General features: G+C 70.3%; 71 protein-coding genes and 3 pseudogenes. 34 read left to right on the forward strand and 40 right to left on the reverse strand.

Translation table 11 applies throughout. From position 1 onward, the window contains the following. The first annotated feature begins 232 nt into the window (after positions 1-232). From SSOG_RS04530 to SSOG_RS04545, 4 genes are all read left to right on the forward strand, one after another. Positions 233-1,519, forward strand: a complete 1,287-nt coding sequence (locus tag SSOG_RS04530; RefSeq protein ID WP_009713030.1) for a cellulase-like family protein — start codon at positions 233-235, stop codon at positions 1,517-1,519. A gap of 122 nt (positions 1,520-1,641) precedes the next feature. Further along, positions 1,642-2,520, forward strand: a complete 879-nt coding sequence (locus tag SSOG_RS04535; protein ID WP_039936565.1) for a helix-turn-helix transcriptional regulator — start codon at positions 1,642-1,644, stop codon at positions 2,518-2,520. Positions 2,521-2,847: 327 nt separating this feature from the next. Continuing rightward, positions 2,848-3,870, forward strand: a complete 1,023-nt coding sequence (locus SSOG_RS04540) for an aldo/keto reductase (protein ID WP_009713032.1) — start codon at positions 2,848-2,850, stop codon at positions 3,868-3,870. A 30-nt stretch (positions 3,871-3,900) separates the two neighbouring features. After that, on the forward strand, positions 3,901-4,899 hold the full coding sequence (locus SSOG_RS04545; RefSeq protein WP_009713033.1) for an aldo/keto reductase family protein: 999 nt from the start codon (positions 3,901-3,903) through the stop codon (positions 4,897-4,899). A gap of 64 nt (positions 4,900-4,963) precedes the next feature. Here the strand turns inward: SSOG_RS04545 and SSOG_RS04550 are convergent, their stop codons facing one another. Then, entirely contained in the window at positions 4,964-8,131 is a 3,168-nt protein-coding gene (locus SSOG_RS04550; RefSeq protein WP_050799763.1) for an alpha-L-rhamnosidase, read from the reverse strand. A gap of 388 nt (positions 8,132-8,519) precedes the next feature. Here SSOG_RS04550 and SSOG_RS04555 point away from each other — a divergent pair, with 388 nt between their 5' ends. Continuing rightward, on the forward strand, positions 8,520-9,557 hold the full coding sequence (locus SSOG_RS04555; protein WP_039936567.1) for a LacI family DNA-binding transcriptional regulator: 1,038 nt from the start codon (positions 8,520-8,522) through the stop codon (positions 9,555-9,557). A gap of 34 nt (positions 9,558-9,591) precedes the next feature. Here SSOG_RS04555 and SSOG_RS04560 read toward each other — a convergent pair whose 3' ends face one another. Continuing rightward, positions 9,592-11,097 carry a glycoside hydrolase family 43 protein gene (locus SSOG_RS04560; RefSeq protein ID WP_039936568.1) on the reverse strand — a complete coding sequence of 502 codons (1,506 nt, stop codon included), beginning with the start codon at positions 11,095-11,097 and terminating at the stop codon, positions 9,592-9,594. A gap of 519 nt (positions 11,098-11,616) precedes the next feature. Between SSOG_RS04560 and SSOG_RS04565 the strand changes: the two genes are divergently transcribed. The 3 genes from SSOG_RS04565 (at position 11,617) to SSOG_RS04575 (ending at position 13,484) form a co-directional block, all read left to right on the forward strand. Next, positions 11,617-11,886, forward strand: a complete 270-nt coding sequence (locus SSOG_RS04565) for a heavy-metal-associated domain-containing protein (RefSeq protein ID WP_009713037.1) — start codon at positions 11,617-11,619, stop codon at positions 11,884-11,886. A gap of 25 nt (positions 11,887-11,911) precedes the next feature. Next, positions 11,912-12,262 carry a metal-sensitive transcriptional regulator gene (locus SSOG_RS04570; RefSeq protein ID WP_009713038.1) on the forward strand — a complete coding sequence of 117 codons (351 nt, stop codon included), beginning with the start codon at positions 11,912-11,914 and terminating at the stop codon, positions 12,260-12,262. 190 nt (positions 12,263-12,452) lie between these two features. After that, complete coding sequence (locus SSOG_RS04575) at positions 12,453-13,484, forward strand: helix-turn-helix transcriptional regulator (protein WP_039936569.1); 1,032 nt, start codon at positions 12,453-12,455, stop codon at positions 13,482-13,484. Between the two features lie 45 nt (positions 13,485-13,529). On the opposite strand, the gene SSOG_RS04580 is transcribed toward SSOG_RS04575, so the two are convergent. The 4 genes from SSOG_RS04580 to SSOG_RS48160 all read right to left on the reverse strand — a co-directional run bounded on the left by SSOG_RS04580 (position 13,530) and on the right by SSOG_RS48160 (position 17,862). Beyond that, positions 13,530-15,110, reverse strand: coding sequence for a class I tRNA ligase family protein (locus SSOG_RS04580; RefSeq protein ID WP_009713040.1), 1,581 nt, complete (start codon positions 15,108-15,110; stop codon positions 13,530-13,532). 390 nt (positions 15,111-15,500) lie between these two features. Beyond that, complete coding sequence (locus tag SSOG_RS04585) at positions 15,501-16,943, reverse strand: MFS transporter (RefSeq protein WP_009713041.1); 1,443 nt, start codon at positions 16,941-16,943, stop codon at positions 15,501-15,503. Positions 16,944-17,249: 306 nt separating this feature from the next. Continuing rightward, a complete protein-coding gene (locus SSOG_RS04590) occupies positions 17,250-17,705 on the reverse strand; it encodes a LysR family substrate-binding domain-containing protein (RefSeq protein ID WP_050799764.1) in 456 nt (151 codons plus the stop codon). Positions 17,706-17,721: 16 nt separating this feature from the next. Continuing rightward, positions 17,722-17,862: a helix-turn-helix domain-containing protein gene (locus tag SSOG_RS48160; protein WP_078510241.1), complete on the reverse strand. Its 141-nt coding sequence runs from the start codon at positions 17,860-17,862 to the stop codon at positions 17,722-17,724. Positions 17,863-17,983: 121 nt separating this feature from the next. On the opposite strand from SSOG_RS48160, the pseudogene SSOG_RS48165 reads away from it, so the two are divergent. Continuing rightward, a pseudogene (locus tag SSOG_RS48165) lies at positions 17,984-19,151 on the forward strand (MFS transporter); the annotation flags it as partial. Positions 19,152-19,231: 80 nt separating this feature from the next. Here the strand turns inward: SSOG_RS48165 and SSOG_RS04600 are convergent. The 3 genes from SSOG_RS04600 to SSOG_RS04610 form a co-directional block, all read right to left on the reverse strand. Continuing rightward, positions 19,232-19,912 carry a DsbA family oxidoreductase gene (locus tag SSOG_RS04600; protein WP_039936570.1) on the reverse strand — a complete coding sequence of 227 codons (681 nt, stop codon included), beginning with the start codon at positions 19,910-19,912 and terminating at the stop codon, positions 19,232-19,234. A 355-nt stretch (positions 19,913-20,267) separates the two neighbouring features. Next, positions 20,268-20,894, reverse strand: coding sequence for a TetR/AcrR family transcriptional regulator (locus SSOG_RS04605; RefSeq protein WP_063631536.1), 627 nt, complete (start codon positions 20,892-20,894; stop codon positions 20,268-20,270). A 14-nt stretch (positions 20,895-20,908) separates the two neighbouring features. Further along, positions 20,909-22,621 carry a DHA2 family efflux MFS transporter permease subunit gene (locus tag SSOG_RS04610; RefSeq protein ID WP_050799767.1) on the reverse strand — a complete coding sequence of 571 codons (1,713 nt, stop codon included), beginning with the start codon at positions 22,619-22,621 and terminating at the stop codon, positions 20,909-20,911. Positions 22,622-22,753: 132 nt separating this feature from the next. Between SSOG_RS04610 and SSOG_RS04615 the strand changes: the two genes are divergently transcribed. Continuing rightward, positions 22,754-24,217: an MFS transporter gene (locus tag SSOG_RS04615; protein ID WP_009713047.1), complete on the forward strand. Its 1,464-nt coding sequence runs from the start codon at positions 22,754-22,756 to the stop codon at positions 24,215-24,217. A gap of 311 nt (positions 24,218-24,528) precedes the next feature. Here SSOG_RS04615 and SSOG_RS58330 read toward each other — a convergent pair whose 3' ends face one another. The 3 genes and pseudogenes from SSOG_RS58330 to SSOG_RS04625 form a co-directional block, all read right to left on the reverse strand. Further along, positions 24,529-25,014, reverse strand: coding sequence for a multicopper oxidase domain-containing protein (locus SSOG_RS58330; protein ID WP_425385464.1), 486 nt, complete (start codon positions 25,012-25,014; stop codon positions 24,529-24,531). 112 nt (positions 25,015-25,126) lie between these two features. Continuing rightward, positions 25,127-25,939: pseudogene (locus SSOG_RS58335) on the reverse strand (multicopper oxidase domain-containing protein); the annotation flags it as partial. A gap of 299 nt (positions 25,940-26,238) precedes the next feature. Continuing rightward, entirely contained in the window at positions 26,239-26,679 is a 441-nt protein-coding gene (locus tag SSOG_RS04625) for a hypothetical protein (RefSeq protein ID WP_154685890.1), read from the reverse strand. 219 nt (positions 26,680-26,898) lie between these two features. Between SSOG_RS04625 and SSOG_RS04630 the strand changes: the two genes are divergently transcribed. The 3 genes from SSOG_RS04630 (at position 26,899) to SSOG_RS04640 (ending at position 29,422) form a co-directional block, all read left to right on the forward strand. Further along, positions 26,899-27,714 carry a DUF5134 domain-containing protein gene (locus tag SSOG_RS04630; protein WP_106516594.1) on the forward strand — a complete coding sequence of 272 codons (816 nt, stop codon included), beginning with the start codon at positions 26,899-26,901 and terminating at the stop codon, positions 27,712-27,714. Between the two features lie 10 nt (positions 27,715-27,724). Beyond that, complete coding sequence (locus SSOG_RS58845; protein ID WP_078510243.1) at positions 27,725-28,447, forward strand: extracellular solute-binding protein; 723 nt, start codon at positions 27,725-27,727, stop codon at positions 28,445-28,447. Positions 28,448-28,615: 168 nt separating this feature from the next. Then, positions 28,616-29,422: a DeoR/GlpR family DNA-binding transcription regulator gene (locus SSOG_RS04640; protein ID WP_039936571.1), complete on the forward strand. Its 807-nt coding sequence runs from the start codon at positions 28,616-28,618 to the stop codon at positions 29,420-29,422. A gap of 495 nt (positions 29,423-29,917) precedes the next feature. Here the strand turns inward: SSOG_RS04640 and SSOG_RS04645 are convergent, their stop codons facing one another. Continuing rightward, positions 29,918-30,460 carry a TetR/AcrR family transcriptional regulator gene (locus SSOG_RS04645; protein ID WP_009713054.1) on the reverse strand — a complete coding sequence of 181 codons (543 nt, stop codon included), beginning with the start codon at positions 30,458-30,460 and terminating at the stop codon, positions 29,918-29,920. A gap of 95 nt (positions 30,461-30,555) precedes the next feature. Between SSOG_RS04645 and SSOG_RS04650 the strand changes: the two genes are divergently transcribed. Continuing rightward, on the forward strand, positions 30,556-31,296 hold the full coding sequence (locus tag SSOG_RS04650; RefSeq protein ID WP_009713055.1) for an SDR family oxidoreductase: 741 nt from the start codon (positions 30,556-30,558) through the stop codon (positions 31,294-31,296). Between the two features lie 7 nt (positions 31,297-31,303). On the opposite strand, the gene SSOG_RS04655 is transcribed toward SSOG_RS04650, so the two are convergent. Next, positions 31,304-32,131 (reverse strand): SDR family oxidoreductase, encoded by an 828-nt coding sequence (locus SSOG_RS04655; protein WP_009713056.1) that lies wholly within the window; start codon positions 32,129-32,131, stop codon positions 31,304-31,306. A 22-nt stretch (positions 32,132-32,153) separates the two neighbouring features. After that, complete coding sequence (locus SSOG_RS04660; protein WP_039936572.1) at positions 32,154-35,033, reverse strand: tetratricopeptide repeat protein; 2,880 nt, start codon at positions 35,031-35,033, stop codon at positions 32,154-32,156. A gap of 310 nt (positions 35,034-35,343) precedes the next feature. On the opposite strand from SSOG_RS04660, the gene asnB reads away from it, so the two are divergent. Together asnB and SSOG_RS04670 are read left to right on the forward strand one after the other, a co-directional pair. Beyond that, positions 35,344-37,176: an asparagine synthase (glutamine-hydrolyzing) gene (gene asnB, locus SSOG_RS04665; protein ID WP_009713057.1), complete on the forward strand. Its 1,833-nt coding sequence runs from the start codon at positions 35,344-35,346 to the stop codon at positions 37,174-37,176. Positions 37,177-37,286: 110 nt separating this feature from the next. Beyond that, positions 37,287-37,787 carry a hypothetical protein gene (locus SSOG_RS04670; RefSeq protein WP_009713059.1) on the forward strand — a complete coding sequence of 167 codons (501 nt, stop codon included), beginning with the start codon at positions 37,287-37,289 and terminating at the stop codon, positions 37,785-37,787. Positions 37,788-37,976: 189 nt separating this feature from the next. On the opposite strand, the gene SSOG_RS04675 is transcribed toward SSOG_RS04670, so the two are convergent. From SSOG_RS04675 to SSOG_RS04690, 4 genes are all read right to left on the reverse strand, one after another. Continuing rightward, entirely contained in the window at positions 37,977-39,125 is a 1,149-nt protein-coding gene (locus SSOG_RS04675) for an acetyl-CoA C-acetyltransferase (RefSeq protein ID WP_009713060.1), read from the reverse strand. 61 nt (positions 39,126-39,186) lie between these two features. After that, positions 39,187-42,438 carry a fused isobutyryl-CoA mutase/GTPase IcmF gene (gene icmF / locus SSOG_RS04680; protein ID WP_009713061.1) on the reverse strand — a complete coding sequence of 1,084 codons (3,252 nt, stop codon included), beginning with the start codon at positions 42,436-42,438 and terminating at the stop codon, positions 39,187-39,189. 188 nt (positions 42,439-42,626) lie between these two features. Next, positions 42,627-43,589 (reverse strand): electron transfer flavoprotein subunit alpha/FixB family protein, encoded by a 963-nt coding sequence (locus tag SSOG_RS04685; protein ID WP_009713062.1) that lies wholly within the window; start codon positions 43,587-43,589, stop codon positions 42,627-42,629. 48 nt (positions 43,590-43,637) lie between these two features. Beyond that, a complete protein-coding gene (locus SSOG_RS04690; protein ID WP_009713063.1) occupies positions 43,638-44,435 on the reverse strand; it encodes an electron transfer flavoprotein subunit beta/FixA family protein in 798 nt (265 codons plus the stop codon). A 203-nt stretch (positions 44,436-44,638) separates the two neighbouring features. On the opposite strand from SSOG_RS04690, the gene SSOG_RS04695 reads away from it, so the two are divergent. Together SSOG_RS04695 and SSOG_RS04700 are read left to right on the forward strand one after the other, a co-directional pair. After that, positions 44,639-45,316, forward strand: coding sequence for a TetR family transcriptional regulator (locus SSOG_RS04695; protein WP_039940636.1), 678 nt, complete (start codon positions 44,639-44,641; stop codon positions 45,314-45,316). Positions 45,317-45,440: 124 nt separating this feature from the next. Next, a complete protein-coding gene (locus tag SSOG_RS04700) occupies positions 45,441-46,298 on the forward strand; it encodes a 3-hydroxybutyryl-CoA dehydrogenase (protein WP_009713065.1) in 858 nt (285 codons plus the stop codon). Between the two features lie 13 nt (positions 46,299-46,311). Here SSOG_RS04700 and SSOG_RS58340 read toward each other — a convergent pair whose 3' ends face one another. Beyond that, complete coding sequence (locus tag SSOG_RS58340) at positions 46,312-46,548, reverse strand: SDR family oxidoreductase (protein WP_425385465.1); 237 nt, start codon at positions 46,546-46,548, stop codon at positions 46,312-46,314. Positions 46,549-46,637: 89 nt separating this feature from the next. On the opposite strand from SSOG_RS58340, the gene SSOG_RS04705 reads away from it, so the two are divergent. Further along, positions 46,638-46,883, forward strand: coding sequence for a hypothetical protein (locus tag SSOG_RS04705; protein WP_009713066.1), 246 nt, complete (start codon positions 46,638-46,640; stop codon positions 46,881-46,883). Between the two features lie 8 nt (positions 46,884-46,891). Here the strand turns inward: SSOG_RS04705 and SSOG_RS04710 are convergent, their stop codons facing one another. Both SSOG_RS04710 and SSOG_RS04715 read right to left on the reverse strand, forming a co-directional pair. Then, on the reverse strand, positions 46,892-48,313 hold the full coding sequence (locus SSOG_RS04710; RefSeq protein ID WP_050799768.1) for a HAMP domain-containing sensor histidine kinase: 1,422 nt from the start codon (positions 48,311-48,313) through the stop codon (positions 46,892-46,894). After that, complete coding sequence (locus tag SSOG_RS04715) at positions 48,310-49,011, reverse strand: response regulator transcription factor (protein WP_039936574.1); 702 nt, start codon at positions 49,009-49,011, stop codon at positions 48,310-48,312. The genes SSOG_RS04710 and SSOG_RS04715 overlap by 4 nt, the downstream gene beginning before the upstream one ends. Before the next feature lie 306 nt (positions 49,012-49,317). Here SSOG_RS04715 and SSOG_RS04720 point away from each other — a divergent pair, with 306 nt between their 5' ends. The 3 genes from SSOG_RS04720 to SSOG_RS04730 all read left to right on the forward strand — a co-directional run bounded on the left by SSOG_RS04720 (position 49,318) and on the right by SSOG_RS04730 (position 53,111). Next, entirely contained in the window at positions 49,318-50,283 is a 966-nt protein-coding gene (locus SSOG_RS04720) for a DUF3500 domain-containing protein (protein WP_245606223.1), read from the forward strand. A 23-nt stretch (positions 50,284-50,306) separates the two neighbouring features. Next, a complete protein-coding gene (locus SSOG_RS04725; protein WP_009713069.1) occupies positions 50,307-51,593 on the forward strand; it encodes a HupE/UreJ family protein in 1,287 nt (428 codons plus the stop codon). Positions 51,594-51,731: 138 nt separating this feature from the next. Then, positions 51,732-53,111 (forward strand): histidine-type phosphatase, encoded by a 1,380-nt coding sequence (locus SSOG_RS04730; RefSeq protein ID WP_009713070.1) that lies wholly within the window; start codon positions 51,732-51,734, stop codon positions 53,109-53,111. A 10-nt stretch (positions 53,112-53,121) separates the two neighbouring features. Here the strand turns inward: SSOG_RS04730 and SSOG_RS04735 are convergent, their stop codons facing one another. Beyond that, on the reverse strand, positions 53,122-54,081 hold the full coding sequence (locus tag SSOG_RS04735) for a hypothetical protein (protein ID WP_009713071.1): 960 nt from the start codon (positions 54,079-54,081) through the stop codon (positions 53,122-53,124). Positions 54,082-54,260: 179 nt separating this feature from the next. Between SSOG_RS04735 and SSOG_RS04740 the strand changes: the two genes are divergently transcribed. Together SSOG_RS04740 and SSOG_RS04745 are read left to right on the forward strand one after the other, a co-directional pair. Next, the gene (locus SSOG_RS04740) at positions 54,261-56,525 is read left to right on the forward strand and encodes a heavy metal translocating P-type ATPase (RefSeq protein ID WP_009713072.1); all 2,265 of its coding nucleotides are present in this window, start codon (positions 54,261-54,263) and stop codon (positions 56,523-56,525) included. A gap of 64 nt (positions 56,526-56,589) precedes the next feature. After that, a complete protein-coding gene (locus SSOG_RS04745) occupies positions 56,590-57,015 on the forward strand; it encodes a VOC family protein (protein ID WP_009713073.1) in 426 nt (141 codons plus the stop codon). Between the two features lie 15 nt (positions 57,016-57,030). Here the strand turns inward: SSOG_RS04745 and SSOG_RS04750 are convergent, their stop codons facing one another. The 6 genes from SSOG_RS04750 to SSOG_RS04775 form a co-directional block, all read right to left on the reverse strand. Beyond that, positions 57,031-57,816 (reverse strand): enoyl-CoA hydratase-related protein, encoded by a 786-nt coding sequence (locus tag SSOG_RS04750; RefSeq protein ID WP_009713074.1) that lies wholly within the window; start codon positions 57,814-57,816, stop codon positions 57,031-57,033. After that, entirely contained in the window at positions 57,809-59,890 is a 2,082-nt protein-coding gene (locus SSOG_RS04755; protein ID WP_009713075.1) for an acetate--CoA ligase family protein, read from the reverse strand. Before SSOG_RS04755 ends, SSOG_RS04750 begins: the two co-directional genes overlap by 8 nt. Before the next feature lie 7 nt (positions 59,891-59,897). Beyond that, complete coding sequence (locus SSOG_RS04760) at positions 59,898-61,055, reverse strand: acyl-CoA dehydrogenase family protein (protein WP_009713076.1); 1,158 nt, start codon at positions 61,053-61,055, stop codon at positions 59,898-59,900. 57 nt (positions 61,056-61,112) lie between these two features. Next, positions 61,113-61,685 carry a thioesterase family protein gene (locus tag SSOG_RS04765; RefSeq protein WP_009713077.1) on the reverse strand — a complete coding sequence of 191 codons (573 nt, stop codon included), beginning with the start codon at positions 61,683-61,685 and terminating at the stop codon, positions 61,113-61,115. 66 nt (positions 61,686-61,751) lie between these two features. Then, positions 61,752-62,603, reverse strand: coding sequence for a TetR/AcrR family transcriptional regulator (locus SSOG_RS04770; protein ID WP_039936575.1), 852 nt, complete (start codon positions 62,601-62,603; stop codon positions 61,752-61,754). An 80-nt stretch (positions 62,604-62,683) separates the two neighbouring features. Continuing rightward, positions 62,684-63,382, reverse strand: a complete 699-nt coding sequence (locus SSOG_RS04775; RefSeq protein WP_009713079.1) for a FadR/GntR family transcriptional regulator — start codon at positions 63,380-63,382, stop codon at positions 62,684-62,686. A 240-nt stretch (positions 63,383-63,622) separates the two neighbouring features. Between SSOG_RS04775 and SSOG_RS04780 the strand changes: the two genes are divergently transcribed. The 6 genes from SSOG_RS04780 to SSOG_RS04805 all read left to right on the forward strand — a co-directional run bounded on the left by SSOG_RS04780 (position 63,623) and on the right by SSOG_RS04805 (position 72,238). Further along, positions 63,623-64,867 carry an aminotransferase class V-fold PLP-dependent enzyme gene (locus tag SSOG_RS04780; protein ID WP_039936577.1) on the forward strand — a complete coding sequence of 415 codons (1,245 nt, stop codon included), beginning with the start codon at positions 63,623-63,625 and terminating at the stop codon, positions 64,865-64,867. 88 nt (positions 64,868-64,955) lie between these two features. Then, the gene (locus SSOG_RS04785) at positions 64,956-66,257 is read left to right on the forward strand and encodes an ABC transporter substrate-binding protein (RefSeq protein ID WP_039936578.1); all 1,302 of its coding nucleotides are present in this window, start codon (positions 64,956-64,958) and stop codon (positions 66,255-66,257) included. Positions 66,258-66,259: 2 nt separating this feature from the next. Beyond that, positions 66,260-67,246, forward strand: coding sequence for a carbohydrate ABC transporter permease (locus SSOG_RS04790; protein WP_009713082.1), 987 nt, complete (start codon positions 66,260-66,262; stop codon positions 67,244-67,246). Then, positions 67,243-68,079, forward strand: a complete 837-nt coding sequence (locus tag SSOG_RS04795; RefSeq protein WP_009713083.1) for a carbohydrate ABC transporter permease — start codon at positions 67,243-67,245, stop codon at positions 68,077-68,079. Before SSOG_RS04790 ends, SSOG_RS04795 begins: the two co-directional genes overlap by 4 nt. Positions 68,080-68,086: 7 nt before the next feature. Next, the gene (locus SSOG_RS04800) at positions 68,087-69,712 is read left to right on the forward strand and encodes an alpha-amylase family protein (protein ID WP_009713084.1); all 1,626 of its coding nucleotides are present in this window, start codon (positions 68,087-68,089) and stop codon (positions 69,710-69,712) included. A 156-nt stretch (positions 69,713-69,868) separates the two neighbouring features. Continuing rightward, on the forward strand, positions 69,869-72,238 hold the full coding sequence (locus SSOG_RS04805) for a transketolase-like TK C-terminal-containing protein (RefSeq protein WP_009713085.1): 2,370 nt from the start codon (positions 69,869-69,871) through the stop codon (positions 72,236-72,238). On the opposite strand, the gene SSOG_RS04810 is transcribed toward SSOG_RS04805, so the two are convergent. Then, positions 72,228-73,694: an MFS transporter gene (locus SSOG_RS04810; RefSeq protein ID WP_009713086.1), complete on the reverse strand. Its 1,467-nt coding sequence runs from the start codon at positions 73,692-73,694 to the stop codon at positions 72,228-72,230. The two genes, SSOG_RS04805 and SSOG_RS04810, sit on opposite strands and share 11 nt — an antisense overlap. An 84-nt stretch (positions 73,695-73,778) precedes the next feature. Here SSOG_RS04810 and SSOG_RS04815 point away from each other — a divergent pair, with 84 nt between their 5' ends. After that, complete coding sequence (locus SSOG_RS04815) at positions 73,779-74,591, forward strand: helix-turn-helix domain-containing protein (protein WP_039936579.1); 813 nt, start codon at positions 73,779-73,781, stop codon at positions 74,589-74,591. On the opposite strand, the gene SSOG_RS04820 is transcribed toward SSOG_RS04815, so the two are convergent. The 10 genes and pseudogenes from SSOG_RS04820 to SSOG_RS04865 all read right to left on the reverse strand — a co-directional run bounded on the left by SSOG_RS04820 (position 74,527) and on the right by SSOG_RS04865 (position 87,563). Then, positions 74,527-75,405: an RNA polymerase sigma-70 factor gene (locus tag SSOG_RS04820; protein ID WP_009713088.1), complete on the reverse strand. Its 879-nt coding sequence runs from the start codon at positions 75,403-75,405 to the stop codon at positions 74,527-74,529. The genes SSOG_RS04815 and SSOG_RS04820 overlap by 65 nt on opposite strands. Continuing rightward, entirely contained in the window at positions 75,402-75,959 is a 558-nt protein-coding gene (locus tag SSOG_RS04825; protein ID WP_009713089.1) for a carboxymuconolactone decarboxylase family protein, read from the reverse strand. The genes SSOG_RS04820 and SSOG_RS04825 overlap by 4 nt, the downstream gene beginning before the upstream one ends. 107 nt (positions 75,960-76,066) lie before the next feature. Next, positions 76,067-77,365 carry a vWA domain-containing protein gene (locus SSOG_RS04830; protein ID WP_009713090.1) on the reverse strand — a complete coding sequence of 433 codons (1,299 nt, stop codon included), beginning with the start codon at positions 77,363-77,365 and terminating at the stop codon, positions 76,067-76,069. Beyond that, positions 77,362-78,579 (reverse strand): AAA family ATPase, encoded by a 1,218-nt coding sequence (locus SSOG_RS48175; protein WP_009713091.1) that lies wholly within the window; start codon positions 78,577-78,579, stop codon positions 77,362-77,364. Before SSOG_RS48175 ends, SSOG_RS04830 begins: the two co-directional genes overlap by 4 nt. 56 nt (positions 78,580-78,635) lie before the next feature. Further along, positions 78,636-80,009, reverse strand: a complete 1,374-nt coding sequence (locus SSOG_RS04840) for a hypothetical protein (protein WP_039936580.1) — start codon at positions 80,007-80,009, stop codon at positions 78,636-78,638. Between the two features lie 98 nt (positions 80,010-80,107). Continuing rightward, positions 80,108-82,978 (reverse strand): DUF5682 family protein, encoded by a 2,871-nt coding sequence (locus SSOG_RS04845; RefSeq protein ID WP_039936581.1) that lies wholly within the window; start codon positions 82,976-82,978, stop codon positions 80,108-80,110. Next, positions 82,975-84,087, reverse strand: a complete 1,113-nt coding sequence (locus SSOG_RS04850) for an ATP-binding protein (RefSeq protein WP_039936582.1) — start codon at positions 84,085-84,087, stop codon at positions 82,975-82,977. Before SSOG_RS04850 ends, SSOG_RS04845 begins: the two co-directional genes overlap by 4 nt. 65 nt (positions 84,088-84,152) lie before the next feature. Further along, on the reverse strand, positions 84,153-85,661 hold the full coding sequence (locus tag SSOG_RS04855; protein WP_009713095.1) for a VWA domain-containing protein: 1,509 nt from the start codon (positions 85,659-85,661) through the stop codon (positions 84,153-84,155). Then, a pseudogene (locus SSOG_RS04860) lies at positions 85,658-87,060 on the reverse strand (hypothetical protein). The gene SSOG_RS04855 and the pseudogene SSOG_RS04860 overlap by 4 nt, the downstream one beginning before the upstream one ends. Further along, the gene (locus tag SSOG_RS04865) at positions 87,060-87,563 is read right to left on the reverse strand and encodes a hypothetical protein (protein WP_106516353.1); all 504 of its coding nucleotides are present in this window, start codon (positions 87,561-87,563) and stop codon (positions 87,060-87,062) included. Before SSOG_RS04865 ends, SSOG_RS04860 begins: the two are co-directional and overlap by 1 nt. Before the next feature lie 175 nt (positions 87,564-87,738). Here SSOG_RS04865 and SSOG_RS04870 point away from each other — a divergent pair, with 175 nt between their 5' ends. The 3 genes from SSOG_RS04870 to SSOG_RS53255 form a co-directional block, all read left to right on the forward strand. Further along, positions 87,739-88,320, forward strand: coding sequence for a type 2 periplasmic-binding domain-containing protein (locus tag SSOG_RS04870; protein ID WP_039936585.1), 582 nt, complete (start codon positions 87,739-87,741; stop codon positions 88,318-88,320). Further along, positions 88,317-89,585, forward strand: coding sequence for a DUF6421 family protein (locus SSOG_RS04875; protein ID WP_009713100.1), 1,269 nt, complete (start codon positions 88,317-88,319; stop codon positions 89,583-89,585). The genes SSOG_RS04870 and SSOG_RS04875 overlap by 4 nt, the downstream gene beginning before the upstream one ends. Positions 89,586-89,623: 38 nt before the next feature. Further along, the coding region (locus SSOG_RS53255) for a hypothetical protein (RefSeq protein ID WP_039936586.1) at positions 89,624-89,816 on the forward strand (193 nt) is incomplete at its 3' end.

Consider the following 89,816-nt stretch of genomic DNA (forward strand, 5'->3'; position numbering starts at 1 on the left):
CAATCCGGCGACGACGGTGCGCCGGGACGGGCGGGCGGTATCGGTCATGATGGAGGACTCCCTCGGGGCACCGTCCGCGTGGCGGACTGGGTTCGCACGGCGGCTGGGCGGCACGCACATGTCCGTTCGCCCCCAGAGCCTGGACAGCCACGCGAGCACCGTCAAGGGAATATTCATAAATAATGGATTGTTGTACCGTGGCGGTCACCGCATACGAACGACGGGTGACCTCATGAGCGCACACCGACAGGCCGCTACGGGCGAAACCACCGATCGGCTCGCCATCACGCTGTGGGACTTCAGCTGGTACACACAGGCAGGACCCGGGGAGCCTTTCGCCGACCTCGACCGCGCCTTCGCCGAGGCGGTGGAGCGCGGCTTCAACACCATCCGGATCTGCGCCATGCCCTTCCTGCTGTTCTCCGGACTCGTCCGTGACCCGGAGTCCCTCCATGTCCGTGGCTTGGGCGAGCAGTTCGGACAGCGGACCCGCTGGTACAACGTCCGCGGCGGCTACCCGCTGGACGGCCGCCGGCGGCTGGTCGAGCTGTTCGAGGCAGCGGCCCGGCACGACTGCCGGGTGATCGTGTCCTCGTGGGAGTACCAGCAGTCCCCCAGCTTCGCCGACACCGACGCCTGGCACCGCGCCCTGGCCGCGGTCCCCGGTCCGGACCGCGCCGAGGTGATGGCCGAAGCGCTCGCCGGGATGCTGGACTTCCTCACCGAGCGCGGGCTGGCCGACCGCGTCGCCTACGTCGAGGTGCACAACGAGGTCGACAACTGCTCCCTGGTACCGAGTGACGGCGCCACCCACTACGCCCGACTGCGCGGCCCCCTCGGCCGCGCCGTGGACCTCCTGCGGGCACGCCACCCCGGCATCCCGGTCACCTACTCGCTGGGAGAACCCTGGCCGGACGAACTCGACGACCTGCCGGAGCAGGCGCAGAACGCCCACTTCCACTTCTACGCATACGGCGTGCTCGGCGCGCTGTACCAGGCCGTGGGGCTCGGCCACGGCACCGAGCCGGCGCCCCGGACGGCCACCTGGCCCACCCCCGAACTGGCCGGCATGCTACGCCCCGACGCGCCCGCCTTCGCCGACTACCACCCCGACGAGCCCTGGCGGCTGCAAGCCACCGGGATCCCGCGCGAGCTGTTCTACGTACACGACTGGGTGGACCCCGACCGCTGGGACCTGTGGCTCTACGAGAACTACCAGTCGCATCGGCAAGCCATGCGGGACACCCTGGCCCGGTGGGTCGAATCCGTCGCCGGCTTCGCCCACCGCCGCGGCGTCCCCGCCATCCTCGGCGAAGGCGTGGTGGGGTACACCCCGCTCCTCACACGCTTCGAGGAGGACGCCGTCGGCAAGGACCTGGCGGAGTTCGTCGTCGACCGATGTCTCGCAGCGGGCTTCCAGGGAGTCGTGCTGACCTCCAACGCGGCGCCTCATCACCCGATGTGGCATACCGACGCGGCCTGGATGCGGCGGGTCAACTCTCGCGTGACCGTCGGCTGACCACCGGCAGTGCCGCAGCGATGGCCGGAGTCGGCGTACCGGCCGGACCGGGGGAGGTCCATGCTGTGAGGGGTACTGACAGGGACCCCCACCGAGCGCTTCCTCTTCCTACGCTGGAATCCATGGACCATCGGGCCGAAGTCAGCGCATTCCTCAAGTCCCGCCGCGCCAAGATCACACCCGCGCTGGCGGGCCTGCCGGTGTACGGGCAGCGGCGAGTGCCCGGGCTGCGCCGCGGTGAGGTCGCGACGCTCGCCGGGGTGAGCGTCGAGTACTACACGCGCCTGGAACGCGGAAACCTCGGCGGGGTCTCCGACAGCGTCCTGGACGCCCTCACCCAGGCCCTGCGGCTCGACGACACCGAGCGGGACCACCTCTACGCCTTGGCCCGCGCGGCCAACACCAGTCCGGCGCGTGTCCGGCGCCGCCCGAAGAAGGCCACCGTGCGATCCAGTGTGCTGCGCATCGTCGAGGGCCTGCACGACCAGCCGGCGTACGTGCGCAACAACCGCATGGACATCCTGGCCGCCAATCCGCTCGCCCGCGCCCTGCACAGTGAGGCGTTCGAGCTGGAGCCGGTCAACACCTGCCGATTCGTCTTCCTCGACCCGCGGGCCACCCGCATGTACCCCGACTGGGAACGCGTGGCCCGCGAAGGCGTGGGCGTGCTGCGGGTCGAGGTCGCCAAGAACCCCTACGACCGCGAGCTGTCGAACCTGATCGGTGAGCTGTCCACCCGCAGTGACGCCTTCCGCACGATGTGGGGCACGCACGACGTGCATGTCTTCACCGAGGGAACCAAGCGGTTTCACCATCCCGCGGTGGGCGAGATGGAGCTGGTCCACGAGACCCTGGCCCTGCCCGGTGACGAAGGGTTGTCCATCACCGTCTACAGCGCCGATCCCGGCACCCCGGCCGCGGACACCTTGAAGCTGCTGGCCAGCTGGGCGGCGAGTCAGGAGCAGGACGCGGCCGCCTCACAGGCCGACACCGAACGCTGACGCCGAACCCGGCCCCGTCTCCAGCCCTTGCCCACGCTCTCGGCATGAGGGGGGCCCTGCCGTTACCCCTCACAAGCGTGCCTGTCAGCGGGGCGCGGCTGCTGGTTCCGTGGAATGCGGCGGCGCCTGAAGGACTCCGCCCGCGCCACCCCTTGAAAGGATCGTCAGTGAGTTCCCCTTCGTCCACAAAGCCGGATACGTCGGCCGCCGCACCACTCGCGGGGCGCTCTCTTGGGTTCTCGCCGCGCTCTTCCTGGCCGGCTTCGCCTTCAGCCTCGCGGCGCCACCTCGATCCGAGAAACCCGTACACAACATTGGGAGACCACCATGGAACACCGTCTACTGGGACGAACCGGCCTGTCGGTCAGCAAGATGTGCCTCGGCGCGATGATGTTCGGCCCGTGGGGCAACCCCGACCATGACGAGGCCACCCGGACCATCCACCGCGCCCTTGATGCCGGCATCAACTTCGTCGACACCGCCGACGTCTACTCGCACGGCGAGTCCGAAGAAATCGTCGGCCGGGCCATCAAGGGGCGCCGCGACAATGTGGTGCTGGCCACCAAGTTCCACAACTCCATGGGGGACGACCCCAACCAGCGCGGCAACTCCCGGCGCTGGATCATGCGGGCCGTAGAGGACTCGCTGCGCCGGCTGGGAACCGACTACATCGACCTCTACCAGGTGCACCGGCCCTCACCCGACACCGACATCGAAGAGACCCTGGGCGCCCTGACGGACCTGGTACGCCAGGGCAAAGTCCGCTACCTCGGCTCCTCCACCTTCCCCGGCAGCCAGATCGTCGAAGCCCAATGGGCCGCCCACGACCGCCATCTGGAGCGGCTCGTATGCGAACAGGCCCCGTACTCCGCGCTCGTGCGTGGCATCGAGGCCGACGTGCTGCCCACCGCGGCCCGGCACGGCATGGGGGTGATCACCTACAGCCCGCTCGCCGGCGGATGGCTCTCCGGCCGCTGGCGTCAGGGCACCGACCTGCCCACCCCGTCCCCGGCCCGGCAGCGCCTGGCCGACCGCTTCGACATGTCCCTGCCGGTCAACCAGCGCAAGCTCGAGGCGGCCGAAGCCCTCGCCCACCTGGCCGAGGACAACGGAATGACGCTGATCGAGATGGCCATCGCGTTCGCGCTCAACCATCCCGCGGTCGTCTCGGTCCTCATCGGCCCGCGCACCCTGGACCACCTGGAGACGCAGTTGCCCGCAGCCGAGGTGACGCTCGACCCCGCGGTCCTGGACCGCATCGACGAGATCGTCGCCCCGGGTACGGTCATCAACCCGGCCGACAGCAGCTTCGTCAATCCCGCCCTGGAGCCGGCGGCGCGCCGACGCTGACCGGACCCCCGTCCACCAGAAGGAGCAACCATGCGGTACCGCACACTCGGCAGCTCGGACCTGGAGGTCTCCGAGATCTCGCTCGGGTCCTGGCTCACCTACTCCGGCGGCATCGAGGCGGACCAGACCCGTGCCTGCACCAAGGCCGCGTTCGAGGCAGGCATCAACTTCTTCGACACCGCCAACGTCTACGGGCAAGGCACCGCTGAAACGGCCTGGGGCGAGATCCTCTCGGCCCACCCCCGCGACTCCTACATCCTGGCCACCAAGGTCTGGGGCCGGATGTCGGACGATCCGGCCGACCAGGGACTGTCCCCGGCGCAGATCGCCCAGCAGATCGACGCCTCCCTCACCCGCCTCAAGACCGACTACGTCGACCTGTACCAGGCACACCGCTTCGACCCCACGGTCCCGATCGAGGACACCATCGAGGCGTTCCAGAAGGTCGTCGAGCAGGGCAAGGCCCGCTACCTCGGCTTCAGCGAGTGGACCCCCGAGCAGATCCAGGCCGGCATCGACATCGCCGGATCCGAGCTGTTCGTCTCCTCCCAGCCGCAGTACTCCATGCTCTGGCAGGCCCCCGAAGCCGAGGTCTTCGGCCTCTGCGCCGCGAACGGCATCTCCCAGATCGTCTGGTCACCGCTCGCCCAAGGCGTCCTCACCGGCAAGTACAAGCCCGGGCAGCCCATCCCCGAAGGGAGCCGGTTCGCCAGCGCGGAGATGGCGGCCGCCCAGGACCTCGTCTACAGCGAGGAGACCCTGGAGGCGGTGCGGCGCTTGGTCCCGATCGCCGAGGAGGCAGGGATGAGCATGCCCACCCTGGCACTGGCCTGGGTACTGCGCCGCGGCGAGGTCGCCTCCGCGATCACCGGCGCCTCCCGCCCCGAGCAGGTCCACGCCAACGCTGCCGCCTCCGGTGTGGAGTTGTCCGACGACGTGCTCGCGGCTGTGGACCAGGCCCTCGGCGACGTCCCCATCACCGAACCAACCCTCGCCCCCGCAGCCCAGGCCGGCATCAAGCACCGCTGAGCCGTAGGCGCTCCAAGGGGGCAAGGCCCCCTTGGAGGTCTTGGCGGCGCACGGGAGTCGGACGTCAGCGCGGCGTACTCGTCAAGCGGTACCGGCCGGACGGCAGCCGGTACGATGCCACGCCGTCCGCGTGGCCGAGGAGCCGTACTCCGTCCACGTGCGCCAGCGGGGTCCGCCCTTCCCGGACGGACGTGGCGGAGAGGGCCGGGAGGCGCAGGGTCGCCTCGCTGTTGGCCGGTACGACGGCGTCGTACACCAGGGTCGTGCCTCCGTCGTCGATCCTCCACTCGCTGCTGATCTCGCCGTACGGCGATTCGTGCGAGCCCGACACGTGCGTGATCCTGCCGGTGGGATCGAGGTGAGGTTGCAGGAGGAAGTGTTTGAAGCCGGGGCTGTCGGGGTCGCGTGCGATGCCGGCCATGTACGCGTACATCCACTCCATGATCGCTCCGTACGCGTAGTGGTTGAAGGAATTCATGCTGACCGGGCCGAAGCCGGCGTCCTTGGAGTAGGAGTTCCAGCGCTCCCAGACGGTGGTGGCGCCGTTCTTCACCGAGAACAGCCAGGACGGCAGCGCGTCCTGGTGCAGCAGCTTGTACGCCAGGTCCGAACTGCCCTCATCGGTGAGGACGGGGGCGAGGACGTTGACGCCGAGGAATCCCACGGACAGTGTGTTCTCGGCGTAGGTGACCCGGCTGCTGTCCGGGTGTGCCGCCTTGTAGGCGGCGTCGTTGCCGATGTTGTCGGCCAACAGCCCGACGAGTGTGCGGCGCTGGGCCTCCGTGTCGTAGAAGCCGAGCTTGAGGACCCACAGCAGTGCCGTCTGGCTGTTGTCCTCGGTCTTCTGGTTCGGGTCCGCACCCGGTTCGATCGGGGAGGCCTCGCCGAGGCTGGACTTCACCGTGAGCCGACCGCCCTCGGTCTTGAGGTATGTGGCGATGAAGGCCCGCTTGATGCGGCCGAAGAGCCTCTCGTACGTCGCGGCCTCGCCGGGCCGGTTGATGGCGCGGGCCATCCGTGCCATCAACCGCGCGACATAACCGTAGTAAACGTCGCTCATGAGCTGGGCACTGGTCTTCTGCGGCGCCAGCCAGTCCCCGGTGAGCGACCCCTGTCCGGCGTAGGTGTCGCCGGTCCGCTCCTGGATCCAGTCCAGGTAACGGGTCATCGCCGGCCAGCTGCGCTCGACGACGGTCGGGTCACCGGTCATCTGCCACACGGTCCACGGGAGGATCACACCGCAGTCCGCCCACCCGCTGCCCCCGTCGGGGAAGTTGAACCGGCCACCGGGGGCGACCCCCGTGAACTGTGCCTTGTCCACGCCGTAGACAGTCTGGGAATCGACGACGGTGTTCTGGAAGTGGCTGAGGAAGGGGGCGGCGTCCGCGTTGTACAGGCCGGTGGCGGCGAAAACCTGTGTGTCGCCGGTCCAGCCCAGGCGTTCGTCGCGTTGCGGGCAGTCGGTGGGCACCCACAGGTAGTTGCCGCGCTGCCCCCAGCGGATGTTGCTGATCAGCTGGTTGGCCTGCGGGTCGTTCGTGGTGACGGTGCCGATGTCGCGGACCGCGGAGGTGGCCACCTTGCCGGTCAGGCCGGTGATCGTGACGGTGTCGGTCGCGGTGACGGACACGTACCGGAAACCGTAGAAGGTCAGGGAGTCCTGGTGGGTCTCCCCGACGGGGTCGCCCTTGAGGATGTATGTGCTGGTGGCCTTCGCGCTGCGCAGGTTGGCGCGGTAGACCGACCCTTCGGGCCCGTCCGCGCCGGCGCTGCTGTCGTTGAGCATCTCGGCGAACTTGAACTCGACCCGCGCTCCGGCCGGGCCGCGCAGGCTGTACTGGGCCACCCCGACCATGTTCTGGCCCAGGTCGAAAACGGCGGTGTCACCGACGCCGATCGTGACGGAAGCGGAGGCTGCCCTGCGGGGGTCGGTCACCGTCCGGTCGGGGTCGACGACGATGCGCCCTTCGCCGTTGGAGCTGCTGTCCCGTCCGGCCACTCCGGTGGCGACCGTGATGGACTGCGGACGACGATCCCACCGCGGCATCAGACGTGCCGTCTCGGCCGGGTAGGCCAGCAGCCGTGCCTCGGGGTACTCGGCCTCGAAGGCGATGCGTTCCACATCCGACCAGGCGGTGTCGTCGAATCCGCCCGTCGTCCAGCCCACCAGTTCCTTGCGGGCGTCGTAGGTCTGGCCGTCGTAGATGTCGTCGGCCCGGTACGGGCCGGTGTCGGTGGCCTTCCAGCCGTCGTCCGGCCCGGTGACGAGGGACTGTGATGTCCCGTCTGCGTACCGGATCAGCAGCTTGGCCTTGAGCGCCAGCGCGTTGCCGTCCTTGGAGTAATAGGTACTGCCCTCGGAGATGCGGCCGTTGTACCAGCCGTTGCCCAGGACGGCCGCCAGGGCCACGACCGGCCTGCCCACCACGAGGTCCGTGACGTCGTAGGTCATGTAGTTGACGCGTACGTCGTAGTTCGTCCAGCCCGGGGGCAGCAGCTCGATCGTGGCACCGCCATCCTGCGGGACGGTGACATGGCGCCCGTTGACGTACGCCTCGTACACCCCGAGGGCGGAGACATACAGTCGCGCTTCACGGACCTGGCCCCGGCCCTTTCCCGAACCTCCCGCTCCGAGAAGCGCCTCTCTCCGCAGCATCGGCGCACCAGGGGAACGGGGGGTCTTGCCCTTCATCCCGATCCACTGGGCGCCGCCCCACCCGGCGACGCCGTCGGTGCTCATGAGCCCGGTCTCGAACAAGGCCGGAGGTGCGCTGCCGACCAGATGGCCCTCGGCGTCCCAGACGGTGACGGTCCAGTGGTAGCGAGTCGTGGCCATCAGCCTCCTGCCCGCATAGCGGACGGCCACCGAATCGGAGGAACGGACGCGACCGCTGTCCCAGACATCCGCACGACCACCGGCCAGTTTGTCCGGTGAACTCGCCACGAGGATGCGGTAGGAGCCTTGGCTCCGCCCGCGGGCGGAGGACCGCATGCGCCATCCGAAGCGTGGCCGGGCAGCGTCCACGCCGAAGGGAACGGTACGGTGCTCCACGGTCAGCCCGTACACCGCGGTACCGGCTGTACGAGGTGTCGATGCCGCCTGCGCGGTGGGTCCCCCGCCCACGCCGCCCGCCACTACGGGCAGCGCGCCCGCCGTCGCCACGAGCACGGTGCGCCGGCGGACTCCCGTCACGTGTTTCTCGGGTTGGGCGCCTTGCTGGGCATCGGACATCGCACCATCCGAAATCTGTGCTTCATCGCTCACGCCGTCGTCCCTTCGGTTTTCGGCAAGCGGTCAGAAGTCGAGCCTTGTGGCCGCCCCAGAGGATTGAAACGTTTCAGTCTGCTGCCTGATCAGGGTTCGATCGGTTGGATACGGCGAGCCGTCCGGCGGCCCGGCACGGGAAAGGGTGATCCCGCCCAGGCCGTGGGTAACGTTTTCCAAAGCTGGTGGCCAGACCTTAGAGAGCCTCCTTCGTGACGTCAAGGTGCCGTGCTCCGCGCGCGATTGGGCTGACGCGGCTTCCTCGGGCCGCCGGGGCGCCGACGTACCTGACGGCGGGACAGGATTCGTCCGTACACTTCGCGGAAACGTTTCCCACGCCGCCGGAGGGAGCGGGATGGAGCCGCCAGCACCGCCTCGCCGCGTCACCATCGTTGACGTCGCACGTCACGCCCAGGTGTCCACGACCGCCGTCTCGAAGGTGCTCCGCAACGCCTACGGGGCCAGCCCCGAGATGCGCGCGAGAGTGCGCCGGGCGATCGACGAGCTGGGCTACCGCCCGTACGCGGCCGCGAGGGGCCTTCGGGGCCAGACGTACACCATCGGCGTCATGCTGCCCGACATCCGCAACCCGTTCTTCCCCGAGATCCTCGACGGGATCACCAGTCGGCTTCAGGGCACCGACTACCAGGTTTTCCTGGGGCCGGGCTGCAACGGGGAGAAGGAGGAGGCGCGCGTCACCGAGGCCATGATCGACCGTGGCATGGACGGCATCGTCCTGGTCGCGCCCGTGTCATCGCCCACGCGTCTGGAACACGTCGCCTCCGTCGTACCGACCGTTGTCATCGGCCGTCATGGATGTTCCCCGGTGTACGACACCGTGACGGACGACGACGTGGCAGGAGCGGCCTTGATCGTCAGTCACCTCGCCGGACTCGGGCACCGCCGGATCGCCCACATCGAGCACCACGAAACCGACCCGACACGTATCGCGGAGATGCCCAACGCCCAGCGCGCCGACGGGTATCGGCGTGCCATGAGGTCGCTCGGCCTCGCGGACGAGATCGACGTCGTTTCCACCAGCTACACCCAGCAGGGCGGATACCGGGGCGCCAAGGAGCTGCTCGGGCGCCCCCACCGGCCCACAGCCGTTTTCGCCGGAGCGGACATCGTCGCCATGGGTGTGCTGGAGGCGGTCGCCGAAGCCGGGCTCTCCGTGCCCGGCGAGATATCGGTGGCGGGATATGACAACACGACGTTCGCCGCGTTCGGTCCGATCTCCCTGACGAGCGTCGACCAGGCAGGCCACGAGATCGGCGCGAACGCGGCCCGCCTCCTCCTCGAACGGATCGCCGACCGCCACAAGCCGTCGGTTCAGGTCAGGCTCTCCCCCACGCTGGTGCCACGCCGGACCACCAGTGCGGCACCGGAGTAGTCCGGGCCTCGGCCCCGCGGGACCAGATGGGCATTCAGGGCTCGAGCGGTTCGTAGTCGAACCAGTCGAAGTGCACGGCGCCGACCGAGGCGTACATTCCGATGACCCGGCCGGTGAATCCGCCCGCCACCTCGGTCGACAGGTACCGCCCGTCGAGTGCCGTGAGCCCGACGAACGTGCCGTCCGGTTCCTCGAAGCCGAGGGAGATGGTGTCAGGGCCGGTACGTGCCTCGTTCACGAGCTGTACAGGGGACACCTCGATTCTCAGCGTCAGGGGCCCGGCGGGTACCGGCTGAGACGCCACCACGGTGTGCAGCGGACCGATGCGGGCGAGTACGCGTACCTCGCCGGATGCCATCTCGATGTCGTAGTGATGCTGCTCGTCCAGGCGGACGGCCAGGCCACCGCGCCCTTCCGCCGGGTCGATCAGGGCGCGTACCCGGCAGGACAGATGTTGCTGGCGTCGGCCGACGAACATCACATCGAGCTCGTCGAGAGAACTCCCACGGGCGTGGAGCGTCAACCAGCCGGCCCGCTCCTTCGTCGTGCAGTTCTCCGCGGGCCGCTGACGCGGCGAGACCCAGCACGGGGCCGGCTCACTGAGGTCGAAGTCATCCCGCACCGGTACGACGGCGCCCGGCTGAAGCGGCCACGGAGGAGCGGACATGTCGAGCGACAGCTCGCCGACGACCGGCCAACCGTCGACCCAGCTCACCGGCGCCAGGAACGTCTCGCGGCCGAGTACGTGCCAGCCGGGAGTGCCACCGCCCGGGCGCACCCCGAGCAGCACCGTCCACCACGAACCGTCGGGCGCCTGAACGAGGTCCGCGTGGCCGGTGTTCTGGATGGGGTGATCGGTGCCGCGGTGGGTCAGGATCGGGTTGTCCGGGCATGGCTCGAAGGGACCGGTGGGCGTGCGGCCACGGGCGATCGAGACGCCGTGGCCCCGCTCGGTGCCGCCTTCGGCGATGAGCAGGTACCAGTAGTCGCCGATGCGATACAGGTGCGGCGCTTCCGGGGCCTTGGCACCGGGGGTGCCGGACCACAGCCTGCGCGGCGGGCCGAAGGACTGCCCGGTATGGGGATCGATGCGGACCTGGCCGACTCCGGCATAGGTGCACCAGCAGTTGCCCTCGTCGTCCCAGGCGAGGTCCGGGTCGATTCCGGGGACACCGGGCAGCCGGACCGGGTCGGACCAGGCACCGGCCGGGTCGGTGGCGGTCACCAGCAGGTGGCCGCCGTCGTTCACGTTCGTGGTGATCAGCCAGAACCGGCCGTCGTGGTGGCGGAGGGTGGGTGCGTAGATCCCGCCGGAGGAGGTGGCTTCCGGCGGTAGTCGCAGTTGGCTCGGCCGGTCCAGGGCGTTGCCGATCTGGGTCCAATGCACCAGATCACGGCTGTGGAAGAGGGGTACGCCGGGAAAGTACTCGAAGCTGGAGCAGGCCAGGTAGTAGTCCGCGCCTGCCCGGCAGATGCTGGGGTCGGGGTGAAATCCGGGCAGCACCGGGTTCTTGATGGTGTTGCCGCCCCGCTCGTGCATGCTCGCCACTCTCGTGAGCCCTTTCGTTTCGGCTGGTCACGCGTGCCGGTGGCGGACCACCCTCCGCCGCGTGCTCACACACCGGGCGGGTCAGCCGCGATTCGGACCCGAAGCCGCAGATCTTGACCTACTGGACGACAGCGGGCTGCGGGCAAGCCTGGCACAGGCGGCGCCGGAGTACCCTCCCGGGACATCACTCGGGGAACACGCGCTGGGAGAAGAACGCAGCCATTGCCGTCGCGGTCGTTTGCAGGTTGACCGCTCCGAAGACGTGCGGACGCCGCGCGCCCCGCGAAGGGCGGCGCGGCGGCGGATGCGGTGATCCGCAGTCCGGTGTCCATGGCGAACTCCTCGCCTCCTGGCCGCCCGTGGCGCGGCCTTCCGCACTTCAAAATACCCCTGGGGTGTATTGGGCCATATCGCGTCCAGCCTTGCGAATAATACGGGTGGGGGGTATACAGGAGCGGAAGCCCAGGCGATACCCCACCGGGGTATACTCCATCGACTACGGAGGCATCCATGTCCGACTGCTGCACCCCTGACGGAAGCTGCCACACCTCGGAGAGCAAGACCGTCTACCAGGTCAACGGCGTCGGCAGCGCCCACTGCCAGGGCATCGTCACCAAGGCCGTGGAAGCTCTCGACGACGTCAAGGCCGTCGAGGTCGAGATCGGCACTGGTCTGGTGACCGTCACGACCTCCGCCAAGCCCGACGAGGCGCTCGACAAGCTGATCGCCAAGGCCGTCGACGAGGCCGGCTACGACTTCGCCGGCCGCGTGGACGGCTGACCTGCCGGACTGCGGACTCAACCGCATGGACGGGTCGAGGCCACCGGATACGCCGCGCGGGAGCTCGAGCCGGCCCCCGCACAAGGGGGCCACCGTGACCGGTCATGACAACCACCGGGACGACATACTCAGGCGACTCCGCCGGATCGAGGGCCAGGTGAGGGGGTTGCAACGCTTGGTGGAGGACGAGACCTACTGCATCGACGTCCTCACTCAGATTTCGGCGACGAACGCGGCCCTGCAATCCTGCGCCGTCGCCCTCCTCGACGAGCACCTCAACTGCTGTGTCACCCAGGCCATCGTGGAGGGCGGCGATCAGGCCAGGACCAAGGTCGCCGAGGCATCCAAGGCGATCGCCCGACTCGTACGGGCCTGAACACCAAACCCCTGGGCCCGGGCGGATCGCCGCCCGGGCCCAGGCACTTGCTCAGTCGAGTGACCCACGCCACACTACTAAGTGAAATCGTAGATAAGGCCCACTCCTTGTGACAAAGTGCGACCGGGGCGACTCGGGACATCACAAGGGGGCTCACTTCTCGATGGCCAACGGCTGTGGCAGATCAGGCATGCAGACGACTGATCTGGCGCTCGCTCTCTATCAGGAACTCAGGGTTCGCGGAGCGTCCAGCTTGCAGGACATCGCGTCGGAGATGAACCTGTCCGATGAGGACACGGGCCGATGCCGCGATGAACTGCTCAGTCTCGGCCTCGTCGTCCCGACGGGGCCGACCCACGACAACCGTCTCGACTTGGACGCCGGCAAGGCGTCGGAGGCGGAGTCGGACGCGGTCACCGTCATCGCACCTGAGATCGCCCTCCTCCGGCTGCTGGACCGGGAACGGTCGCGTCTGCGCAACCACCTCGATCAGGCCGATCGCGCGCACCGCACCCTGAAAACGCTGGCCGGGAACTTTCTGCGCGCTGACACACTGACCCGCGACGCGGGCGTGGAGGTCGAAATCCTGCATGATTACCGCCGTATCCAGCAAGTGCTGGAGGACATCACGGATACGGTGCAGCGCAGTCTCTCCTCGATGCACCCGGTCGTGGGTGGCAGAGAGATATTCGCAAGGGCGCTCAGTCGCGACCGACGGCAGATCGAGAATGGGGTTCAGGTCCGTTCCGTCTTCAGCCAGCGCCTCGTGTCCTTACCGGATGAGGCCCAGCACCTTCACGCCAAGGCAGAACTGGGCGTGCAGGTGCGTATTTCGCCCGTGGTACCCATGAACATGATCATCGCTGACGAACAGTTCGCGCTGCTCCCGGTGAATCCAGAGAATCCCCCGGCGGGTGCCATACTCGCTCGCGGCTCCGCCCTGGTGCGGTCCTATCAAGCCTTGTTCGAGCACAGCTGGCACATGGCGATACCCTTCGGCGATCAGCTGCGGCCCGACCAAGGTGGGGACGGTCTCACCGAACAGCAGCGCGCCGCCCTCCGCATGCTGGCGTCCGGCATGAAGGACGAGAAGGTCGCCCGCAATCTGGGCGTATCGCTGCGCACCGTGAGCAGGATGATCTCCGACCTCATGCAGGAGCTGGACGCTTCGAGCCGCTTCGAGGCCGGCGTACGGGCCACCCGTCTGGGCTTGCTCAATTGACGCCCCCGCGCCACCACAGCCTTCGGGCCGGGGACGACCTCCCGCTCAGAATCCGAAGACAGGGCCGGACGGAGGATCCAACCGGACTCCGGGGGCCGGCGGAGCCAGTGCCTCCGGGACCACCGGACCGCCAGGTTTCATCCGCAAGGCCGCAGCCAGGCGTCCTGCACCCTCCGGCATCACGGGCCATGCCCACGACGTCAACGCGACGGCTACGGAGAGCTGGGCAGTGATCGTCGGCAGGCGTCGCCCTCCTCTCCGCGGCCTGCGTTGCTCGAAGACATTGACGTAGCCGAAGTCGGCCGCACAGCTCACGACTTCGTCCAGGACGGCGACGGCGCGGCGCGGATCGAAGGCTTCGGGGCCGTACGCCTCGCGCAGGTCCTCGGCGGCCCGGTACAGCCGACGCCGGAGCGCTTCCCAGCCCGTTCCGCCAGGTTCCGCATCCGGGACCACCCCCGCGCAGTCTTCGCGTACGGTCGTGAACAGCCGGGTGAGCCAGTTGTTCCAGGTGGTCTCCAACACCTGCCGCGTGCGCTCGAGCCGGTCGCGGCGGAACTCGGTGCGGCGACCGTGTGGCCGTTCCTCGAGAACGTGGCGGCGCAGCGTGTCCGACCCGAACTCGGTGAGCAGGTCGAGGGCCCACACTCCGGCCTCACCGCCGAAACCGTGCGCCCGCTCCGCGTCGACACGATAGGTCTCGTTGACGTAGATCTCCTGCGGAAGCTTCACGCCACGTGCGATGAGAATCGCCGGTAACAGCACCGCGTGGCAGAAGGCATGTCCGAACTCGCAGAAGTGAACGGCCCGCTCGGGCAGCGGCTTGTGGTCGTAACCATAGCCGAAGAGGTGCATGACGACGGCCTCGAAGCATGCGTCGATGCGGTGGTGCCGAAAGTCATCGACGGGGACCGGAACACCCCAGTCACCGGGGTGTCCGACGGCGACCTCCGGCAGACCGTCCTCCAGCAGGCTCTCCCACAGCGCTGCGAGGCGAGGTGACGATTCGGTGGAAGCCCAGTGGTCGGCCAGGGATTCCCGCAACGGCTCCAAGGGCAGGTAAAGGCGCCTGCATCGGTGCCGCTCCCCGGGAGAGCCACACAGCGCGCAGACAGGGTCGATGAGATCGGCGTCGGTCGGCCGGGCGCATTCATGGCACAGGCTGCCGTCGGCGCGGGCACCGCAAGCCGAACAGGCACCCATGACGAAGGCTCCGTGCAACCAGCGCTCGCAGGAAGGGCAGAACGGATGGAGCCGGGTGCGGGCGACGATGACGTCCTGCCCATACAGATCCAGGAACAGGTTCTGCACCCAGCGCTGATAGCCACGGTCCCGACGTGGCTGGACGATGTGGTCGAACTCGACACCAGAGCGCAGCCAGTCGGCGGTGATCGCGACACGATAACCCTCTGCCACCTCCTCCGGTTTACGGCCGGCCCGCAACGCTCGTAACTCCACGGATTCGGTGTGGTCGGCGGTTCCCGTGCTGAACAGCACGGGCCGCCCATCGGCACGTAAATGGCGGCTGAGTACATCCGCGGCCACGTACGGACCTGCCAGATGCCCGATGTGCAGTTCGCCGTGCGTGGCTGGTGGAGTCGCAGTGATCCACAACGGGGTACTCATGGACGGACCTCCTTGGCGATGGACGAAGTGCTGCCGGGGCACGGGCAGCCGGCGCGGCGAAGCGGGACGAGCGGATGAATCAATCGCGTGGCTGCGCGACCGCGTGGACGACCCTTCGGTTTGCGAGGAACCCGGGGCCGGTCACCAGAGTGGCAGAGAGATGCCAGGCGTCCCCGCCCTGAGCGATTGCGCGTTCACGCCGTGACGTGGAAACGCCACGGCACCCGCACCGCGCGTTCCAGAACCCCGATTCCCTTGCCGTGGACGGCGACTCCCCCGGCGTCGCCCGGATGTCCATGACGTGTGCTCCTCCATGCATGAAAAAGGGCCGTCCTCACGCCGGTTCCCCGGCATCGGACGGCCCTGTTGGCTTTCTCCTGGCTCCGGCCGCTAGATGGTGGCTCGCTCTCCCCGGGCGGCCGGAGCGGCGTCGACCTGGGCCGCTGCGGTGGCCTTGTCGCCACGCATCAGCAGCAGCGTGGTCAGACCTGCCACCGCTGCGATCGCGGCTGCCCAGATGAAGGCCGCACTGAAGCCGTCCGTCAGCCGGGGCAGGTTGCCCAGCTGACCGGCGCCCTGCGACGTGGCCACCGCGGTCAGCGCGGCCAGACCCAGTGCCGAACCCACCTGATAGGTGGTGTTGACGATGCCCGACGCCAGGCCCGCCTGCTCCTGCGGCGCTCCCGACATGGCCGTCATCATCGCCGGGATGTACGCGAGCGACATGCCCAGCGCGGAGACCAGCGAGGCAGGCAGAACATCCACCACGAACGTGCCCGTGGGCTCGACCGCGGACAGCCACACCAGACCGGCCGCCAGCACCAGCAGGCCGCCGCCGATGAGCGGCTTCGCACCGAACGTGGCCATCAGCCTCGCCGTGATCGCCGTCATGAAGATCATCAGCAGCACGGTCATCGGCAGCAGGGCAGCCCCGGACTCGAACGCCCCGTAGCCGAGCACCTGCTGGAGGTACAGGTTCAGGAAGTACCACATCGGAATCCACGCGGCACCCAGCAGGGTCATCGCCAGGTTGGCCGAGCCGAGCCGCGGGACACGCCAGATACCGAGTGGCATCAGCGGTTCGCGCACCGTCTTCTGGATCACGAAGAAGAGCAGCAGCAACGCGGCGGCACCGAGCAGTTGGAACACGGTACCGGCGGAGCCCCACCCGACCTCCGGAGCCCGGACGACGGCGAACACGGACAGCGCGAGCCCCGCGGTAACCGCCACCGCGCCCAGCACATCCACCCCGCCGCGCCGACCGCCGACGGCCGGCAGCAGCTTGGTGGCCGCGAGGGTGGCGACACCGATCGGGATGTAGATGATGAAGACCCACGGCCAGCTGAGCCACTCGGTGAACACGCCACCGAGGAAGACACCCGCCGTACCGCCCGCAGGAGCCGCGGCGCCGTACAGCGCCATGGCCTTGCCGAGCTCCTTCGGGTCGTGTGCGAAGAGCATCATCAATAACGTCATGGCCGAGGGTGCGATCAGCGCACCACCCACGCCCTGCACGGCGCGGCCGACGACCTCCACCCCGGCGGTCTGCGCGGCGGCCGCGACGACCGAGCCCGCGACCAGGATCACCCACCCGGTGGTGAAGACCTTACGCGCGCCGAGCAGGTCGGAGAGGCGGCCACCGAGCAGAAGGAGTCCGCCGAAGGCGATGACGTACGCATTGAAGATCCACTGGAGCTCGCCCTGTGAGAAGCCGAGATCCTTCTGCATCTCGGGGAGCGCCACTCCGATGATTGACGTATCCATGATCACCATGAACTGGGCGGCGGCGAGCACGACGAGTGCCCACCAACGCCGAGGATTGACGGCCGACATGGCTCTACCCCTTCTCGCCACATACCCCCAGTGGGTATCTTGGGGTCAGACCATAGCATACCCCCGGGGGGTATCAATCCGCCGAGGACGGCCAGGTCCGGCGGTGCTGCGACACAGGCAGCAATGGCCGTCGGCACTCAGATGGCACTTGCCGGTGCCGGTGAACCCGCCGTGGGGAGCGCCGCTCCTGGATCCACCCTTCGTTCCTGGCGAGCTGTTCGGCCGCGGTCAGGAACGCCCGCACAGCAGGCGTCGCTTCGTCGGCCTGCCACACGAGGGCGAGGTCGAGGGTGGCGGTGGCGCCGGTCAACTCGATCGCGGAGGTCGCCGCGCCGAGGCGGGGTCTTCACGGAAGGCGAAGGCTTTGCCGGTCCGGGCGAGCATGGTGGTGAGTTTGTCGTGGTGGGCAGGGGCGTTGGCGCGGGAGTAGAAGCAGAACGTCTGCCCCTCGAACTCTTCGAGGCTCGCGGAACCGCGCTGGGCGAAGGGGTGGTTGATGTCGACGACGGCGACGAAGTTCTCCCGGCGCAGGGGCCGGCGCCGGTATTCGGGCCGGTCGGGCAGCGTGTGGGAGATGGCCACGTCGAAGTCGCCGTTCTGGAGGGCGGCGTCGAGGTCCGGTGTCCAGCTTTCACGCAGGACCACCTGCACGTCGGGGTGTTCCTTGGCCACCGCACGGATCAGACGCGGCATGGTGTCGTAGGCCGCCGAGAGGATGTAGCCGACGCGGACGGCGCCGAGCTCGCCGTGCTCGGCACGCACGGTGCGTGCGATCAGTTCATCCGTCTCGGCAAATCACGCCGATGCGCTGCTCGAGTTGGGCGATCTGGCGGCTGAGCGGAGGCTGCGCCATATGGAGCCGCCGGGCCGCATTCTGGAACCCGCCTTCGTCGGCGACGGCGATGACATAGCGCATCATCCGACGCCTCCCTGTACCGGGGTGTCGCCCTTGGTGGTCGTCCGGCCACACGACGCCGGAGAGGTTGGCGCCACGCTGGAGGTGTGCCGCGCCGAAGGCATACAGGGCAGCACGTTTGAGCATGGAGGTCGTGAGTACGTCCCTGGCCTCCCCGCCCCTGTCCACCCGCCGCCGTCAGTTGGTCCTGGCGACCTGCTGCCTGAGCCTGTTCATCGTCAGCCTCGACAACACCGTCCTACAGATCGCCCTGCCCACTCTCCAACGGGATCTGGACGCCCAGTTGTCCGGCCTGCAATGGACGATCGACGCCTACACCCTCGTCCTGGCCTCGCTGCTGATGCTCGCCGGGTCCATGGCGGACCGCATCGGGCGCCGCCGTGTCTTCATCACCGGGCTGGTCGTCTTCACCTCGGATCAGCACTGTGCTCGCTCGCTCCGACACTGGAGACACTGGTCGTCTTCCGCATGGTGCAGGCCGTCGGCGGTTCGATGCTCAACCCGGTTGCCATGTCGATCATCCCCACACCTTCACCGACCGCCGCCAACGAGCCCGCGCCATCGGAGCGTAGGGAGCCGTCGTGGGCCTGTCCATGGCCGCCGGTCCGCCGCCCCGACCCCGTCGGCCGAGTCCTCGTGATCGCCCTCCTGGCCGTTCTCACCTACACGATCATCCAGGCCCCCGACCGCGGTTGGGCCTCCCCCCTGACGCTGACGCTGGCAGCCCTGACACTCGCGCTCGCCGCTGTTCTGATCGCGTACGAGCTGCGTCGCGACGAGCCCCTGGTGGAACTGCGGTTCTTCCGCTCGGCCTCATTCACCGGCGCCGCGGTCAACGCCGTGGCCAGCTTCAGCACCCTGGGCGGCTTCCTGTTCCTGACCACCCTTTACCTGCAAAACGCCCGCCACCTCAGCGCGCTGCACACCGGACTCTGGCTGCTGCCCATGGCCGTCATGACCTTCCTCAGCGCCCCCTTGTCGGGCCGACTCGTCGCACGGTACGGGCCCCGACACCCTCTCATCGTGGCAGGCATCGCCATCACCTCCAGCGGCACCCTGTTCGCCGCCTTCGACGGGCAGACCCACACCTGGCCCCTGATCCTGGGCTGCGCACTGTTCGGACTCGGCTTCGGCTTTGTCAAAGTCCCCATCACCCACACCGCCGTCTCCGGCATGCCCGTCTCCCAGGCCGGCGTCGCCTCGTCCCTCGCTCCACCTTCCGGCAGACCGGCAGCGTCCTCGGAGTCGCCGTGATCGGCGCCTTCCTCGCCTCCCGCGTCGCGCGACGACGAGCGCGCCACCCGTACCGTCCAGTCGACGGGCAGCCGAAGGGCAGCGGGAACACCAGCGCGGTAGCAGGGACACCAGCCACTCATGCGCTCTTGGTGAATTTGCCCTTCCAGGCGACGTCGAGTGCCTCCAGGAACGTCTCGACCGGCTGGGCACCGGACACGGCGTACTGACCGTCGAAGACGAAGAACGGGACTCCGCCGATGCCGAGTTGCCCGGCCTGCCGCACATCGGCGTCGACGTCGGCGTCGAACGCGCCGCTGTCCAGCGCCTCGTGGGCGGCGCTCCGGTCGAGGCCGATCTCCGCGGCCAGTCCGGCGAGGACGTCGTGGTCGCCGACATGGAGTCCGTCGGTGAAGTAGGCGCGGAAGAGCCGCTGGACCATGTCGTGCTGACGGCCCTGGCTCCCGGCGAAGTGGATCAGCCGGTGGGCGGCGCGGGTGTTGGTCGCGATCGCGGAGTCGAGCCGGAAGTCCAGCCCGATCTCCGCGGCGCGAGCGGCGACCTGCGCGTTCATCGCCTTGGCCTGCGCCTTGGGGAAACCGCGCTCCTTCGACAGGAGTTCGTTGAGGTCGACGGCATGGTCGGCCGGCAGGTGCGGCATCAGCTGGAAGCTGTGGTAGCGGATCTCGACGTCGGAGCCGTGGGGGAACTTCTCCAGGGCCTGCGCGAGCAGCGTGTCGCCGATGTAGCAGAACGGGCACATGATGTCGCTCCACACATCGACGACGAGCCGGCCCTCGGGGCGCTCGGGCGCGCTCATCAGGAACACTCCCCGTCCACGGTGCACACGCCCACGGTGTCGTCCGACGCGAGCGTCACGAATGCGGGACGTACCTCGGTCGCTTCAGTCCCCTCGTCCCGATCAGGCGTGTCATCCGACTGCACGGAGACATTCCTCAGGCTTGATGTCATGTTCGACGTACCTCTTTCCGAGGAGCGCTGCGCGGCGGTCTGCGGTGTCCGTGTCCCGGGTGGAACACGGAGCCATTTTGACCCGAGGGTCAAGTTATCCTTCGGACGATAACATACATCTTGACCCCAGGGTCAAGATGTATTGCCCCGGGATGCCGGAATGCGAGCCCCCATGGCGAGAGCGGCCGATGGAGGGCCCCGCGTCAGCTGTTGGGGACCGGCCGCAGGATGGAAGACAACGTGCGGTCGAGGATGTCCGGGACACTCTTGGTCTTGAGGTGCCGTGCGTCGGCCTCGGCGGCCGCCGCGTGCAGCAGGCTGTAAAACGTGGTCACCAGCCAGGCCAGCGGCAGGTCGGTGCGGAAGACCCCTTCCTCCTGGCCGCGAACCAGGATTCGCTCCACGCGTGCGAGAACCTTCTTGTGGTGGGTACGGCGACGGGCCGGGGCGATGACGCCCTCGGAGGCCAGGAGCAGGAAGGCGTGGCGCTCCAGGATGTTCCAGCCGGACCGGACGAGCCGCGAGAACGCCTCGTCCGCGGGGCCCTCGTCCAGCCGCTGGGCCTGGAGCGCGGTATCGGCCTGCTGCACGGAATCTTCCAGCACGGCGTCCAGGAGTGCTTCACGGGACGGGAAGTGCGCGTACAGCGTGACCCGGCTGACCCCGGCCGCCTTCGCCACCGCGGTCAGGCTCACGTTCGGGTCCTGGCGGAAACAGTCGATGGCGGCGGCGATGATGGCCGCGATGCTGCGTTCCGCGTCGGCGCGTCGGCGCGGTTCGTCCCGTTCCGATCCGGTGGTTCGACGTACCTTGTTCTGCGGCGTGGACATGGTGGGAGCGTATGTCACCTCCTTCGCGCCGTACCACGCACTCGGTGGCCCGGCACAGCGGGTCTACGGGCGACCCCGGAGCGGGTGCCCGCTTCGCGGGTCACGCACGGGGGCGGGGTCCCGGCTCCGCGGGAGCGGACTCGGGCGCGCCCGGCCCGTCCGCGGACCCGGTCCTGCCCTTCGGGAAGAACACCAGTGATACGAGGATGCCGACGGCGGCGACGACGGCTCCGGTGAACATGGCGGGTGCCATGCCGGAGACGAAGGCGGAGCGGGCGGCCTCGGCGAGCGCCTGCCCGGCCCGTCCGGGGAGCTCGCCGGCGACGGCGAACGCGGCGCCGACGGATTCGCCGGCCTGGTGCAGCGCAGGCTCGGGCAGTCCGGCCGCGGCCCCCGCTGTCCGCCAGCCGGTCGCGGTACGTGCCCGCGAGCAGGCTGCCGAGTACGGCCACGCCGAGCGCGGAGCCGAGCTGCACGGCCGCACTGTTGGTGGCGGATCCGACGCCGAGGTCGTCCTCAGGGAGCGAGCCGACGATGGCGTCGCTGGTCGGGCCGATGATGAAGCCGGCGCCGAAGCCCAGGAAGAGCATGGCGGCGAGCACCCGGCCGTAGCCGTCACCGTTCCCGGTGGTGGCCAGGAGCAGCAAGGAGACGGTGGCGAAGGTGAGGCCGGCGGCGGCGAGCCACCGGGTGCCCACGTGCTGCCCGAGGAAGGACGCGAGCGGGGCCGCGACCAGGATGACCAGGGCGGTCGGTGCGATCCGCATGCCGGTCTCCCCCGCGTCGTAGCCGAGGACGAACTGGAGGTACTGGACGAGTACGAACAGCGCGCCGAGCAGCGACAGCAGGCCCAGGAAGACCAGGACGTTGCCCACGGCGAGGTGGCGGTTGGCGAAGATCCCCAAGGGGAGCATCGGCTCCTTGGCGGTGCGCTCGCGGCCGAGGAAGGCGGCCAGCAGCACTGCCGAGACGGCGAAGCCGATGAGCACCGGCGGACCGGTCCAGCCCTTGACCGGGCCCTCGATGATCGCCCACAGGAGGGTGCCGACGCCGAGGACGGAGAGTGCGGCGCCCGGCAGGTCCAGCCGCCGGGCGATGGCGGCTCGCGAGTTCGGCACGACCCTGAGGGCGACCGCCAGGGCGACGATCCCGATGGGGACGTTGATCAGGAAGACGGAGCCCCACCAGAACTCACCGAGCAGCCAGCCGCCGACCAGCGGCCCCATCGCCAGACCGACACCGATCATCGCGGACCACAGTCCGATCGCCTTCATCCGCTCCGCCGGATCGGTGAAGACCGATCCGATGATGGAGAGCGTCGCGGGCATGATGAGCGCCTCTCCGACTCCCATCACGGCGCGGGCGGCCATGAGGGACGTGGTGCTGTCCGAGAAGGCGGCGACGGCCGAGGCGCCCGAGAAGAGGACGAGGCCGATCAGGAAGACGGGCTTACGGCCGAATCGGTCCGCGACGCTGCCCGCGACGAGCATCAGACCGGCGGCCATCAGGCTGTAGATGTCCACCAGCCACTGCAACTCGCTGGTGGTGGCGCCGAGTTCGCTGACGAGCGTGGGAAGCGCGACGTTCAGCACGGTGACGTCGAGACCGACGATCAGCAGGCTCAGGCACAGCACCGCCAGGATCGGCCAGCGCAGCGGATGGCCCGCGGCGCCGGGGGTGACGGCGACTGGGGACGGGGACGGGGACGGGGACGGTACGGAACCCACGGCACACTCCATAAGTTGAACACCACTGTTCAGGTTCACTGTAACGCCGCTAACTTGAACAATGCTGTTCAGATTAGCTTGGACTTGCCCTAAGTTAACCCTGACAGCATTGTTCAAGTTAAGGAGTCTGCGGTGAACACGGAGCGTCACACCCACGGCGAGGCGGCGGACGGCCCACCGGACCCGCGCCGCTGGCTGATCCTGGCACTGCTGTGCATGGCGCAGTTCATGCTCATCGTCGACGTGACCGTCGTGAACGTCGCCCTCCCCACGATCGGCGCCGAACTCTCCCTCGGCCCGAGCTCGTTGACCTGGGTGGTCACCGCGTACACGCTGTTCTTCGGCAGCCTGCTGCTGCTCGGCGGGCGGATCGGCGACCTCGTCGGGCGACGGCGGATGTTCCTGGTCGGCCTGGCACTCTTCACGGCCGCCTCACTCGTCTCCGGACTGGCCGAAAGCGGCGGCGTGCTGATCGGCGCCCGCGCCGTTCAGGGCGTGGCCGCCGCCGTCATGTCGCCGGCGGCCATGGCCCTGGTCATGACCGTGTTCCAGGGCCCCGAGCGCAATCGCGCACTGGGCGTGTGGGCGGCGATCGGCGGCACCGGCGCGGCCTTCGGCGTGCTGATCGGCGGGGTACTGGCGTCCGGGCCCGGCTGGGAATGGATCTTCTTCGTCAACGTGCCGATCGGTCTCGTGGTGCTGCCGGCGGTCCCCGCGCTGCTCAAGGAGCGGACGGTCGCCGTTCACGGGCACGGCCACGGCGAGGCACCGTCCGGGGTCGACCTGCCGGGCGCGCTGACCATGACGGCGACCCCTGCCCTGCTCATCTACGGGCTGGTCCAGGCCCGCGACCACGGCTTCGGTGACCAGTCCGCCTGGCTCCCGCTACTGGGCGCGGTGGTCGGTGCCGTGCTCTTCGTACTGGCGGAGCGATCCGCGGCAACGCCCCTGATACGTCTGCCCTTCCTCGCACGCCCCTCGATGGTGGGCGGCAGCCTGCTGATGCTCGCCGCGTCGGGCGTACTGATCTCGGCGTTCTTCCTGTGCTCGTTCTACCTCCAGCACGTCCTGCGGTTCAGCGCGCTGCGCACCGGCCTGATGTTCCTGCCGGTCGCCATCGCCACCACCCTGGGCGCCCACCTCGCTTCGCAGGCCCTGGCGCGCCTGGGCTGGCGGGTGACGGCCGCCGCCGGCATGGTGCTCGCCGTGGCCGGGGCGCTGCTGCTGACCGGCCTGGAGCGGGAGGGCAACGCATGGGCCCAGGTACTGCCCGGCTTCCTGCTGCTCGCCTTCGGACTGGGCACCGGTTTCGTCTGCGCCATCACCAGCGCCATGCACGGCGTCGAGCACGCCGACGCCGGACTGGGCTCAGGCCTGGTGAACACCTGTCATGAGCTGGGCGCTTCGCTGGGGATCGCGGTGGTCGCCGCCGTCGCCGGCACCAGCCTCGAGGGTGGCAGGGCGGCGTCGGTCGACGGCTTCGGCGGCGCGTTCCTCGCCTGCGCGGCGATCGCGGCGATGGCCGCCGTGGTCGGCCTGACGCTGTTGCCCAAGGGCAAGCCCGACCCCTCCGCCGGGCCGATCATGGCCCACTGAGCCACCACGGAGGGGCGCCCCCGGGCTCCCGCTCGCCGTGCGCCCCGAGGAGGTCACCAAACCGATGTTCTCCCGGCGCGGCTTCACGCTCGAGGCGGGCGGCTGGGAGCGCATCAGCCGCCGTGCCCGCGAGCACGGGCTGACGTCCGCGATGGTCCTCGCGACCGCGTACGCCGAGGTGTTGGGCGCCGGCCCGGTCAGCCCGGTCGATCACGTCAGTTCCGTCAACGCCACGCCGTGTGCAGGTTTTCCCCCGGGGAAGGGCTCCCGTCACATGGTGGCGTCCACCGTGACGGGAGCCTCCGGCGCCATCAGGCCCGATAGGCCACCAGCGCCATCATCCCCGCCTCCCCGTGGTAGGCGTTGTGGCAATGCAGCATCCACCGGCCGGGGTTGTCGGCGTCGAAGATCACGGACAGCTTCTTCTTCGGCAGCACGATCGCTGTGTCCTTGCGGGGTCCGGAGCTCCCGAGCTGGTACGTGTGGCCGTGCAGATGCATCGGGTGCCACATGCCCGTGCGGTTCGTGAAATCGAGCCGGACCCGCTGCCCTTCCTCGATCACGAGGGGGGCGGCCGTCGGATCGCTCATGTCGAAGGGCTTGCCGTTGATGGCCCAGTTGTACTTCGTCATACCGCCGGTCAGGTCGATGCGGTGCACCCGGTCGACCTTCTTCGACGGCAGCCGGACGTCGTCCGCCGCGCGAAGCCGGGAGGCCGTCACGATCGCGCCGTTCAGTTCCTTCGGGCGGACGGTGGCGTTCGGGGCCCTGCCGGAGCCGGTACGGACCAGGGCCATGCCACTGGCGTTCTTCCCCTCGGCGAGTGCGACGAGCGGCGACGCCGCCGTCGGCGAGCGTGACCAGTACGTCGTAGCGCTCGCCCATGCCGATCAGCAGGACGTCGACCCGCCGTGCTCGACGAGAGCGTCGTGTGGTGATGTCATCTGTGCCGCCGAGCGCGACGCGTAGGCGTGTCGCCGCCGCGTTGATGATCCGCAGGCGGACCCGCTTGCCCGGGCTTGCCGGTGTACACGTCCGGGTCGGCCCGGGACACGGCCCGTTGACCAGGTGGTACGGGTACTTCACGTCGCCGGCGTCCCCGCCGAGCAGATCGCTCTCGGCGCCCATCAGCATGAACTTCATCGACATGCCGTCGCCGGAGGCGGACTTGGACGGTGAGGCGCTCTTTCCCGCGCCTTGTGCTTCCCCTTCATGGTCCATCCCGCCCATGTCACCCATGTCATGGCCGCCCATGTCGTGGCCGCCCATGTCCATCCCGCCCATACCCCGCTTCAGTTCGGCGAAGACCTCGTCGGGTGTGCCGGTGACGCCGTCGACCCAGTCGTCCAGGACGACGACCCATTCGTCGTCGTAGGACAGCGGCTCCTTCGGGTCCTCCACGATCAGCGGTGCGTGCAGCCCGCGGTCGAGCTGGACACCGACGTGTGGGTGGAAGAAGTACGTGCCGGGGGTCTCGGCGATGAAGCGGTAGGTGAAGCCGGCTCCGGCCCGTACGGCAGTCTGAGTGGCCGGGGGAACGCCGTCCATGTCATTGCGCAGCGCGAGGCCGTGCCAGTGGATGGACGTGGCCGTCCTGTTCGGCAGCTGGTTGGAGAGCTCGGCGGCCACGGTGTCACCGGCCGACACCCGAACCTCCTTGCCGGGGGCCTGACCGCCGAAGGCCCAGCTCTTGGCCATGACGCCGTCGCCGAGCTCCAGCATGGCGGGCGCGGCGGTCAGGGTCAGCTTGTGCACCGTGCCGGTGCTGGTGCGCTTCTTCTCGGCGGCGGCCACGGCCGGGTCGGACGGCTTGACCAGGGCGGTGGCTCCGCCCGCTTCGCCGTCGGAGCCACCGCAGGCGGCGAGCGCGCCCGCGCCCGCGATGCCGAGCCCGGTCAGCAGGACGGAACGTCGGTTGATGCTGTTCACGATGATGGTGTCCTCTTCTCGATGTGCCTTCTGTTCGGTCGCGCGGGCACGGCTGATCACGTCCACGGACGCGGAGCTGCCGTGGAGGCGGCCTACAGGAGCAATCGAGAGAGAACGGAAAGGTCGGGCGGCGCCCGGCTCACCGTGCCGGGAACGAAGCGACCCGTCGGGGTGGCGTGCGCGTCGCCCTCGCGGCCGCCCCAGGGCTCGTTCGGCGGCATGAACGTCACGCCGTCGACGCCGGCGGTCGAGCAGTGCTGCGTGGCCATGCCGGAACAGACGCCACCGTCACTGTGCGCGGCGGGGCTGGAAGCCCGTGCGGTGTCGTCGTGCCCACCCTCGGCCGCGGACATCGTCGCCGAGGGCGCATGGGCCGTGCGCGCCATCCCGGCCATGGCGGTGGCATGCGCCGAGGAGGGCATCTCGTGGTGGAGGAGTACGGCGAGCGCGGCGAGCAGTGCGACAGCGGCGGCCCGCGCCCAGCGGGCGGCGCCACCGCGGGCGCGGCCCCGACCGGACTCGGCTGTCGTCATGGCTCCCATCCCTGCTCCCGGTGAGCGACCCCGCCAATATACCCGGTAGGGGTAATAGTGAACGCTCTCCTAAGCTCCTACGTACTCAGGGGCTCAGCAGTCGATGCCGCACGAGGCACCGAGACCGCACTCGGACGGAGAGGGAGCGCAACGATGGAGACTCTGAGTTGGTCCATAGCGGCGGTCGCCGCGCTGGTGGCCGCCGTCAGCCTGGTCCGCATGGTGACCACCAGGGGGGAGACCCGCTTCGCCGCGGGGGGCGATGCACTGATGGGCGCGTGCATGACTGTCATGGCCATGCCCGGAACGGCAGCCTGGTACGGCGGTCACGGCATGTGGTGGGCAACGGCATTCGCCCTCCTGGCTCTCGGCGGCGTGATGATGGCCGTCAAACACACGCGTGCAAGCGGCTGGGGCCACGGCCGCCACTGGGTGCATCTCATTGTCGGCAGCGCCGGCATGGTGATCATGACACTCGCCATGACGAGTACACCCTCGGGGCCGGTACTGGCGCTGGGCGGCTCGTCCATGGCCGGGATGCCGGGCATGGAGAACATGCCCGGGATGGACTCGGCTCAGGGCATGGAAGGCATGGAAGGCATGGAGGGGATGCAGGGCATGGAAGGGATGCACGGCATGAACACGCCGGGCATGCCCACCGCGGCCGACTCCACCACAGCGGCGTCTTCGGGCTCCTTCTGGCGTTACGTGATCGCAGCGCTCGCGGTGTACTTCCTGCTGTCCATCTGCGCCTCCCTCTGGGCCCGGGTCCGGGGAACGAACAGGGAGGACGTCCCCGCCGGCCGTGACAGCGGCCGAGGCCGCACATGGGGGCGCTGGCTGCTCGCCATGCCGGACACCGTGGTGGTGTTCCTGGTATCGCTGACCATCTCGGTGTGGGACAAGGCCCGCGCGGCGGAGCGGGGAAGCCACGGCCGTCGGCGCAGGATCGGCGCGGCGCCGGACGCGGCACTGGCCGCTCACATCGGCATGGGCGGAACCATGTCCGCGATGCTGCTCATGATGGCGGCGTGACGGGCGCCGCATCGATGTCGCCGGCGCCGCAGCCACCGCCCTTCTCTCCACTTCCTGTTCCGGAGCCGGAGCCGGTGGATCCTCGGGCGGGGGCAAGAGCATCAACGTGCTGATGGTCGGCAACCCGCAGATGGAGGACGTCGCGAAGCTCACGAAGAACACGTTCACGAAGGACACCGGCATCAAGGTCAACTTCACCGTCCTGCCCGAGAACGAGCTTCGCGACAAGGTCACCCAGGACATCGCCACCCAGGCCGGCCAGTACGACGTGGCCACCATCGGGGCCTACGAGGTGCCCATCTGGGAGAAGAACGGCTGGCTGCACGAACTCGACTCCTACGCCGACAAGGACACCGGCTTCGACAAGGCCGACCTGCTGAAACCGATGGTGCAGCCCGCCGACGTCGTCTTCGACTGCGTGGCCCGGGAGCGGTCCATGGCCCAGGCCACCGACCTGGTGGCCAAGGGCCACATCGTGGTCGTGGGTGTGGGAGCCGCCGGTACGACCCCGATCCGCCTGGACCTGATCCAGGACCGGGAGCTCCGCATCGAGGGCACCCTGATGTACACCGCCGAGGACTACCGTGCTGCCCTGTCCCTCATCGTCTCGGGCGCCGTCGACACCGATGAGATCGTCACCGCCACCTATGCGCTGGAGGACGCCGCCCAAGCCTTCGCCGCTGCCACCGATCCCCAACACGTCAAGGTCCTGGTCACGGTGGACGGTCCCTGACAGCGCGCGGCGGGCCGAAGTCCGAAGCCCGTGAACCGGATGAGCCCCGGCCTCCCCGGGCCCGTGTGCGAGACTGCGGGACCGGAGCCATGCGACCGCCGCCGTGCTGGGCCGGGGCCCGTCCCTGCAGCCGGACCGACCAGGACCCGAAGGGGAAGGAGAGTCGCTGTGTCCGCCCGTACGCGACTGTCACAGGCCGCCGTCGAGGAACGGCGGCAGGCCATCCTGCGCCATGTCGCCGAACACGGTGAGAGCCGCATCGACGACCTCGCCCGCGGCTTCGACGTGAGCCTGATGACGATGCACCGGGACCTGGACGACCTCGCCCAGCGCCATCTGCTGCGCAAGGAGCGCGGCCGGGCCGTCGCCTTCCCCGCCCTCACCATGGAAACCGCCACCCGGTTCCGGGAGAACAGCGCCCTCGCGGCCAAATCCGCGCTGTGCGCGGCCGTCGCCGACCGCGTCAAGCCGGGCAGCACGGTCCTCATGGACGACTCGACCACCCTCTTCCCCCTCGCCCCCGTGCTCGCCCGGCTGGACCAGCTCACCGTCGTCACCAACTCGGTCGGCCTGGCGCAGCGCCTCGGCCGCGCGCCCGGGGTGAACGTCACCCTGCTGGGCGGGCACTATCACGGCGACTTCAACTCCTGCACCGGCTCCGCCGTCACCCGCGCTCTGTCCAAGATCCGCGCGGACCTCGCCCTGATGTCCGCCACGGCCGTCCTCGAAGGACGGCTCTTCCACCCCTTGCAGGACTACGCCGAGGTGAAGCTGGCCATGCTCGCCGCCGCGGAGCAGGCGCTGCTCCTGGCGGACCATGCGAAATTCGGCAAGACCGCCACGTACGCGTACGGCACCGTGGCCGACTACCACGCGGTCATCACCGACACCCGCACCCCCGAAGCGGAGTTCGCGGCCATCCGCGAACTCGGAGTGCCCGTCGAGACGGTCGAACCCGAAGAGCCCGCCCCGTGAGACACACCCTGTTCGAACCGCAGTGCTGGGGCTACCGGAACATGTTCACCATCATCTGATGAATTAATCCGAGAGCCGCAATCGCTACCAGCCACCACGCAGGATCACGCCATGGGCGCTTTGGCCACTCGTCATCCTCCATCTCGAATCCCTCCCCTCTTCAGCTCACTACTGAGCGACAGTTGTACGCCATGTGAACGACGAGTTTTGCCTCTTGGTCAACGTCATGGGGAGGGCTGACAACTGCGGAGACGGGTGCGAGACACGGCCGTTCCACGGAACATCCGTACGGCGTGACTGTTTCCGGTAAAGCGTGCGGAAGCGGGCGCCCTCGCGGCCTGGGACCGTCATTGGTATGACACAAATTGGGCCCCCTCCCAATTTCCTCCGGCTAGCGAGATATCGCTACACTTGCACGCCTTGAGGAGCCCTCGAAGAAGAAGTACGAGAATTCACCACATCGGTGACCGCGGGTCAGATGGACGACTCCTCCGGTCAGCGAAGGCCGTCGAGGATGACGTTCATCAGGGGCCGTGCCGTCGATTCCCACTCATCCCGGTCCAGCCGGCCGAGGTAGGCGATGAGCAGCAGGACCCCGTGGGCGTCCACGTCCGTGCGGAGGGAACCGGCCGCTTTCCCGGCGTCCAGCAGCTGAGCGAGGGCGCCTTCGATGGGGTTGCGGCTGTGGGCGACGAGATCCTGCCACGCCACCGGCTCCAGCGCCGCCAGGACGCCGCGCTTGATCTCGGCGTAGTCGATCACCCGGTCCAGCCAATGGCGCAGGGCTTCCACGGGCTCGTGCTCCGCCAGCAAGGCGGAGGCGGCGGTCACGAGTTCTTCGACGTCGCGCCGGTAGACCTCGGCCAGGAGCGCTTCGCGGTTGGGGAAGTTCCGGTAGAGCGTTCCCTGTCCAACACCGGCGCGCTTGGCGATCTCGTTGAGGTGGACGTCGTGGGACTCGGCGAGGGCTGCGCGGGCGGCCTCCACGATGCGGGTCCGGTTCTGCACCGCATCCGGACGACGGGCTGACGCGCTCATGGGCCTCTCCTGATGTTCCGCCTGGCACAAGTGGACACGTGTCCGCTAGGGTGAATCCCACTGCGGACACGTGTCCACTTTACTTGGAGGCAGCAGTGCCCTCTCTTCACGGCAAGATCGTCGCCATCACCGGAGCCAGTGGCGGCATCGGCGAAGCCACGGCCCGTCTGCTCGCCGAGCGCGGCGCCGGGGTCGTCCTCGCGGCGCGCCGCAGCGAGCGCATCGACGCCATAGCGCAGGAGATCCGGGAGGCGGGCGGCCGCGCCGCCACGTGCGTCGTCGACGTCACCCGGGCCGAGGACCTGCACCGCCTGGTCTCCAGCGCCGTCGACCAGTTCGGCCGTATGGATGTACTGGTGAACAACGCCGGTATCGCCCCGATCAGCCCGCTGGCCGACCTCGACACCGCAAGCTGGGCGGCGATGATCGATGTCAACCTTCGCGGGATGCTCAACGGCGTGGCCGCCGCGCTGCCCGTCTTCCGTGAGCAGGGGTCGGGCCACCTGGTGAGCATCGTCTCGGTGGCCGGACTGTCCGTGTCCCCCTCGATGGCGGTCTACGCCGCGACCAAGAACGCGGTGCGCACCGTCCACGAGGGGCTGCGCACGGAGTCCACCGACGGGGTGGTGCGGACGACGGCCATTTCGCCGGGGTACGTCCGCACCGATCTCGCCGACTCCATGGCGGATCCGCACATCCGCGAGCAGATTCGCAAGAACATGGACGCGGTGGGCATCTCTCCGGCGGCGGTTGCCCGCGCGGTGGCCTTCGCCGTCGAGCAGCCCGACGACGTCGAGATCGGCGAGATCAACGTCCGCCCCACCGTCCAGGCATGACGCGCGTTCACGCTCCCCTCGCGAGGAACTGACGGGCGCCGCGCAACGTGGTGTGCAGCGTGCGCTGGGTGGCGCCGCTGTCGAGGCGGATATCGAGGGCCCCGGGAAGCGCGCTCTCGGCCCGCAGGCCCGCGGGCAGTCGGGAGGCGTCGAGGCCGTCACGCCTGGCGATGAGGGTGCCGAGTTCGTGACGGCTCACGGCGTCGGCTCCTGCCAGATGGTGCATGCCGCTTGCGTCGCAGGCCGCGAGTTCCAGCAGGGCGGCGGCCAGGTCGGCGACATGGACGGGACAGCGGATGTCGTCGGTGAACAGGGCGCCGCTTCGGGTACCGGCCGCGAGGTCGTGCACCAGGCGTACGTGCACGGACCGCCGGTCGCCGATGATCAGCGAGGTGCGCGCGACCACGGCCTCGGGGTGCACGAGGCGAACCCCCGTCTCCGCCGCGGCCTTGGCCGCGCCGTAGGGGGTGACCGGGTCGGGCAGGCAGCTTTCGTCGTAGTGGACGCGGGCGCCGGAGAACACCGCGTCGCTGGACACATGGACCAGGCGGCAGCCGGACTTCGCCGCCGCCATCGCCAGGTGGACCGGCCCCTCGGCCGTTACCGCCCAGTCGGACGCGCTACTCGTCGCGTTGACGACGAGTAGCGGGCCGACCTCGGCCACGACCGCCTCGATGCGCTCGGGGTCCCGCAGGTCGAGGGCGTGCCAGGCGACCCCCGGGGTGCTGCCGGGCCTGGTCGCGAACGTCGCGGCCGTCGTATGTCCGGCCGCTGCCGCCTGGCGCACCAGCTCGGCGCCCAGGAACCCGCTACCGCCGATGATCAGGACCGTCATGACGCGACACGGTAGAGGCGGGTCAGCCGGACTCCAATTCGGCCTGGATATCGGCGACGAGCTTCTTCGCCGCCGCCAGCTTCGGCCCATAGACCGCGGGATCCGTGGCGTTGAGCGCGGTGAAGATGTCCGCGGCTTCCCGCGCCCGCTTGAGCGCCTCGTCCCGTCGGCCGGACTGCCGCAGGTAGGGGATCGTCGGAAACATCAGCCAGTCCCCCAGCCCGCCGCGATACCTCCCGGGGTTCCCGGTGGCGAGCTGGCGGAGCAGGTCGGTGGCCTCGATGGCACGTTGCGCTCCCTGGGCGTGGTCGGGCTTGCCCCATAGGGCCTGCGCCAGATTCACCAGTGCCCAGGCCTTGCGGTACCGGAGATCCTCGGATCCCGGTTGTTCACCGATCAGCTTGTCGAAGAGGCCGAGCGCCTCCCGCATACGGGCGATGGCCTCGTCGTGGCGGCCGCTGCCCATCAGATAGGTGCCCGCCGGGAACACCAGCCACTGCGCGAGCCCGGGCCGGTAGGTGGGTTTCCTGGTGGCGAGTTGGCGAAGCAGGTCGGTGGCCTCGATGGCGCGCTGTGTGCCTTGGGCGTGGTCGGGCTTGGCCCATAGGGCCTGCGCCAGATTGACCAGCGTCCACGCCTTGCGGTACCGGAGATCCTCGGATCCCGGCTGTTCACCGATCAGCTGCTCGTAGAGGCCCAGCGCCTCCTGCATACGGGCGATGGCCTCGTCATGGTGGCCGCTGGACATCAGATAGGCGCCCGCAGGGAACACCAGCCACTGCGCGAGCGTCGCACGGTAGCCGGGGTCCAGGGTCACGACTTCGCGGGCGACCGCGATCGCGTCGGCCGCTCGGGCGTTGGCCTCCTCGCGCGCCGGGCCCGGCAGGTTCCACAGGGTCTGGGCCCGCGTCACCAGGGCTTGCGCATCGGCGATCCGGGCCGGCGCGGTGGGCGTGGCCGGGTCGTAGAAACACGTCTGGAGCTTCGACACCTCACCGATCTCGCTGCCGAAGTCCATCCGGTAGAGCGATAGGCTGCCCGGCGCCGTCGACACCGCGGCCAGCTCGGAATACGACCACCAGGGCTGCCCGAGCCGCAATGGCGCCGGCCAAGTGGACTGCTGAGGGTCCCGGTAGATGGTCTGGACGCGGCTGTCCCGGCCCTGCCAGAACAAGTTGAGCCGCCGGTCCCCGGTCACCACCGGGACGATCGTGTAGGGCGAGCCCCACTTGGTGAGGTGCCGTGGGGTGATCTCGGCCGGCGCGCTCCAGCCACCGTCGTAGTGGATGTTCCACACGGCCCCGAACTTGCCCCGCCAGACCACATCGGCCTTTCCATCGCCGGTGCCCACGGCGTAGATCCTCGCCGGGAAGTCGGTTCCGGGGAACTCGGCGATCTGCGCCGGTGCGCTCCAGGTGGCGGCGCGGGGGTCGTAGGTGACGCTGTGGACCGTCTGCTCGTTCATGGTCCAGATCGCCATGACCACCCCGGGCGACGGACAGGCCACCGCGAAGTCCGATCCCAGCGAAACGGCGTCGGCCGGGGCAGCCACCCGGGGCGCGCCCCACGCTCCCTTGGCATCCTGGAACGCGGCCATCAGCGTGCCTGCTCCGTTGTCGCGCCACATCACGACGACGAAGCCGGGTGTCGTGGCCGCCCCGAGAAACGAGACGTCGGTGGAGTCGCCGCTCACCTTGACCGGCTCGGCCAGCCATCCGGTCGGCCGGCCGGCATCGGTGCGCGTGGCGTAGACGGCGCCGTCCTTGTCCTGCATCAGGACCGTGATCAGGCCTGGTCCTGATGCCAGGGCGCGAGGCATGGGCTCCTGCCGCACCGCGTGCTCCGCGCTGATGGTCACCGTCGGGCTCCACGCCGGTGCGGTCGCGGTGGAGTCGTAGGACGTGGCGCGGACCTGCGCCTTGCTCTTGTCCCACCACACCAGCACGGTGCGCCCCGGCCGGTCCGACGCGGCGGACAGGGATGTCTCGGACGTCATGGTGTCCGGCACCTCCACCGGCATCCAGGAGGACCACCCGGGTGTGCGCGGGTCCTTGGCCCAGTAGGCCACGGTGTCGCGGAAGGCCATGAGTTTGGCCAGACCGACCCTGACCCGCATGTCGGCGCGGAGCTCATCGGAGTAATAGGCGCGGGCGTCGTCGTACTCGGCCTGGCCACCGGGCCGCCACCCGAGTTGGGTGTGCCCCGTGTCGTAGCCGGTGATGTGGTCCACGCACTGGTAGCCCAGGATGTAGCTTCCACGGTCGTCCGGACCGCCGCCGGTGTGCGGTTCGATGGCCTGATCGGCGTGCTCGAACACCCAGTCCAGCCGCGCCGCGTGCCGGGTCAGCTCCTCGCGGGCCAGCCGGTCCTCGCGGTACTGCGGATTGAGCCCGGCGATCACGCCGAACCGGACGGTCAGCACATAGACATAGGCGATATACGCCAGCCGGTGGTCGAAGACGCTCTCCGGCGCGTTCGGATCCGGGCGGTAGAAGTAGGAGTCGCCCTCCAGCAGCGTATTCGCCGCCAGCCGTGAGTTGTTGTCCGCGTTGGACCGCAGAAGCGGGTCCTTCCGCCCGTCGGCGACCCAGGCGTTGAGCTCGTCCATGGCCGTGCGGGCCCGCCCGCGCAGGCCGTCCAGGTCGCGCCGCAGATTGAGGACGTACGCCTGCTGCTCGACTCGGACCGCCTGCTTCACGGCCTCGAGCACCTCGTCGAACCGCCCCTGGAGGGCGACGAAATCCTGGTGCAGCATCTCCAGTCGGGCCAGGATCTCCTCTTCTGGAGTGGGAGTGTGGCTGCCGAGGCTGACGAAGGCGACGATGCCCTGGTATGCCTCGTACGCCTTCTTGCCGGCTTCGTAGATCGCCAGCGCCGTGAGGACGGGCGTGGGCGTGGCCATATTCGGTGTTCCCCCCTCGGCCTGTGCCCCCCGTGGGCACGCCTGACGCAAGTGAACCACCGGACAACCACACATATGCTGGAAAAATACTTGAGCGCCCCCTCTATGCGCCGTAAGCCCCCCATAGGACACCGTTCCGGGGCACTGATTTCGGACAGCGTTCGAGGCGAAACGTTCTCTTAACAGGAATTTACGCGTGAGAAACGACACCCGTCGGCGTTGGCGGCGGAAGGTAGCGATCCGCCTCCGGAGAGGTAGATGGTTATCCCAGGCAACCGTTCGCTCTCCCGATCGAAAGGGTTGATCACTCGTGTGTGGCATCACCGGCTGGGTCTCCTACCGCCGCGACCTCACCTCCCACCGCCAACTCCTCGACACCATGACGGAGACGATGGCGTGCCGCGGCCCGGACGCGGCAGGCACCTGGGTGACGGGCAAGGCGGCGCTCGGCCATCGCAGGCTGGCCGTCATCGACCTGCCCGGCGGGGCCCAGCCCATGACCGTCGAAACGGCCGACGGCCCCGTCACCATGGTGTACTCCGGTGAGGCGTACAACTTCACCGAGCTGCGCGACGAACTGCGCCGCAGGGGCCACGGCTTCACCACCGACTCCGACACCGAGGTCGTCCTGCGCGGCTACCTGGAGTGGGGCGAATCCCTCACCGAGAAGCTCAACGGCATGTATGCCTTCGCCATCTGGGACTCCCGCACCGACAAGCTGGTGATGGTCCGGGACCGGCTGGGCATCAAGCCGTTCTACTACTACGAGACCGACGACGGCGTGCTCTTCGGCTCCGAGCCCAAGGCCATCCTCGCCAACCCGCTCGCCGCCCCCGTGGTCGGCATCGACGGACTGCGCGAGATCTTCTCGTTCGCCAAGACACCCGGTGAGGCCATATGGAAGGGCATGAAGGAGCTGCGCCCCGGCCATCTGGCCATCGTCGACAGCAACGGGCTGCGCGAGCGGGCGTACTGGCGTCTGGAGGTGTCCGAGCACACCGATGACCAGCAGGCGACCGTCGCCCATGTGCGGGAGCTGCTGGAGGACATCATCGCCCGCCAGCTCGTCTCCGACGTGCCCCGCTGCACCCTGCTCTCCGGCGGGCTCGACTCCTCCGCGATGACCTCGCTCGCCGCCCGCCGGCTCGCCGAGGACGGCGAGACCGTGCGCAGCTTCGCCGTCGACTTCCCCGACCAGGCGGAGAACTTCCGCGCGATCGACGTCGCGCCCAGCGTCGACACGCCGTATGTGCACGCGGTGGCCGAGTACGTGAAGTGCGACCACCAGGACATCGTGCTCGACGGCTCCGCCCTGTCCGACCCGGCCGTCCGGCGGGCAGCCATCGACGCCCGGGACCTGCCCATCGGGCTCGGCGACCGGGACAACTCGCTCTATCTGCTGTTCAAGGCCGTCCGCGAGCAGTCGACGGTGGCCCTGTCCGGCGAGTCGGCCGATGAGGTCTTCGGCGGCTATCCGTGGTTCCACGACGAGCGGCGCGAGGCCGACACCTTCCCGTGGCTCGCCGGGGGGCCGATGCTCGGCGACACCTCGAGCCTGCTGCCCGACGACCTCGCCGCCCGGCTCGACCTGGACACCTATCTCGGTGACCGTTACGTCAGCGCGCTGAAGGAGGTCCCCCTCAAGGAGGGCGAGTCCGGCCTGGAGAAGCGCATGCGGCAGGTTTCCTATCTGCACCTCACCCGCATGGTCAACACGCTCCTCGACCGCAAGGACCGGATGAGCATGGCGGTCGGCCTCGAGGTCAGGGTGCCGTTCTGCGACCACCGGCTCGTGCAATACGTCTTCAACACCCCCTGGTCGCTCAAGACGTTCGACGGGCGGGAGAAGAGCATCCTGCGCGAGGCCACCCGCGATGTGCTGCCCGAGTCGGTGGCGAACCGCAAGAAGAGCGGCTACCCCGGCAGCTTCGACCCCGCCTATCTGGCCGCCATCAAGGGGCAGGCGAGCGACCTCATCACCTCGGGACACCCGGTGCTCGACCTGTGCCGCGTCGAATCGCTGAAGCAGGCCATCGCCGCACCGGGCGAGACCATCACCACGCAGCAGCGCGCCGCCATCGAACGCGCCCTCGACCTGGCCGCATGGCTGGACCTGCGCAAGCCCACCATCACACTGGACTGAGCCGAGCCGCACCGGCGCGCTCGCGCGGACGCGGGAACGATCCAGTCGTTGCCCCGACAGGCGTAACGCAGCGTGATCGGATCCGGGCGTCGAGTTCGTACAGTGGCCCCATGTGGCGCCTTCCGCAAGCCGGTACCCTCGCCGTCCTCAAGCTCCCGGCCGCCCTGCTGCTGGTCACCCTCGTGTTGGTGGGCTTCGGCACGCTGCTGTCGGCGGGCGGGCTGACCGTCCTGACGGTGCACCCCACACGGACGGTCAGCCCGGATCCGACCGTCACGGACAGCCCGCCCAGCCCGACGACCTCACCGCCCACCACGCCGCCGACCTCACCCGTCACGTCTCCGCCCACCACGCCGCCGACCAGCCCCGCCCCGCAGTCCGCACCCGCCACCCCGGGCCCCGCCTCGGGCCCGCTGGCCCAGGGCGCACAGGAGGTGGTGGCCAATTCGGCGGCGCTGCTCACCACCTGGATCGGGCTGATCAGCCAGGTGCTCGGGCTGCTGACAGCGATGATCGGATTCGCCGCCGCGGACCGCCGCCCGGCCACCACCGAGCCCGCCGACCGCGGCGGGTCCGAACCGCCCGAGGACAGGCGGCCCCGTCACCGGTGACCGCCCCGCGTGACCGGTGTGGCCGGTGGGGCACCGGCTGGTGGGTCAAGAGCTCGGGGGAGGCGGCCTCGCCCATGGGCTCCGCACATCCTCCACTTGCTCGCCACATAGCCGACACTGCCCGCGAAGCCCGTCATGCCGGTGGCGGAGGAGACGCCCACCCCCGGGCCCCGCGCCTCAAGGGCTGAATCACACGCGTTCCACCACGGTCGCGTTGGCCATGCCACCCCCCTCACACATCGTCTGGAGCCCGTAACGGCCTCCGGTCCGGCGGAGCTGGTGGACCAGCGTCGTCATCAACCGGGCGCCGGTGGCACCCAGCGGGTGGCCCAGGGCGATCGCGCCGCCGAAGGCGTTGGTGCGTTCCGGGTCGGCGCCGGTCTCCGCGAGCCATGCCTGTACGACCGGTGCGAACGCCTCGTTGATCTCCACCAGGTCGATCCGGTCGAGGTCCAGTCCCGACCGGTCCAGCACCTTCTCGGTGGCGGGGATGGGCCCGGTGAGCATGAAGACGGGGTCGGAACCGACGACGGCCATGGTGTGCACCCGTGCCAGCGGCACCAGCCCGAACCGGCGCACCGCGTCCTCGGAGGCGACCAGCAGGGCGGCGGCACCGTCGGAGATCTGGCTGGACACCGCGGCGGTCAGCCGGCCGCCCTCGGTGAGGGGCTTCAGCCCCGCCATCTTCTCCAGCGAGGTGTCCGCGCGCGGCCCCTCGTCGGTCTCCAGCCCGAACGCCGGCACGATCTCGTCCGCGAAGACCCCGGCCGCCTGGGCCGCCAGCGCCCGCTGGTGGCTGGCCAGTGCGTAGCGCTCCATGTCCTGCCGGGAGACGCCCCACTTCTCCGCGATCAGCTCCGCCCCGCGGAACTGGGAGATCTCCTGATCGCCGAAGTGGCTGCGCCAGCCTTCGCCGTCGTACGGGGACCCCATGCCCTCGCGCTCCCCGAGGAAGAACGGGCTGCCGATGGGCACCAGACTCATCGCCTCGACCCCGCCCGCCACGATGAGATCGGCGGTGCCGGACATCACGGCCTGGGCCGCGAAGTGCACGGCCTGCTGGGACGAGCCGCACTGCCGGTCGATGGTCGTGCCCGGTACGTGCTGGGGCAGACCGCCGGCCAGCCAGGAGGTGCGGGCGATGTTGCCGGTCTGCGCGCCGATCTGGCTCACACAGCCGAAGTACACATCGTCCACGGCGCCGGGGTCGACACCGGTCCGGTCGACGAGCGCGCGCAGCACATGCGCGCCGAGGTCTGCGGGGTGGACACCGCTCAGGGTGCCCTTGCGGCGGCCGACGGGGGTGCGGACGGCATCGACGATGAAGGCTTCGGTCATGGTGCGCTCCGGAGTCTGGGGGGCGGGGTGAAAGGGGTGATCGGGGCGGGCGGGCCCGGGGTCAGACGTTGCGTCGGTATTCCCCGCCGACCTCGAAGAAGGCCTCGGTGATCTGCTGGAGGGAACAGACCCTGGCGGCGTCCATCAGTACCGCGAAGACGTTGCGGCCACTGGCGGCGGCGTCCTTGAGCGCGGCCAGGGCGGCGGGCGCCTGCTCGCGGTGGCGGTCCTGGAAGTCCCCGACGCGCTTGAGCTGGGACTGCTTCTCGTCCTCGGTGCCGCGGGCCAGCTCGACGGCCGTCCGGCCGCCTTCGGCGTCGGCGTGGGGGTGGCGGAATGTGTTGACGCCGATGATGGGCAGGGTGCCGTCGTGCTTGCGCTGCTCGTAGAGCATGGACTCGTCCTGGATGCGCCCGCGTTGGTAGCCGGTCTCCATGGCGCCGAGCACCCCGCCGCGCTCGCTGATCCGCTCGAACTCGCTCAGCACCGCCTCCTCCACCAGGTCGGTGAGCTCGTCGATGACGTAGGAGCCCTGTAGCGGGTTCTCGTTCATCGCCAGGCCCCACTCCCGGTTGATGATCAGCTGGATGGCCAGCGCGCGGCGCACCGAGTCCTCGGTGGGGGTGGTGACGGCCTCGTCGTAGGCGTTGGTGTGCAGGCTGTTGCAGTTGTCGTAGATGGCGATCAGCGCTTGCAGGGTGGTGCGGATGTCGTTGAAGTCCATCTCCTGGGCGTGCAGGGAGCGTCCGGAGGTCTGCACGTGGTACTTCAGCTTCTGGCCCCGTGTCCCCGCGCCGTAACGCTCCCGCAGGGTCACCGCCCAGATGCGGCGGGCCACCCGGCCGAGCACGGAGTACTCCGGGTCCATGCCGTTGGAGAAGAAGAACGACAGGTTGGGGGCGAAGTCGTCGATGTGCATCCCACGGGCGAGGTACGCCTCGACGTAGGTGAAGCCGTTGGCGAGGGTGAAGGCGAGCTGGCTGATCGGATTCGCCCCGGCCTCGGCGATGTGGTAGCCGGATATGGACACCGAGTAGAAGTTGCGCACCTCCTTCTCGATGAACCACTCCTGGATGTCGGCCATCATCCGCAGGCTGAACTCGGTGGAGAACAGGCAGGTGTTCTGGCCCTGGTCCTCCTTGAGGATGTCGGCCTGCACGGTGCCGCGGACGCTGCGCAGGACATGCGCCCGGACCTGTTCGGCCTCCTCGGCGGTCGGCTCGCGCCCGTGCTCGGTGGCGTGGGCGTCGAGTTGCTGGTCGATCGCTGTGTTGAGGAAGAAGGCGAGGATGGTCGGCGCCGGGCCGTTGATCGTCATGGAGACCGACGTGGTGGGCGAGGTCAGGTCGAAGCCGTCGTACAGCGCCTTCATGTCCTCCAGGGTCGCCACCGAGACACCCGAGGTTCCGACCTTGCCGTAGATGTCGGGACGCAGGTCCGGATCGCGGCCGTAGAGGGTGACCGAGTCGAAGGCGGTGGACAGCCGGGTGGCTTCGCTGTCCTCGGAGAGGTAGTGGAAGCGGCGGTTGGTACGGAACGGATCGCCCTCACCGGCGAACATCCGCGCCGGGTCCTCGCCCTCCCGTTTGAACGGGAACACCCCGGCGGTGAAGGGGAAGAACCCCGGAAGGTTCTCGGCGCGGAGGAACCGCAGCAGCTCTCCGTGGTCGGTGTAGCGCGGCAACGCCACCCGGGGGATCCGGCTCCCGGACAGCGACTCGCGCACCAGGGTGGTGCGCAGCTCGCGGTCGCGTGACGTCACGACGAGCTCGTCGCCGGAGTAGTCGCGTACGGTCCCCGGCCAGTCGGCCAGCGAGTTGCGCGCTTCCGGTGCGAAGGTGTCCTCCGCGTCCTTCAGCAACTTCTCGACGTCGTCGGTCTTCGCGCCGACCGCCGCCAGCTCGTCGCGGACGGCCGCCAGCCGCTGGATCCGGCGGGCCTGCCCGGCCAGGACGTCGGTCCGCTCGTGATAGCCGCGCACCGTGTCGGCGATCTCCGCCAGGTAACGCACCCGGGCCGGGGGCACGACCTGGGTGGCGCCGCTGGAGTGGCGCACCGCCACCTCGGGAAGCGCTCCGGGCACCACGGGCAGGCCGCGCTCGGCGAACAGGCCCCGCAGATGCTGGTAGAGCGCGGTGACCCCGTCGTCGTTGAAGGTCGACGCGCTGGTCCCGAAGACCGGCATGTCCTCCGGCCGCTGCCCGAACGCCTCGCGGTTACGGACCAGTTGCCGACCCACGTCACGCAGCGCGTCCTTGGCTCCGCGCCGCTCGAACTTGTTGATGGCCACCACGTCGGCGAAGTCGAGCATGTCGATCTTCTCCAGCTGGGAGGCCGCGCCGAACTCCGGTGTCATCACGTACAGCGACTCATCCACGTACGGAACGATCGCGGCGTCCCCCTGCCCGATGCCCGGCGTCTCCACGATCACCAGGTCGAAACCGGCCGCCTGGCAGGCCGCGATGGCGTCCGCCAGGCCCTCGGGAACCTCGCGTCCGCCGCGGGTGGCGAGCGAGCGGAAGAACACCGTGTGGCCGTCGAGGCAGTTCATGCGGATCCGGTCGCCCAGCAGTGCGCCCCCGCCGCGCCGCCGGGTCGGATCCACGGCCAGCACCGCCACCTTGAGCCTGCCCTCCTGGTCGCTGCGCAGCCGACGTACCAGCTCGTCCGTCAGCGAGGACTTACCCGAGCCGCCGGTGCCGGTGATGCCGAGGACCGGTGTCCGGTGGGACGCCGCGGCCTCGCGCAGGACGCGCAGATCCGGGTCGGCCACCACACCGGCCTCCAGCCCGGTGAGCAGCCGGGCCAGCGCGGGCCTCTCCCCCGCCAGCACCTGGTCCGGCGTGACCGGGGCCAGATCCCACAGCGTGGTGTCGCACTCTTCGATCATCGAGTTGATCATCTTGGCCAGGCCGAGGCGCTGGCCGTCCTCCGGGGAGAAGATCCGTACCCCGGCCCGGGCCAGCCGGTCGATCTCCTCCGCGACGATGACGCCGCCACCGCCGCCGAAGACCTTCACATGCCCGGCGCCCCGCTCCCGGAGCAGCTCCACCAGGTACTCGAAGTACTCGATGTGTCCGCCCTGGTAGGAGCTCACGGCCACGCCCTGGACGTCCTCCTCCAGTGCCGCCGTCACCACCTCGTCGACCGAGCGGTTGTGCCCGAGGTGCACCACCTCGGCTCCTTGGGCCTGGAGGATGCGGCGCATGATGTTGATCGCCGCGTCATGCCCGTCGAAGAGGCTCGAAGCCGTGACGAACCGGACCGGATGCGTCGGGCGGTACAGGGAGTCGGCGGAGGCGGAAGCAGGCAAGGTGTCCTCCAGGGAGGGAGTGAACAAAACGAACAAGCGGACGCGCCTCCGGCCGGAAGCGACCACGCCACGACCCGTGATGCAGCAACCGTCACCGAAAGTGAACTACTAGGACGTCCAAGTAAATCGGGAGACGACGGGCCGCACAAGCCGAATCGGGTGTGCCCCTGCTCTCACTGTTACCGATGTCAGCCCTTGCGGGTCTTGACCTCCTCGGTCAGCTGCGGGACGACCTCGAAGAGGTCACCGACCACGCCGTAGTCGACCAGATCGAAGATCGGGGCCTCGGCATCCTTGTTCACGGCCACGATGGTCTTCGAGGTCTGCATACCGGCCCGGTGCTGGATCGCACCCGAGATACCGGCCGCGATGTACAACTGCGGGGACACGGTCTTCCCCGTCTGCCCCACCTGGTTGGTATGCGGGTACCAGCCCGCGTCCACCGCCGCACGCGAGGCACCCACGGCCGCGCCGAGGGAGTCCGCGAGGGCCTCGACGACGGGGAAGTTCTCCGCGCCACCGACACCGCGGCCGCCGGAGACGACGATCGCGGCCTCGGTCAGATCCGGACGCCCCGTCGACTCACGCGCCGCCCGGGAGACAACCTTCGTCCCCGTCGCCTGCTCGGAGAAGGACACCTCCAGCGCCTCAGCGGCACCAGCGGCCGGGGCCGCCTCGGGCGCGGCGGAGTTGGGCTTGACGGTGATGACCGGCGTGCCCTTGGTGATACGGGACTTGGTGGTGTACGCGGCCGCGAACACCGACTGCGTCGCCACCGGACCCTCCGCACCCTGCTCCAGGTCCACGGCATCGGTGATGATGCCCGACCCAATACGCACCGCAAGACGGGCCGCGATCTCCTTACCCTCCGCCGAGGACGGGAACAGCACGGCAGCCGGGTTCACAGCCTGGTACGCGGCCTGGAGCGCGTCCACCTTCGGGACCACCAGGTAGTCGGCGAACTCCGGGGCGTCCGCGGTCAGGACGCGCACCGCACCGTACTCGGCAGCGGTCGCGGCGGTGTCGGCGGCACCGGCACCCAGGGCGACGGCGACGGGCTCGCCGATCCGGCGGGCCAGCGTCAGCAGCTCCAGCGTGGGCTTGCGGACAGCACCGTCCACGTGGTCGACATAGACGAGGACTTCAGCCATGAGACTTCTTCTCTCCTGCGAATATCAGGGGCGGTGAGACAGTCAGATTCAGATGAACTTCTGACCGGCGAGAAAGGCCGCGAGCTGCTTGCCGCCCTCGCCCTCGTCCTTGACGATCGTGCCCGCCGTACGAGCCGGGCGCTCCTCCGCGCCGTCGACCTTCGTCCAGGCACTCTCCAGACCCACCTCTTCGGCCTCGATGTCGAGGTCGGACAGATCCCAGGAGGTCACCGGCTTCTTCTTGGCCGCCATGATCCCCTTGAAAGAGGGGTAGCGGGCCTCACCGGACTGGTCGGTCACCGACACGACCGCCGGAAGCGCGGCCTCCAGGTGCTCGGTCGCGGTGTCGCCGTCCCGGCGGCCCTTGACCGTGCCGTCCTCGACCGACACCTCCGACAGCAGCGTCACCTGCGGGACACCCAGGCGCTCGGCCAGGATCGCCGGGAGCACACCCATCGTGCCGTCCGTGGAGGCCATACCGCAGATAACCAGGTCGTAACCAGTCTTCTCCACCGCCCTGGCCAGCACCAGCGACGTACCCAGCGCATCCGTGCCGTGCAGATCGTCGTCCTCGACGTGCACGGCCTTGTCGGCACCCATCGACAGCGCCTTGCGCAGCGCGTCCTTGGCGTCCTCCGGGCCCACGGTCAGCACCGTGATCTCCGCCTCGTCATCCCCCCGCCGACACTCCTCCGCGATCTGGAGGGCCTGCTCGACCGCGTACTCGTCCAGCTCCGAGAGCAGGCCGTCCACATCATCACGGTCGAGCGTCAGGTCCTCGGCGAAGTGCCGATCACCGGTGGCGTCGGGCACGTACTTCACACAGACAACGATCCTCAAGCTCACGCCGGCTCTCCTTACCGTTCTCGGATGGCTGCGCCGCCGAACCGGAGCACCTGAGGGAGCCTATGGCACTCAGTACCCTTCGTAAAGGTACCCAGTGTCACTCATGCCGATGCTGATGCTACGTTCCCTCCATGACGGACGTACGCGACGAGGGCGGGGCGACCGCGGCGGCAAGCGGACCCGGGCCGTCCGGCAAGACGCCCATGCGCGAGGTGCTCATCGAGGCCGCGTTCCAGCTCTTCATGGAGCACGGTTTCGAGCGGACCACGGTGGATGACATCGTGGCGCGGGCCGGAGTCGGGCGCCGGTCGTTCTTTCGCTACTTCCCGTCCAAGGAAGACGTCGTCTTCCCCGAACACGAGCGCTGCCTGACCGAGATGAGCGCCTTCCTCGCGGCGAGCACCGACGATGAACCGCTCGACGCGGTCTGTGACGCAGCCCGTCTCGTCATGCGGATGTACGCCGCGAACCCCGAGTTCTCCGTGCAGCGCTATCGCCTCACGCGCGAAGTGCCCAGCCTGCGCGGCTACGAGCTGTCCGTCGTACACCGCTACGAACGGACCCTGGCGCACTACCTCCGGCAGCGCTACGCGGGCGACCCGAACGGAGCGCTTCGTGCCGAAGTGCAGGCCGCGGCCGTCGTCGCCGCGCACAACAACGGTCTACGGGCATGGCTGCGGGGCGGTGGGCACGGCGATGCCGCGAAACCGGTGGATCAGGCCCTGACCTTCGTCCGGCAGACGTGGGACGACGCCGGTGAATCCACGGAGAGCGGCACCGCGCCCACACCGGACGACGACGTGATCGTCATGGTGGCACCACGGGGGGCTCCCATGTGGCGCGTGGTGCAGAAGATCGAGAAGACGTTGGGGGACGAGTAGCCACCGCCGTGGCACTCAGCACCTTGACCGAGGGTACTGAGTGCCATAGCGTGCGGCGTCGGAACGCGAGCCGGACCATCGGCCCCCTCTCCACAAGCCTGCCCTTCCCCTACGAAGGACCACCATGGAAAACGTCTCCCGCCTCGGTGTCGTCGGCTGCGGCCTGATGGGTTCCGGGATCGCCGAAGTCGCCGCCCGCCAGGGCCTGGACGTCCTGGTGGCCGAGGCCAGCCAGAGCTCCGCCGAGGCAGGCCGCCGCCGCCTCACGGACTCCCTGGACCGTGGCCTGCGGCGCGGCAAGCTCACCGAGGAGCAGCGCGACCAGGCCTTGGCCCGGCTGAGTTTCACCTGCCATCTCGGTGACCTGGCCGACCGTCAGTTCGTCATCGAGGCGGTCGCCGAACAGCGGGATCTCAAGACCACGGTCATGCAGACCCTCGACAAGGAGGTCGTCGACCCGCGGGCGATCCTGGCCACCAACACCTCCTCCTTGCCGATCGTGGACCTCGCAGCGGTCACCAGCCGGCCGGAGCAGGTCATCGGGATGCACTTCTTCAACCCGGTCCCGGTGCAGCCCCTGGTGGAGCTGATCCCCGCCCTGACCACGGCCTCCGAGACGCTGGAGCGCGCCACGGACTTCGCTGCCCGGGGGCTGGGCAAACGGACGATCCAGGCCACGGACCGCTCCGGCTTCGTGGTCAACGCCCTGCTGGTGCCCTATCTCCTGGCCGCCGTCCGCATGGTGGAGACCGGCACCGCCCGCCCAGAGGACGTCGACCAGGGGATGGAGCTGGGCTGTGCCCACCCCATGGGGCCGCTGCGGCTGCTCGACCTCATCGGACTCGACACCGCCCAGTCCGTGGCCGAGTCGCTCTACGAGGAGTTCAAGGAACCCCTGTACGCGCCGCCCGCCCTGCTGCGCCGCATGGTCGCCGCAGGACGCCTGGGCCGCAAGAGCGGCCACGGCTTCTACGCCTACTGAATACCGCCACCAACTAGGCAGACGGCGTGGGCAGTTTCGCCGTCCTTCCGCCGTCGAGCGCATTGCAGCGGATATGGTGCTCGCCGAGATCGACCGCCAGGGCGCGCGTCAGACCATGAATGGCTGCTTTGGAGGCCCAGCAGGCCGCATGTCCGGGGTTCGCCCCGTGCCCTTCGATGGAGCCGATATTGATGATGCTTCTCCCGCCCCGCTCTCGCATGTGCGGCGGAGCCGCCTGAGCCAGGAACAGCCGCGCATCCGGCGGCGAGGGCGGAGGCGGAGTCTCCTCCGATCACGCTTTGTCGGCTCGCCGCGGACGGTGGCGGCCGAGCTGCGCAGGTGGCGGGATGTGGCCGACCTCGACGTTTCAACGTCAGCTATGCGACCAAGCCCGGCGGTTGGGAGGACTTCATCGAGCTGGCCCTTCCGGAGCTGCGCCGACAGGGCTTGGCCCGCGAGCACTACGACGAGCAGGCCACCACGCTCCGCGAGAGCTTCTATGGAGCGAGCCGGAGCCGTACGCTGCCCGACCACCCGGCGTCGAAGGTCCGCTCCGCCCTGCACGAGGACACCGCTCTGGCGTGACCGCTCCGTCAGGCTCCGGGCCCTTCCCGGTGCGAGCTTCCCTCCGGGTGCCGCAGCATCCGGGAGGGGTCCACGGTGAACCCGACCGCGGCCCCGCCACCGGGCCGGGCCCTCGCGAAGACGGTGCCGCCGTGTGCTTCGGCGACGTCACGGACGATGGCCAGGCCGAGCCCGGAGCCGGGGAGGCCGCGGGCGGTGTCGGCGCGGTAGAAGCGGTCGAAGACGCGCTCCGCGTCGGCGGCGCGGATACCGGGCCCACGGTCGCTGACGGTGATCGTTCCACGGCGGAGGCGCAGCTCGATCGGCTCGTCGCCGTCGGTGGCGGGGGCGAACTTGGCCGCGTTCTCCAGCAGGTTGCCCACCGCGCGTTCGAGCCCCTGGCGGCGGCCGCGCACCACCCAGTCGTCCGCGTCGCACAGGACCAGTCGGCCCGTGCGCCGGTACACGCGCTGCGCTGCGCGCCGGGCCACCGCGGACAGTTCGACGGGTTCCTCGGCTTCGTCGCGGCCGCGGGACAGGGCCAGCTCGACGAGTTCGTCGACCAGCCGGCCCAGTTCGCGTGTCTCGCCCTCGATGTCGTCGAAGAGCCGGTCGCGCGAGTCCGGGGACAGCTCGGTGACGCGGCGCAGCACCTCCGCGTTGGCGCGCAGGCTGGTCAGCGGGGTGCGCAGCTCATGGGCGGCGTCCTGCACCAGCCTCTCCTGGGCCTCGCGGGCGACGGCGAGCCGGGCCAGCATCCTGCTGAACGACGCCGAGAGCCGACCGACCTCGTCCCGTCCGCCCTCCAGGCCGGAACCGTCGGCGTGGTCCACGGCGCTGACCTCCTCGGCGACCATGGCCAGCCGCGCCAGGCGCCGGGTGATGCGCCCGGCCAGCAGCCGGCCGGTGCCCGCCGCGACGACCAGGACCGCGAGACTGACTCCCGCGATCTCCCGCGCCATGCCGCCCAGCACATAGTGGGTCTGGTCGACCGGTACGGCCACCTGAAGGGCCCCGCGATCCCCGCCCAGCGCGGTGGTCAGCTCCCGGTACGTACGGCCGTCGACGACGACCTCGGTGGTGTGCGACTGTCCGTACGTGCCGGAGGCGGCGAGGGCACGATGAGCGTCGGACACCGGCAGCGGGACGCGCGGACCGCCCAGATGGCTGGACGTGCCGTCGCGGTCCACGGCCCGTACGACCGGCCGCCACTCCTCCTCGTCGCCCGGGCCCGGCCGGTCCGGGCCGGGGAAGAGGTCCGCCCCCGGCCCGGAGATGGTGGGAGCCTGGTCCGGGTTCTGTGCCACCGTCACCGTGGCCGACCGCAGGGACCGGTCGATCTCCGCGAAGATGCGGTCGGAGGCGGCACGGTAGCTCAGCAGTCCGACCAGGACCGCCACCACGGCACCGACGACGGCGAAGGCGAGCGCGAGCCGCGCGCGCAGACTCATGGCCGCCGTGCCGCGTAGCCCACGCCACGCACGGTGCGGATCAGGTCGGGCGCGCCCGCGTCGGACAGTTTGCGCCGCAGATAGCCGACGTAACCGGCGAGGTTCTTGGCGTCCGTGCCGAGTTCTTGGCCCCAGATCTGCCGGTACACGGTCGCGTGGTCCAGCACGATGCCCTCGTTGCGGACCAGGAGTTCCAGCAGGTCGAACTCCGTCTTCGAAAGCCGCAGTTCCTCGTCGGCCCACCAGGCGCGCCGGGCGGCCGGGTCGACGCGCAGCGACGCGATCCTCAGCGGTGCGGCGGCCTCGTTCCGCTCCCCCGCGCCCGGGGTCAGCTCGGCGCGGCGCAATAACGCCCGCAGCCGGGCGAGCAGTTCACGTACCGAGAAGGGTTTCGCCAGATAGTCGTCGGCTCCGGCGTCCAGACCGGCGACCCGGTCCCGGGTTCCGTCGCGGGCCGTGAGCAGCAGCATCGGGGTGCGGTCGCCGTCGGCGCGCAGCACGCGGCAAATCGCCAGTCCGTCGACGTGGGGCATCATCACGTCGACGACCAGGGCGTCGAAGGAGTCCCGGCGCAGCCGGGTGAGGGTCTCCACGCCGTCGGCGGCGGTGACGACACCGTAGCCCTCCAACTCCAGGGCCCGCGCGAGGGATTCGCGGATCGCGCGGTCGTCGTCGGCGATGAGGACACGGTTCGGCACCCCCTCATGATGGCCCCCGGCCGCGCTCCCGAGTGCCGAAGCGATCCGGTCTTTGCCCAATTCCGGAACGGCTCCCGCCGAGATCTGAGGTCGCTCGTCCAGCATGGAATCCCCCGACAGCACAGCCCCCTCCCTAGGAGTCCCATGTCCCCCGTCACCCCTGCTCACAGCTCCCAGCACGTCCGCGTACGCCGCGCCGTGTTAGTCCTCGCCGCGTGCGTCGGTCTCGGTGTCACCGGCTGTGCCGCCGAGGTTTCCCCGGGCTCTTCCTCCGCGGCGGCCATGACCACGGGAAGGACGTCGTCCGTGAAGGCGGCCCCGGGCGCCGGTGGCGCGAACACCACCGAGGTCGTGGCCGCCGCCGACGCGTTCCTCGCGACGCTGTCCGACGAGCAGAAGGACACCGTCCTCCACGACTTCGACGACCCGGCCAAGAAGACCGGCTGGTCGAACTTCCCGACCCCCGTCGTAGAGCGCAACGGCCTCAAGCTGGGCGACCTCACCGGCGCGCAGCAGGCCGCGGCGCTGAAGGTCATGGAGGCCGCGCTCAGCAAGCAGGGGTACGAGGAACTGGTCGAGATCCGCAAGGCCGACGACTACCTCGCCTCGCTGCCCGGCGTCGGAAACGGGCGCGTCAACTTCGGCTCGGAGTGGTACTACATCTCCTTCTTCGGCGAACCCAGCAGGACCGGGCAGTTCACGGTCCAGTACGGCGGCCACCACGCGGCGCACAACATCACCTACGCCGGAAGCAACGTGAGCATCTCCCCCACGCTGACCGCGGTGGAGCCGATGGAGTTCGACTGGGAGGAGAAGTTCTACGCTCCCTTGAGGGACAAGCGGACCGCCACCATCGGAGCGATCCAGTCGCTCTCCGAAACCGAGCTGGCCTCGGCCGAGATCGACGGAAGCTTCGACGACCTGCTGCTCGGCCCCGGCCACGACGGCCCCTTCCCGGCGCGGCCCGAGGGCGTCCTCGTCTCCGACCTCACCAAGAAGCAGCAGGCCAAGGTCACCGCGATGCTCAGGGCGTGGGTCGACGACCTGGACGAGAAGGCCGCGGCGCGGCTCCTGGCACGGTACGTGTCCGAGTACGACGCGACGTACATCGGGTGGAGCGGCGGCACGACGCTCGACAACCCGCAGACCTACGTACGTCTCGACGGTCCTTCCGCCTGGATCGAGTTCTCCAACCAGCCCGGTGCCGAGACCGACGGAGTCCACCAGCACACCATCTTCCGGGACGAGACGGCCGACTACGGCTGGGAATGACCGGGCGGGGAGAGGTCTGTGCGGTGAAGCGTCTCCTGCCCGCGTTCCTGATCGCGGCGTTCCTGCTGGTCGGCGGCCTCGCGTCGCCGGCCGGTGCCCATCCGATGAGCACCTCGGCCGTCCTCCTCGACATCGGAGACGACCGGGTCGAGGGGGAGGTGCAGCTGCCCCTGGACCGGCTGGCCGTGGCCGTGGACCGCGAACTCACCCGCGACAGCGTCCTCGGCGCCGACCGGGCGTTCCTCGAGACGTACACGGCCGGGCATATCAGTGCCGTCGGCGACGACGACCGGCCCTGGCCCGTCACGCTCGGCGCGGGATCGGTCCGCACGATTGACGGGACACCCCATCTCGTCTACCCGCTCCGGATCCGTCCGCCCGACGGCCGGGTCACCACCTTCGACCTGCGGTACGACGTCATCGTCGAGGAGTTGCTGACGCACCGGATCATCGCGACGGTCCGCTACGACTTCGACCGCGGCATCCTCAAGACCGACGATGCCGAAACCCTCGGGATCTTCGACTACACGACGAAGAGCCTCGAAGTCCCGGCGGGCCAGGGCTCGTGGCTGCGGGGCTTCGCCACCACGGCGGGCCTGGGCGTCGAGCACATCGGCGAGGGCGCCGATCATCTGCTGTTCCTGCTCATGCTGCTCATCCCCGCCCCGCTGGTGGCCACCAGGGGCCGATGGCGTACCGCCCCGTCGGCCCGGCGCGCCGTCGGCCGCGTCGTGCACGTCGTGACGGCGTTCGCCGTCGGCCACTCGCTCACCCTCGCGCTGGCGGCGGCCGGGGTGATCGACCTGCCGTCCCGGCCGGTCGAGACGCTGATCGCGGTCTCGATCGCGGTCTCGGCCGTCCATGCCATCCGGCCATTGGTGGCTCATGGGGAGGTGTTCATCGCGAGCGGTTTCGGGCTCGTGCACGGGCTGGCGTTCGCCTCGCTCATCGGCGATCTCGGGCTCGACCGCGGATCGCTCGTGACCACGCTGCTGGGGTTCAACCTGGGCATCGAACTGACCCAACTGCTGGTGGTCGCCCTGATGATGCCGTCGCTGCTCGTCCTGTCCCGTACCCGCGTCTACCCCGCGTTCCGCACCGGCGTGGCCGTGGTCGGCCTGGTGTTCTCGGTCTCCTGGATGCTCGAACGCGCCACGCTGACGTCGTACGACCCCTTCGAGAGCGTCCAGACGTGGCTGGTCGGGCACCCGCTGATCGTCGCCGCGACGGTCGCGGCGCTGGCCGTCGTCGCCCGGCGCACCGTGCCACGGGCTCCGTCCGACCGCCACGAAGTGCTCAGCGCGCGCTGACTGATACTCACTGCCCGGACATGCCGGACTTGGGGCACGCCATACCATTCGGCCATGGTGCGTTCACATCGCCCGCGAACCATGTGACAGATCACCGAGCGATCGCCCGATCCTCCACGAGTAGGGAACGGTCCGACCATGAGACGCATCACCCCCGCCCTGGCCCTCGGGCTCGGCGCCCTGCTGGCCGCCCCGCTGTCGGCGCAGGCCACCGCCACCGGCAACGCCGGCGCCGCGGGGGCGAAGGCCACGTACAGCTACGGGACGAAAGCCACGTACGAGCCGCGGCAGAACGCCCGCTCGTACCAGCGCCCGCCGGCCGGTTTCGCCCCGGTGTTCACGGAGAACGTGTCCCGGCACGGCTCGCGCTCCGCGACCGACGGCGCCGACGGTGAGCTGATCCTCGCGCTGTGGGACAAGGCCGAGGCCGAGGGCCTGCTCACGGCCCGGGGGCGGGAGTTCGGGCCCGAGGTGCGCGCGCTCCAGGCCGCCATGGCCAAGGTGGGGTACGGCAATCTCAGCGGGCGAGGCAAGCGCGAGATGCGCGACACGGCCGTACGGCTGGCGAAGCGGCTGCCGGGCTTGTTCCAGCGGATCGCCAAGACCTCCGAGAAGATCGACGTGGTCAGCTCCGGGCAGGGGCGGGCCGTCGACAGCGGCAACACGTTCGCCGCTTCCCTCGGCGATGCCGACCCCGCCCTCAAGCCGCTCATCGGCCCGGCCCGCACCGACAAGGACTTGCTGTACTTCCACAAGTCCACCGGCGGCGCCGCGTACCAGGACTGGCTGGAGAACGACCCGCGGCTCGCTGCCACCCTGAAGAGCATCAAGGACCAGCCGGCCACCCACCGTGCCGCCGGGAGCGTCCTGAAGAAGATCTTCAAGCCGTCGTTCGTCCAGCGGATCTCCGACGGCGAGTTCGCCTCCATCGGGAGCGACGTCGACGCCGCCGAGGCCGTCTACGACCTCTATGCCATCGCCCCGGCGATGAGCGAGGAGAGCCCCGGCGGCGAGGGCCGGCACCTGGACCGCTACATCGCGCCGAGTGATGCCGCCTGGTTCGGCTACCTCGGCGACACCGAGGACTTCTACGAGAAGGGCCCGAGCTTCGCCGACAGCGACATCACCTACAAGATGGCCGACGTGCTGCTCGACGACTTCTTCCAGCAGGTCGAGGCCAAGCGGGACGGGACGAGCAAGCTCGGCGCGGAGCTGCGCTTCACCCACGCCGAGGAGATCATCCCGCTCGCCACGCTGATGAGGCTCCCCGGCAGCACGAAGGCCGTCACCACCGACGGGCCGTACACCTACGCCGACAACCCCTGGCGGGGCGCGTCCGTGGCGCCGCTGGGCGCGAACATCCAGTGGGACGTCTTCCGCAAGGGCGACACGTATCTCGTGCGGATGCTCTACAACGAGAAGGAGACCGCGTTCAAAACCAGCTGCCGACCGGTCGCCCGCGGCAGCGAGTTCTACAACCTGAACGAACTGGAGCGGTGCTTCGGGCGGAGCGACTAAGGCACTTCGTTCAGTGTGAGTGCTCGGATTCGGTGGCGCTCGCCGCCGTCCCGGGCGCGCCCTGCGCGGGGACCGTGAAGGCCGCCGTGTGGACCTTGCCCTGGTGCTTGAAGTCCAGGAACAGCCGGTACGCGCCGGGGCTCGGCGCCGTCGCCGTGAAGGCGACGCCGGGGCCGGGCCTGGTCTTGCCGTCGCCCGGTTCGCCGTTGGGGTGCACATGCAGGTACGCGAGGTCGCCGGAGCGCAGGGCGACCAGGTGGCCGTAGGCGCCGAGGTAGGGCTGAAGGTCGCGCACCGGCTTGCCGTTCCGGGTGACGGTGAACGTCAGCTCACCGGGGGTGCCGGGGGTCAGATCGCCACCCAGCCGGACCTCGTAACCGTCGGCCTCGGCCGTGGTGTTGTGCGCGGGCAGCTCCTTCGGCTCGTACGCTCCGGCCACGGCGAGGTCGGCGCCGAGCGTGAGCGCTTCCCCGCCCTTGGGCTTGAAGTCGGCGAAGACGCGATAGCCGCCCGCCTTGGGGAGATCCACGGGAGTGGACCAGGTGCCGTCGGCAGCCCGGGTGGGGTGGAGGTGGCGATACTCCGTCAGGTCGCGGGAGGCGACGATCAGGTGGAGTTCCTTGTCGTGTTCCCGGTCGTAGCGGGTGAGCTGTCGGCCGGTGGTGTTCCGCACGATGGCGAAGCGCAGGTCGGCGCGCTTGCCTGCCTGGAGGCGCACGGTCTTCACGTCGAGGGTGTAGCCACCGTCGGAGATCTGTAGCCCTCCGGGCGGGGCGGCCGTCTCGCCCTGTTCATGGCCCTGCTCGAGGCCGCCGCTCTTCTCGGGGCGCGCGGCGTCCGCATGCTCACCGTGAGCCGCGCTCTTCGGCTCGGGCGAGATCTCGCCGACCCCGCTGCCCACGCCGTACGCGGTGCCGAAGGTCGCGGCGAGCGCGGCGGCGAATGCGGTGATCCGTAGTCCGGTCTTCATGGCGCACTCCTCGTCTCCAGGCCGCCTCTCCTCGCGGCCTTCCGCACTTCACAATACCCCTAGGGGGTATCAAGTCAAGCCGAGCCCGACCTTGCCAAGGATACGGGAGGGGGGTATACAGGACGAGGTCGTGAACATACCTAGGCGGGGTATCCGCCATCGATTGCGGAGGAGCAGACATGACCACCGCTACGCCCGGCGCCGAAGAGGTCGAACTCGCCATCGGCGGCATGACCTGCGCCTCGTGCGCGGCCCGGATCGAGAAGAAGCTCAACCGCATGGACGGGGTCGAGGCCACCGTCAACTACGCCACCGAGAAGGCGAAGGTCACGTTCCGGGACGACATCGCCGTCGCCGAGCTGATCGCCACCGTCGAGGCCACCGGATACACCGCGCGGGAGCCCGAGCCGGACCCCGCGCACCCGGCGCCCGGCGCCGACGCGGACGACGAGGGAGAGGCCGAACTACGGCCGCTGCGGCAGGGGTTGACCGCAGCCGTCGTTCTCGCGGTTCCGGTGATCGCGATGGCCATGGTCCCCGCGTTGCAGTTCGAGTACTGGCAGTGGTTGTCGCTGACGCTGGCGGCCCCCGTGGTCACGTACGCCGCCTGGCCCTTCCACAAGGCGGCCTGGACCAACGCCCGGCACGGCGCGGCCACCATGGACACGCTGATCTCCGTCGGCACGACCGCGGCGTTCCTCTGGTCGCTGTGGGCCCTGTTCTTCGGTACGGCCGGAACGCCCGGCATGACGCACGCCTTCGAACTCACCATCACCCGCACCGACGGCGCCGGGAACATCTACCTGGAGGCCGCGGCCGGTGTCACCGCCTTCATCCTCGCCGGGCGGTACTTCGAGGCACGGTCCAAGCGGAAGGCGGGCGCAGCGCTCAAGGCGCTGATGGAGCTGGGCGCCAAGGACGTCACGGTCCTGCGCGGAGGACGTGAACAGCTCATCCCAGTAGGTGAGTTGACGGTCGGCGACCGGTTCCTGGTCCGGCCAGGCGAGAAGATCGCCACCGACGGCACGGTCGTCGAGGGTACGTCCGCGATCGACGCCTCCATGCTCACCGGTGAGTCGGTCCCGGTCGAGGTCGGTGTCGGCGGCAACGTCACCGGGGCCACGCTCAACGCCGGTGGTCGCCTGGTCGTGGAGGCCACCCGGGTCGGCGCCGACACCCAGCTCGCCCGCATGGCCAAACTGGTGGAGGACGCGCAGAACGGCAAGGCCGCGGCTCAGCGGCTCGCCGACAAGATCTCGGCCGTGTTCGTCCCGGTCGTGATCGCCCTGGCGCTCGGCACGCTCGGCTTCTGGCTCGGCAACGGCGCGGGGCTGACCGCCGCCTTCACCGCCGCGGTCGCTGTTCTCATCATCGCCTGCCCGTGCGCCCTGGGCCTGGCCACCCCGACCGCCCTCATGGTCGGCACCGGTCGCGGCGCCCAGCTCGGCATACTCATCAAGGGGCCCGAAGTCCTGGAGACCACGCGCAGGGCGGACACCATCGTCCTGGACAAGACCGGCACCGTCACCACCGGCCGGATGACCCTGCTCGCGGTGCACACCGCCGACGGCACGGACGAGACGGATGTGCTGCGGCTCGCGGGCGCTCTGGAGCACTCCTCCGAACACCCCATCGCCCAGGCCGTCGCGGCGGGGGCGTCCGCCCGGGTGGGCAGCCTGCCGGCCCCGGAGGACTTCGCCAATGTGGCCGGACTGGGTGTCCAGGGCATCGTGGAGGGCCACGCGGTCCTGGTCGGCCGGACCAGGCTCCTGGCCGAGTGGGCCATCAACCTGCCCGCGGAGCTGGAGCGGGCCAGGGCGGAAGCCGAGGCGGCGGGGCGTACCGCCATCGCGGTCGCGTGGGACGGCGAGGCCCGCGCGGTCCTGGAGGTGGCCGACGCCATCAAGGACACCAGCCCCGAAGCGATCAGGCGGCTGCGCGCCCTGGGCCTGACCCCCGTCCTGCTGACCGGCGACAACAAGGCCGTCGCCGCGGCGGTCGCGGCCGAGGTGGGCATCGATGCCGGGCAGGTGATCGCCGAGGTCATGCCGCAGGACAAGGTGGACGTGGTCAAGCGGCTCCAGTCCGAGGGCCGTTCGGTGGCGATGGTCGGCGACGGCGTCAACGACGCCGCCGCGCTCGCCCAGGCCGACCTCGGCCTCGCGATGGGCACCGGCACCGACGCCGCCATCGAGGCCGGGGACCTGACCCTGGTGCGCGGCGACCTCAGGGCCGCGGCCGACGCCATCCGGCTGTCCCGTAAGACCCTGGGCACCATCAGGTCCAACCTCTTCTGGGCCTTCGCCTACAACGTCGCCGCGCTCCCCCTCGCCGCCTCCGGACTGCTCAACCCGATGATCGCCGGAGCGGCCATGGCCTTCTCCTCCGTCTTCGTGGTCGGCAACAGCCTCCGGCTGCGGGGCTTCCAGGCGGCGGGCCGGTGAGCCGACGGCACGCACACCCCGTCGCCTCCACCGCATCGGCCACCGCGCGGGGCACAGTAGGGCCATGAACGCGGACGACAGCAACGTTCTCGCCCGGGCCCGCGCGGCGACCAGGCTTCCGGCCCAGGACCTGGACCGGGCGAGGCGTTTCTACTCGGAAAAGCTCGGGCTGGAGCCCGTCGACGAACGGCCCGGTGGGCTGCTCTACCGGTGCGGGGGCGTGGACTTCGCCCTGTTCCAATCGGCGGGCGCCTCCCCCGGCACCTTCACCCAGATGGGGTGGGAGGTCGACGACATCGAAACGGCCGTGGCGACCCTCAAGCGGCGCGGCGTGGTGTTCGAGGAGGTCGACCTGCCGGGGCTGCGCACACGGGACGGGATCGCCGACATCGACGGCAACTACCCGAGCAAGGGCGCGCGGGGTGAACGCGGCGCCTGGTTCCGTGACAGCGAAGGGAACATGCTGGGCATCGGCCAGCCGGTCGTCTGAGCCGACGGCCCACGGTCAGCGGCCGGTCCACCGGGGGAGGCGTTTTTCGGCGAAGGCCCGCGGGCCCTCCACCGCGTCGTCGGACGTCAGCATGGTCCGGTAGGCGGGCAGGTGGCCGTGGCGCAGGTGCTCGTAGCCCTCCTCGATCGTGGCACCGGCCGTGGTGCGCAGGATTTCCTTGATCGCCGCCACGGCCAGTGGCGCCCCGACGCAGATGTCGCGGGCCAGCCGCATGGCCGCCTCCAGGAGTTCGGATCCGTCGACGACGCGGTTGACCAGGCCCCACCGTTCCGCCTCGTGGGCGGGCATCCGGCGCCCGGTCAGCAGGAGGTCCCTGGCCACCGCCTGCGGGAGGCGCCGGGGAAGCCGCAGCACTCCGCCGGAGTCGGGGACCATGCCGAGGGTCACCTCCGGCAGGGCGAACTCGGCGTGGTCGGCGGCGACGATCAGGTCGGCGGCCAGGGCGAGTTCGAAGCCGCCGCCCAGGGCGAGGCCACCGACCGCCGCGATGACGGGCTTGTCGAGGTCGAAGAGTTCGGTGAGGCCGGCGAAGCCGCCCGGGCCGTGGTCGGCGTCGATCGCCTCGCCCGACGCCGCGGCCTTGAGGTCCCATCCCGCCGAGAAGAACCGCTGCCCGGCGCCGGTGAGCACCGCCACGCGCAGCGTCTCGTCCCGGGCCAGCCGGTCGAATGCCGCGTGGAGCGCGCGGCTCGTGGCCACGTCGATCGCGTTCGCCTTGGGACGGTCCAGGGTCACCACCAGGATGCCGCCGTCGACCTCCGTACGTACCGGATCAGCCATGCGCTCCTCCTCGTTCTACGGTCCCCAGGCTGATCAGCACATCGGCGGCCACCACGCCGCCGTGGCCGGGCAGGACCAGCAGGGGGTTGATGTCGAGTTCCACGAGTGTGTTCGCGTGGACGCGCGCGAAGTCGGCCACGGCCGCCACCGCGTCGATGACCGCGTCGATGTCGCCCGGCGGCTGTCCGCGGTAGCCGGTCAGCAGCGGCCAGCTCCGCAGGCGCCGCAGCGTGGCGCGGATCTCGTCCCGTCGTACGGGCAGCAGCAGGGTCGCCGCGTCGCCGAGGAGTTCGACCATGGTGCCACCCGCGCCGATGGTGAGTGCCGGACCGAACTGCGGGTCCCGGTGGACCCCGACAATCAGTTCCGCCACCGCGCCGTGGACCATGCGCTCCACGAGGAAGCGGTCCGAGAGGCCCGCCATGCCGTCCACCGCGGCGCGCACCTGCTGTTCCCCGGTCAGCCCGAGGCGTACGCCGCCGACATCGCTCTTGTGCGCGATCGCCGCCGAGACCGCCTTCACCACCACGGGGAATCCGATGTCCCGGGCCGCTTCGACCGCGGTCGCGGCGGTGGCCACGGCGCCCTCCGGTACGGGCACTCCCCACTCGGCGAGGATCCGTTTCCCCTGCCATTCGTCGAGCGGAGGTGTCCCGGTCGGATGCGCGGTGGCCGGGTCGAGCGGCAGGACCGTATCGGCCGCCTCCTGGGCCAGGCCAATGTGGCGCGCCGCCGCGATGGCCGTCAGGCATTCGGCGATGCCCTGCATCGGGGCGACGCCCTCGTCCAGCAGCCGGGTGCGCACCGGCTCCGGCAGCCCTTCCGGCAGCGAACTGACCACACACGCGGGCGCACCGGTGTCCCGGAGCGCGGCCAGGTAGGCGTCCAGGGTGGTCTGCCACGTATCCGGCGAGCAGCGGTCCGCGCGCGGGAAGTCGAGCACCAGGAGGTGCATGTCGAAACCGGTGGTGAGGAACGCGCGGAAGCAGTTCCGCTGGGCGTCGGCGTCGCCCCAGATGTAGGTGTGGTAATCCAAGGGATTGGCGACGGAGACGCGTTCGCCGAGCACCTCGCCCAGCCGCTGGGCGGTGGCGTCCGGAAACGGTGGCAGTTCGACCTCGTGATCGTGGGCGAGATCGGCCAGCAGTGCCGCCTCGCCTCCCGAGCAGCTCGCGGAGGCGATCCGCGCCCCGGGCCGTGCCCCGTGGACGTGCAGGTATTTCAACGTCTCCAGGAAGGTGCCGACCTGGTGCACCCGGGCCATGCCCAGGCGCCGGAAGAAGGCGTCGCAGAGCACATCGGAGCCCGCCAGGGAACTCGTATGGCTCAGATTGGCCCGGCCGCCCAGTTCCGACCGGCCCGTCTTCAGCACGACGATCGGGATCCGCCGGTGGAGCGCGCGTACGGCGGCCCGGGACAGGCCCGCGGGATCGTCGATGCCCTCCAGGTGCAGACCGATCGCGGTGATCCGGGGATCCTCCAGCAGGGCGTCCACCAACTCGGCCACCCCGGTCACGGCGGCGTTGCCGACCGTCACCAGCCGGGCCAGCGGCATCGATCTGCGCTGCATGGTCAGGTTCTGGCCGATGTTGCCGCTCTGCGTGATGACGGCGACGCCGCGGTCCACCCGCCGCCCGCCGTGCTGGTCGGCCCACAGGGCGGCGCCGTCGAGGTAGTCGAGCATCCCGATGCAGTTGGGCCCGATCACCGCCATCTGCCCCGCGGCGCGGACGAACGCGCGCTGCCACCGCGCACCGTTCGGCCCGTCCTCGGCGAAGCCCGCCGCGTGGCAGACCGCTCCGCCCGCGTCGCGTGCGGCGAGTTCCGTCAGCACCTCGACGGTGGCATCCCTCGGTACGGCGAGGAACGCGGCGTCCGGTGGACCCGGCAACGCGGCGGTGTTCGGGTAGCAGCGCAGGCCCTCGATGGTCGTACGCCTGGGATGGACTGGCCAGATCGTCCCGGTGAAGCCCGCGCGGCGGCACTGCCGGATCGCTTCCGCGGCGGTGTCGCCACCGAACACGGCGATGTGGCGCGGGTTCAGCAGGCGCCGGAGATTGTCCCTGGTACCCATCCCCGGGTCACGATCCGAGGGGACGCAGCAGGGAGCGGGAGATGATGTGGCGCTGGATCTCGCTGGTGCCGTCCCAGATGCGCTCCACCCGGGCGTCCCGCCAGAACCGTTCGATCGGCAGTTCCGCCATCAGCCCCATGCCGCCGAAGATCTGCACCGCCCGGTCGGTGATCCGGCCCAGCGCTTCCGAGGCGTACAGCTTCGCCATCGCCGCGTCCCGGTCGGTCATGGTGCCCTGGTCGAGCTTCCACGCCGCCCGCATGGTGAGCAGTTCGGCGGCCTCCAGCTCGGTGGCCATGTCCGCCAGGGGGAAACTGACGCCCTGGAACCGGCCGATCGTCTGCCCGAACTGGCGGCGTTCGGCGGCCCACCCCGTGGCGAGGTCCAGTACGCGCCGGGCGCGCCCGACACTGGTGGCGGCGACGCTGAGCCGACTGGCGCCCAGCCACTCCGCCATCAGGTCGAAGCCACGCCCCTCTTCGCCGAGGCGCCCGCCCGCGGGGATCCGGCAGTCCGTGAAGGACAGTTCGCACTGGTGGTATCCCCGGTGCGATACGGCCGCCGAGCCACGGGTGACGGTGAGGCCCGGGGTGTCCAGGTCCACCAGGAATGCCGTGATCGGGTTCTTCCCTGTGGTGGGGCCCGTGGCACCGGTGGTGGCGAAGAGGATCACGAAGTCCGCCGCGTCGGCGTGGCTGATGAAGTGTTTGGTGCCGTTGATGACGTACGTGTCGCCGTCCCGTACCGCGCGCGTGGTCATGGAGCGTACGTCGGATCCCGCGCCGGGTTCGGTCATGGCGAGGCAGTCATGGCGTTCCCCGCGGATGGTCGGGAGCAGATAGCGCTCGCGTTGCTCCCCTTCGCAGGCCTGAAGGATGTTGCTCGGCCGGGCCACGAGCATCTGGAGGGCGTAGCCGGTGCGGCCCAGCTCGCGCTCCACCAGGGTCATGCTGGTGGCGTCCAGGCCGCCGCCACCCAGCTCTTCGGGCATGTTGGCCGCGTAGAGCCCGGCGTCGAGGGCCTTGCGGCGGATCCGCTCGGCCAGTGCGGGCGGCACCTCGTCGAGCCGCTCGACCTCATCCTCGTGCGGCTCCAGCTCGTTCGTGACGAACGTGCGCACCGTGTCCACGATCATGCGCTGCTCGTCGGTGAGTTCGAAATCCATGGCGGCTCCTCAGGACGGCGGGACGGGAGCGAATGGGCTTCGGGCGTGGCGTGGGCTTCAGCCGCGGCGGGGGATCCCCATCGGGCGGCCCACGACCTCGGGCCGGGGCAGGGCCGTGTGCGCCTGGTGGATCGCGGCCAGCCGCTGGAGCAGGGTCGCGGGCATCGGGCACGACCGCCCCCGCTCCATGTCGACGTGCACCAGCATCTGTTCGGCGGTGGCCAGCAGTGTGCCGGTGGTGTCGTGGTGCATTTCGTGGAAGATGTGGGCCCGCTTGGTGTCATGGTCCAGTACGCGGAGGGTCAGCCGGATCGGCTCCCCCTCGGCCACTTCGCGGCGGTTGTGCAGATGGGTTTCCACCGTGTACAGCGAGTGGCCCGCGGCCCGGTACCGCTCGTCGATGCCGATGTAGCGGAAGAACGCGTCCGCGTTGTCCCCGAAGACCAGCAGGTAGCAGGACTCGCTCATGTGGCCGTTGTAGTCCACCCAGGCCGGGCTGACGGTGGTGTGGTGCAAGGACAACGGTGCGGGGATGTCGGCGGTGTCGTCCCAGGTGCGGTGGCCGGTGCCCTCGTAGGGCGTGATCACCCGGCCCGTGTTTTGCTCGGCTTCGTCGTCGCTGTCTGCCATACCCGGCTCCTGTTCCTGACGGTGCTGTTTCCGGGTTCGTATCGGTCGGTGCGAGGTCGCGGTCGCTCAGCTCCGGACGATCTCGCGTTGCACGAAGTCGTAGAGAATCCGCCGCATCCGCTCGACGCTGCGGCCGGGGCGGCCGGTGAGCACCTGGATGCCCAGACCGTCGATCAGGGCCGTCAGGGACACGGCCAGCTCCTCGGGATCGGCGTCGGTGAAGACGCCCTGGGCCTGGCCTTCGGCGATCGTGCGCGCGACCGTCTCGTGGTAGCGGGCGTAGGAATCGGTGTGCAGCACCCGCAGCTCCGGGCGGAGCGCGGTCTCGTTCCACACTTGCAGCCAGATCGACCATTCCCGCTGCAACGCGCCCGGGGTGGGCAGCTGCAACTCGACCAGGCGCAGCAGCCGTTGATGCGCGTCCTCGATGCGGTGCAGCTCCGCGACCTGGCGGTCGAAAGCCTGCTGCACCGAGTGGCGCAGCGCCTCGGTGAGCAGACCGTCGCGGCCCGGGAAGTGGTAGTGGATCGTGGCGGCGCTCGTACCGCAGGCTTCCGCGACGTCCGACACCCGCACCGCGTGATAGCCCCGCTCGGCGATGAGGCGGCAGGCCGCGTCGAGGATCTGGCGGTACCGTCCGGTGTCCCCGTCGCGTACGGGCCGTCGGGCACTGCGCTGCGGAACCGCGGACACGGTGTCCGCCTCGTCGCTGCCGTTGATCAGCCAGTTCACCGTGACGTTGCCGATCTCGGCGATCCTGGTCAGCTCGGCGGGGGTGAACCGCCGCGCCCCGGTCAGCGACTTGGACAGCTTGGTGGGGTCCAGCCCCATGGCGTCGGCGAACGCGCGCTGGCTGCCCGGGTATCCGCGCAGCACCTCACGCACCCGCTGACGCGTCGCGTCCGCAGTGTGCAGCATGCCGCCGACCCTAGGGGCGCATTGCGAAACCCGCAATGGTCTGACTCATCAATCGCAACGCAACGCGGCTCACCGTCCCGTCAGGCCGGGGAGTCCTCCTCCATGGGCGGCATGAAGGCCCGCAGCCATCGCTCCGTCTGGGCGACGTGCGCCTCGGCCGCACCGGCGGCGGCGCGCGGATCGCGGTCGGCGATCGCGGTGGCCAGCACGCGGTGGTCCTCGTCGCTCTTGCGCCGCATCCGCTCGCCCTCGGGGAGGGTGAAGATCTGGTACTTGCGGGAGCGGGCGCGGAAGACCGAGAGCAGGGAGGCGAGGGCGGGGTTTCCGGCCGCGGTGGCGATCGCGGCGTGGAAGCGGTGGTCGAGGTCCGATGCCTCGGTGGGGTCGTCGGTGGCGTCCATGGCCTCGATGAGTGCGAAGAGTTCCCGCACCGTCTCCGGGGTGCTGCGGGCCGCGGCCTGCGCCGCGACGTGGGACTCCAGGACGCGCCGGATCTCGTACACCTCCAGCAGACCGGAGAGCGGCAGCAGCTCCAGGGTGAGCGACAGGCTGCCTATGATGTCCTCCGGCCTGAGCTGGGAGACATAGGTACCGGAGCCGTGCCGCGGCTCGATCACCCCCAGGGCCGCGAGCATCCGTACGGCCTCGCGCAACGACCCCCGGGACACGCCGAGTTCCTCGCACAGCTCACCCTCGGGCGGAATGCGCCCTCCGGCGCTGAGGCGCCCGGTGGCGATCATGTGGCGCAGGCCGTGGAACGCCTTGTCGACTGCGGACATCCGATTCCTCCCGAACGGGCGGGGCGCGGTTCCGCGCCCTTCGCCGCACTGTACCGATTCATCAGATGTCTCAGAGGTATCGATCGGAAGTCATCTGATGATCCACGCTGTCACACCCCTTGATTGCACGGAATCCGTCATGCAGGATGCCGAGTCATCATACGTGTTCTGGTCGCGATCAGATCTTTCCCATTTCTGATGCCCCTCGGAACACCCCGGGCCCGGCAGATCGGGAGTCATGTGAGCGAGACCGATGTCATCGCGGCGCCACGCCCCCTGTTGCTGGCCGACGGCCGGCCAGCCGACCGGGCGTGGACGCTGGACCCCGCCATGAGACACCTGAACCACGGTTCCTTCGGCGCGGTTCCCCTGGTGGCACAGGAGCGGCAGAAGCAGCTGCGGGTGGAGATGGAACGCTCCCCAGTGGTGTGGTTCCCGGCGCTGCCGCAGCGGATCGCCGACACCAGGGTCGAGATCGCCGACTTCCTGGCGGTGGCCGCCGACGACCTGGCCCTGGTGCCGAACGCGAGCGCGGGCATCAGCGTCGTGTACGCCGCCCTCGACCGCCGCCGCGGCGGGGAGATCGTCGTCACCGACCACGGTTACGGCGCCGTCACCATGGGCGCCGAGCGGCTGGCGCGCGACCGCTGGGACGGCAGGGTCCGCACCGCGCGGGTGCCCCTCGACGCGGACGAGGAGCAGGCGTACGAGGCCGTGTTCGCCGAAGTGTCCGAGGCGACGGACCTCATCGTGGTGGACCAGATCACCTCGGCGACCGCCCGGCTGATGCCGGTGGAGCGGATCGGCGCGGAGGCGCGGCGGCGCGGGATCCCGCTGCTCGTGGACGCTGCGCACGCACCCGGTCTGCTCCCGGCCCCACTCGATGGTCTGGCCTGTGATTTCTGGGTCGGGAACCTGCACAAGTGGGGATGCGCGCCCCGCGGCACCGCGGCGCTCGTGGCCCGTGGTCCGCTGCGTGAGCGGCTCTACCCGCCGATCGACTCTTGGGGTGCCGAGGATCCGTACCCCGACCGCTTCGACCAGCAGGGCACGGTGGATGCCACCTGCTATCTGGCGGCGCCGACGGCGCTCGGCCTCATCGAACGCACCTGGGGCTGGCGGCGCGCCCGTCGCTATATGGACCACCTGGCCGGTTACGCGGCGCAGGTCATCGGTGCCGCGTTCACCGAGCTGACCGGCGCCGACAGCGGCGTCGACGTCGGCATGCCGGTCCCCGGGATGCGTCTGGTGCGGCTGCCCGAGGGCCTGGGCGCCACCCGCGTCGAGGCCGACGCGCTGCGCGACCGGGTCGCCGGGGAGCTGGGGGTCGAGGCGGCCTTCACCAGCTTCGGCGGCATCGGCTATCTGCGGGTGTCCGCCCACGTCTACAACACCGCCGCCGACTACGAGTACTTCGCCGAGACCTGCGTCCCCGTCCTCGGTGAGTGGGCCCGCACGGCTCGCGGGCGGCACGGCGCGCCGTAGCGGCGCGACACCGTACGCCCCCTCCCCCACCCCCGCCCCCCCCAGGCCGCTCCGAGCGCGGCCCGCACCCAAGGAAGAGGTCAGCACGATGAGGAGAAGGACGGCAGCCCTCGCCCTCGGCACCGCCGCCGCGATGGTCCTGACCGGCTGTTCCACCATGAGCCCGAGCGCGGACGGCAAGGTCACGCTCAACATGGTCGAGAGCCTGACGAACCCCGCCCGTACCGATCTGATCAAGGGGCTCATAGCCGACTTCGAGAAGCAGAACCCCAAGATCAAGGTCAATCTGATCTCGCCGCCCACCGAACAGGCCGATCAGAAGATCCAGCAGATGCTCCAGTCCGGCAGCGGCGTGGATGCCCTCGAGGTACGGGACATCACGGTCGGCCCGTGGGCGAACAACGGCTGGCTGTACGACATGAAGAAGGACCTCAAGGGCTGGCAGGGCTGGAACGGCATGACGGAGAACGCCGTCAAGGCGTCCGAGGACGCCAAGGGCCGTACCTTCTTCGTCCCCTACGGCTTCTACGGGCTGAGCCTCTTCTACCGCAAGGACCTGATCAAGGACGCCGGGTTCAGCAAGCCCCCGGCCTCCTGGGACCAGCTGCTGAAGCAGGCGTCCGCCGTCAACGACCCGGCGAAGCGCCGCTACGGCTACGCGTTCCGCGGCGGGGCCAACGCCAACAGCAACGCCACCGCCATCATCGAGGCGTACGTGGCCGACAAGGTCGACCTCGCCAACGGCTACAAGCTGAAGAACGGGCGCACGATCTTCTCCGCGCCCGAGGCCCTGGACGCCCTCAAGACCTACCTCACCCTCTTCAAGAAGGCATCGCCCAAGTCGTCCGTCTCCTGGGGCTATCCGGAGATGGTCGAGGCGTTCTCCAACGGCTCCACGGCCTTCCTGCTCCAGGATCCGGAGGTCATCGCCACGGTCTCCGAGTCCAAGTCGATCTCGAAGGACCAGTGGGACACCGCTCCGCTGGTGGCCGGGCCCAGCGGGAAGACCGTCCAACCGCTGGCCACCGCCGGGTGGGGCATCGCGAAGGGCAGCAAGCACAAGGCCGAGACCGTCAAGCTGATCAAGTTCCTGTCCCAGGGCAAGGCGTCGACGGACTTCACCAAGAAGAACAGCCTGGTGCCGATCCTCAAGTCGGCGACCGAGGACCCGTTCTACAAGACCGGCCCGTGGTCGTCCTACGTCACCATGACCAAGCACCCCGACACCTATCTCAACGTGAGCCAGCCGCGCGGCGTGACCTGGTGGAGCGAGTGGGAGCAGAAGTCCGACGCCGACGTGCAGAAGATGGTGATCGGCAAGATGTCGCCCAAGGAGCTGCTGGCGGGCTGGGACGCGTACTGGACCAAGAAGTGGGAGCAGGAGAAGTAGGGATGCCCGCGACGTCAGCGACGACCGGGCCGAAGACTTCGCGCCCCGTCCGGAAGCAAGCCGCCCCGCGGGCCCGGAGCGGGCCGCGGGGCGGCCGGAAGCGGGAGTTCACGACCCGCAGGGGCCTGCTCATCGCCGCCTTCATGGCACCGGCCGCGATCTTCGTGGCGGTGTTCACGTACTACCCGATGATCGCGGGCAGCCAGATGGCCTTCCGCCACTGGGACCTCAACGATCTCACCGACACCTCCTGGGTGGGCCTGCGGAACTTCCAGGAGGTGTTCTCCGACCCCAACTGGGGCACCGTGCTGGGCAATACGGGCGTCTGGGTCATCGGGTCGATCGTGCCCCAGCTCGTGATCGGTTTCGCGCTCGCCCTGTGGCTGCGCCGCCGGTTCCGCTTCCGCGGTGTCTACCAGGCGCTGGTCTTCTTTCCCTGGGCGATCTCCGGGTTCCTCATCGGCATCCTGTTCCGCTGGATGTTCAACAGCGAGTTCGGCGTCGTGAACGACCTGCTCCAGAAGGCGGGGCTGATCGACGAGCCGGTGGCGTGGCTGGCCGATCCGCACAAGGCGATGATCGCCGTACTGATCGCCAACACCTGGTACGGCGTCACCTTCTTCGCCATCATGATCCTGGCCGCGCTCCAGTCGGTCCCCGACGAGCTGTACGAGGCCGCGGCGCTGGACGGGGCCGGGAAGGCACGCACGCTCTTCCAGATCACCATCCCCTACATCCGGGTCACGCTGGTCCTCACCGTGCTGCTGCGGGTCATCTGGATCTTCAACTTCCCCGATCTGATCTTCGGGATGACCGGTGGCGGGCCGAACAACGAGACCCACATCGTGACCACCTGGATGATCAAGATCACTCAGCAGGGCGACTACGGCAAGGCGTCGGCCCTCGGTCTCCTCGTGGTCGCGGGGCTACTGCTGTTCACGGTGTTCTTCCTGCTGGCCACGCGCGAGAAGCGAGAGGTGAAGTCGTGATCGGCAAAGAGACCGCCGCCGGCCGGGCCGTCCGGATCGTCTTCCTGGTGCTGTGGCTGGCCTTCACCGTCTTCCCGCTGTACTGGATCCTCGTCACCTCGCTGAAGGCGCCGGGCGACATCTTCTCCTTCCCCCTCGCCTACTGGCCCGAGCACTTCTCGCTGGAGAACTACCGCGAGCTGTTCAACAAGGCCGACTTCGGGACCTATCTGACCAACAGCCTCATCGTCGCGACCGTCGCGGGCGCGGTCGCCACCGCCATCTCGATGCTGTCGGCGTACGTGCTGGCGCGCTTCGAGTTCCGCACCAAGTCCGCGCTGCTGACGGCCGCCCTGGTCACCCAGATGATCCCGGCCTTCATCGCGCTGGGCCCGCTGTATCTGCTCATGACCGACCTGAAGCTGGTCGACAACCGGCTCGGGCTCATCCTCGTCTACATCGCCGTGTGCATCCCCTTCTGCACGGTGATGCTCCGCGGCTTCTTCGAGAACATCCCCGACGCGCTGGAGGAGGCCGCGATGATCGACGGCCTCTCCCGGTTCTCGGCACTGTTCCGGGTGCTGCTGCCGGTGATGCGTCCGGGGATCGTGGCGGCGTTCATCTTCAACTTCGTCAACTGCTGGAACGAGTTGTTCCTGTCGGTGACCCTGATGAACAGCGACGCCAACAAGACCATTCCGACGGCCCTCAACGGCTTCATCTCCAGCTTCAACATCGACTGGGGCTCGATGTCGGCTGCGGCCGTGTTCACGATCCTGCCGACGATGGTGCTCTTCGCCTTCGCGAGCCGCCACATCGTGCAGGGGCTCACCTCCGGCGCCGTGAAGGGGTGAGGTATCCATGTCCGTGATCGACGTTCCGCTGCCCGACTCCGTCCATGTCATCACCGGTCCGTCCGGGGACCCGCGCACCGCCGCACCGGCGGGGACGGGCCGCTGGACCGTGCCCGGCGCCGAGGTGACGGCGCGACACGATCCGTACGGCGCCCTGCGGCTGGCGCTCGCCGCGCCGGGTCCGGAGGGCCTGTCGACGGTGGCGCTGCGCTGGCGCCACCACCCCGGCGACCACCGCCCCGCCCTGGTGCTCGGCGATGCGTGGGAGCGCTCGTACGGCGAATTGCAGTGGCGTGGCATCCAGCCGGAACGCCCGCTGCCCTGGTACTGGCTGGGCACCGACCCGGCCACCGGCACCAGTGCCGGGCTGGGGGTGCGGACCCGCGCCGGGGCGCTGTGCTGCTGGACGGTGGACGAGGACGGCACCACGCTGTGGCTGGACGTACGCTCCGGCGGCCTGCCGGTGCTGCCGGGCGACCGGGAGATCGCCGCCGCCATCGTGGTCGGGGTGGCGACGGGTGCGGACACCACCCCGTACGCGGCGCTCCAGGAGCTGTGCGCCGCCATGTCCCCCGATCCGCTGCTGCCCGCACAGCCGGTGGTCGGCTGCAACAACTGGTACTACGCGTACGGCCGGGACTTCGGCCCGGACGCCGTACTGCGCGACGCGGCCACCATCGCCGAGTTCGCCGGGGACCATCCGGTGCGGCCGTTCTGCGTCGTCGACGACGGCTGGACGGAGGGCGGGGGCAGCGCCCCGGGAGGGCCGTGGGACACCGGCCTGCCCGGGCTGTTCGACGACATGGCGGGGCTGGCCGCGGGCATCGCCGACCGCGGCGCCCGGCCGGGCCTGTGGTTCCGGCCGCTGCTGTCCCGGGTGCCGGCGGAGGGGATGCGCACGGACACCGGCGCTCCCGGCCGGATCCCCCTGGACCCGTCGCTGGACGCCACCCTCTCCGCCGTCGCCGCCGATGTCGCCCGCTTCCGCTCCTGGGGCTTCGAGCTGATCAAGCACGACTTCAGCACGTACGACGTCTTCGGCCGCTTCCACCCGGACACACCGCACGAGATGGCCGGTCCCGGCTGGCGGCTCGCCGATCGCACCCGCACCACCGCCGAAGTGCTGGTGGCCCTCTACCGGACCATCGCCGAGGCGGCCGGGGACGCCCTGGTGCTCGGTTGCAACACCGTCGGACATCTGGCGGCGGGTCTGGTGCAGGTGCAGCGCACCGGCGACGACACCTCGGGCCGCCACTGGGAGCGCACCCGGCGGATGGGCATCAACACCCTCGCCTTCCGGCTGGCCCAGCACAGCCGCTTCTACGCGGTGGACGCCGACTGCGTGCCCTGTACCCCGGCCACCGAGTGGCGGCTGAACCGTCAGTTCCTGGACCTGGTGGCCCGTTCCGGCACCGCGCTGTTCGTCTCCGTCGACCCGGCCGCCCGCACCCCGGGGACCGACGCCGACCTCGGCGCGGCCGTCCGGCTCGCGCTGGACGGCGGGTCACCCGGCGGCGTCGAACCGCTGGACTGGCTCGGGACCACGGCCCCGCGCCGCTGGCGGACGGGCGACGCGGAGCGTACGTACACGTGGTCCCAGCCCTGGGGAGCGTGGCCGCCGCTGCCGCTCTAGACGGCCGTAGCTATTGGTCATTTTGATCAGCCGAGCGCTCTTTCACCCCGGCGCGGTGGGCAGATTGCTCAGCCGGAAGACGACATGTTGCGCAGTTGATGGGCTCTCTGTCTACTTCTCGCATCACACAGCATTCCTGGACGCCAGGTCCAGGCCATGGAGGTGGTCAATGTGGTCATGGACGCGACCTTCTCGGGTGCCCCGGGCAAGGACCCGGCCGGGAGGGCACACCCCGGGACGCTCGGCACGCTGGCAGCGGTCGAGCGCCGGGTGCTGTGGCTGTCCACGGCCATCATCGACCATGCCAACCGGGTCCGGCCGAACCCCACGGGGCTGAAGGTCGGCGGTCACCAGGCGTCCAGCGCGTCGATGACCTCGATCATGACGGCGCTGTGGTTCCACACCCTGACCGCCGAGGACCGGGTGTCGGTCAAGCCCCATGCCTCACCGGTGCTGCACGCCATCAACTACCTGCTCGGCGAGCTGGACGAGTCGTATCTGACGACGCTTCGCGCCTTCGGCGGACTCCAGAGCTACCCCAGCCGGTCCAAGGACCCCGACCGGGTCGACTACTCCACCGGCTCGGTCGGGATCGGCGCCACCGCGCCCCTGTGGGGTGCGCTCGCCCGGCGCTATGTGGAGGGCCGCTTCGGCGGCGCCGGGACCGGGCGGCAGTACTCCCTGCTCGGCGACGCGGAGCTGGACGAGGGGGCGATCTGGGAGGCGGTCCAGGACCCGGTGGTGTCCTCCCTGGGCGAGGTCACGTGGATCGTCGACCTCAACCGGCAGTCGCTGGACCGTGTGGTGCCCGGCATCGCCGCCGGACGGCTCCAGGGCATGTTCACGGCCGCCGGATGGCAGGTGCTGACGCTCAAGTACGGGCATCTGCTGCGCGAGCTGTTCGCCCGGCCCGGCGGGGAGGCCCTGCGCACCCGCATCGATGCCATGGGCAACCCCGAATACCAGCGGCTGCTGCGCTGCACCGCCGACCAGCTGCGCGAGCGGCTGCCCGGCACCGGCTCCACCGCAGGACCCATCGCCGGGCTCATCGCGCAACTGGACGACACCACGCTGCTCGCCGCGCTGCGCAACCTGGGCGGCCATGATCTCGGGGCGCTCCTGGAGGCGTACGACACCATCGACGACACCCGGCCGACCGTGATCTTCGCGTACACGGTCAAGGGTCACGGGCTGCCCACCGAGGGCCATCCGCAGAACCACTCCTCGCTGCTGACCGCCGACCAGATGGGCCCACTGGCCGAGCGGCTGGGGGCGGACCTGGACCGCCCCTGGGACCTCTTCCCCCAGGGCTCGGCGGAGGCGTCGCTGTGCGCGGCCGCCGCCGAGCGGCTGCGCAGGCCCGAGCGCGAGCCGCGGCAGCCGCCCGCCCTTCCGGCCGACCTCGGCCGCCCGGCGCCCGCCGGGACCGGCCACACCCAGCAGGCGCTGGGGAGGGCGCTGCTGGACCTCACCCGCCGGGCGCCGGAGGCGGCGGGCCGGATCGTCACCGTCAGCCCGGACGTCAGCTCGACCACCAACCTGGGCGGCTGGCTGAACAAGGTCGGCGTGTGGTCGGCCACGGAAGGCACCGACTGGTTCGCCGACGACGCCGAGACGATCCTCCACTGGCGGGAGAAGCCGACCGGACAGCATGTGGAGCTGGGCATCGCCGAGACCAACCTGGTAGGTCTGCTGGGCGAGTTGGGCGCCACCTGGAGCCGCTGGGGGCAGCCGCTGCTGCCCATCGGCGTGGTGTACGACCCCTTCGTCAACCGGGCGCTGGAGCCGTGGTCGTTCGGCATGTACGCGGGCGGCCAGTCCATCCTGGTGGGCACCCCGTCCGGTGTGACGCTCGCCCCGGAGGGCGGCGCACATCAGTCGATCACCACTCCGTCGCTCGGCACCGAGCAGCCGGGGTGTGTGTCGTACGAGCCCGCCTTCGCCATCGACACCGAGTGGTGTCTGCTCGCCGCCCTGGGCAACCTCGGCCAGCCAAAGGGGAGTTCGGCGTATCTGCGGCTGTCCACCCGGCCGGTGGACCAGTCCCTGGCCGCCGTGCCCGCCGACCCCGCGGCGCGTGAGCGACGGCGTCGGCAGGTGGTGGCGGGCGCGTACCGGTTGCGGCGGCACGACAAGCCGGTGGTGACCATCGCGGCGATGGGCGCCCTGGTCCCCGAGGCCCTGGCCGCCGCCGAACGGCTCCAGGCGCTCGGCCACGGCGCCGATGTGGTGTGCGTGACCAGCCCGGACCTGCTGTTCCGCGCCCTCCAGGCGCGGCGTGGCCTGGCGGAGGAGCCGGACTGGATCCTCGACCGCGCCTTCCCCGCCGACCGGGCCACCCCGCTGGTCACCGTGCTCGACGGCCATCCGCACACCCTGGCCTTCCTCGCCACCGTGCATCAGGTGCCCGTCACCACCCTGGGTGTGACCCGGTTCGGCCAGTGCGGTGCCCTCGACGACGTCTACCGGTACCACGGCATCGACGGCGACAGCGTCATCGCCGCCGCCCTCGACCTCATCGACTGAGTTTCCCGAGCAAGGCGCCGATGAGGACGGCCCCGAGGGCGAGGAGCGCGGCGGCGACGGTGAGGGCGAGGGAGAAGCCTTCCGTCGCGGCACGCAGGGGGCCGTCCTCGGCGGCCAGGGTGTCGCCGCGGTGGGTGGCGAGGGCGACGAGCACCGCCACCCCCACGGCGCCGCCGACTTGTTGGACGGAACTCAGGACGGCGGAGCCGAGCCCGGCGTTCTCCTCGGTGGTGCCCTCGAGCGCGGCCACGGTCAGGGCGGGCAGGCTCAGCCCGCATCCGAGGCTCGTGACGAGCATGCCGGGCAGCACCCCGGAGGCGTAGCCGTCGTCCGGTGCCACACCGGACAGCAGCAGGAACCCGGCCGCGCTGATCAGGAACGAGAGGACGAGCGCCGGGCGCGTACCGAGCCTGGTCACCGCCCGGGAGGAGAGCCACATGCCCGTGAGGATGCCGGCGCAGTAGGGCAGATAGGCGAGACCGGCCGTGAGCGGGCGATAGCCCAGCACGGTCTGGAGGTGCACCATCAGCAGGAAGGCCATCGCGTACATGGCGGCGGAGAACAGCAGGGTCGCCCCATTGGCGACGGCCCGGAACCGGAGGGACAGGAACGACAGCGGCACCAGTGGCTCGGCGGTTCGCGCCTCGGCGGCGGCGAAGGCGACGGCCAGGAGTACCGCCAGGGCCAGGGGCCCGACGGCGGTGGTGTCCCGCCAGCCCGACTCCCCGATCCGGAGCAGTCCGTAGACCAGGGACACCAGGGCGCCGGTGCCGAGCACCGCGCCGGGCAGGTCGAGGCGTGCCGCGCGCCCGGCCCGGCTCTCGGGAACCAGGGACGGGAGCAGCGCGACGGCCGCGACGGCCACCGGCAGGTTGATCAGGAAGATCCAGCGCCAGGACGCGAGGCCGGTCAGCGCACCCGAGATCACCAGGCCCGTCGTACCGCCCAGAGCGGCGATGCCGCCCCAGATGCCGAACGCCCTGGCGCGCTCCTCGGTGCCGGGGAACAGGAGCGCGATCAGCGCCAGCGCTGCCGGGCTTGCCATGGCCGCTCCCCCGCCCTGGACGAACCGCCCGGCCACGAGCTGCCAGGGCTCCCGCGCGAGCCCGCACACGAGGCTCGCCGCGCCGAACAGCGCCACACCGGTCAGGAAGACACGTCTGCGGCCCAGCAGGTCGGCCATGCGGCCGAACAGCAGCAACAGCCCGCCGAAGGCGAGGAAGTAGGCGTTGACGACCCAGGCCAGGCCCGCGGCGCCGAAGCCGAGGTCGTCGCGGATGCTGGGGAGCGCCACGTTCACCACGTTGTCGTCCAGGACGAGCATGAACTGCACGAAGCACAGCACCACCAGGGCCGGGCCACGGCGCCCCACGGCAGTGGCGGTGGCGGTGGCGGTGGGGTTGAGCGGTCCGTGCGTACGGTGGCGGCGCCCGCGGCGCGCGGGAGGGATCGGCATGGAACGACGCTATGCACCGCCCGTGTTGGCCGCGATGCGCTACGAGGCCACATCATAGCGCATCGGGGACATAGCCTGGGGACCATGACCGATGCCGTCATGGGGGCCGTTCCGGCCGGGGTGGGCGCGATCGTCGTCGGGAACTTCCCGCTGGCGTACGGGCAGTGGTTCGTTCCGCACAGCCACCCGCAGCACCAGCTGGCCTGGGCGCGCCGTGGGGTGCTCGGCGTCGCCGTCGGCGACGCCTACTGGGTGCTGCCGCGGACACGGGCGTTGTGGCTGCCCGCGGGGGTGGTCCACCGGACCGGCGCGACCCGCGAGGCGGTGCTGTGCAGCCTCTACTTCGCACCGGAACGATGCGATCTGGACTGGACGGAACCCACGCCGGTCGGTGTCGACGGGCTGCTCGCCCACCTGATCGCGTACCTCGGCCGCGACGACCTCCCCGATGACGCACGGCTACGGGCCGAGGCGGTCGTACTGGATCTGCTGCGCCCCCTGCCCGCCACGCCCATCGATGTGCCGGACCCCACCGACGACCGCGTACGCGCCGTGGCCGACGCGCTGCTCGACCACCCCGACGACCCCCGGAGCCTCGAGGCGCACGCACGGGCCGTCGGTGTGAGCCGACGCACCCTGTCCCGGCTGTTCGTCCAGGACACCGGCATGAACTTCGACCGCTGGCGCACCCAGGTGCGGCTGCGGGCCGCCCTGCCGCTGCTCGCCGAGGGCCAGCCCGTTTCCCGGGTCGCACGCACCGTGGGATACGCGACGCCGAGCGCCTTCCTCGCGGCGTTCCGGCGCACCGTCGGCACATCCCCGGGGCGCTACCTCAAGGGCGAGGCTCAGGAGCCTGAGGTGGCCGGAGGTGTCGCAGCTTGTCCGGGTTGCGGATGATGCGGATCTCCGTGATGCGGCCGTCGGCGACCTCCACGCAGGCGACGGTGTCCGGGCGGCCCGCGACGGTGAGCAGCAGTCCCGGGCTGCCGTTGACGTCGACCGCGTGCACGCGGGGGTCCTCCATCGGCTGGGTGACGACGGCGGCGAGGAAACGGGCGACCTTGTCCGCGCCGCGCTGCGGGCGGACGGCGGCCTTCACCTTGCCGCCGCCGTCGCTCCACGCCGTCACATCGGGGGCGAGCAGCTCCATCATCCGGTTGATGTCGCCGCCGACACAGGCGGCCAGGAACTCGTCGGTGACCTGTCGCCGTACCTCGGCCGGGGTGTCGTAGCGCGGCCGCCGGGCCTGGACGTGTGCCCGGGCGCGGTGGCCGACCTGCCGTACGGACGCCTCACCGCGCTCCAGCATTGCGGCGATCTCCCGGAACGAGAAGCCGAACACCTCCTTGAGGATGAAGACCGCGCGCTCCAGCGGCGACAGGGTGTCGAGGACGACGAGCATGGCGAGCGAGACCGACTCGGCCAGCTCCACCTCCTCGGCGGCGTCCGGCTGGGTGACCAGGGGCTCGGGCAGCCAGGGCCCGACGTACTGCTCGCGGGTGGCGGCGGCCGAGGTGAGCCGGTTGAGCGCGAGGTTGGTGACCGTACGGGTCAGATAGCCGGCCGGGTTGTCCACGGCGGTGGACACCTGGCTGCACCGCAGCCAGGTGTCCTGCACCAGGTCCTCGGCGTCGGCGACGCTGCCGAGCATGCGGTAGGCGATGCCGAACAGCATGCGTCGGTGCTGTTCAAAGGTGGTTGCGTCGATCACGCACGTGACGGTACCTCGCAGGCGTCCGAGAAGCCCTGGCTGGTCAGGCCGAAGGCGCTGTTCACGCGCGAGCGGTAGTTTTCCAGGGCGACCATGGCGGTGAGTTCGACGAACGCGGCCTCACCGAGCCGTTCGACCAGGGCGGCGGCCAGCTCGTCGGTGACGCGGGGCTCGGTCTCGGTCATGGCCTCGGCGTAGTCCAGGACGAGCAGCTCCAGCTCGGTGAAGTCCTCCTGGTGGTCGCGCCACTGCGGAACCTTGGCGATCTTGTCCATGGGCAGCCCCAGGGTGTCGGCCTCCCAGTGTCCGAAGTCCATGCACCACGAGCAGTTGATCCTGGCGGCCGTGGCCATGACGGCGAGGTGCTTCAGGCTCCGGTCGAGGCGGTTCCACTTGGCCGCGCCGCGCTCCTGCCGCACATAGGTGAGCAGCACCCGCGTGTGGTGCCCGAGGGCCAGCCCGGGGTCGAGCACCTTGCCGTAGGTGCGCCGGGAGTACCAGGCGCCGATGCGGTTGAGCAGGGTGCGGGGCGGGGTGAGCGAGATCCGGGCCATGGCAGGCGCTCCTCTTGTCGTATCCGTTGGTCGTATCCGGAGGTGTGACAAGGGAGGCGGCCGGAGTGTGACATCCGGCGGTCGCGCCGCCGTCCAGCGTGGCGGTCTCACTCCCCGATGACCACCACTCGCGCCCAATCGGGTGGCGTATCCGACACGTAATCCGGGTTGTCCTCGTCCCCTGACCGGGTGGCCCGATGCCGGGGGAAGAGGCCCACCACCGTCCGGCACGGCGGTCGGGTACCCGGCCAGGGTGTCTGGCCGTCGGTGAGGGCCACGAGGACATCGGGGCGGGGGCGTGCCCGCAGGGCCCTGGCGAAGCCCGTACGGAGGTCCGTACCCCCGCCGCCCACCAGGGGTATTCCCTCGGCGCGGCACAGCGGGTGCACGGTGTCGGCCGCCGCGTCGCACGGCAGCACGCTGACCAGGTCGCGGCGGCCGCCCACGGCACGGGAGATGGCGGCGACCTCGAGGAGCGCACTGCCCAGTTCGGTATCGCTGACCGAGCCGGAAGTGTCGATGACCACGGAGACCCGGGGCGGCCGCCGCCGCAGGCTCGGCAGGACGGCACCCGCCACGGCGGCCGAGCGCCGCGACGGGCGGCCGTACGTGTAGTCCTCGCCCGCGCCGGGGCCGGAGGCCACCGAGCGGACGGCCGCGCCCAGCAACTCCCGCCACGGCTGCGGCGGATGGAACGCCTCATCGGCCCACCGCTGCCACCCCTTCGGGGGCGTGCGAATCGGACCGGCCGGGTGAATGCCCTGCGCCACCCCGGGAACCCGGCCGGCGTCCCGTTTCTGCGCCGCTGAGGCCGGGGGGCCCCGTCCGGCCCCAGGTCCCAGCCGCGTTCGCGGCCGTCGGCGCCGCTGCCGCAGTCCAGCCACGCCATGCTCTGGGTGCGCGGGCCCGAGCCGGAACAGCCGCAGGTAGTCCTCCATCAGCTCCCCTTCGGGCAGCGTCAGGGACGCCGGGTCGACGGCGCCTTCGGGACGGACCAGCCCGTCGCCGAACACATCGTCGTTGATCTCGCAGTCCGCGGCGATGTTCATCCGCAGCCGCTCCGCGGGGCCGGTCAGCCCGCGCTCCCGCGCGACCCGGTCGCTGCGCCCGTGGTGGTCGCGCAGCAGGTGGGACACCTCGTGCACCCACACGGCGGCCAGTTCCTCGACGGGTGTCCGGTCCACGAACGCGGGTGACACGTAACACCGCCAGTGCCGGTCGACGGCCATCGTCGGCACCTGCCGCGACTCGACGGTGTGCAGGGCGAACAGCGCCGTCGCCAAGTAGGGCCGGGCGCGGGCGGCATGGAGCCGGGCGGCGAACAGCTTGTCGAGGTCCAGTGGCCGCGGGGTGGGTGGGGGCGAGGTTGTCGGTGTGTCCGGGGCTGCCGGTGGGTTCGCGGTCATCGGGCGGCCTTCGCGGTGGCGGCGCTCCGGGCGGCCGCGTGGTCCGCGCGCCGGGACAGGGACACCGTTCCGGCGAGCTTCTCGATCGATGCCGGAACGTCCCAGTCCGCGCGGCGCAGCGTGGCCAAAGTGGTCGCGGGGACGACCACCAGGTCGGGAGCCCCGGTTTCCACCGCCCGCACCAGAAGCGCCCATGCCGCGTCCCAACGGGCCTTCTCCGGGCGTGTACGGACCGCCTCCACCACGCCGTCGAGCACGGCCTGACGCAGATCCCCCCGCTCGGGCAGGGCGGCATGCGCGGGGTCGGCGAGAAGCGTCTCGGGGTCCGGGAGGTCCATCCGGTCCAGACTCGCCAGCAACTCCAGCCCCGGGCCGTCCCCCACGGTGCCCCTGACCAGCAGGGAGAGGACATCGCGGGAGCATCCGGCCGCGGTGGCGAAGGCGATCAGGCGCAGCGTCATCTCCCAGCTCCGGGGCGACGGCCAGGGTCCGCCGCGGCGCGTTTCGCTGCTGGGCAGCCGGTGCACGAGCCCGGGGCGGGCGGTCAGGAATCCGCACACCGCGCGGCGGGCGAAGTCCACGGCCTCCGGGGCCATTTCCGGGGCGAGCCGTGGCAGGGTCGCCCGGGGCCAGGTCCCCCCGAGGCCGCGTACCACGACCTCGTGGTCATGGGCCCACTGGAGGTGGACGAACCGGTTGGCCAGGGGCGGGCTCAGTTCCCAGCCGTCGGCGGCCGAGGACCGCGGATTGGCGGCCGCCACGATCCGTACGCCGGGCGGGAGGTGGAGCGACCCGATCCGCCGCTCCAGCACCAGGCGGAGCAGGGCGGCCTGAACGGCCGGTGGCGCGGTGGACAGCTCGTCCAGGAACAGCAGCCCCCGGCCGGTCCGTACGAGGCGTACGGCCCAGTCCGGCGGGGCCATCGGGACGCCCTGGACCGCGGGGTCGTCCCCGACGACGGGCAGGCCCGAGAAGTCGGACGGCTCGTGCACACTGGCGATCACTGTGGTCAGCGGGAGGTCCAGGGCCTCGGCGAGCTGGGTCAGGGCCGCGGTCTTGCCGATGCCCGGCTCGCCCCACAGCAGCACGGGCAGGTCGGCGGCCACGGCCAGGGTGAGGGCCTCCAGTTGGGTGTCGGGGCGCGGTTCGGTGGTGGTATCGCGCAACAGGGTCAGCAACGTGTCGGCGACGTCGAGCGAACGGTATGAGGGCATGTTTGATCACCTGTGGGTTCGTGGGTGAGCCGAAGGGCGCGGGGCCAAAGCCCCGGTCAGCGCAGGGATACGTGGCGCGGGCGGGAGCGGCGACGACGGCGTTCGGGCCGATTGCGGTCGCGGTCAGCTATAGGTCCGGGACCGGATTCGATCAGCCCTGATCGGTACAGCCCGTACGTGATCCGGCGCTGCGCGGCCGCTTCCAGTTCGTCCCGCAGCGCACCGTCGCGCAGCAGTGCGTCGGGGCCCAGCAGCCCTTCGACGACGGCCAGCGCACCGGCGGTGTCGCCGTGGTCCAGGCGTTCGCGGACCCCGGCGAGGCAGTCCGGGTGGCGGTGCGCCTCGTCGACGGCCTGAAGGCAGGGAAGCGGCGTACCGGTGAGGGCGGCGAGCAGTTCCTCGCGCCGGATCTCGGCCGGGTCGTGGTCCAGCGGCGCCAACACCCCGTTGACCAGGCCGATCCGGTGCCGGGCTCCCCGGCACTCCACCAGGCGCGGCTGTCCCGCCCGGTCCGGGGGCCGGGACGGACCGGTCGGCACATGGTCCGGTGCCAGGGCCGAGGCGACCAGCGGGTGCAGTTGGTCGGCCTGGATCGAACCGGTGCGGAGCAGTTCCAGGTCCGGCAGGACCCAGGTCGCCGCGTCGGGCAGAACGGGCAGCGTGGCGGGCGGCCCGGCAGCGCGCGCGTCGCCTGCGTCGTGCGCGTCGCCCGCGGCGAGGTCCAGGACCAGCCGGTGGCGGCCACCGAGCCGTACGAGGACGGCATCGGCGGACGAGCCCTCGGCGTGCAGCACGATCCTCGCCTCGGCCGCCCACCGGTCGACGGCACAGCGGCGCCCCGGCGGCACCGGGCCCGGTGTATCCCCGTCCTCGGCGGGCAACTGCTCGGCCCCGGACCGGATCCGCAGCTCATCGGCCCTGCGCGCGTCCCACAGATGCCGGTGCAGATCGAGGCGGAACCGCCGGCCCGGCCGCGGATGGGGATGCGGATGATGGCCGGAGCCGGATCCGTCCCACAGCGCGAGGCTGATCCGCTGCCCGGCGTCCGCCCAGGCGGGCGGTGTCCGGGCGACGAGGTGTACGGGGCCGGGGCCATCGCGCCCCGGGGCGTCGTACCGCGCGAGGGCGATGGTCAGGCCGGGGCGCAGCAGTCCGTCAGGGGCGATCCGCGGCATATGCCAGCGCAACAGGTCGGGCGCCAGATGGCGGAGGTCGTCCCGTACCCGGGCCGCGAGTTCCCGGCCGTGGGTACGCGCCACGGAACGCGGATGGAGGTCGACGTCGAAGCCTGCGGCGGCGCACGCCCCCGCCCAGTCACCGGCGCGGCGGCGGGCGGTCGCAGTCTCGATCATGGACGGCGGCACGGCGAACTCACGCACGCGCCGCCAGAAGGAAAGGCAGGGGTATCCCTTCGCGGTGTCGGTGAGCATCAGCACTCACCTTGCGCGGACGAGACCCCCAATCTGGCTACAGAATGAGTCATCGCGGGGAGCATAACGCTCCCCGCGATGATCTGTCAGGTGAAAAATCAGGCGCCGGTCAGCAGCGCCTCCAGGGCCACGGCCGTATCCGGGTGGCGACCGGCCAGTGCCGCGCCCGCCGGGTGGTGGGAGTCCTCCGTCGCCCATGTCCCGTCGCAGCCCAGCAGGTCCGCCACCGCGTCGCAGGTCGCCGGGTGGGCGACGAGCAGCGCGCTGCGGCGGTCGCCGTCCGCGCCCGCCGCGGACGGCACGGCTTCCGGCTCCGGCTGCGCCTGCCACGGCGGCACCCATGCGTCCAGCGCCGGGAGACGGCCGGGGAAGATCCGTCCGGCCTCGCGGATGAGCAGCGGGGCGAGTTCGGCACCGCCCGATCGCAGGGTGGTGATCAGGGTCGGCAGCCAGGGCAGGAGCACCGTGTCCGGCAGCCGCGCGAAGGCGTTCGACACCGCCTCCACGACGAAGTCGGTGAGCCCCGGGACGGGCTCCAGCGCCTGCACGAAGCCGCTGAGGTAGCGCGGATAGGCGGGCAAGACCATGGGGTTGGCGAGCAGTTCGTCGCAGCGCGCCCGAAGGTCCGTACGGGAGAGGTGTCCGAGCTGCTGCTGTGCCGCCCACAGCAGCGCCGTCTTCGACGGATCCCGCGGATGCGACTGGGCGACGGCCAGCTCCAGTTGGGTGCGGTCGCAGCCCAGCGAGAGCGCCAGGCTCTCCATGCTGAACAGGAAGCCCAGCATCGCCGACACCTGGCGGACGGTGGCGTCGTCGTCGGTGAACGCCGTCGGCAGCAGGGTGCAGTAGTGCGCGTATCCGGTCTTGACGAAGGACTCGATCCACGGCGGCAGCACCGGCTCGCTGGTGCGGTAGTACGCCAGCAGCCGCCGCACCCGGCGCAGCACCTCCGGTGCGCCGTCGACGCTGCGCTCGGCCGACAGCACCTCCAGGGCGCGGGTGCCCAGTTCGTCGGCGAGACGGCGGCTGCGCAGGTACAGCGTCGCGTCCTCGACGGCTTTGAGGACGGTCGCCGCGGTGGCCTGGGGGTCGTACGCCGTGCGGCGAAGGCGCTGCTCCAGGACCTGCTCGATGCTGACGCCCTCGTAGCCCAGCTCGATGAGCGCACGCTGGTGGGTGCCCAGCGCCACGTCCCATGACTCCTGGATCGGCCGCTCCCCCAGGGTCCGCTCACCCATGATCGGCCGGGCGGTGCCGTGGGGCATGAGGTAGCGCAGGATCCACAGCACGTCGGAGCACTGCTGAAGTTCCGGCCGGGAGGCGATGTCCAGCAGTGCCCGCTGCACACCGCGCTGCTGGAGCTTCAGGTTCAGCGGCGCGAGCCGGTCGTGCACGTCGCGGGCCAGGGGCGGCAGCGCGTCGTAGCCGACCTTTCCGATCCGGTCGCCGCCCATCATGATCTCCACGAGGCGGCGCACATCGCGTCGCCCGGGCACGGTGTCCTTCTCGATGCAGGTGACGGCCGCGTCCTGGAAGTCGTACGGGGTGGGCTTGGCCCGGTCGCGCATCCCGGCCAGCAGGATCGACGTCTCGAACACCGCGATGGCGTCGGCGGTGGAGGCGAGGTAGCCGTTCCGGCGGGCGGCGCGCACGATCTCCACCGACCAGCCGAGCAGTTCGGTCTCGTCCAGCCGGTCCAGTACGGGCGGCTGCCGCAGGAAGCCGGTCAGCTTGTCGGAGGCCGGTGCCGGGGTGGCGGGCGCGGGAGCCGTGGCGGGCGCGGTCTTCTGCGCCTTTCCCTTCTGCGCCTTGGTCTTCTTCGTGCCCGTCTGACCCGCCTGGCCCTCCAGGCGGTACGGCTCCACCCGGGTGCGCTTGACGTTCTTCGCCCAGACCGTCGCGGCGATCGACACCGAACCGGCGGCGAGGCCGAACTGCGCCTCGATCGCCGCGTGGCTGGACGGGATCAGGCCGTACTGCCAGGTGGTGGCCGTACGCGGGCTGATCCGATAGGTGTCCGTGCCGTGGACGCCGAACTCCTCGACGCGGCTGGCGGCGTGGAAGGCGCCACACACGTAGAGGCAGTCCGCGGGATCGGTGCCGGTGGCGGCCAGGTGCTCGCGCATCCTGGTCCACATGTAGCGCTCGCGGTCCTCGTCCACGCGCACCCGGTGCGGGTCGCCGGGGGCGAGGCGCCGGAAGAGGCTGCCGATCAGGAACATGACCTGGCGGTAGGTGTCGTGGTCGCCGTCGCCGAGCGGCAGCTCGACATACTGGTGCCACCACTCCGACCAGTGCCGCACCTTGCCGTGGCGCAGCAGGTGTTCCTCCAGCTCCGCGAAGCGCGGCCGCAGGTCGCCGATCTCCACGCCGACCGCGTCGCCGTGCAGCGCGGCCTCTTCGTCGGCGGCGGATGTGTCCGGCTCCCCCGCGTCGGCGGCGGGATCATCGGACTGCGATCGGCGCGCGTCCCACTGGAAGACATGGTCCGAGGAACGGTCGACGAGGACCAGCTCGACTCCGGGGGTGTCGAGCGCGTAGGCGATCGCCTGGTACTCGGCCGACGCCTCGGTGACCGGTGCGACCACCGACAGCGGGGACCATTCGGGCGGGAAGCCGTCCACATCGGTGGCGAACGCCTGGACCGCCACCGGGAGTCGGCAATTGCGCAGCTCGGTCAGCAGCGGCGCCATGTCCTCGCACAGCTCCAGGTACACGACCTTCGGCTGCTTCTGGCGCAGACGGCGGGCCATCGCGATCGCCGAGGCGGGCGAGTGGTGGCAGACGGGGAAGATCTCCAGTGGCTCGCCCGCCGCGCGGTCGACGTCGTCGACGAGGCCGAGCAGGATGCTCTCCAGGGCGTCGGGCCCGTCGGCGAACGTCGCGGCGGCCTCCCGAAGCTGCCCGCGCAGCGCTTCGAAGGTCTCCTGGTGGGTCTCCTGGTGGGTCTCCTGCTGGGTGCCGCTCATGACAGGGTGGCGATCGCGTCGCGGCCGCCCTCCAGGAACTCGGGCCAGGATCCGCCCTCGTCCTTGCTGCGCGGCTCCACGACCCCGTGCAGATACTTGTTGAGGATGGCCAGGTCCTCGGGCTCGCGCCGGGCCAGCGACCCGACGAGCGAGGTGGCGAGGGTGTGGGCGGTCAGGGCGCGCTCGCCGAAGAAGTTGCTGTGCAGGATCGCGTCCTCGAGGACACCGATCTGTTCGGCGGTGGACAACGCGGACTCCAGCTTCTCGTCGTCGCTTCCGGCCGCGGCCGCCGAGGCGCGCAGATCGGCGAAGCTCTGGAGCAGGACGTCGAGCAGCGTCGGCGGCACATCCAGCTCGATCTGGTGGCGGCGCAGCAGTTCCTCGGTGCGGAAGCGGACGATCTCCGCCTCGCTCTTCTTGTTCGTCATCACCGGGATGCGGACGAAGTTGAAGCGGCGCTTGAGGGCCGAGGACAGGTCGTTGACGCCCCGGTCGCGGCTGTTGGCGGTGGCGATGATCGAGAAGCCGGGCTTGGCGAAGACGATGCCGTCACTGTCCAGTTCGGGAACGGAGATGTACTTCTCGGACAGGATCGAGATCAGCGCGTCCTGGACATCGCTGGTGGAGCGGGTCAGTTCCTCGAACCGGCCGATCGCGCCGCCCTCCATGGCGGTCATGATCGGCGAGGGGATCATCGACTCCCGCGACTGGCCCTTGGCGATGACCATGGACACGTTCCAGGAGTACTTGATGTGGTCCTCGGTGGTGCCGGCCGTGCCCTGCACGACCAGCGTGGAGTTGCGGGAGATCGCGGCGGACAGCAGCTCGGCCAGCCAGCTCTTTCCGGTGCCGGGGTCACCGATGAGCAGCAGACCGCGGTCGGAGGCCAGGGTGACGATGGAGCGCTCGACGAAACTGCGGTCGCCGAACCACTTCTGGGCGATCTCCCGGTCCAGGCCGTCGGAGCGCTCGGAGCCCAGGATGAACACGCGGATCATCTTCGGGGACAGACGCCAGGAGAACGGCTTGGGGCCGTCGTCGATGGACTCCAGCCAGTCCAGCTCCTCGGCGTACTTGATCTCGGCGGGGGCGCGCAACAGGTCGGACATCACAGGGCCTTTCTGAGCGGATCGGAGCAGGAAAGTAGGCAAGCGGGAACTGAGCGAGCGGGGGCCTAGGCGAGGAACGTCTTGAGTTCGTGGACGAGCTTGCGGATGTGGCCGGAGAGCACCGGCGCACCGAGATCCTTGAAGCGCTCCCGGAACCACGGGTTGACGCTGCCGCGGCCGGAGCTGGTCACCGAGCCGACCGGGATGAACTTGGCGCCCGAGCGGTGAATGGCGGCCATGCTCTCGAACAGCGGCTCGCTCTGCCATTCGTAGAAGTCGGAGATCCACACCACGACGGTGTTGCGGGGCTCGGCGATCTTCGGCTGGGCCAGTGCCATGGCGACCGTGCCGTCGGTGCCGCCCCCGAGGTTGGTGCGCAGCAGCGTCTCGAAGGGGTCGTGCACCCAGGGCGTCAGGTCGAGCGCCTGGGTGTCGTACGCGATCAGGTGGACGTCCACCCTGGGGAGCCCGGCGAAGATGGACGCCAGGATGGTGCAGTTCACCATCGAGTCGACCATCGAACCCGACTGGTCCACGACGACGATCAGCCGCTGAGGCGTCGTCTTGCGGGCGGTGTGCCGGTAGTAGAGGCGGTCGACATACAGCCGCTCCTCCTCCGGGCTCCAGTTGGTGAGGTTCTTCCAGATCGTGCGGTCGAGGTCGAGGTTGCGGTACACCCGCTTGGGCGGCACGGAGCGGTCCAGGGCGCCGACCGTGGCCTTCTCCACCTGGGTGCGCAGCACCTCGCCGACCTCGTCGACGAAGCGGCGGATCAGCGCCTTGGCGTTGGCCAGGGCCACGCCCGAGAGATTGTCCTTGTCCCGCAGCAGCTGCTCGATGAGCGACATGCTCGGTGTGAGCTGCGCGGCGAGCTGGGGGTCGGCCAGCACCTCGCGCAGCCGCATCCGCTTGACCAGGTCGGCCTCCAGGGCGCCCAGTTCCGGGCCGATCTCCGGGATGAGCCGGCTGAGGTCGGGTGTGATGCCCGGGCCGCCGGTGCCGGTCGGGCTGACACCCGGCCCGCCCGCCGCCCTTCCGCCGGATGGCCCGGCGGAAGGGCCGCCGGGGTGCCCGCCGGAGTTCCCGCCCGAGCGGCCCCCGCGCAGCTCGCCGGGCTTGCAGCCGAGGGCGCGCTCCAGCCAGCCCGCGTCGGACTGCCAGCGCGCCAGCTGCCCGGCGGTGACCGTGCCGGAGCCGCGGGCGAAGACGTTGAGCAGCACCTTCGAGGCCAGCGCCGCGCGCCGTACCTCGGCGGCCCGGTCGCGTGCTCCGTCGTCGCCTGGCTCGGGCGCCATCAGACCGTCGAACTCGGCGACCAGCTCCGGGTGGCGCTGCACGATCGAGTCGACGGAGGTCTGCGGATCCAGCAGGGCGGACGGCAGTCCGATGTCCTCCACGACGGCGAGGCTCGCCGATTCCAGGGTGGCCTGCTCCTCGGGGTCGAAGAGGCGGGCGAGCAGCCGCCAGTACAGGACCTGACGGCGGTTGTCATGGGCCGCCGCGTGCGGGTCGATGTGGTCGGTGGTGTGCGCGTCGGTGCGCTCGGTGGCGTGGTCCGTGGTGTGCTCCGTCATGTCCGCAGCAACCTCCCGGCCCGCTCCCGCAGCGCGGCCACCGCTTCGGTGGCGGCCTTCTCCGCCTTGACTCCGGCCTTGTCGGTCGTGCCCCCGGCCCATCCCCCGGCGTGGAGGACGACGGCCTTCTTCCGCACCGTCTTCTCGACGGCCAGGGGCTGGACGCGATACGCGCCGGCGTCCCAGCGGAGCAGCCCGATGCAGGCACTCGACCCCGCGACGGTCTCGGGGGTGAGCGGACCGGCGGTCGGAATGCGGTCGGTGTCGACGGCGAGCGGATGTCCGGCGACGGTGAACGTCAGCGCGTCGTCGCCCTTCTGGGAGTCGTAGCCCTCCAGGAAGACGGGGACGGCGATGCGCGCCGGATGCCGGTCCAGGGGTGCGGTCGGGGCGTCGGTGGCGGTGGGCAGGGCGACGCGGGCGGTGGCGAAGGGGTCGGCGGGCTCGCCCTGACGTGCGTACGCGTCGCTCCAGAGCAGGTCGCCCCCGTCGGTGACCGGCATGTCGGTGAGGTCCATCGAGCGGCCCTCGCTGACGGCCGCCAGGAGCGACATATGCGGCCGCAGCAGCTGCCAGATGCCGACTCCGACGACCGTGTCGGGCTTGGGGAGCGACACACTGGCCCGCACCAGGCGGGGTGTCCCGCCGTCGGCGGGCTCGAACACCGCGTGGACCTGGGCCTGTGCCGCCGTCGCGTGTTCCTGCACATCGACGCCGAGGGGCAGGAGACGGCCGGTGACCACGCCGGTCGCGGGTGCGTCGGCCGCACCGGGCAGCGTCAGCAAGCAGAGCCCGCGCCCCACAAGGTCGGGCCCATCGGCGCGCCGGAACACGGTCCCAGGGCAGGGCCGGGGCCAGGACGCGGCGAGTTCGGCGGCGAAGCCGTCGAGGAGCGTCGCCAGGCGCCGCAGGGCCGGGTCCGGAAGCATCGCGGAGACGACCTGCGCCGCCCCGGAGACCATGTCGTGGTCGATGCCCTGCCATCCGGAGCGCGCCAGTCGGACAGCCAGGAACGGGCGGCGGCGCGCAGGTTCACCGCTTCTTGTTTTTTCGGGCGCGGACAAAGTGGCGGTCTCCTCGCCGCGGGGCCGGGCGGTCGCCTCCTCGACCCGGGTCATTTTCGCGTCATGGACGGACCCCAGCAGTGCGGTTTCGTTGTGGCGGCGAGGGCGACGAAGTGGTCCTCGCCCGCCGCTCCGGCCGCCGCCTTCTCGGCCGCCTCGGCGACCCGGGCGGCCAGCGGCGTGCCCGCGACGGCCTGGGCGAGATCCGTCAGGCCGGTGGCCCGGCCGGGCTGGGGGCGGAGCAGACCGCTGACGAGTGCCTGGTCGAAGGCGTCGACGGCGGCGAGGGCCGCGTCGAGGTCGGCGATGGGTTCGGCGAGCAGATCGGCACGCATCAGGCCACCGCCCTGGTGGACGGGAACCACTGCATCTCCGGCAACGGCGCGGTGACCGGGGCCAGTTCCAGATAGGTCAGATGGCGCAGGAAGCGGCTGAAGACCGCCGCGGCGGCCTGACTGCCCGCCTGCGAGGGGTGGGTGTCGGTCATATCGGCGGCGATGGACAGCGCGGTGGGCTCCCCGTCCGCGGTCTCGACCTTCAGATAGCGGGCGACGCGCCCGGCGCCGTACTGGAGCACCGCCTCGCTGATCAGGGCCATGATGTGCTTGCAGTACGAGCCGCGCGCGCCACCGCAGGGGCGGTTGTTGTTGGTGCTGCAAGCGAAGGCGTACGTACCGGTCGCGACGGACGAGACATAGACCCGCCCGATGTCCGAGCCGCTGGACACCACGCCCTGGAGGCGTCCGTCGGCCAGCTCGACGAACGGGACCTTGGCAAGCTTGCGCGGCCGTGCGGGCGGGATCACCCGCGCCGTACTCGACCTCTCCCAATCGGACAACGCGCCATCTCCTCTGCACACAGGGGTAGTTCCGCACCACAGCAGCGCGGCACGAATGAACATACGTGCGCCCACTGACAACGCCCGCTCGCGAGCCGGGGACTGGATGTGGGGAGGGAGCGGAGCGTCGCATTCTGTGCTTTCATCCACTCGGAACCAGAAATCAGGGGAGATCATGCAACAAAGCCATGCCGGGCCGGACCGCGTCCGCAACCTGCACACGCTCGGTCCGCACGGGACCAACTTGGAGACCGCCTCACACGAATGGCTGCGCAGACGCGGCGTTGAGGGAACGGTTCATCTCCATTCCTCCATCGAATCGGCCCTGGAAGCCGTCCCGGCCGACGGGCAGCACGCCCTGACCGCCTGCGCGGTCTACCCGGCCCTGCACACGCTGGTCTTCGGCAACCTCCACCGCTTACAGATGGTGGACAGCTTCATCATGCCGACGCACAACATGGTGCTCGCCTCCGCGGGAACGCCGGCTCCCGCCACCGTCGCCTCGCATCCGGCACCCAGGGGGCTCGTCCCCGACACGGCCGAGGTCCACGAGGTGCTCAGCAACTCCCAGGCCGCCATCGACTGCGCCGCCGGGAAGGTCGAGGGCTGCATCACCACGATCGTCGCCGCCGAGCGGCACGGACTGCGGGTCCTGCGCGACTTCGGCCCGGTCCCCATGGTCTTCACCGTCCACCAGGTCCTGAGCGCGGACGCCGAGGCCGGGGAACCCCTGGCCGCGGGGGCGGTGGCGCTGTGACCGACCAAGCACCCATCAGCCCCGCGTACCTGGCCGAGGCGCGGCCCCTGACGGAATCGCTCATACCGAAGGTCAACCGCTTCCGGACGCGCCAGGAAGACGACGGCACGGTCACCGCCCCCACGGCGGACGACATTGCGCTGCTCGGCCGGATCAAGGACGAGGCGTGCGCCTGGTACCGGCGCAACGGGCTGGGGCACCAGGCCGACGCGCTGGACGCCGACGTCGCCGGGTGGGTGGACGCCGGGCTGGACACCCCGCCCCACTTCGCCCGCTCCCGGGACGCGCTGCGCCCGCCCGAGGACGGGAGCGTCGTCTTCTTCCTCGCGCCGCTCCAGACCACCAACAGCGCACCGCCCGTCGGCAAGCGGCTGGACTGCTTCTACGCGCTGCGCAAGGAGCCCGACGCGCTGCCCGGCCTGGCCGTCACCCACCCGCACCCCAAGAACAACTGCCAGTCCCTGATCCTCATCACCGGCAGCGACGGCTTCGCCCACGGCAACTGCCTGGTGGTCTTCCCGGAGAACGTGGCCGCCCACGACAAGATCACCGACCAGCCGTACGCCATGTTCTTCTTCAACAAGATGCGCGCCATCCACGCGACCTACGCGCTCCCGGGCGCGGCGGCCGTCCTGACCCCGGACTCCATACCCCGCGCCTCCACCGGGCTGGCCCCGGAGGTGTGCTACGAGGCCCGTGCCCTGTGGGGCTATCTGCACGACCGCATGCACTACCAGGGGCTGTGGCCGTTCGACGAACACATCTCGCTCAAGATGAACTGGTTCGTCGGCCTGCTCGAAGAGATCAAGGTGGACGCGAAGACCGCGCTGTCCTGCGCCGACGGCGAAGTCCCGTACGCCGAGGAGCAGATCGCCATGATTCTGCTGGAACGTGTCTTCCGCTACCCGCAGGCCGACGACGCGACCCGCAACTTCGACTCCGGCACCGGTGTCTTCCTCTACTCCTGGCTGCGCGAACGGGGCGCGCTGACCGGTTCCCCACAGGACGGCGGACTGCTGCGCCTGGACCGGGACGCCACCGTGACCGCGCTGCGGGACTACGTCACCACGGTCGAGAAGCTGGAGTCCGAGGTCACCACCGACGCCGAGTACAAGGCCGCCGCCAAGGCCCTGGTACGCACCTGTCTGCCCGAAGGGGAGCCCAAGCAGCGCTACCGGTTCACCGAGGACCAGCGGGTGCTGCTGCGTGCCAAGCGGAGCCTGGACCGGCTGCCGCCACGGACGTTCGGCCTCGCGCAGTGGTAAGGGGCGACCCCGGGCCGCGCCGAGGGGGCGGGCCGCTGGTGGTGCCCGCCCTGTCGGTGCTCATGGTGCTGCTGCTCGCCGCGGGCTGGCTCATGTCGGCCCGTCTGGTCGACGGTGTTCCCGCGCTCGCCGTGGCGAGCGGCCGTACGGCGGCCAGCTTTCCTGGCCATCTCCGCGATCGCCGCGCTCCGCCCGCGCAGCTGGGCCTGATGTACGGAAGGGGTTCGGCCG

The sequence above is a fragment of the Streptomyces himastatinicus ATCC 53653 genome, from assembly GCF_000158915.1.
GTDB lineage: Bacteria > Actinomycetota > Actinomycetes > Streptomycetales > Streptomycetaceae > Streptomyces > Streptomyces himastatinicus.

Coding starts and splice junctions, on each gene's coding strand:
- SSOG_RS04735 (WP_009713071.1), bottom strand. CDS start 54,081: ATGAAGACCGGACTACGGATCACCGCATTCGCCGCCGCGCTCGCCGCG.
- SSOG_RS04625 (WP_154685890.1), bottom strand. CDS start 26,679: ATGACGACAGCCGAGTCCGGTCGGGGCCGCGCCCGCGGTGGCGCCGCC.
- SSOG_RS04535 (WP_039936565.1), top strand. CDS start 1,642: ATGGACCATCGGGCCGAAGTCAGCGCATTCCTCAAGTCCCGCCGCGCC.
- SSOG_RS04845 (WP_039936581.1), bottom strand. CDS start 82,978: ATGAGCGGCACCCAGCAGGAGACCCACCAGGAGACCCACCAGGAGACC.
- SSOG_RS04550 (WP_050799763.1), bottom strand. CDS start 8,131: ATGTCCGATGCCCAGCAAGGCGCCCAACCCGAGAAACACGTGACGGGA.
- SSOG_RS04575 (WP_039936569.1), top strand. CDS start 12,453: ATGCAGACGACTGATCTGGCGCTCGCTCTCTATCAGGAACTCAGGGTT.
- SSOG_RS04730 (WP_009713070.1), top strand. CDS start 51,732: ATGAGACGCATCACCCCCGCCCTGGCCCTCGGGCTCGGCGCCCTGCTG.
- SSOG_RS04645 (WP_009713054.1), bottom strand. CDS start 30,460: ATGAGCGCGTCAGCCCGTCGTCCGGATGCGGTGCAGAACCGGACCCGC.
- SSOG_RS58330 (WP_425385464.1), bottom strand. CDS start 25,014: ATGGCCCTGGTCCGTACCGGCTCCGGCAGGGCCCCGAACGCCACCGTC.
- SSOG_RS04580 (WP_009713040.1), bottom strand. CDS start 15,110: ATGAGTACCCCGTTGTGGATCACTGCGACTCCACCAGCCACGCACGGC.
- SSOG_RS04750 (WP_009713074.1), bottom strand. CDS start 57,816: ATGGCTGATCCGGTACGTACGGAGGTCGACGGCGGCATCCTGGTGGTG.
- SSOG_RS04850 (WP_039936582.1), bottom strand. CDS start 84,087: ATGTCCGACCTGTTGCGCGCCCCCGCCGAGATCAAGTACGCCGAGGAG.
- SSOG_RS04755 (WP_009713075.1), bottom strand. CDS start 59,890: ATGGGTACCAGGGACAATCTCCGGCGCCTGCTGAACCCGCGCCACATC.
- SSOG_RS04685 (WP_009713062.1), bottom strand. CDS start 43,589: ATGGCTGAAGTCCTCGTCTATGTCGACCACGTGGACGGTGCTGTCCGC.
- SSOG_RS48160 (WP_078510241.1), bottom strand. CDS start 17,862: ATGATGCGCTATGTCATCGCCGTCGCCGACGAAGGCGGGTTCCAGAAT.
- SSOG_RS04825 (WP_009713089.1), bottom strand. CDS start 75,959: ATGGCCCGGATCTCGCTCACCCCGCCCCGCACCCTGCTCAACCGCATC.
- SSOG_RS04790 (WP_009713082.1), top strand. CDS start 66,260: ATGCCCGCGACGTCAGCGACGACCGGGCCGAAGACTTCGCGCCCCGTC.
- SSOG_RS04710 (WP_050799768.1), bottom strand. CDS start 48,313: ATGAGTCTGCGCGCGCGGCTCGCGCTCGCCTTCGCCGTCGTCGGTGCC.
- SSOG_RS04630 (WP_106516594.1), top strand. CDS start 26,899: ATGGTGACCACCAGGGGGGAGACCCGCTTCGCCGCGGGGGGCGATGCA.
- SSOG_RS04815 (WP_039936579.1), top strand. CDS start 73,779: ATGACCGATGCCGTCATGGGGGCCGTTCCGGCCGGGGTGGGCGCGATC.
- SSOG_RS04870 (WP_039936585.1), top strand. CDS start 87,739: ATGCAACAAAGCCATGCCGGGCCGGACCGCGTCCGCAACCTGCACACG.
- SSOG_RS04660 (WP_039936572.1), bottom strand. CDS start 35,033: ATGGCCACGCCCACGCCCGTCCTCACGGCGCTGGCGATCTACGAAGCC.
- SSOG_RS04540 (WP_009713032.1), top strand. CDS start 2,848: ATGGAACACCGTCTACTGGGACGAACCGGCCTGTCGGTCAGCAAGATG.
- SSOG_RS04530 (WP_009713030.1), top strand. CDS start 233: ATGAGCGCACACCGACAGGCCGCTACGGGCGAAACCACCGATCGGCTC.
- SSOG_RS04745 (WP_009713073.1), top strand. CDS start 56,590: ATGAACGCGGACGACAGCAACGTTCTCGCCCGGGCCCGCGCGGCGACC.
- SSOG_RS04545 (WP_009713033.1), top strand. CDS start 3,901: ATGCGGTACCGCACACTCGGCAGCTCGGACCTGGAGGTCTCCGAGATC.
- SSOG_RS04840 (WP_039936580.1), bottom strand. CDS start 80,009: ATGCTCACCGACACCGCGAAGGGATACCCCTGCCTTTCCTTCTGGCGG.
- SSOG_RS04695 (WP_039940636.1), top strand. CDS start 44,639: ATGCGCGAGGTGCTCATCGAGGCCGCGTTCCAGCTCTTCATGGAGCAC.
- SSOG_RS04740 (WP_009713072.1), top strand. CDS start 54,261: ATGACCACCGCTACGCCCGGCGCCGAAGAGGTCGAACTCGCCATCGGC.
- SSOG_RS04585 (WP_009713041.1), bottom strand. CDS start 16,943: ATGTCGGCCGTCAATCCTCGGCGTTGGTGGGCACTCGTCGTGCTCGCC.
- SSOG_RS04785 (WP_039936578.1), top strand. CDS start 64,956: ATGAGGAGAAGGACGGCAGCCCTCGCCCTCGGCACCGCCGCCGCGATG.
- SSOG_RS04775 (WP_009713079.1), bottom strand. CDS start 63,382: ATGTCCGCAGTCGACAAGGCGTTCCACGGCCTGCGCCACATGATCGCC.
- SSOG_RS04605 (WP_063631536.1), bottom strand. CDS start 20,894: ATGTCCACGCCGCAGAACAAGGTACGTCGAACCACCGGATCGGAACGG.
- SSOG_RS04855 (WP_009713095.1), bottom strand. CDS start 85,661: ATGACGGAGCACACCACGGACCACGCCACCGAGCGCACCGACGCGCAC.
- SSOG_RS04805 (WP_009713085.1), top strand. CDS start 69,869: ATGGAGGTGGTCAATGTGGTCATGGACGCGACCTTCTCGGGTGCCCCG.
- SSOG_RS04600 (WP_039936570.1), bottom strand. CDS start 19,912: ATGAGCGCGCCCGAGCGCCCCGAGGGCCGGCTCGTCGTCGATGTGTGG.
- SSOG_RS04765 (WP_009713077.1), bottom strand. CDS start 61,685: ATGGCAGACAGCGACGACGAAGCCGAGCAAAACACGGGCCGGGTGATC.
- SSOG_RS04810 (WP_009713086.1), bottom strand. CDS start 73,694: ATGCCGATCCCTCCCGCGCGCCGCGGGCGCCGCCACCGTACGCACGGA.
- SSOG_RS04830 (WP_009713090.1), bottom strand. CDS start 77,365: ATGACCGCGAACCCACCGGCAGCCCCGGACACACCGACAACCTCGCCC.
- SSOG_RS04760 (WP_009713076.1), bottom strand. CDS start 61,055: ATGGATTTCGAACTCACCGACGAGCAGCGCATGATCGTGGACACGGTG.
- SSOG_RS04675 (WP_009713060.1), bottom strand. CDS start 39,125: ATGACCGAAGCCTTCATCGTCGATGCCGTCCGCACCCCCGTCGGCCGC.
- SSOG_RS04570 (WP_009713038.1), top strand. CDS start 11,912: ATGGACGGGTCGAGGCCACCGGATACGCCGCGCGGGAGCTCGAGCCGG.
- SSOG_RS04560 (WP_039936568.1), bottom strand. CDS start 11,097: ATGCACGAGCGGGGCGGCAACACCATCAAGAACCCGGTGCTGCCCGGA.
- SSOG_RS04800 (WP_009713084.1), top strand. CDS start 68,087: ATGTCCGTGATCGACGTTCCGCTGCCCGACTCCGTCCATGTCATCACC.
- SSOG_RS04565 (WP_009713037.1), top strand. CDS start 11,617: ATGTCCGACTGCTGCACCCCTGACGGAAGCTGCCACACCTCGGAGAGC.
- SSOG_RS04770 (WP_039936575.1), bottom strand. CDS start 62,603: ATGCTGCACACTGCGGACGCGACGCGTCAGCGGGTGCGTGAGGTGCTG.
- SSOG_RS48175 (WP_009713091.1), bottom strand. CDS start 78,579: ATGCCCTCATACCGTTCGCTCGACGTCGCCGACACGTTGCTGACCCTG.
- SSOG_RS04555 (WP_039936567.1), top strand. CDS start 8,520: ATGGAGCCGCCAGCACCGCCTCGCCGCGTCACCATCGTTGACGTCGCA.
- SSOG_RS04670 (WP_009713059.1), top strand. CDS start 37,287: ATGTGGCGCCTTCCGCAAGCCGGTACCCTCGCCGTCCTCAAGCTCCCG.
- SSOG_RS04655 (WP_009713056.1), bottom strand. CDS start 32,131: ATGACGGTCCTGATCATCGGCGGTAGCGGGTTCCTGGGCGCCGAGCTG.
- SSOG_RS04700 (WP_009713065.1), top strand. CDS start 45,441: ATGGAAAACGTCTCCCGCCTCGGTGTCGTCGGCTGCGGCCTGATGGGT.